Origin of the sequence: Cystobacter fuscus (assembly GCF_002305875.1) — a bacterium.
GTDB lineage: Bacteria > Myxococcota > Myxococcia > Myxococcales > Myxococcaceae > Cystobacter > Cystobacter fuscus_A.
The window spans coordinates 5,221,590-5,336,932 of record NZ_CP022098.1 but is presented as its reverse complement, the minus strand read 5'-3'; the positions used below and the strand labels follow the sequence as shown (position 1 = coordinate 5,336,932).

Below are 115,343 nucleotides of genomic sequence, written 5' to 3'. Positions count from 1 at the left end.
GCGATGCCTCCCACCGAGACCCTGGTCTCGGGACTCAGGGCGGACACGGGCAGCTTGAGGGTCACCACGTTGCCCCCTTCCACCGGTCCATGATCCGGCCACAGCGTCACGCCCGAGGCCGTGAGATCGTCGAGATAGAACACGCCCGAGGGCATCTCGTCCTGGAGCACTCCGGCGTTCACCACCAGGATGTCGACGGGACCCGCCTCCTTCGCGGAAGGAGTCACCACCGTGAGCGTGCTGCCATCCGAGCTGGCCGTCACCTGGGTCACCAGGCTCCTGCCAATACGCACCTCGGTCTTGTCCGTGAAGCCAGAGCCCTTGATCGTGAGCGTCTGGTTGCCCGCGGTGGACAGCGTCACCGGCGAGACGGAGGAGATGACGGGAGCCTGGCTGCCCTCGGGGCCTGTCTGGAAGCGGCCGTTGAAAGGCAACCACAGCTGGCCGCCATTGGCATTCGGCAGCTCCTTGCTCAGCCACAGTTCGTAATGCGTATTGGGGAGGAGCTTGCCCTCCGTCTTCACGGTGAGCGTGAAGCGCTTCTTGCCGTTGGCCGTGCTGTCCGACACGGTCGGCTCGATGCCTCCCACGAGCTCGCCATGCGTCAGATCCATCAACTGGACCAGCCCGCGCGCCTCGTAGTCGGAGGCGGCCTGGATGGGCTGCGTGAAGCTCACCACCAGGGAGCTGGTGAGGGGGGAGATCACCGAGTCGCGAGCGGGCTCCATCCCCAACGCCAGGGTGTTCTGAACATACAGCTCATCCACATGCGTCTCGCTGGCCAGGAGCAGCTGGTCGCGATGGACGAGCACGTCCACGGCCGGCTCCGTGTTGCCGCCGCTGACGAGCACGGGCTCGCGAGGATCGGACACATCCACCAGCACCACACCACCCTCGTTGGACGCCACGAAGAGCATGTCGCCGAGCAGGCGCAGGCGCCGCGGCTGACCAGGGGTGTTGGAGAGCTTCTCATCGAAGGCGATACGCTTCAGCTCACGCGCCGTCTCGCCCTCGCCCACCTCGAGGAAGAGCAGACCCTTCTCGGCCGCGGCGACGATGGCGGTCTTCTGCTGCTTGAAACCGCCCTGCTTCGTCGGATCCGCGACCGTCCTGCGCACCACCACCACGTCGGTGAGGTTGTATGGGAACTCCAGATGCGCGGCATGTCTCATGCCTTCCGCGGAGTTCTCGAAGATATCCAGTGCACCCGAGGGGCTTTCACCATTCGTGTGATAGGTGACCCGCTGGCCGCCATGGACGGAGAACTCGGGAGGCGGCGGGAGCAGCCTCGTGGGGCAGTAGTAGAGGCCCTCGTGACCACCACTGGCCACGAACAGACGGTCTCCCTCGAGCGCCATGCCGAACGGATCGAACGAGGAGCCGCCACCCAGTTCGCTGACGAGGAAGGGATCATCCGGGTTGCGCGTATCGATGAAGCGCACCGCGCCGCCAGCGCTCGCCGCGGGATGGGTCGTCAGACACGGGGAGTTGGGCGGCGGATTGTGCTCCATCTTGCTGAAGAGCACCCAGCTGCCCATCGGCGTGGGAACCACGCGCGTGGCGTACTCCGGAGTGCCGAAAGCGCCAAACTGCGCCCGGGCCCGCGCCTTCAACTTGTGCGGACCGGAACCGGCGTCATACGGCGTCGAGACATCGATGATGGACAGACCGCTGGAGCCGTTGGCCACGAGCAGGTTCGAGGTCGTCGCGGTCTGCTGGATGGCGACGTCCAAGGAGTCTGGAGCGACCTCCACATCGGGAACAGGCGTGCCACTCGGCAAGTAGCCAAGCAACACCGCGTTGAGCTCATCCACCTGCCAATCAAGCGGAGAGACCGAAGAGGCTCCCGCCCCACGGTCGCCCATGACCTTCGTCACGTCATAGCTCGCCACGCGGTTGGAGTCCCAGTAGGTCCCCTGGCCGGTGTAGCGGCCCGTGTAGGGTCTGTCCTCGATCCTGTTGCCGCCCGCCACGCTTCCCGCGGACGAGTAGATGAAACCATCCAAGTTCGGATCCGCCGCGAGCGCCGTGGGGAACACGGTCAGCACCGACTCCGCCTTGGGCGGCGCGTGCGCGTCATCGTCGAAGCCGGGGAAGTTCAGGCCATAGCCGAACGTGCCCGGCACATTCGTGTTCTCGAAGGAGCCCGATCCCGTCGGCTTCCTCACCGTCACGACCTTGTCGCCGAACGAGCCCGTCGGCAGCCGGGCCGACAGCACCCAGGGAGACACCACGCTCACCGCGGTGGCCTTGCGGCCTCCGACCTCGACCTCCAAGTCGCCGCCCGTCAGCGCCCAGGACGGTAGGAATCCCTTCCCCTCGATGGTGAGGGTGGTGCCGCCCTTCGGATTGAAGAAGCGCGGCGAGCCCGAGCTGACCAGCATGGGTTCGGTGAAGAAGAAGCCGCCCACCCGGCGCACCGACAGGCCCGAGGCTGGATTGAGGACCACCACGTCCGCCAGTCCGGCTTCGCCGTTGCTGGGCACCGTCACATGGAGGATCTGCGTCTCGTGGCCCACGTCGGCACGGACCTCGGCCCTCCTGCCCCCCACCCACACCTGCACGTCCGCGTCGAAGAAATTGCCGATCAGCGTGGACTGGGTCTCCGCGTTCGTGGGGCCCACGCGAGGCGCCATCCGTGAGAACACGGGCCGCCTGCCCACGGCCTTCACCGAGTGGAAGGTGAGGTCCAAGGACCCGAGCAGCGGCTTCTTGTCGGGCGTGGTGAGCGCGGTGCTCAGCTTGAGCTTGAATGTGGCATTGGCCGGCAAGGGGCCACAGGGCGTCTGGCCGTCGTTGTTCTGACGGCGCCTGAAGACGAGCGTACTGACCGGCGCCTGCGCGGTCCCCACATCGAGGAAACCACAATCCAGCGTCTGGTCCTTCAGGGCCCCCTGGTCATAGGTGAGCGTGAAGGCCGCCTTCGCGCTCTCGGGCGTCACCGTGGTGGAGAGCGACACCGCCACCTCCGGCAGATCCAACGGGACGTACTCGCCGGGCGCGACACTGGTGGACACCACGGTCAGCTCCGCGGGCGGACCGAACTCCAGGGACCACAGCCCCGTGCTGCCGCGGCGACCCGTCACCAGGCGACTTCCCGCGAGCGCCACGCGCCGCGCGTCTCCTCCGCGAACGCCCCGGACGGAATGGAGCACCTTCGGATGGTCTATGTCGGAGATGTCCACCACGACCACACCCGCGGCTCCCGCCGCCACGTAGGCGAGATCTCCCGCCAGACGCACGTCCGAGGCGAAGAACGAATTCTCCTTTCCCAGTGGCACGAACAGAGGGTCATTCAGCGCGTAGTCCGGCGAGGGGCCCACCTTGACGATGGCCAGACCCTTCGCACCGGCCGCCACATAGGCCACATGATCGCGCAGGCGCACCTGCTGCACGTCCATCGGCACCATGTGCTTGAGCCTCGGCGCCCCCTCCACCGATACGGAGTGCAACTCGCCCTCCGAGAAGACATCGCCCAGGGCCCAGTGGCTCGTGCCCATGACGGCCAGCGCGTCCTGCACCGCGAGGGCATGGGCGGCCTTCCCGGTCTTCAGCACGTGGGTCGGGAACGGCGCATGAGAGACGTCGAAGCTGCTCAGTCCCGCTTCGCCTGTGGCGCCCAGCAACCTGTCGCCCCGCACGTCCAGGGCGAACATGGCCCCGGGCTTTCCCGCCACCGTCGAGCGAGAGATCTTCGGCGCGGAGGGATCTCCGATGTCCACCTCCACGATGTTCGAGCCGGTGTACCGGTTGGTCTTGGAGTCCAAGGTTCCGGTGCCCACGTAGAGGCGATCCGAGTTCTCGGTCGAGTAGGCCAGGGCGAAGCTCCGCCCCGGAATTCCCACCTGACCCACCAGGCGATCATCCTGGCCATCGCGATCCTCATCGACCAGCTCGTCGCGCAGCTCAGGGGGGATGGGCGTGCCCTCGAAGCTCCCCTTCCTGTAGAACCCCGACAGGTCGAGCACCCGCAAGGATCCGTTGCTCAAGACATAGGCGTAATCACCAATCACGAGCAGATCATTGATCTCTCCATTCATCGCCACCGCGGAGTTGGTCGGCTGCTCGAACGTGAAGCCCTTTTCCTTCGAAAGCTTGCTTGTCTCTCCATCCGGGTTGACCACCGTGACTTCCACGGCCCCGCGTGAGCCGCTGGGCGTGAAGGCCTCGATGACCTTGGTGCCCAGGACTCGCACCCGGAGCGCGGGAACAGCCCCAAAGAGGACCTTCGTCTGCCCCGTGGAGACAAACCCCGTGCCCTCCAACAACACGCGCGTGCCTCCCGTGGAAGGCCCTCGGTTGGGAGTGATGGCGGTCAGCGTCAACTGCTGGTGATAGAGGAACGCGCCCACGCGCCGGACCGACGCCAACGTCTTTGGATTGCGCAGTTCCAGCGTGGCCGCCCCCTCCCCCCCTGGCGTACTGACCGTCACCCGGGACTGACAACCCTCGCTCAGGGTATTCTCGACCTGCACGTTCTGAGCCGGAACACCGCCGAAGAAGACCGCGACATCCTGGGGAATGCCCGTACCGCAGATGACCACGCGGGTGCCGCCGGACGATGGACCCTCGCGCGGGCTCAGCGACTGGATGTTCATGGCGACGAACGCGCCCACGGAATCCTTCGCGGTCTTGAACTCGGTGCTGAACGGACCCGCCATGACCGCGCCGGCCTTGGTGGGCTCGCCCGGTATCTCCACCGCCGCCTTCAACCCATTGACGGCCAGCCGGTAGCCCATGTCGGACGCCAGGAGTCTGCCGTCCAAGGTCACCGAGATCTCGTCGCTCACGGAGCCCTTCGCCGGAGACAGGGTGATGACCTGCGGCTCACCGGCGCTGCTGTTCAGCTTCAACAATTGGATCGAGCCCAGATCCCCCTGTCCATCCGCGGCCGGGACGATCACCGGGCGGCTGAACTTGATCTTGAGCGCCGCCGCCGGATCGACACCCCGCGCATCCGCCATGGGGACGCTGCCCACCACCACGGGGAAGGGCAACCGGATGACGGACAACGCATCCGTGGAGAGGCGCTTGGACTGGCCGACCGCGGCCACCACCAGGTCTCCCTCGATCGCGACATCGTTCAACACGTCCGCCGGGGCGAGCGACACCGCGCTCACCGCGAGCGGAGACCTGGGCGCGGACGCCAGGTTGATCTGCGCGATGGCGGAGGACAGGGACTGGGTGCCTCCCATGACCGCGACTTGAGGGCCCGTGGCGGCCGCCACGAACTCGGACTGGGCCAGCAGCGCGGGAATGGACGCCACCCGCTTGGGGTTCACGGCCCCATTCGCATCCACGATGGAGATCGTCTGGCCATCGCCCCTCGAGGCGATGCCATGCTCCCCATGAAGGGCGAGGTCACCCAGCCTCGCCGTCATGGAGGCTTCCGTGGGGAAGGGCCACTTCGTCAGGTCCAGCACGAGCTGAGGTGTGGCCGTGGACGAGGTCGACAGGACGGCATGGTGTCCGGTGATCCACACCCGCTCCACGGAGAAGTTCTTGAATTGCTCGAGCAACAGCGGCCGCTTGGGATCCGCCAGGGAGAACACGGCCAGGCCGCCACTGCCCGCGGCGACCAGGGCCAGATCATCCACCAGCGCGATGTCCCTGGCGCTTCCCTCGAAGGGCACTGCATAGGCGAGCAGCGGTGACGCCGCGGAGGCATCCATCACCAACAGCGAGGGACTTCCCTCTCCCGCCACGTCGACATGCGGCAGCGACGGGCCATCCGCCACCACGTAGGCGAGTGAATCACGCACCGCCAGCGCGCGGGGCTCGTAGGGAGGGGGCAGCGACAGACCATTCTTCACGGTGGGCGGCGTTACCGGAACCGCGGACACCCCCGAGAGGTCCACGATGGACACGGCGCCCTGGACGCTGTCGCGCAACAGCTCCAGCGCGTCCTTGGCTTGGGTGTCGACGCTCGCATTGGAGAGCACCCAGGCGAAGGTCTTGGACTTCTTCCCCTCGCCGTCCCCATCGACCTTCTGGAGGACGACCTGACCGGGTTGTCCCTGAGGCAGGATGTCAGGAGGACGGACCTCGCCCGCCTCCTTGGGGACGAAACGTCCCAGCGAGGCCGTGACGCCGAAGTTGGAGTAGAAGAACGCGCCCTCGGCCAACGAGGTCTTGCTGCCATCGGTGTTGCTCACGAGCACGTGCGCGGGGCCAAACCGGCCCGGGGGGGTCTTCACCCGCAGCCGACCCGAGGACAACACCACCGTGTCGTCAGCGCCCACCCAATGGTCGTCGTTGTCGAACACGAAGGAGACCCGAGTGTCCTTGTCGAAGCCCGCGCCGGAGATCTCCACCTCGTCACCTCCGCCCTCGCTACCCGTGGGCGGAACGACGAAGTTCACCTTCAGCAAGGGCAGATAGACGAAGCCACCCAGCAGTGAGCCCTGGAGCCCATTGGGATTGAGCACGGTGACGCGCGCCGGACCCTCCACCTGGGCGGGTGTGACGGCGATCAGCCTGCTGAGCGAAGGATCAGCAGGATCAGGAGGACCCACGGTGACGCGCGTGGCCTCGATGCCCGAGAAATAGACGCGCGCATTGGGATCCAAGTGGCGGCCCGTCAACGTCACCGTCGTGCCACCATCCACGGGACCCGTCGTCGGCTCTACCCCGGAGATGAAGGGAACATCGGAGTTGGCCGCGCGCGTGCGGAAGCGCGACACGAACGGCGTCTGCAGACACTCCGGCTCCGGCGTCGTCGAATCACACACGCCCTTGCTCAAGGTGAGGATCAGCTCCGTGGTCGGGGGCAGCGGCTGCTCGGGCGTCACGCGGAGCGTGGAACCGACGACGGAGAGCGTGGCCCGCACCTCGGGACCCACCAGGGGATCCCCCATGCGCAGCACCACCGCATTGGCCGCGAAGGCCTCCAGGCGCGGAGTGCCGGACATCGTCACGACGATGGGAGGACCCTTCGTCGCGTCATCCCCACGGAGCGCCACCTGCTCGGCGCCATCGGCGGGAGATACGTCCACCACGGAGAAGCGTGGCAGGCTGAAGGAGGCCAGCGCCGTGTCGCCATAGAGCGCCACGGCCTGGCCCTTGGCCATCAGGACTTCTCGCGCCTCGGGTAGGTTGGCGCGGGCGAAGGTCTTCACCTGATCGCCCTGACGGCTGGACAGCGACAGCAGGCCCTTCACGGGCTGGGAATCCTGGTCGACGAGCTGTGCCGTCGCGACCACCAGGCTGCTCGTCGCCGACAGCGACCGCACACCCGTCGCCCGCAGATCCTTGCGCGCGGGGGCATTCGGCTGCAATGACACGACGCGAGGCGACCTCGGGTTGCGGATGTCCACCACCGCCAGCATGGCGCTCGTGCCCTCACAGGCGACGAGGGCGCGCGAGCCCACCACGGACACCGAGCGGGCCAGCCCCGGCAGCGCCACATAGCCGAGCTGACCCATGCGCGGATCATCCAGGTCGCGCAGCGACAGCCCCGCGGTGCCACTCGCCACGAGCAGCACGTTGGACGACACGGCCAGACCCCACGCCCCACCGTTCACGGGCACCGCGGACAGGAACCGGGGCGACCTGGGCGAGTTCAGATCCACCATCGCCACGCCGTTGTCGCCGGTGGCCACCAGCGCCAGCTTGCCACTGGCCACGACATCCAGGCCCGCATGGCCCGGCAGCTCCACGCGGCCCACGAGCTTGGAGTCATTCTCGTTGTTCACGTCCAGCACGAGCAGCTCGGGCGGACGGCTCTGCTGGTTGAAGATGAGCTGCTCTCGCGTCGTCACGAGCGCCAGGGCGGGCTCGTGGAAGGTGGCCGCGAGCGGCACGCCGATGTCCCCCCCCCCATTGGGATATTGCCGCGTGTGGAGCGACACCAGGCCCGAGCGCTGGGAGGAATCGAGTCTCGCGAACTCCAGGACCCTCAAGCCCCCCTTCGTGCCGCCGAGCAACACGACGTCCTTGTCCCCGAACGCCAACGACTCCACGCGGGGCCCCTGCCCCTCCACCTGGCTGAGTGCGATGAAGGGCTCGAACGCCGGCCGCATGCCCACTTCCACCGTCACCGGCGACTCCGTGGTTCCCACATTCCCGGAGAGGTCCTGCGCCGAGGCGCTGAACTGGAGCGTGTCGCCGGGCCTTCCATCCACGAGCCAGTCCATTCGATAGAGGGGCCGGTTGGAGGGGCCGGGAACCGAGACCGAGGTGGTGCCCACCGGGTTGTTCCCGACGCGGAAGCTCACCGCGCCCACGCTGGCGTTGTCCTCCGCGCTAGCGGCCAGGACGAGCGGCTCACCCCAGGTCACGACATCCAGCTCGGGCGGCTCCACCAGCTGGACCAGGGGCTTCACCTTGTCGTCCTGGGTCTGGAGCTCGAGGACGGGCGTGGAGATTTCATGCTGCGCCGTGTCGCGTGCCACCGCCTTGATGCGCAACGTGCCGCCAGTGGCCCTCGCGCCTGGCACGAAGCTGGCCGCATAGACGTTGGGAGCTCCCGGGATGCCCGCCGGGGCGGTGAGCGTCGCCACCTTGCGGTCGTCCACGAAGAAGGTCACGGACTCGATGTGGTTCTCGGGATCGAACGCCCTGGCCTCGAGATTCAGCCGCGAGCCCTCGACGAACACCATGCCCGCGGTGGGCTGCAGCAATTCCACGGTGGGCGGCTGATCGGCCACCACCTGCACCTCGAGCCGCGACGACGTCGACTCATGACCCGCGGAGTCCGTCGCCCGGGCCTCGAAGACCAGGATCTTGCCCTCCATCGATGGGTCCGCGATGAACGTGTGGTAGTACGGCTGGATGAAGCGCCGCCCCACCTCCTCGAGCGGCTGGTCCTTCACTCCGGCGAGGAAGGTGACGTGGGTCACGGCCACGTCGTCGGTGGCCACGGCGAACAGATCGTCCGCGATCCCCGTCACCAGGGTATCGCTCTTGGAGGAAAGGGACAGCGAAACGCTCGGCGACTCATCCTTGACCGCATGGACCGAGACGACAGCCGGCGCGCTCTTGTTTCCGCTGAGGTCGACCGCCTCGGCCGTGAAGGTGAGGAGCTTCCCGGCCTTGTCCGCGGGCACGGTATAGGACATGCGGAACGGCGGAGTTGCCAGGGTCTCCACCCGCGGCTTCGAGCCGTCCGGCGTGGTGATTGTCTCTGGCAGGGTGATGTGGACAGCAGCCACCCCGATGTTGTCCAGGGCCTCGACCTCCAAGGTCTGCCGGAGCCCCGCGACGACGCCCGAGTCCCGGGCGGGCGACAGGAACTTCACGGTGGGCGCTTCCGTGTCCTTCTTCACGCTGAACGTCCGCTCGGCGACAGCCGACGCCTGACCCGAGGAGTCCAGTGCCTTCGCGCTGACCTTCAACGATGCATTCTTGTCACTCGAGCCGAAGGGCAGCGGTACCTGGAAGGAGTACGGCGACTGTGTACCGACGAAGTTCATCGGTCCATTCACGCCCCCCTCCACCTTCACCTGGACGGAGTCCACCTTCACGTCGTCGTGTGCGTTGATGAGCAGCGTGAATTCACGACCCTCCGTGAGCGTGGTGCCCTCGGTCGGCGCCGCGATCGCCACGTTCGGCTTCTCATCGTCTCCCACCGTGACGGACACCTCCTGGCTGGAGACAGGGTGGCCAATGCTGTCGACCGCCCTGGCCCACAGCTTCAACGTGCCCTTCTTCATCCGTTCCTTCTCGAGCAGGAACTGATACGGAGGCCGGTTGAGCGTCATGTCCCAGGAGTCGCCATTCACGGAGGCGAAGAGTTGGACGCTGTTGATACCGACATCGTCCTCGGCGGACAGCAGCACCGCCAGCGGTTGATTGGCGACCGCCGTGGCCCCGCTGCTCGGTGACTCGATGCGCAGTGCCGGCTCCCGATCCCGCACCACGTAGATCATCTGCACGGAGGGCGGGCCCCAGCCAGACGCATCACGGGCCCGGACCGTGATGAAGTAGGGGCTTTGTTCCGTCGCATGGAGTTCCTCGAGCTTCGGAACCAGGATGGTATGGGAGACCACGGGCGCATGGATGGCGAAGTCCGAGCCTTCCACCGCGTTCAGCGGATCAAAGCCACCTACCCTGTAGGGCGTCGCATGCTCCGCCTCCACGGCGGTGGCACCCGCGCGGATCTCCACCTCCTCCACGAAGGCGTTGTCGTAGGCGTCCACCTGGATGAGAACGGGCGTGTTCTCGATGATGTTTTCGCCAATGACAGGCCGCAGCACATCTGCCAGGGGCCGGGAGTTGTCCGCTTGAATCCGCACGCGGTGCAGGCTGGAGGACTCGTTGCCATCCGAATCCCTGGCCACCGCGCGCACCTGGAGGAACGAGCCCTCGGGGGAGGAATCCACATGGACCAGGCCCGGAAGCAGCGTCACCTTGCCACCGAAGAGCTTGTAACGAGAGGCGTCCTGGGCCGTGGCATTCAGTCTCGCCATGGCCTGACGGACAGCCGGATCCGACACGGAGAGCACGCCGTCCACCAGACCGACTGGGATACCCCGGGCCTCATTCCCGAGGACCGTCAACACCGGGCGGTCATTGATGAAGAAGGTCATCCTGCCGACGAGCGTGTCGTCGGTGGCCACGGCCTCCAGGCGCAACTGGATGCTGCCTTCCACCAGGTAGGCATCAGGCGAGGGGGCGGAGATCGCGAGCAGCGGTGCGGAGGGACGCCGCGACTCGATGATGAGCAGCTGGGTCGTCGTGACATTGTTCGTGTCCGTCACCGCCACATCCAGCTCCCCGGGCGTCCCCTCCTGTTCGATGGGCGGCGTGAACTCGACACTGCCGGAGTACGTCCGCGGCGCCGAGGTCAACGTTTCATTCACGAGGACACTGTTTTTGTACTTCACGAGCACGGCCTTGATGCCGACGTCGTCCGAGGCATCGAAGCGCAGCGTGGCCTTGCTGCCTTGCAGCAGGCGCACGAATCCCGTGGCCAGCTCGGCACGGGTGATGTCTTCCAGGGAAGACCGCAGTGACGTCAGCGCGATGCTCGGAGCGCCATCCTCGAGCAGCCTCAGCGAGATGGCGCTGGTGGTGACCTTGCCAGAACGATCCCACGCCTTCGCCTCGATCACGGCGGGAGTCGCCGAGGCCTCGGGCAGGGTGAACTGGAAGCTCTTCTGGGTGTCGTGGAAGGGAATGACCTCACGGGTCGCCACGGCCAGTTCATTCACGTAGGCGGTCACCGTCAGGTGATCCACGCTCACGTTGTCCGCGAGCTTCACGGTGACGTCGAAGGGGATGCCCGCCACCACCTTCGAACCCGCGAGCGGCGAGCTCACGGCCACCTCGGGAGGCTTCTGATCCGCCGAGACCGAAACGAGCTGTTCGTCTCGCGTGATCGCGTTTTCGTCCGCGAAGATCCCCGTGAGCCAGAGGGAACCCGCCCACCCCATGGGTGCGCTGGTGCTGAAGGACTTGTTCTGTGCGGAGCCCGATTCGAGAGGGAAATCACCCACCTGAACCGCCACGCGCTCGTTCAGGGCGAGCACCCGCACCTGAGCGTCCGGCTGACCTGGATCGCGTACGCTCAGTCCCGCCAGGAGCCGCGTATGCCCCCCCGTGCCAGACGGGAACTCGACGTCCACCTGCTCCACTTCGAGGAACGCCGCGGGAAAGGAAAGATCTACCGCCGCCGAGGGATCGAGCTGGCTCAAGTCCTCCAGGTACCACCCACCCGGCGCATCACCAGGCAGGGGCGTCAGCTTTTGGATGAAGGCCTTGAGGGCCGCATCAGTTGAATTCTCTTGGCCTGGCTTGAAGCGATAGCGGTAGGTCACCTTGAGGCTTCCGCTGGTGCGCGGCACCTCCAGGGACAGGTGGCCGGAAGAAGCATCAAGAGCCTTGGCCGGGGCAGGCACCTGGGGCGTGAAGAAGACCGTGCCCCTCCCCTCCCCTTGCGCATCAATCGTCGTCCGCGCGGAGACCGTGAGCGCCTGTGTCTGGCCCTGCCTGAATGTCGCCGTGTACGTCGAGGCCTCCCAGGAGCCGGAGGTGGAGATCGAGAAGGAGTCGGTCACACCCGGCACGAACTCCAATGGCTTGGAGGACAACACGAGCCAGCCGGACTTCAGCTCGCCGTAATCCTGGACCTTGAGTGTCGCGGTGTAGCGTTGCTCCTCGATGAGCTGCGTCGGGGCGGAGACCCATTCAACCTTCGGGGCCTCGTCGTCGACCAGATTGCAGGTGAGGCTCGCGGTGCGCTTCGCGTTGTTATTGTCCCTGGCCTCCGCGATGAACGTGAGGGTGCGCGAAAGAGACGAGGGTTCGGCGACATCAACGACCACCGTCTTGCTCACCTGCTTGTCTTTCACCTCCCAGCTCCGCGGAGCACCGGACCCCACCTTGAGCGAGATGTCCTTCACCTCGTGATCGTCCGAGGCACTCAACGCCACCTTGATCTTCGAGCCAATGACACACGTGTTCGAATTGGGGACATCGAACAGCTGCATGGATATCGTGGGCGGCGAATCCTCGGGTGCCTGGAGCTGGAACTGGACCGGGCTCGTGGGGGTGGCGTTGTCAGACGCATCCCAGGCCTGGGCGAGGAAGTGGTGCTTCACGGTCCTGTCGAGCGAGGCCGGCAGTTGCAGCGAGCCCCCGAAGGTGGCCACGTACCGGCGGCTGACGAGGATGTCTCCAGGCCCGTCTGGATTGGGGACGCGAACCTCCTGGAACTTCTCGCCCTGTACGGACAACAACAGGGGACCCTTGCCATCCGGGCGCTTCACCGCGTCCGCGATGTTGCAGGGGGCGGCGCTGGTACAGGTCCGGTCCAGGAAGAGCGCCACCTGCGTCACGCGAACGTCGTCCTCCACGTCCACTCGCACGCCCAATGAGCCCCCGGGGCTCACCGAGATGAACTCCCCCTGCGGCACCAGGGGCGCCGCGACGACGGCCTTGGGGGCCTCCACGTCGGGAAGGACCTTGATGACCACCTCGGCACTTCCCTGGTTGCCCCCCGTGTCCAGGGCGACGATGCCCACCGTCGCGGGCTGCTCCAGCTTGGGCGCGCGCACCACGCGGAGCTGCTGCCGCTGCTGCTCCAACGTCTTCCCATCATTCCTGTCAACCAACTCGCCATCCGGCTGTCCTCCGGACAGACCCGCCACCGCGACCACGCCATCATCGTCGGACACCGTGAAGGTGATGGTGACGTCCTCGCCCTCCCGGAATGGAGTGCCCGGAGCCGGCAAGGCCAGCCTGACCTTCGGCCCCTCGTCCTTCACCACGTGCAGGTCGAGCCGGGCTTCCTGCCTCAAGCCCGCTTTGTCCTCCGCGACGGCGACCAGGGACAGTGGGAGACCGGTGGTGTTGTTGGCTGGCGGATTCGCCAGGTCCGGCGGAAGCTCCAGGTCCAGCGAGAACTCGTCATAGAGGCCCGAGGAGGACGTCTTCGTCAGGGGAGGCAGGGGCTCCCGGCCACTGTCCTTGACGCGGAAGAGCTCGACCTGGGTGACGGCGATGTTGTCCGAGGCCGCCACTTTGAGTGACACCCTGGACAACTTCTTGCCCACCAGGATCCGGGCGCCCGCGTAGGGCTGGCGGAAGACCACCGTCGGCGGCGTCGAGTCCTCGACGATCTTCACCGTCCTCACCACGGGGGCTTCGTTCGTCTGGTTGGAGTCGGACACCGTCACGCTCAAGCGCAGCAACTCCCCCGCCGCGCATTGCGGACTCAGCTCGGCGCGGTAGGGAGAAGCAACGATCGTCTGCGTGGAGTGCCACGTCCCCACCGAGCAGCTGGCGGAGAGCGTCACGCTCTTGACGCCCACGTCGTCCCGCGCCTGGATGAGCACCTCCAGCTTCGAGCCCTCGGTCACCGAGGCCGACTCCAGCGGAGAGAGGATTTCCGCGGTGGGACGTTCGTCCGCGACGAGGGAGACCTCGACGTGCGTGTCCGTCTGCTTGAAGTTTCCCGCCTTGTCGTAGGCGCGAGCGAACAGCAGGAGATGATCGCTCTCTTCGGGATCGGGGTAGAGTTCCTCTTTGATGATGAAGTGGGCGAGGTAGCCATCGGCACCACTCCGGGAGATCTTCTCGCTGACGAGAGTCCCCTTGCGCTCGCCCTTGGTGTCCAGCTCGATGCGCGTCACCCCGACGTCGTCCGAGCCAGACACCGTCACCAGCAACGGCTGTGTGCGGGCCACCTTGGAGTGATTCGCCGGAGTCAGGATGGAAACACGGGGCGCCTGTTTGTCGGCCTCGACATTGACGATGCGCTCCGCGCTGCCTGATTTGCCGTTGGCGTCGCGCGCGATCGCCTTGATGGTGATGCGCTTGGGGGTGCTCGGTGCCTGGGTGTAGACCTCGTAGGGCGGGCTGCTGGACGTGCCCACGGGGATGCCATCGACCCACCACGACACCGAGAGAGGACCCACATCGTCATCATCCGCGGACGCGGTGAGCCGCAACTCGCCGTCCACCAGCACCGGCAGCTTCCCATCGGGAGTGAGGATGACCACATGGGGATCCCGGTTCTCGATGACGTACGCCGTGAAGCTCTTCGTGGACATCAGGCCCGCGTAGTCCTTCGCCACGACCTCGATGTTGACCGTCCGGTTGGCCGGGCCCGTGGGAAGCCATGCAAGCTCGAAAGGCAGCGCTCCCGCCGGGGAGCCCGACAGCTCCTTCCCATCCAGGTGGGTCGCGGCCACCTGCTCACCGTTCACCAGGAGCGAGACATCCGCGCCGAAGAGCAGGGCGTCATCGCTGAGGGTGCCGCGCACCATGAACGGGACGCCGAGCGAGGCATCCGCTCTGTTCTGGGCATTCAGGACGGGCTCGCGCAACGTGATGAGGGGACTGGTGTTGCCGACGACACGCACGAGCAGGGTCGGCGAGCGCGTGATGAATCCCGAGGAATCCACACCTTCGGCGCGGATGGACATGGTGTTGCCCGAGGAGCCGGGCGGCGGCGTGTAGCTGACCTCCCACACGGGAACGGAGATCCGCTTCTCACCCTCGTCGGTCTTCAAGATCCGCGCTTCCATCCGGGGCGCCATCGCGGTACCCAACAGCGCGTTGTCCACCGTAAAGCGGACCGATTGGAAGTCCTGCGCGGACAGGGTGCCGCTCATCCAATCCCCGCTGGTGACCCGGATGACCTGCGGCAGTCCCTCGATGAGTTGGGCTGTCGGCTGAGGCGCCTCGAAGACCACGGCCCGGAGGCTGGGACCGGGCCGCGCAACGACCTTCACCGTCACGTTGGGCGTGGACGTGGAGTTGCCGAGCAGCGTGTCGGTTTCATCGTAGTCATAGGCCTTGGCGGACAACACCACGGTGGCCCCCGACTCCGGTGGCGCCCTGAGCTGGAAGGTATAGGGCGCCTGCGTGTCCGTGGTGATGGGCACGTTGTTGAGGAAGAACTCCACCCGCTTCACGCCGATGTCATCGCTGGCGATAGCCTTGACCTCGAACGCCTGCCCCGCCATGACCGAGGAGGGGACCTGCAACTGGATCTCCGGCGGACCATCCTTGGCTTCCACCTGCAGAACACTGGTGAAACCGCCGTAGGAGATCACCACCTTGGGGAAGCCCCGTTTGAGCGACTTCACCCGCCCACGGGGAAGCAAGGAGAGAACCGAGGAGTCATCCACGCTCCACGCATCGGGTGGCAACCCCGCCGTCAGATCCACCGTGCGAGTGCCCGACTGGTCTCTCAAGGTGCCCAGCACCTGAAGCTGCAACTCGCCCCCCACACGCGTGATGACCGGGGAGCCCGTGGCCGGCTGGAGACTGAGATCCTCGAGCTGGGCGTTGGATTGGACGAGGACCGGGACCTCAATGGAAAGCTCTCCGTAGGAGACCTTGATCTTCGTCTCTCCATTGAATCGGGCGATGACCTCTCCGCTGGCCGTGACGCCGACCACCTGCTCGTTGGAGGAGGTGTACGTCACGCCCTTGTTGGCGCCAGAGAGGTCCACTTCACCCGCGATGGAGAAGATCCCCTTCACCAGCAGCTGGACGCGCTGTCCAAAGCCCTCCGACAACAGCACCGCCGAGGAGGGTGCCACCAGCCCGGTGAGCACATCGAAGGCCGAGCTGCTCGTGGACTCGACCGTCGAGGTGTACACGGTACGGCCAAAGGCATCCCGCAACGCCACGTCCACGACCACCACGCCATCGGGAGGCAGCGCGGAGGAGCCCTGGAGGGGAACGAAGAAGCTCACGCGGCCCGGAGCGTCCGCGCGGGGGTAGGCCACCATGCGTCGGGTGAGCGCGAACGCCTTGGATTCGGCCTCACTGAGGTTGCCATTGACGGAGCGCAATTCCTGCCTCGAGGCGCCCAGCAAGGACAGCTCCGCGCTCGTCGCGTCTCCCGCGAACGATGCCTGGACCAGGATGCCACTGGGGGCCTCCGCGAGCTGGGGACCCACCTGGACGGACACGGGAGAATCCCCGAACGAGGGAGACGGATGGTTCGCGTTGAAGGTCACCGTCAGGGGCTGCCGAGGCGTCCCGGTGCCGACCGCGGGCCAGGCGGTGATGGTGAGGATGCCATCCTCGGGAAAAGGCTTCGTCAGTGGAGTGAGGAGGTGGAAGGGAAACGCCCCGGCCTGGTCGCGGGTGACGGGGATCTCCGTCAGTTCAGCGAAGGTGCCCACCTTGGCGGACTCGCCCTTGATGCTGACCACGAGTTCGGAGGCCGCACCGTCCACCTCGAAGCCGAGATCCACGGACTGCGCGCCGATCCGGATGGGAACGAGGGGGTGAGCCCCCATCACGGGCGACGCCGCGCGGGCTGCTCCAGACAACAGCATCCCCAGGCACAGCGCGAGGCTGAGCAACCCACTCACCACACGGCTCGAACGAACCACGACTCCTCCCACGGACACGTCTTCACGGCCGGGTGACGCTGTCACGGCTGGCTTCCCCCCGCCTTGCGCAGGCGAGACAGCACGTCTTCGAAAACCTTGCGCTTCATCTGCGGCTGCAGCCGGCCCTGGATGGAGGCACGCACCTCCTCGAAGGGCGGAACGCGCGCCGCTCGGCGCTCCACGAACTGAAGCACGGAGTAGCCCCCGGACTCTTCCACCACCGCACTCACCTCGCCCGGCTTCTTCAGGGCGAATGCCGCCTGCTCCATCGCAGGCTCTCCCCGATCACCCAGGGCGAACAGCCCCACGTCGCCTCCCCGCAACCGCTCGGGGCCATCCCCTTCCGCGGCCACCTTGGCCGCCGGCTCGCCCTTGCGCAGCCGCTGCGCGAACTGCTCCGCCTTCTGCCGCGCGCTCGTCCGCTGAGCAGCGGAGGCTCCAGCGGGCACCGCCGCGAACACCCGCACCACCCGGACCCGCTCCGGCTCGGTCAGTTCCGTCTGGTGCATGTCGTAGTACGCCCGAAGCGCCTCCTCGGAGACGGGGGGCGCGGCCTTCTCTTCCTCGGCCATCAGGGCCTGGATGGAGAGCCGCTCCTCCAACTCGCGCACCTGCCGCTGGATGTCGGGCCGCTCGTGCAAGCCGCGCCGCCGCGCTTCCTGCGCCAGCAGCCGTTTGTCGATCATCGACCGGATGAACTCACCGCGACCGGCGGGGGTCTCGAACTGCTCGCGCAGACGCGGGGGCAGGCGGGCCACCTCGGCCATCAGCTCGGCCTCGGTGATGACTCCACCCTCGTAGGTCCCAACCACCTGACTCGACGAGTCCGCCCCCTCCGCGGGGGCATCCTGCTTCGAACAGGCCACCAACAGAATCCCCACCCCGAACAACCATCGTACGCGTCGCATGACTTCTTTTTTCCGGACCGACGCCGGAAAAACTGGTGACCCCTTGAGAACAGCAGCGCATCATGGGGAGCCTACTGTAAAAAGTCCAACACTCTTCGAGAGGGCGGGCAGCCGCCGCGCCGAGGAGACCTTCCCGCGCTCCTCGAGGAGAGATTCTGTATGGTGCGCGCGCATGCGTTCGCGTCTCCCGCCGTCCCGTTCCCTCCTCGCCGCTTCCCTGTCCTTCGCGCTGGCCGCCTGTGGTGGCCGCGGTGATTCCCCGGGAACCCCAAAAGACACCAGCCCCGTCGTCGCCACCGTGGGTGAGCACCCCATCACCACCCAGGCCTTGCAAACGAAGTTGGAGGAGCAACCCCCCTTCATCCGGGCGCGCTACACCAGCCTGGAGAAGAAGAAGGAGCTGCTCGACAACGAGATCCGCTTCGAGCTGCTTCTCCAGGAGGCGCGGCGGCGAGGGTTGGACAAGGATCCCGAGGTGCTCGCCACCCTGGAGAAGGTGATGGTGCAGAAGCTGCTGCGTCTGCATCAGGAGGGCGCGGTGGGCAAGGTGTCCGACGAGGAGTTGCGCCAGTATTATGACGCCCACCACGACGAGTTCGTCAGGCCCGAGCGCGTGCGCGTCAGCCATCTCTTCCTCGCCGCTCCCGAGGGCTCCGCGAAGCGTGACGAGACGCGGGCCACGGCGAACAAGCTGTTGGCGGAGATCAAACGCCAGCCCCCCACGGAGCAGCCGGGAGCCTTCGAAAAGGCCGTGCGGACCTGGTCGGCGGACGCCTCCACGAAGAACGCGGGAGGAGACCTGGGCTACAAGACCCGAGAGGAATTGACCCAGGCGTGGGGCCCGCTCGTGGCGGAGGTCGCCTCGGGACTGAAGACGGTGGGGGAGCTGGGCACGGTGGTGGCCACTGACCAGGGCTTCCACCTGCTCCAACTCACCGGGCGGCAGGCGGGGGTGACCCAGCCCCTCGATGGGGTGAAGACTCGCATCGAGAACCGGCTGCTCACCGAACGGCGCTCTCGCTCCATGGACGCACTCATCGAGGAACTCGAGCAGAAGACGCCGGTGCGGATCGAGGAGGAGGTGCTCGGCGCGATGACGATCAGCACGTCCAGCGCCGCGAGGACCGGGACGCCCTGAACCACGGCGTTGAAGTGCCAGCCCATTTGAACCCGCGGCCTCACGGACCCGAACCGTGCGCTCCACCAGGCTGAGCTACACCCAGACAAGACAATCAGGCGAGGCGGGTCGGCACGGGCGGCGTCAGGCCCCCCCAAAGCGAAGAGGCCGTGAGCCCTTGGGGACTCACGGCCTCTGTCGTGTGGGCGCACCAGGATTCGAACCTGGGACCCCTGCCGTGTGAAGGCAGTGCTCTACCGCTGAGCTATGCGCCCGACTGCATGTCCGGCTTCGTGGGTGTGGGCGCACCAGGATTCGAACCTGGGACCCCTGCCGTGTGAAGGCAGTGCTCTACCGCTGAGCTATGCGCCCCCGACGAAGCGACGGGGGGCTAGATGCCACCCCCCACCCCCACCTGTCAACGCCTATTCTCCCGCCAGTCCGCTCAGCTTCGCGTCCAGCTCGCGCAGCCGACGCTTGAGCCCCGCGAGCGCCTTGCCCACGGCCTTGAAGTCGCTCCGGGTGGCGAAGTTCAACGTGTGCATCAACTCCTCCTGGCCCCGGTCCAGCGCCTGCTTGCCCCGCTGCATCGAGCCGAGCGCCGCGGCGAACGTGCGCGCCCGCTGCTCGTCCGCCAGCAGCGTCTCCATCGCCTTGTGCGACGCCCCCAGGGCCTGCTTCGTCAATCTCTGGCGAATCCCCATGGCCTCTCCTCCCGGCGCGCGAGCGCGCGTCTACGGCTCGTCCGGGTACTCGGTCTTCAACCCACTGAGCACCCGGTCGGCGATCCCCTTGAACCGCAGGCGCTCGATGAGCTGCTGCAGGTCCCCCTTCACCGAGATGCGCCGCCGCAGCACCGCCTCCACCGGATCCAGGCTGCCCTGCAGGAGTTGCTTCCACACGGTGTAGGGCGCGCGCGCCAGGTAGGCCGGATCCAGCTCGTCCAGATCGTCCGGCTCGTCGAGCACGCGCAGGGTTTCGATGAGCGTGCCGCGCGGCACCACGTGCACCACGAAGGCGCGCGCCAGCCGGCCCGGCTCCGCGTCGACGATGACCCCGATGTCGCCCTGCCACCCCCGGGCGGCGAGCGAGCGCTCGGGATCCGCGTTCAACAAACGCACCGCTTCCTCACACCACTCCTTCGACGGGAACGTGGCCATGCCGACCGCTACCCTCTCCGGAAGATGCTCTTGATGCTGGACAACAGCCCACTGCCCTCTTGAGGCGAGGACGGTGTCGCCGCGGCCTTCTCGGCCTTCTCGGCCTTCTCCTGTGCCACGCGCGCCAACTCCTTCTTGAGCAACTCGGGCGTGTCCCGCGTCGCCAGTTCGATGCGCCGCGGACCGCTCGGATCGTCGACCACCACCTGCAACAGGCACTCCTCGTTGAGCCGGAAGTCGATCTTCCGCCCCGCCGCTTCCGCGGGAACCTTCAGGGTGCCCAGGTACTCGTTGTCCACCACCAGATCACTGTCTCCCTGGAAGATGTCCATCTCGATGAAGGGCGCCCCCGGCTCCCTCGGCGCCGGCAGCCGGAAGCTCTTCACCAGCGGAATGATGGTGTTCTTGTCGATGACCCGCCGCACGCGCCCGTTGGGCAGCGCGTAGCCGATGGGCATGGACACCGCGTCCAGCAGCGTCACCGAGTCGAGGCTGCCCAGCGACTCGGCCAGCAGCGCCGCGCCCAGCGCCACGCACTCGTCCGGGTGCACGCCCTTGCGCGGCGGCTTGCCGAAGTGCTCCTGGATGCGCTGTTGCACCAGCGGCATCCGGCTCTGTCCGCCCACCAGGATGACCTCGTCGATCTGCGAGCGGTCGATGCCCTTTTCCTTCAGCACCCGGTCACACAGCTCGAAGGTGCGATCCACCAGATCCATGGTGAGCGCGTTGAGCGTCTCGCGCGTGAGCGGGATGCGCACGTCCACCGGCTTGCCCTTGCGCTCCTCGAGGAAGGGCAGGTCGATGACCACGTTGGGGATGAGCGTCAGATCGATCTTCGCCGCCTCGGCCGCGTTCTTGATGCGCTGCATGGCGATGGGGCTCGTGGAGAGATCGATCTTGCTCTCCTCCCACGCCTTCTCCAGCACGTAGTCCACCACCCGGTTGTCGAAGTCGACTCCGCCCAGGAAGGTGTCTCCACCGGTGGCCAGCACCTCGAAGACGTTGCCCGTGAGGTGCAGCACCGACACGTCGAAGGTGCCTCCGCCCAGGTCATAGACGAGGATCTTCTGATCCAACCCCCGGTTGAAGCCGTAGGCGAGCGCCGCCGCGGTGGGCTCGTTGACGATGCGCTTGACGTTGAGTCCCGCCAGCCGCCCCGCCTCCTTCACCGCCTGGCGCTGGCTGTCCGTGTAGTACGCCGGCACGGAGATGACCGCCTCGTCGATGGGGCCTCCGAGGAACTGCTCGGCGATCGTCTTGAGCTGCTTGAGGATGAAGCTGGAGACCTCGGGCAGCGTGTACACCTTTCCGCCCAGCGACACCGCCGCGTCCCCCTCCGGCCCCGGGACGATGTCGTACTTGAAGTAGCTCTTGAGCTCCTCCACCACCTTGGACTCGTACTTGCGGCCGATGAGGCGCTTGGTCCCGTAGAGCGTGTTCTTCGGGTTGGTGACCATCTGATCCTTGGCCACGCCTCCCACCAGCATCTCGCCCTTGGCCGACAGCGCCACCACGGAGGGCAACACCAGGTTGCCGCGATCCGTGGGAACGATCTTCGGGACACGGTTCTTCACGGACGCGACCAGGGTGTTGGTCGTGCCCAGATCTATCCCGATGATGCGAGGTCTGTCCGCCATGGTGGAGCTTCCCTCTGTATCACGACAGTCACCCTCATGCGCACTTCTCGTCTCCCCGCTCCCGCCAGACGACAGAGGGCCACCCACCCCGACCGGTCACCTCCCGGCGATACGTCCGGGCGACTCAGGGGGTCGGCCGCGCCAGGAGCCGCTCGGCCTCGGCCCGGATGTCCCCGGAGGGATCCCGCGCCCTCGCCGCCTCGAGCAGCACCGGCGCCAGCCGCGGCAGCCGCGTGCCCACCGAACGCAGCGCCGCGCGGCGCTCGGCGACGGCGCTCTCCAGGCGCTCACGCACCGCGTCGTCTCCGCAGGTGCGTGCCCCGGGTGACTGCTGGCGCAACAGCAACTCCGCGTCCGCCAGCCGCGCCTCGCTCAGCTTGAGCGCCTCCGCCGCCGTCACCCCGAAGCCCTCCAGATCCTCGGGGAACTCGGTGTTCGCCGCGCGCGCCCGGCCCAGCGTCTCCGACGCGATGCGCGCGAAGCGAGCCGCCGCGCACAACTGCCGCGCCGCCGCCTGCGGCACTCCGCCCTCCGCCGACAGGCTCTCCTCACGCGCCACGCGCAGGGCCCACAGCGAGAGCTGCCGCGCCGCCACCGCCGCCGAGAACGCCTGGTGCCGCGCCTCTCGCAGGTCCATCCACCGCCGCAACACCACCGGATCCGGATCTTCCGGGAGGAAGGCCCGCTGGTACTCCGCCGCCGCCTCGCCCACCCGCCCCGACAGGTCCAACAACACCGCCGTGCGCAGGTACAGCTCCGGGCTGCCCGCCTTCTCGCGCAGCGCCTCCAGCCGCACCGCCACCTCGTACTCCGCCACCCGCCGCGGCAGGGCGCGCAGCACCGTCTCCAGGCTCTCCAGCGCCCGCCACCGGATGAGGGGGTTGCGCCCCGAGCGCAGCGCCTCCAGCAGCGGCTCCAACACCTTCACCGACACGTGCTGTCCCAGCTCCTGCGCCGCCTGCCAGCGGTCCATCGGATCCGGCGCCACCAGCGCCCGGCTCAGGTCCTCGATGGAGCGCAGGTAGTGCTCCACCTGGGCCGAGCGGATCAGGGCGTCCGGCTGGAGCAGGACCGCGCGCTCGGCCCGGGCCCGCGCCAGGCGCGCCGGGAAGTCCTCGAGCTTCGCGCCCAGCGGATGCGCCGCCACACGCGCCTGGGCCTCCTCCAACAGCCCCGAGAACAGCAGCCCCTCCATCTCCAGGCCCAGCAGCTTCACCCTGGCCTGCTCCCGGTAGCGCCCCGCCGGGAAGTCGCGCAGGTAGGCGAACAATTCCCTCGCCCCCTCCGCCCGGGCGAAGCTCTCGTCGTCCAGGCGCGACTCCACCTCCAGCCGCCGGGGATCATCCGGCGCCTCCAGCAGGTACTCCCGCATGCGCGCCGGATCCCTCGTCGAGGACGCCTCCTGGAGCTCCGCCGCCTTCAACAGCCGCTGCGCCTCCTCGCGCTGGGCCCCGTCCGGGTGATCCCCCAGGAACTGGCGCAGCGCCGCCGCCGTGCCCTCGTCCCTGGCCGCGTTGAAGCGCAGTCCCTCCAGCAGCGCCCGCGCCGCCCGGACGTGCGAGTCCTCCGGATGCGCCTCGATGAAGCGCTTGTAGGCCACCACCGAGTGCAGCCGCTTCGCCTCCTCGAACTCCAGCTCCGCGATGCGCACCTCCACCGCTTCCGCCTCGTCCCCCTCGGGGTATTGCCGGAGGAACTCGCGGTACGCCTCCACCGTGTCCGTGGTGCGCGCCCGCTCGTAGGCCCGGGGCAGTCCACAACCAGTCAGCAACCACAGCAGGCACAGGGCTCGGAACGCACGCATCCCCCCAGCATTACCACCCCACCCCCGGCCCGAAAAACACACCGGCCCCTGTCCGCTCGACTGGGTGGTTTTTTTGACCACACCCCGGCTCCACCCGAGCATCACCCCGAGGCCTGATGCAGGGAGGTGGCGACATGAAGCTGGGTGTACTGCTCGCGGGACTGCTGGTGTGCACGGGGTGCGCCACGGGCAGTCCTCCCGGAGGAAGGCTCTTCGCCTCGAACTACCGCTACAGCCCCCTGACGCCCCCCGCGGCGCCCCGGCCCATTCCGAACGATGGGGTCGACTCCGCTCCCGCTCCCACCGCGTCCGGAGACTCCAGCAGCGACGGGGACGCCGCCTCGCCCGAGCCGCGGCGCTCTCCCGCGCCCGATGCACGCGAGAAGGTGCTCGCCGCCGCCCGGGGACTGCTGGGCCGCACGAAGATCCAACTGTCCGGACGCACCTGGCCGGCGGACTGCACCGGCTTCGTCGAGGCCGTGCACTCGCGGGCCGGGGTGTCGCTGCGCGGCGCCGCCGCGAAGGGAGACAACGGGGTCACCGCCTTCTACCGCTACGCGCGCGCCAAGGGCCGGGTGTACACCCAGGGCACGCCGCGGCCAGGAGACCTGGTGTTCTTCCGGGAGACCTATGATCGCAACCGGGATGGCCGGCGCAACGACGGGCTCACCCACGTGGCCCTGGTGGACAAGGTCGAGCCCAATGGCACCGTCGTCGTCATCCACCGGGTGAAGCGGGGCGTGGTGCGCTACCGGATGAACCTCGCCCGGCCCGACCTCAAGAAGGATCCCCGCACCGGAGCGGTGCTCAATGACATGCTGCGCGTGCCAGGGGCCAGCAAGGCGCCGGTGCTCACCGGCCAGCTCTTCGCCGCGTATGGCTCCGTGCTGCCCGAGCCCCGCCCCGAGGCGGTGGCCCGGCGCTGAAGCCGACCCCCTCGAGGGCAAGGCCCTCGAGAGGCCAGGGACTCAGGACGAGACGCGCGCCGTGCGATCCCAGGCGGCGCGCTGTGAGTTGCGCAGGAAGCGCCAGAAGCCCACCGCGATCGCCAGGTTCATCGTCACGAAGTAGTAGGCCACCGACGCCACCCGGCGCGCCGAGCCCTTGAGCGCCCCCGTCTTCCCCAGCAGCGCCAGCCCGTAGAACAGCACCTGCCCCATCAGCGTGAACCGGTAGAAAATACTGTTCACCAGGAAGAGGTTCGCCAGGAATGCCAGGGCCATGAGCGCGGGCGCGCACCAGCGCAGCAGCTTGTGCGACCAGAAGGCGAACGCCGGGAAGCCCACCAACGGAGAGAGCAGCCGAGGCACCATGCGCAGACTCTGGAAGTTGCCCGCCGCGATGCGCGCCCGGCGGCCGAACTCCTTGTCGTAGTCCTCCGTCGTCTCCTCGTGTGCCACCGCCTCGGGCTCGTAGACGACCTTGTAGCCCTGCTCCAGGATGCGCAGCGGAATCACGAAGTCGTCCACGATCGTCGACGCCGGCAGGGGCTGGAACAACGAGCGGCGAATGGCGTACAGCCCACCGTTGGCCCCCATCACCGCCCCGCGCTTGCCCTCGTAGAACTTGATGAGCGACTCGTACGTCCAGTACGTGCTCTCCTCGTACTCGGCCTTCGTCGGGTTGTAGAGCCGCAACTGCCCGCACACCACCCCCACCTCGGGGTCCTCGAAGTGCCGCACCAGGCGTTGAATCGCCTCCGGCTCGATCATCGTGTTCGCGTCCGAGAGCACCACGATGTCACCCCCGGCCAGGGGAATGCACCGGTTCAACACCGACGTCTTGCCGCCCCGGGGCGCGGCCGACAGCCGCACCCGCTCGTCGGTGCACGCGCGCACCAGCTCGTCCGTCCCGTCCGACGAGCCATCCGAGCCGATCAGCACCTCGAAGCGCTCGGCCGGGTAGTTCAACGCCAGACTGTTGCCCAGCTTCTGCTGGATGCAGCTCGCCTCGTTGTAGGCCGCCACCACCAGGCTCACCCGGGGCGGCACGCCCACCCGCTGCGCGCGGCGCTGGTTCGCTCCCGAGCGCATGTAGCGCAGGTTGTGCGCCACCTGCGCCACGCCATCCATCGCGAACAACACCAGCGGGTAGAAAAAGTAGGTGTGAACCAGCAGCACCGCGGCACACCAGAAGACCAGCTCCGCCATCACCCGTGCCTCCGACCTGGGAATCGCGTCCATGCGCGTCCCGCTCGGAGACACCAGGCTAGCAAGGGACGTACCGCCGTCCGCCCCAGCCACCTGCCCTGGAGCCCGGGCGAGAAGACCCCCGACGCACGGCCCGAAGACGGAACTTTTTTCACCCTCCCCGCGCGCGAGGCGCCCTTCAGGGCGTGATGGACGTCGCGTTCGAGGGCGCTCCGGGCGCCGTCCCCTCCGCGGGGGGAGAGTCCGAGGGAGCGGTGGGCGCCGTTTCATCCGTGGGCACGGGCGCCGGCGTGGGAGCCGGCGCGGGCGCGGGCGGGGGCTTCACGGAGGGGGGAGGCTCGAACTCCTGGCGCTCCAGGTCCTCGATGTAGGCATGGAGTTGCTGGGCCAGCTCGTGCTTGGGGTTGAGGGTGATGACGGTGTTGAGCAGCGCGCGCGCGGCGGCCGGCTCGTGGCGCAGCAGGGCGATGCGCGCCCCGAGCACGTAGGCACGCAGGTAGGTGCTGTTGCGGGCCCGCAGGCTCTCCATCCCGGCGGCGGCCTCCCGGGTCTCGGCGGGCGAGGCCGAGGCGTGGTGGAGGACGTACTCGGCCATGACCAGCGAACTCCACTCGAACTGTTCCGCCTGGGCCAGCTTCACGGCCAACGCGGGCGTGTTGCCCACCCCCAGCGTGGCGGACATCAGGGCCCGGGCCCGCAGACGCGCCAGGGCCACCTCGCGCGGCTCCTTCGCGGACTCCAGCTCCAGGTTCTTGAGGACCTGCACGGCTTCCTGCGCCAGCACCTTGCTCCGCCCCTCCAGGGAGGAGCGCTGCCGCTGGAGCGTGGTCAGCTCCTCCTTGCGGGTGTTGGCACGGCTCTGCCAGTCGATGGGGGTCTGGGTCGAGACGAGCCGATCGATGAGCTCGCTCAGCTGCTTCTCCTTGGCCTGGAGCGTGGTGAGGCGGACCTGGGTGTCATCCAGGTGCATGGCGAGCGCGATGCCCATCTCCGCCAGCAGCTCGACGCTCTGGGGATACCTGTCCGACAGGGACTTCAACTCGGCGAGGGCTTCTTCCTTCGAGGCCGTGTCGTCCCGGCGAAACTTCGCCACCGCCTCGTCCCTGGCGGCCTGCACCGTGTGCGGCAGGACGTCGGGCTTGGAAAGCCAGGCCCGCGAGATGAAGAACGCCGTCAGGGCGAGCACGAGGACGCCCGCCGCGATGAGCAGGCCCCGGCCCGTGCCACCCTTCGCCGGGCGCTTGCCCCGGCCCTGGTCACGAGCGGAGGGGGTGGGCGCATCCATCAACTCGGGCGGCAGCTCGAGCGGCTTGCTCAAGGCGGGCGCGGGCCCCACGGGGGGCGGTGCCGCCTCGGCGGGCGCCTCCTCCCCCATCAACTCCGAGAGGGGCCGATCCAACTGGACGAGGATCTCGTCGGGCAGCTCGATGGGGGTCGTCGCCGCGACTCCGATCCGAGGCTCGTGGCCGTAGGGAGGGGGAGCGTCGAATGCCGCGGGTGGAGACACGGGTGCTGGCGTGGGCTCCGGCAGGGGGCGCTCCGGCGCCGCGGCGCGAGGCGTCATGCCGGGCGGCTGGGCGAGCGGTGGCCCGGAGGGAGCCTCATCGAACGGCGAGAACGCGGAGGGCTCCGACGCCTCCAGGGCGGCGAAGGGATCCTCTTCCCGCGTTGGAGGGGTGGCCTGGGGCGACACCGGCAGCGACACGGTGACGGGACGGGCCGACGTGGGCCGGGGGCCGAGGAGCCGGGAGGCGGAGCGGAGGGCGTCGCCGTGGCGGCGGGTGGCTTGCCGGTGGGCTTCGGGGCGGCGACGTCGGTGGGGGAAGGAACCGAACCAAACACCTGCGTCGTGTGGGGAGCGGGGGCCGCTTGCGCGGAAGGCGGCCCGCCGGGCCAGGAGGCCTGGTGGCGGCTGGAGCGGGCCTCGTGGCCGGGGCGGCGGGCCTCGCGGCGGGTGGCACCTGGGGGACGGCGCCAAACGCCTGTGTCTTCTGGATCGAGGGCGCCACCGGGGCAGCGGGTGGGGCCCGGGGCGCCACGGGAGCTATCTGCGGCACCTGGGGAACGGAGGGAACGGCGCCAAAGGCCTGCGTGGTCGTGGGGGCCGGGGCCTCCGACCCCCCGGCATTCGTGCCGTAGAGCAGAGTGGAGCTCAGGGGATTGGGCGCGCGCACCGGAACCCCAGGCGCCTTCGGAGCCGGGGCGGGCGCCGGAGCGGAGGCGCCCGCGATGAAGACATGGCTGCAGCGAGTGCACTGCACCGGAACGCCCCCGGGCGGCAACAACCGGGGGTCGAGCGCGTACTTCATCGAGCACTGAGGGCAGGCGATCTCCACGCTCCGTGCTTTATCACACGCCTCGGGGCCCTGGCGCCTACCGCAACTCGGTCGCCGCCCGGAGCGTCGCCAGCCTGGCCGATCCCACGCCGGGAACGGAGGCCACCTCGTCCCACGAGGAGAACGGCCCCCGCCGCGCCCGCGTCCGCACCAGCTCGCGCGCCAGGGATGCTCCCACGCCAGGCACCCGGGCGAGGTCCTCCTCGGAGCTCCGGTTCAAATCCAGCTTCTGGCCCAGCAGCAGGCGCTGCGGGGCGGAGGGCGGCTCGCCCGTGCCGCACCGGGCGATGCCCTCCACCACCCGCACCTCACCCGGCTCACAGTCCAGCGCGGGCTCGGTGGAGGGCCCGCGCACGCGCGCCACCACGCCCAGGCCCCACAGCCCGAGCGCGGCCACCGCGAGAGCGCCGGTGCGGTTCACCCCTCAGCCCACCGTGGTGGGCTTGTCCAGACCGAACGCGGTGTGCAACGCGCGCACGGCCAGCTCGGTGTACTTGGACTGGACGAGGCAGGAGACCTTGATCTCCGACGTGGAGATGACCTGGATGTTGATGCCCTCCTGCGAGAGCACCTGGAACATCTTCGCCGCCACGCCCGAGTGGTTGCGCATGCCCACGCCCACGATGGAGATCTTGGCCACGTCGCTGTCCGTCTCCACGCCGCCGGCCTTGATCTCCCGGGCCACCTGCTCCACGGCCTCGCGGGCCTTGACCAGGTCCGTCTTGCCCACGGTGAAGGACACGTCCGTCTTCCCATCGCGCGAGGCCGTCTGGACGATCAGGTCCACCACGATGTTCTGCGCGTCCAGGGTGCCGAAGATCTTCGCCGCCACACCCGGCATGTCCGGCACGCCACTGATGGCGAGCTTCGCCTCGTTCTTCTCGTAGGCGATGCCGCTGACAACCACGTTCTCCATCGACTTGTCCTCCTCACACACCAGCGTGCCGGGATCGTCCGAGAAGGACGACTTCACCCAGAGCGGCACCTTGTACTTCATCGCGAACTCGACCGAGCGGATCTGCAACACCTTGGCGCCCAGGCTCGCCAGCTCCAGCATTTCCTCGTAGGAGATGCGCTCGAGCTTGCGCGCCGCGGGGCACACGTTGGGATCCGTCGTGTAGACCCCATCCACGTCCGTGTAGATCTCACACGCGTCCGCCTTGAGCGCTGCGGCCAGCGCCACCGCCGTGGTGTCCGAGCCGCCACGTCCCAGGGTGGTGACGTTGCCCTGCTCGTCCTGGCCCTGGAAGCCGGCCACCACGACGATGTGCTTCTGCTTGAGCGCATCGACGATGCGCTCCGCCTCGATGCGTTTGATGCGCGCCTTGGCGAAGGTGCTGTCGGTGACGATCTGCACCTGATGGCCCAGGAAGCTGGTCGCCTGGGCGCCCTGGGCCTGGATGGCCAGCGCCACGAGCCCGATGGAGACCTGCTCTCCGGTGGCGACGACCACGTCCTGCTCGCGCTCGTTGGGCCGGTCGGTGATCTGGGAGACGAGCTTGAGCAACCGGTTCGTCTCTCCCGACATGGCGGACACCACCACCACCACGTCGTGCCCGGCCGCCTGGGCAGCGATGCAGCGGCGGGCCACGTTCTTCATTCGCTCTGTGTCGCCGACGGACGTGCCGCCGTACTTCTGGACGATCAAGGCCACCTGGGCTGATTCCTCCTCACCTTAAGACCTAAGGAGCGGCCACCGTAGTGAGGTGACCCGGGGCTGTCAAAAGGTCCCGGAGAGGGGACGGGCTGCACACGCGCCCGGGTTGAGATAAGAGGGAACGCCCCTCGCGCGGCACCGCCGCCCGACAGTCCTTGGAGCTGCTCACATGTACCGTCCCCGACTTCTGATCGATGGAGACACCCTCCGCCTGGAGGAAATCCTCCAGGTCGCCCGCAACGAGGCGACCGTGGAACTCTCCCCCGAGGCGGAAACGTGCGTGCGGGCCTCGCGTGATCTCGTGGAGCGCGTGGCCGCCGGAGACGCGCCCGCCTACGGCATCAACACCGGCTTTGGCACCCTGGCCGAGGTGCGCATCGACAAGAAGGACTTGTCGGAGCTGCAGCGCAATCTCATCCTCTCGCACGCCGCCGGCGTGGGCACGCCCATGTCCCTGCCCGAGGCGCGCGCCCTGCTGCTCTTGCGCTGCAACGTGCTCGCCAAGGGCTTCTCCGGCATCCGCCTGGAGACGCTGAAGCTCGCCCTGGACATGCTCAACCAGGACGTGGTGCCGGTGGTGCCCGAGCGCGGCAGCGTGGGCGCCTCGGGAGATCTGGCGCCGCTGGCGCACCTGGCGCTCGTCTTCATCGGCGAGGGCGAGGCCTTCTACCAGGGACAGCGGATGCCGGCCCGCCAGGCGCTGGAGCGCGCGGGCCTCAGGCCCGTGGTGCTCGAGGCCAAGGAGGGCCTGGCGCTCGTCAATGGCACCCAGGCCATGTGCGCCGTGGGCACGCTCCTGCAACTGCGCGCCGAGTCGCTCGCCCTGGTGGCCGACATCGCCGGCTCCATGACGCTCGAGGGCCTGCTCGGCAGCCACAAGCCCTTCCTGCCGGAGATCCAGGAGGTGCGCCCCCACGAGGGCCAGAAGGCCGTCGCCGCCCACCTGTTGCGGCTGCTCGCGGGCAGCGATCTGGTGGAGACGCACGTGAACTGTAGCAAGGTGCAGGACCCCTACTCCCTGCGCTGCATGCCCCAGGTGCACGGCGCGGCGCGCGAGGGGCTCGCCTTCGGCCGGCGCATCCTCGAGGTCGAGGTCAACAGCGCCACGGACAACCCGCTCGTCTTCGTCGACACGGGCCGCATCATCTCGGGCGGCAACTTCCACGGCCAGCCCATCTCGCTCGCCATGGACGTGACGGCCATGGCGCTCACCCAGCTGTCCTCCATCAGCGAGCGGCGCGTGGAGCAGCTCGTCAACCCGGCCCTGTCCAACCTGCCCCCCTTCCTCGCCAAGAACCCGGGCCTCAACTCGGGCTTCATGATCGCCCAGGTGACGAGTGCCGCGCTCGTCGCCGAGTCGCGCGTGCTCTGCCACCCCGCCTCGGTGGACTCCATCCCCTCCTCCGCCGGCCGCGAGGACCACGTGTCCATGGGCATGACCGCGGCGCTCAAGGGCCGTCAGGTGGCGGACTTCACCCGGACGTGCCTCGCCATCGAGCTGCTCGTGGCCAGCCAGGCGCTCGACTATCGGCTGCCGGTGAAGGCCGGCCGGGGCCCGCGCGCCGCGCACGAGCTGGTGCGCAGCCGCGTGCCCACCATGGAGAAGGATCGCGAGATCCACCGCGACATCGAGGCCGTCTGCGAGCTCATCGACTCGGGCCTGCTCCTGCAGACCGTGCGTCACGCCACCGCCTAGCCACCCCTCGCGGCCCAGGACGATCTCCGGACCTTCCACGGCATGACGCGCTCCCTCCGACACCTGAGTCCTTCGCGCCTGGCGGTCCTCGTCCTGATCGCCGGGGCGGCCTACGTGGGGTGGAGCACGTTCTGGTTCCTCACGGACGACGCGTTCATCTCCTTCCGCTACATCAGCAATCACATGCGGGGCTGGGGCTATACGTGGAATCCGCCCCCGTTCCGCCCCGTGGAGGGCTACTCCAACTTCCTCTGGATGGTGCTGCTCGAAGGCATCTGGCGGCTGACGGGCGTGGAGCCACCCGACGCCGCCAACCCCGTGTCGCTGCTGCTTTCCTACGGCACGCTCGCGCTGGGCTTCCGCTGGGTGTGGCGCATGGCGCTGCCCCCCTCGCTCGAGCGTCACCGCTTCGCGCTCGCGGTGGCGGTCCTGGTGGGCGTGCTGTCCAACCGGACCTTCCTCGCGTGGATGAGCTCCGGACTGGAGACGTCCCTCTTCATCTTCTGCACCACGCTCTGGATCGTGGCCACGCTCGCGCTGGACCGGGGCGGAGGGCCTCGCGCGCTCGCGGTGTCGTGCACCGCCGCGGCCCTCACCGCGCTCACCCGGCCGGACGGGCAGTTGATGGTGCTGGCCAGTGGGCTGCTCGCCCTGGGCTTCTTGCTGAGGACGCCCCCTCGGGGCCGCTGGGTGCTGGCCGGACTGCCCCTGCTGCTCGATGTCGCGCACCTGCTCTGGCGCCATGCCACCTATGGCGAGTGGGTCCCCAACACGTACTTCGCCAAGCACGTGGCGGCCTGGCCCGAGAGTGGTCTGCGCTATGCCCTGTCGTTCGTCCTGGAATACGCGCTGGGGGTGTGGTTGGCGGTGGGCATCGCCGCCACCGTGGCCGTCCTCCGGAGCCTGGGCGGGCGGCGCGTCGTGCGCGCGGTGGGCGCGCGGCCCGGCGCGGTCGCGGTCGTGGCGGTGCTCGTGGCGCACTTCGCCTACTACACCCTCATCATCGGCGGGGACCACTTCGAGTACCGCGTCTACGCGCACCTCGTGCTGCCGTTGTGGGTGTCCTTCGTGGGCTTCCTCGCGTGGCTGGAGTTGTCGGCGCGCACCGCGGCGGCGGTGGGAGGCCTCTTCCTGCTGCTGAGCCTGCCCCTGCCCTGGGTCCACTACGCGCGCACGCGCGAGCTGACGACCCGCGCGAGCACCAACAAGCTCTTTCAACCAGTAGCGGACGCGTTTCCCCCCGGAGCACGGGCCTATGCCCGGCTCTTCGATGCGCAGCAGGCCTGGCTCATCCGCCACCTGGTGGGCCTGAGACATCAGGAGCACAAGGTCCTCTACGAGTTGCAACAGCAGGGCCTTCCCCCGCGCGAGGTCGGCGAGGAGTTGAAGTTCGGAGATCCGATGACGCGGCTCGTGCTGGTCTGGAAGACCGTCGGCGTGCCCGCCTGGGTGCTGCCCGAGGTGGTCATCCTCGACTACCTCGGACTCAACGACCGGGTGGTGGCGCGCACGCCCTTGAGCGCCGACAGGCGGGAGAGCCGGACCATGGCCCATGATCGCCAGCCTCCTCCGGGCTACTTCGAGTGCTTCGAGCCCAACCTGCGCTACCAGGAAGGCCGGTTCGTGGTGACCCCCCGCCGCGAGCCCCTCACCGACGAGCGCATCCGCGAGTGCGAGGCCCGCTTCGATCCGACCCGCGCCGCCCCCGTCACTCCTTGAGTCCCGCCTCCTGGGCGATCTGCCGGGCGAGCACGGCGAAGTCCAGGTCCTGCTCGCCCCGGGCGCGGGCCGCGAGCCACCGGTCGCGCACCAGGGAGGCCAACGGGAGCGGAACGGACAGCGCCTCCCCCGCCTCGAGCATCAGCCGCGTGTCCTTCGCCGCCAGCGTCACCGGAACCCCCTGGGGGCCGTAGGCGCGCTCGAGGATCAACCGGCCGTAGTTCTTGTGCACGGGCGCCGAGAAGAAGCTCTCGGTCAGCACCTCGAACACCCGGGCCCTGTCCAGGCCACCCTTCTCCGTCAGGGCGAAGACCTCGCCGAGCTGCTCGATGGTGGAGAAGATGAGGAAGTTGCAGCACAGCTTGAGCAGATGAGCCTGGGGCGGCGTCTCCCCCACCACGAAGAGGCGCTGCCCCAGTCCCTCCAGCACCGGGCGCGCGGAGGCCACCGCTCCAGCCTCCCCCGCCGCCATCACGAACAACTTGCCCTGGGCCGCTGCGGGGGGCCGCCCCAACACCGGAGCCGCCACGTAGCCCTGTCCCTTCTTCGCGTGCGCGTCCGCCAGCCGCTCGGAGAGCTTGGGGGAGATGGTGCTGGTGCCCACGTGGACCGCCCCGGCGCCCAGCCCCCGCGCGAGCCCCTCCTCCCCGAGCACCACCTGCTCCACCGCCGCGTCATCCGCGAGCGAGGAGATGACCACCTCGGCCCCCGCCGCCGCCTCCGCCGGTGACGCGGCCCGGCGAGCACCCGCCTCGACGAAGGGCGCCGCCTTGTCCGGCGAGCGGTTCCACACCGTGAGGGCATGGCCGGCCTTCAACAAATGGCCCGCCATGGCACTGCCCATTGCACCCAGTCCGATGAACCCGATCTTCATGAAGTCTCCTCTTGGAAATGAGACGTGGCGATCCAGTCCACGCCAGAATCCGAGGAGACCGGGATCATTCCCGGGCGAAGGGGCGACTAGTGAACGCCCCTTCGCCGCCGGAAAGCCGGAGGGCTCAGCGCCGGGGGCCCCGGCCGCCCGAGACCTGCCGCAACGACACGTCATCCACGTACGTGCCCGAGCCCGTGGAGCGGCCCACGTCCCTCAGCTCCACGCGCGAGCTGGGGCCGTCCGCCCGGACCCTCAGCACCACGTACGTCCAGGCGGTGTCCGACAACTTCTGGCCGCTGGCCTCCAGGCGCGTGAGCACCTCTCCGTTCCACAGCACCTCCAGGCCATTGTCCCGCGCATCCGTCCCCGGACGGGCGGAGAACGCCAACCGCAGCTCGTACTCGGCTCCCGGGCGCGTGGAGACATCCTGGAGGAGCGTGGTGTTGTCCTGGCCATCCAGCTCCACGAGCTGAGCGCCCTGGGCGGCGCTGCCCGCCACGTTGTTCTGCAACTCGATGGTGCGTCCGGCCGCGCGCCTCCATCCCGGCAGCTCACCCATGCTCTGGAAGCTGCCCCGCCGCAGCGCGGGCTGCTCGAAGTCTCCGTTGATCAGCAGGTTGCCGTCCGGAGAGGAGTCCGGCGGCAGCGGCGGAGGAGGCCCGGGAGGACGCGGCGGGGAGCGGGGCTGGAGCGCCAGGCGCAGGTCGCGGATGGCATGCAACGCGTTGGCGTCCCCCGTCGCGGCCCCGATGCCCAGGCCCGTGAAGGACGAGTTCACCTGGCCACGCCAGTCGATCTGCAAGGCCCCATCCAGGTAGACGCGGATGCCGTCGCGCTCCACCTCGACGCGCAGCGTCGCCCAGCGATCATGGGTATAGACGGCGGGGTTGCGCCGGGTGGCCAGCGCGCGCCCCGTGCCGTCCGTGAGGATCAACCCGCGCTCCTCCCCGTAGAGCGCCACGTGCACGCCATAGCCCGAGCCATCCGTCACGAAGGCGCGGCCACTGCCCGTGGGCAGCACGTCCCGGCGCGACAGCGGCCGTCGGCCAAACATCAACACCAGCCCGTCTCCGGTGTCCCAGGGGCCGCCTCCCTTGCGATTGTAGGTGTTGAAATCGAACTGCACCGCGAAGGGCGCCTGCACCGGCTGGTTGTTCAGGAAGATCGCGCCCGCGGCGCCCGAGCGGTTCTCGGGCACGAGCACCATCCGCTCACCCTCGGCGCGCGGGTAGCCCGGGTTGCGCGTGGCGAGCACGTTGAAGCGGGAGGACTCGTTGAAGCGCAGCGGGGGGCTCTCGCTCAGGGCGTAGGACCAGGGGGACTGTTGCCACTCCTGCTCCCGCTCCTGCCGGGGTCGCAACTCCTGTTCCTGCGCCCGGCCCTCCCCGGTGACCAGCGCGGCCACCAGCGCGGCCGCCGTACCCAGCAGATGCAACCCCCCATGACTTCTCTTGCGATGCATTGCGTAATCCCTCGTGCCGACGCCGCCCGCGAGTGGGCAGCCCATGTCGTGCGTGCTCCGACGCGACCTCCTTCGCCTTATTCAGAACACTTGCCGGCCCTTCGCCTTGTGACTCCCCCGTCGTACCCTGCTCGGGACCCACCGACTCCGGGTGGGTTCATTGACCAAGGAAAAACACCCCATGAAGTTCCAAATCCCATCCCTGGTGATGATGGGTTGGTTGTCCATGTCGTCCGCGACGATGGCGAGTTGAGCTCGGGCCTGGTCCTGGCGATCGTGGACAACAACTACAGGTTCTCCGATGACTGGACGCTCGCGACGTACGACCCGGCCACCGATGAATGGCTCCAGCTCCCCAGGAACCCGGGGATGACCCACGCGGACTTCTCCGCGACAGTGCTGGGCTCGGGCTGGGCGCTCCAGGCGGGAGGCTACGACCCTACCCCCGCTGAGCCTCCACGAGATGCCCGACGCCCCCACTTCCGGCGCCGGACACCCACCCTCGCCCCCGCCAGAGCCCGTCCGCCCCACTCCGTGGACGCGTCTGGCCCCGGGGTCCAAGACGCCTTTCCAGCAACGGACACAATCCCTCGTCAGGGCGTGACTGAATGAACGAAGCACGCCTGCCCCCCTGGCCGCTCCGTGCATGAGCACTAGATTTCTCTACCCCGAAAAAGGAGAAATCCATGAAGCCGCTCCCGATCCGCCGCCCCGTGGCCCTGACGACGCAGAAGCGCGCCTGCACCCTGAGCGTGTCGCGTGTCACACTCGAGCAGCGGTTGGGACGCCCGCTCGTGCACGAGGAGGAGGGCGATGGGCTCGGGCCCCGCTACCGGTGGGAGTCCACCTGTGAGTGTGGCCTGGAGCTGTTCATCGAGCTGCCCATCCACGCCGCCGGGGAAGAGGGCGAGGCGACCCTGTGGATGGACCATGTCGAGGTGGACCACGCGCTCGCGCACCTGGGCCTCGCCCCGCGGCACGTGCGCTGGCGCGTGGACATGCAGCACCCCCTGCCGCTGGATGGCTGGGCGCTGGTGCGTGAGGACGAGTTCGGCAACCGCTTCGACCTGTGCATCCTCCCCCTCCAGAGCCATGCCGAGTGTCTGGGGCGGCTCCTGAGCACGCGCGCCACCCGGCGCTCCTTCCAGGTCGAGGCCCGGGGCACGCCCCCCCGCCAGGGCTGGGCCGTCATCCGCCAGGACGCCCAGGGCAACCAGTACGAGGTGGCCGTGCACCCCCAGCCGCGGCACGCCTCGCGGCTCGTTGGCTCCTAGACAGCGCCCGGCTTCAAAGTTCACAAATCCCGCCGTGACGCTCTGCTAGACCGCGCGGTCTCACCTAGAGAGCGCAACATGCCCAAGCGCGCATCCAGCAAGAGCACCTCCAGCAAGACCGCCGAGCGCGACGTCATCCCCCCCGGCACGGACGTGTCGGACGGCAGCCTGTTCTTCAACCGCGAGCTGTCCTGGCTCGCCTTCAACAACCGCGTGCTCCAGCTCGCCGAGGATCCCTCGGTTCCCCTGCTGGAGCGCGTGAAGTTCTGCGCCATCTACGCGCGCAACCTCGACGAATTCTTCATGATCCGCGTGGCGCGGTTGCACGAGCAGCTGAGCAACCGCGTCGCCCGGCTCGTGCCCGATGGCGCCACCCCGGGCGAGACGCTCGGCAAGATGCACGAGCGCATCCTCGAACAGGGCAATCGTCACGCGGACTGCTTTGAGCGCCAACTGCGCCCCGCGCTGGCGGAGAAGGGCATCCGCATCCACTCCATGAAGGAGCTGGACGCGGAGGGGCGCGCCCAGATGGAGCAGCGCTTCCGCGAGCAGATCTTCCCCGTGCTCACCCCGCTGGCCATCGGCCTCGGGCGGCACTTCCCCTACATCTCCAACCTGTCGTTGAGCCTGGCGGTGCTGCTGCGCGATCCGGTGACGGACACGGAGAACGTGGCGCGGGTGAAGGTGCCCAAGGAGCTGCTCTCGCGCTTCGTGCCCCTCAAGGGCGGCACGTCCTTCGTGCCGCTCGAGGAGGTCATCGCCCACCACCTCGGGGCCCTGTTCCCGGGCATGGAGGTGTTGGATCAGGGCCTGTTCCGCGTCACCCGGGACGCGGACTACACCGTGTCCGAGGACGCCGAGGATCTGCTCGTGGCGGTGCAGACCGAGCTGCGCCAGCGCCGCTTCGGCGACGTCATCCGCCTGGAGGTGCAGGCGGGGATGAACCCCAAGCTGCTCGAGCCCCTCATGGATGCGCTGTCGCTGGAGCCCCAGCATCTCTACGAGGAGCGGGGCCTGTTGGACCTGTCGGACCTGATGGCGATCGTCTCCACGCCCGGCTTCGCCGAGCTGAGGGATCCGCCGTGGACGCCGGTCACCCAGCCCCGGTTGCAGTCGGAGGACGACGGCGAGGTCACCCCGGTGATGACCGCCATGCGCCGCGGCGCCCTGCTCGTCCACCACCCCTATGAGTCCTTCACCACCTCGGTGGAACGCTTCGTCACCGAGGCGGTGGAGGATCCGGACGTGCTCGCCATCAAGCAGACGGTGTACCGCACCTCGGACAAGTCGCCGCTGGTGCCCGCGCTCATCCGCGCCACCGAGCGCGGCAAGCAGGCGGTGTGCATGGTGGAGCTCAAGGCACGCTTCGACGAGCGCACCAACATCCGCTGGGCACTCGCGCTGGAAGAGGCCGGGGTGCACGTCGTCTACGGCATTCCCGGCCTCAAGACGCACGCCAAGGCCATCCTCATCGTGCGCCGCGAGGGCGAGAAGGTGCGCCACTACGTGCACGTGGGCACCGGCAACTACAACTCCAAGACGGCCCGGCTCTACACCGACCTGGGCCTGTTCACCACGGACCCGGACATCGGCGCCGACGTGGCCGACCTCTTCAACTTCCTCACCGGCTTCGCCCGCCCCAAGTCCTTCCGCAAGCTGCTCGTGGCCCCCGTCAACATGCGCGAGGGCCTGCTTGAGGAAGTCCGCCGCACCATCGCCCAGCACACCCCGGAGAACCCCGCGCGCATCCTGTTGAAGATGAACGCGCTGGTGGATCCGGTGATGATCCGTGCGCTCTACGACGCCTCGCGCGCCGGCGTGAAGGTGGAGCTCAACATCCGCGGCATCTGCTGCCTGCGCCCCCAGGTGCCCGGCGTCTCGGAGAACATCCGCGTCGTCTCCACGCTCGGCCGCTTCCTGGAGCACTCGCGCGTCTATCTCTTCGAGCGCGGCGGCGAGACGCGCTGCTACATCGGCTCGGCCGACCTCATGCCGCGCAACCTCGACCACCGCGTCGAGGCCCTCACCCCCGTGGAGGACCCCACCCTCGTCGCCCAGGTGCGCGACATCCTCGACCGCTGCCTCGCCGAGAACACCCATGCCTGGGTGCTCCAGGCCGATGGCGCCTGGCTGCGCCGTCCCCCGGAAGGCGAGAAGCGCTGGGCCCAGCAGGAGCTGATGGAGCGCGCGGTGCGCATGGCCCAGGCCTCCACCGGCCGGCCCCTGCCCTGAGAGGCACGCTCCTCCCGCGTGGCCCAGGACAAAGCGCTCGGTTCCATATTGAACCGGCGCGTCCCGGGAGGTAGGAGCGCCTGTCATGGGCGCTCAGTGGAAGCACAAGGGCCGCACGGAGCACGCGGCCGCGAAGGGCCGGCTGTTCACCAAGCTGGTCAAGGAACTCATCATCGCCGCGAAGGCCGGTGGGCCCGAGGTGGGCTCCAATCCCCGGCTGCGTCTGGCCGTCGAGCAGGCCAAGAAGGCCTCGATGCCGCGCGACACGCTGGATCGCGCCATCAAGAAGGGCGCGGGCCTGTTGGACGAGCCGGTGAACTACGAGCTCGTCACCTACGAGGGCTTCGCGCCCCACCAGGTGCCGGTGATCGTCGAGTGCCTCACCGACAACAAGAACCGCACCGCCACCAACATCCGGGTGCTCTTCCGCAAGGGGCAGATCGCCACCACGGGCGCGGTGTCGTGGGACTTCAACCGGCTGGGCGTCATCGAGGCCGCGCCTCCGGAAGGAGGCGCCGACGCCGAGGCGGCCGCCATCGAGGCGGGCGCGCAGGAGCTGGAGCCCGGAGACGAGGGCGCCACGCGCTTTCTCACCGCGCCCACGGATCTGGACGCGGTGAGCCGCGCCCTCACGGGCCTGGGCTGGACGGTGAGCGCGCAGAACCTCGCCTGGATCGCCAAGAATCCGGTGCACCTGGAGGGCGAGCAGCGCGCCGAGGTCGAGTCGTTCCTGGAGGCCATGGACGAGGACGACGACGTGCAGAACATCTACGTCGGTCTCAAGTGAGCCGCGAGGAGCTGAACACCCGGCTGAGGGAGTTGCTGTCGAGCCGGGAGCCGGAGGCCCACGCGCTCCCCCGGACACCCGAGGGAGGCCTGTCGCTCTTCGCGCCGCCCTCTCCCGAGCATCGCTTCCTGCCCTCGCTGCCCGCGCACCTGGAGCAGGCGCTGTCCACGGCCGCCCACTTCATGGCGCTGGCCAATGCCCGGCCCGGCGAGGCGGGACTCGCGGCGGTGCTGGACGCGGCGAACGAGGGCGCGCGGCGGGGAGACCCCGAGTGGGTGCGGTACGCGCTGCGCCTCTTCCTCGCCCACCACCCCGAGGGCCGCGAGCTCACCGTGCCCCCGCTGCACGAGCGCGCCCCCCACCTCGTGCTGCCCTCGCGCAGGACGATGCCGCCCCGCAAGGGCTCGCCGGGCGTCCCGGGCGCGGAGGTGTGGTTGGACTACTTCCGCGAGGACGCCGGACTCAACGAGGCCGTGGAGACCTGGCGGATGCGGTACCCGGCCGCCGGCCATCCGGACCCCACGCAACCCTCCCGGCGCGTGCTCCCCGAGCGGCACGCGGAGGCGTTCTGGCACACGCACCAGCAGTTGCTCGCCCGTTACGACACGGAGCGCCTGTCGTTCGGCATGCCCCGCACGGCGCCCCTGCAGGACTTCACGGCGCCCCTCAACGAGGCCTATGACTCCCGCCTGCCCGGCTTCGCGCCCCGCCCTCCCGGGCTGAGCCTCCAGGGAGTGCCCGGCTATGGCGTCGAGGATCATGCCACCCGGAGGGATCGGCTCTGCGCCGCGGCCTCCTCGGGACTGATGTGGCATGGGGACACGCCCATCGACATCGACAGCGTGGAGCAGCTCGCCCATACGGTCGAGTCCACGCCCGCGTCCCTCGATGGCGAGGCCTGGCGTGACCCGCTCGGTCCCCATGGCTCGTACCACCACATGGGACAGCTCCTCCTGGCCTGTCTGCGCTCGCCGAGGGACAAGAGTGGCCTGCCCGGCGTCCTGGCCGCTCCGGCCACGGCGGCGAGGGATCCGCTCTTCTACCGCTGGCACCGCCACGTGGACGACATCCTCGACACCTGGCGGAGCACGCACGAGGCTCCGCACGACCTGTCCGAGCAGACCCCGGTGCGGATGCGCGCGTGGATGACCGAGGGTCCGGCGCCCATGCACCAGAGCCCGGACCTGCTGCTGTGTCTGGACAAGGACGTGCCCGGGCTGGGCTCGCCGGACTTCGACGGGCAGCGCTGGGGCGAGGAGCAGTTCGGCGGCGAGCACTGGGACGGGAGGCCCCCCTCCTTCCCGATGACCACGCACGTGCTGCACACCCACCTGGCGCAGCGCCCGTTGCGGCTGCCGGATGGCTCGGAGGTGCTCAAGCCGCGGCTGGAGCACGAGCCCTTCTCCTACTTCCTGCGGATGGAGAACCTGCTGCCGCGCGAGCAGCGGGTGACGGTGCGCATCCACCTGGTGGCCGAGCCCTTCGTGGACGAGCGTCGGATGTGGATGGAGATGGATGGCTTCGTCCATACGCTGCGGCCCTCGGAGCGCGCGGTCATCTTCCGTCCGTCCCGCCTGGCGTCCGTGGTGCGGGAGCGAGGCTGGCCCGCGCACCTGCTGCTGCCCCGGGGCAGGCGCGAGGGCATGCTCTTCCGCTTCCAGGTGACCGTCACCGGCGAGGCCCAGGAGACGGAGACCTCGGGCGAGTGGGGCTACCCCTTCAACCGACCCTTCGCCCCGGGTCAGCGCATCGTGGATCTGTCCAAGCGGCCCGACGTCGCCACGCGCAACATCTGGCTCATCCACGAGGAGGGCTGAGGAGTATTCAGTGGAGCACGGACGGCCTGCACCTTCTGCTCGTCATTCATGCCATGAGCTGGGGGCGCATGCCGCGAGCAGACCTGATGGCGGGCAGCGCTGTCGCCTGGAGGTCGACAAGGTGTAGTCGGCGCTGTTATCTCCACCGGTCGCGAAGCGCACGAAGAGAGAGAGGACCCCATGGCCGATGAGAAGCCGCAGGAGAACCCTGAGGAGCCCAAGCAGGAGTTCTTCGAGAACGACGCCACGGATGTCGAGGTGGAGGACGTCGGGGAGAGGCCATCGGAGACAAAGCCGTGGGATCCTTCCAGGATCCGGATCAGCACGAAACCCTTCTCCCTCCGTCAGGTGGCGGACATGATCAAGGACGGCGACATCGACCTGGCGCCAGACTTCCAGCGCCTCTACGTCTGGAAGCCGGCCCAAAGGTCGCGGCTGATCGAGTCCGTGCTCTTGGGCATCCCGCTACCTGCGTTCTACTTCAACCAAGACTTTCAAGGAGCGATGCAGGTGGTCGATGGCGTGCAGCGCCTCACCACCATCAACCGCTTCGCCACCGGTGGAGAAGCCCTCTCGGATCTCGAGTACCTCAAGCACCTGGAGGGGCAGACCTTCAACGACCTCGATGTGGTCCTGCGACGGCGCTTTCATCAAACGCAAATCTTCGTCAACGTCATCGAGCCGCAGACGCCTGATGACGTCAAGTTCGATGTCTTCCGGCGAATCAACACAGGAGGCAGTCCGCTCACCGCCCAGGAAATCCGGCATTGCATGAGCCGGAAGCGCTCACGCGACTTGCTCAAGGCGCTGACAGCCCTGCCCTCCTTCCACAAGGCGACGGATGAGGCATTCAGCCATGAGCGGCGCATGGCTGATCGGGAGGTAGTCCTCCGGTTCTGCGCCTTCCGCTCCCTGCTGAACCTGAACGACTACCGCGAGTTCAACAGCCTGGACTCCTTCCTGCTCGATTTCACTCGCCGGGTGGACGGTGTCCATCCCTCTGGACAGAACCTTTCCGAGGATGCCATCACCCAGCTCTCCGCGGACTTCGATCGTGCGATGCGTACCGCGAATGCGGTGTTTGGCAACACCGCATTCCGCAAGTACCGCCTCGGGGCAACCCGACGCGGCCCCATCAACCGAGCCCTGTTCGAGAGCTGGGCGGTCGCGCTGGCCGATTACGAGCCCGAACAGCTCAAGCCGAACCAGGAAGCCATCATCAAGGCCGCGCGCAAGCGGATGGGGGACTACGACTACAATGCTGCGGTCAGCCAGGGGACTGGCGACATCTCCAAGGTCAAGCTCCGCTTCCAGGTGGCACGCGATATCCTCAAGAAGGCCGCCGGATGATCACGACACTCCAGATCACCGGGTTCAAGCGATTTGCCTCCTGCTCGCTTGACCTGGCTCCCCTCACGGTCCTCACCGGATTGAACGGGGCAGGAAAAACCACGGTCATCCAGGCCCTGCTCCTGGCCCGAGAGGCCAGCACCCCTGGAGCGCGCACCGTGCCACTCAATGGGCCCTTCGGCCTGGAGTTGGGCAGCGCACAGGACGTGCTCAACCTCCACACGGCTGTCGATACCTCGGAAATCGTGCTCTCCATGCTCATGGATGACGGGACGGAGGTCCGCTTCCTTCTGGATGCACGCGACGAGACACTTCTCCACCTGCCCATCAAAGATCCCCCAAAACAGGTGCCTCAAGCCTTGGGCGGCCCCCACCGGGCATTCACCTACCTCTGCGCCGAACGACTCGGCCCGCGGGATGTCCTGGGCGCCAGCGCCAGGCCCGCAGACGATTTGAGTGTCGGCGTCCGGGGCGAATTCTGTGCCCAGGTGCTGGCCCTCCATGGATTGAAGGAAAAGGTCTCGCCAGGCCGGATGCACCCCGAGCGGCATGGAGACGTCGATGCCTTCCTCAAGTACCAGGTCGAGGCCTGGCTGTCTGACATCGCCCGCCCTACTGAAATCAACACAGACTGGTTCCCCAACACTTCTGTCACCGCACTGCGCTTTCGCACTCCAGGCGGCGATTGGGTGCGCGCGCCCAACATGGGCTTCGGCGTGAGCTACAGCCTTCCCATTGTACTGGCCGGGCTGTTCACACCTGCGGGCGGGTTGTTGATCGTCGAGAACCCCGAGGCCCACCTGCACCCAGCGGGCCAGTCCCGCATGGGCACCTTCCTGGCTACCCTGGCGAGAGACGGAGTCCAGGTGCTGGTGGAGACGCACAGCGACCATGTACTCAATGGCATCCGCCGCGCCATCGGAGAACACCAGCTCTTGGGAGCAGACCAGGCACTCGTCCACTTCTTCGACATGCAGGCCGGTGGTCAGCCGGAGCGCTCCACCCTCCGATTCACGCCTGCTGGTGGCTTGAGTGACTGGCCGCGCAAGTTCTTCGACCAGTACCAACTCGATGTAGCCGCACTGGCACGGGTGCGACGCAGTCCCCCGAGGTAGCCGATGCGCTTCGTCTTGGAGGAGTCAAGCTGGGCTTGGGATGGAAAGAACCGGGAGACATACATCGAGCGAATCGAGCAACTCCTGGATCGGCTGGACATCGCCTACGAGCGGGAGGAACCCTACCTGGCGAGCAGAGAACTGCTCCAGCAACAGGTCTTTGGCGCATACACGCTGAATGACCTTTTGTGGAACCAGGATTCGCCATTGAACCTTCCATTCGAGGTGAGCCAGCGGGTGGTTGGTCATCTCAACATGATGCAGTACTGGGACGAAGAGATGGCCTGGCCCGCCATCGACGTGAACATCGCAGGCAGCGACGTCCTGTCACCCTCTGCCGCGCTCGTGCACGCACGGGTGGGAAGGCGCCAGGCCACCGCATGCCTCCCCCTACCGGGAACTTGGAGTGGTCCGTGCGAGGTGATCGTTGCTGGAGCCAAGGAGCGAATCCACTTCGTCGTGGACGAACCGTCCCATCGCGCCTTCTTTCGTGACACCCTGGAAGTCGAGCATGTGGACGAGGCCGGGCTGGAAGCACTCGCTCCACACGCATTCCCCGTCCTGATGTTTTTAAAGGGGGTATGGAGCGAGCTCGGCCACTTCGAAGGAGGCTATGCGCGCATCAGGCAATCCCTCCACCATTTCCTCGCTGTGCTCGACGACCATGGGGCATGGGTCTTCACCGACGAGACCGGTCGGCTTTCGCCCGAAGAGCCCGTCCCAGGCGACAAGGAGCGCAGACCGGTTACGAACCAACTCATCCAGCAGCGGTTCATCCACTGGGCATTCGATGTTGCACCCGAGAAACCCAACGTCCGTGCCGACGGGGTATGCCGAAGAGCCAGGGAGCGGGAACTCGGGGGACAGACGCTCTACTGCGAGTGGCACTACAAGTTTGAGGGCCATGTCAACCGTGCCCACATCCACCCGCCCGTTACCGCTTCGAAGGGGAAGGTGATCGTGGCCATCTTCCGCGACCACCTGCCGCTCCCGGGTGACGGGTAGTTCCTCCGGCATGTAGCCCCCCATCACCCCAGGGGCAGTTCCAGGGTGGCCGTGGCGCCCAGGCCGGGCCCCTCGCTCTCGAGGGTGAGCCGACCCCCCAACAGCTTCGCCGCCAGGGCGCTGGAATGCAGGCCCAGGCCGTGTCCTCCCTCACGCGTGGTGAAGCCCTGGGAGAAGAGCCGCTCGCGAATCTCCGGCGTGAAGCCCATGCCGGTGTCCACCACCTGGATGCAGGCCCGGTCGTCCTGGGCCCAGAGCCGCACGCGCAGGTGCCGCCGCCCCTCGGGCAGACCGTCCATGGCGTTCTTGGCGTTGCTGATGAGGTTGACGAGGATCTGCAACACCTTGTGCTTGTCCAGCCTCACCCGGGGAAGCCTGACGAGCTCCTGGGTGACGGAAACCCCGTGGTGCTGCAGCGAGGGCAACTGGATGCTCAGCGCGTCGTCGACGAGCTGGGACAGCTCACACTCCTCGGTGAGCAGGGTGCCGTGGGAGTAGGACTGCTGCACCTGGACGATGACCCGGATGTGATCCAAATGCTTGCTCATGGCGCCCATGCTGTCCTGGAGCGTTTTCTGCTCGCGCAGCAGCTCGTTGCCCAGCGCGGAGAAGTAGGCCGGCAGTTGCAGGCCACGCGGATCCCGGGTGAGGAAGTCCGCCAGGTCCCCCTGGTGCTCATCGAGCAAGGTGGAGATCTGCTTGAGCCGGCCCATGCGCGAGACATTCACCGTCTCGGTCATGCTCTGCAGGTTGACGACGGCGCTGGTGAGCACGTTGCCCACGTTGTGCAGCACGTTGGCGGCCACCTCCGCCATGCCCACCGCGCGCGCGGCGCCCACCAGCCGCGCCTGGGCCTGCTTCAGCTCGTGCGTGCGCTCCTCCACTCGCTTCTCCAGCTCGTCATTGGCGGCGCGCAGCGCGGCCTCCGCCCGCTGGACCTCGGCGTAGAGCCGGGCGTTCTCGATGGAGATGGCGGCCTGGGAGGCCAGGTGCCCGAGCAGCGCCAGCCGCGAGGGCGTGAAGGCATTGGTGGCCAGCCCGTTCTCCAGATACAGCGCGCCGCGGAACGCCTCCTGGCGCAACAAGGGCAGGCACAGCACCGAGCGGGCCCCACCTCGCTCGAGCCAGGGATCCGACGAGAAGGGATGGGGATGTGAGACATCCCCGATGAGCACGTGCTCGCGGGTACGCCGGGTATACGCGATGAGGCTCCAGGGCAGCCGGGACTCGTCCGCTCCGGCGGCGGAGTCCTCGGGGGACGAGCCCACCATGGAGACCACCGAGAGCTTGTCGCCATGCGGCAGCAACAGGGCGCCGCGCTGGGCTCCGGCATTCTCGATGGCCGCTCGCAACAACGTGGCCGCCAGGCGCTCGAGGACGATCTCCCCCGAGACGGCCTGCTGGGCCTTGACCACGGTGAGCGCGTCGATCTTCGTGGAATCCGTCTCCGCGGCGCGCTCGGTGGCCGCCGGCGAGGAAGCCAGGTGGGGCCACTGGGCCTCCAGGTGCTGGACCTTGCCGTGGGCGCCCCAGCGCGACCAGGCGTCCCGGGCCTGGCGCGCGTAGGAGTCCCCGAGCGTCTTCAGCTTCCGCTCGTACCAGAAGCGGGCGGCGAGCTCGCACGCCAGGGCGACATGCTGGATGAAGCCGAGAGCGCGCGCGGAGTCGTGCGCCTCCTCATAGGCGCGCAGGGCCTCGCCCTCCCGGTCCTCGATGCGGGCCAGCTCCGCGAAGACCATCCGCTCCGGGGCCCGGAACGTCGCGGGCTGGTTGGCGGCCCACTCGGCGAGCTGTTGATGGTGTTGGAGCAGGGTCTGCTTCGCCCTCGAGCGCTGCTCCGGAGTCATCTTCGCGTGGCAGGCCGCCAGGCTCAGGGCATGGAAGAGGTGGAAGTCGAGGACCTGGATCTGACAGAACGACGCCCAGGCCAGCTCGGCGGCCCGGTTGCCCGCCTCGAGCGCCTCGGCCCAGGCGCCCGCGAGGAAGCGCGCCTGCATCTTGAAGCTCCAGTACCAGCAGCGCATGGTGCTCATGCGCGCGGGCGTCAGCCCGGCCTCGAAGGTGGCCTCGTCGAAGTCCTCCCCCGTCAGCGAGCCGAACGGGGAGACGCCGCGCAACTGCCGCACGTAGCGCTGGAGGTGATGCACGACGGATTGCACGTCCGGGAAGCTCGCCTTGCGCACGAAGGCCAGACGGATGACCGACTCCTGGTCCACCTCTTCCAGGTGGTGCCCCAGCATGAGCCGCACCGCGACGATGTGGTTGCAGCAGTAGCTCGCGATCAGGAGATCACTCGCCTGGAGCGCGTGATGGAAGCCCCTGCGCATGAGCTCCAGGGAGTTGCCGAGGGGCTCGGTCCAGTCGCTGAGGGTGCCCTGGATGTAGAGGATCTTGCCGCGAACGGTGGAGATCTCATGCCGCTCGACGATGGCCCCGGCGAGCTGTCCGAAGGCATGGCCCTCCTGGTAGCGCTTGAAGATGGAGCCCAGCACCAGGCCGTACCAGCCATAGCCCTGCGCGGCCGAACCATTGAGCCCGTGGTGGATGCTCAGGCAGACCATCCGGCACAGGTTGACGATGAGCAGTTTGGTGTTGGTGAAGTACGCGGGCGCGAACATGGCGCCCAGCACGCTCATCGCCGCCTCGATGTCCGGGTCCGTCATGCGAGGCAGCTCGAGCAGGCTCTCGATGGACCGCCCTTCCATCAGCGCCCAGACCTCCTCGTTGGCCGCCAGGACCTCATCCCACGAGGGGCTCGCGGACATGGGGATGCCCATCTGGGTGAGGCACTCCACCAGACAGACGAGGGCCGCGGAGATCTCACTGGCGGCCACATGGATGCTGCTCTTCAGACGGTAGACGGCCGCGGTGTCCGTGCGCGTCCGGACCCGGGGCAGCAGCTCCTCCACCAGGCGGCGGGCCTCGGAGGCCTTGCCGCTCATGAACTCACAGGTGGCCCGATCGAGCTGGATCCGGAAGGTCAGCGCGGGCTCCACCTCCCAGGGATCCCCCGGAATCAACCGGTAGGCCGTGGCGAGGTAGGTCGCGGCCGAGCGGAACGCGGTGGTGGCCTTGGCGTTGCGTCCCGCCTTGGCGTTCAGCCGCGCCAGTCGCAGGCGCTCCGCCGGCTCGTCGATCAGCTCCATCCCGGCGTTCAGGTGGCTCACGATGTCGAAGAGCTGATCCTGGACCGTCTCGGGCGGCAGGCGCTCGAGCAGCAGGCGGCCGATGCGCAGGTGCACGGCCTTGCGCTGTGGCTCGGGGATGAGGGCCTGGGCCGCCTGTTGGATGCGATCGTGAAGGAAGCGGAACTGCTCGCCCGGCCCGGTCCGCATCAGCATGCCCTCCTGGAGCGCGGGCTCCAGGCCCCGAGACACCTCGGAGGACTCCTCCATGTGGGAGATGAGGCGAAGCAGCTCCAGGGAGAAGGAGTTGCCCACGCACGCCGCGAGCCGCAGCAGGTGCTGTGTGCCCAGGGGAAGCTGGCGCAGCTTGCCGGCCATGAAGTCGACGACGTTGTCGGAGTAGCCCCGGGCGCGGCTGGCGGCGGCGTCCCAACGCCACGGGCCCTTGGGCAGACGGACGAGGAGCCCGTCCTGGTGGAGCGTCAGCAGGAACTGCTGCAGGAAGAAGGGATTGCCGCCGGTCTTCTCGAGCGCCAGCACCGGCAGCGACTCGAGCACCTCGTCCCCCGCGCCCGGCAGCGCGTCCGCGACGAAGCGCCGCACCTCCTCGAGGGTCAACGGCTCGAGGTGCAGCTCGGTCATCCGCGCCCCGGCCGCGCGCAATCCGTCCACCGTCTGCGCCAGCAGGTGCGAGGCGTCCACCTCGTTGTCCCGGTAGGCGCCGATGAGCAGCACCGGCGGTGTCTCCGGGTGGGTGAGCAGGTGATGGAGCAGCTGGAGGCTGGCCAGGTCCGCCCACTGCAAGTCATCCAGGAAGAGGACGAGGGGGTGCTCGGGCGTGGCGAACACGCCGAGGAACTTGCGCAGGACGAGCTGGAAGCGGTGCCGGGCCTCGGCGGGGGGCAGCTCGCCGACGGAGGGCTGCTTGCCGGCGACGAGCTCGAGCTGGGGCACCACGTCCACGAGCACCTGGCCCTGGCCCTCCCAGGCCTCGTTGAGCCGCGCGCCCCAGCGCGCGAGCTCCTCGTCGGTGCTCGCGAGCAGTTGTTGCGTCAGGCCGCGGATGGCCTGGGCCAGGGTGACGTAGGGGATGTCGCGCTGGAGCTGATCGAACTTGCCGCTGAGGAAGAAGCCGCGCTGGCGCACCACGGGCCGGTGCAGCTCGTGCACCACGGCGGACTTGCCGATGCCGGAGTAGCCCCGGACGAGGAACAGCTCGGGCCGCCCACCCTGGGCCACGCGCTCGAAACCCTGGAGCAGGGCGGCGGCCTCGGAGCCGCGCCCGTAGAGGCGCTGGGGGAGCTGGAAGTGCGAGGGGTGGTCGTGCTCGCCCAGGGGAAAGTCCTCGTGCACGCCGCGCAGGAGCTGCTCGCGGCACCGCGCGAGGTCCGCCGCGAGCCCCTCGGCGCTCTGATAGCGCTCCTCGGCGACCTTGGCCATGAGCTTGAGGACGATGGCGGACAGGACGGGAGGCAGCTCCGGCACGCGCTCCAGCGGGGGCTGGGGCGCCTGGGCCATGTGGGCATGGAACCACTCGAGCGCGTCACGACCCTGGAAGGGGCGGCTGCCCGTGAGCACTTCATAGAGGGTGACGCCCAGCGAGTAGAAATCGGCGCGGTGGTCCACCGCGCGGTTCATGCGCCCGGTCTGCTCCGGAGACATGTACGCCAGGGTGCCCTCGATGAGCGTGGCGGGAGCGGCCTCCACGTGCTCGACGAGCTGGAAGGTGGCGACGCCGAAGTCGACGAGGCAGGTGTCCCCGGACGGGGTGACGACGATGTTCGCGGGCTTGAGATCCTTGTGGATGACGCCGTGGCGGTGGACCTCCGCCAGGGTGGACACCAGGGAGAGGGCCAGCTCCAGGGCCCGGAGTAGCTCGAAGGGGCGGCCGACGAGCGCGGACAGGGGCTCGCCCTCCACCGCCTCGAAGAGGAGCACCGGACGCTCCTGGAGCACCTCGCAGCCCAGTGCCCGCGAGACGCCGCGCACGTCGCGCAGCCTCTGGAGGATGTCGAACTCACGCCGGTAGCGCTCGATCGCCTGCGGATCCGGCCCGGAAGACAGGGGCGTCTTGAGGATGAGGGACGTGCCATCGGCATCGCTCACCGCGTGGAAGAGCCGGTTGGTGCCCGTGGACCTGAAAGCCCCTCGAAGGGTGTAGCCTGGAATGTTCATGCCGGGATGGGAGAGACGGGATCCTACCGCAGGGAGCACTCGAGGCGGTGACGCACTTCCCTGGCTCCTTCCCTACCCTGGATGACCGTGGGCCGCACGGACTTCACCCCGAGGCAACCCACCCAGGGCCGTGTTCCATCGCCAGGCCGCTCCCTCGCCCGGTCTGGACCCCCGCGAGGTCGATGCCGGTCATGCCCTCCATCTCCAGATCCTGTTCGACGGGTCCTCGCGGGCTCACGTCGTGGGCAGGGGAGCGGGTCCGAGATTCGAGGGATCTCGTACGAAGTCCTCGGTGGGCGTGAGCCGCATGTTCGTCAGCCCGTGCCGCTCGACGAAGCGCTTGAACCGCTCGGAGACGACCACCCGCCCCTGCATGCCGCGAGGGCGGAAGATGTCCTCTCCGGCCCAGGTGCCCGGCTCCAGGACGAAGCCGTGGGTGGCGTCGATGCCCGTCGCGCGGCACTCGGTGCAGGTTGGCGGCGAGGAGACACGCACACGGTTGAGCACCAGGTCCACCGCCGCCCGGCCGAAGCAGGGCCAGACGACGAAGTAGCGAGGCACGGTGAGGGGCTGGCGAGACCGCTTCGTCATGCGGCGCACCCGGACGACCTCGACGGGATGGAAGCCCTCCAGTCCGCTGAGCCCCTCGGCGCGGAAGGCTTCCGCGAACCGCTCGGAGACAAGCAATTCGTAACCCACACCATCGATGAAGTCCCCGAGTTCCTCTCCGTGTAGTTCCAGCTTGACCCGGTAGGGGGGAAGCCAGATCAACATTCCGATGATGTCGCCGCACTGCAGGCAACGTGGCGCGTCCGCCCGGTTGACGGGCTCAGCCTTTTCAAAGCCAACATCGTAATGGGACGAAAGGACTCCTTTTTCCAGGACGAAGAAGCGAGGGGAGCCCGGGGCTTCAGAAGCCATAGGGGAACCTCGCTCTCATCTCCGGGCGGCTGTAGATGTCACGCAACTTGGTCATGAACTCCTTGGGTGTTGCCTTGGGGTGCTCCTTGAGCCACTCAACGACTTCTTCGTCCACTTTGCGGTGCCAGTCCTGGTAGCCACAGTGCGATTGCTCGTCCTTGGCCCGAGAAACGAAACGTGAGTCCCGAGGTTGGTAGAGCCCCTTGAGCGTGGCGTGGTCTTCCAATCCCTTGGCGATGGGCCGGGAGATGAGGTGGTGATTCTGGCCCTTGCATTGGGGCGGCTCGGAGGAGCCCAGCGCCTGGGACAAGGACTCCGCCGCCGCCTGGAGTTGCTGCTTCTTGTTCTCCTCCTCTTTCCCCTCCATCAGCGAGGCCTGCTCCAGTACCGCCTGTACCTCCTCCAACACCTGGGCGGCCCTGCGCGCGTCGTTCCCCACGAGAGCCACGCAGGCACTCACCATGCCTTGCTTGCAGTTGCACACCAGCGACATCTCGCCGGGCGTACAAGCCACCTGCATCATCACCACCAGCAACAAGCTCGAGAGCATGGGGCATCCTGAGCCAGGCCCCCCACGCGGGTCTACTCCTCGCTTCCCGTGCCCCCGCGCTCGAGCTCCCGGAGGATGTCCGTCAGGTCCTTCTCCTCCTGGATGACGAAGACGCCCTCCTCCGCTGGAGGGGAAGACGGGGTGGCCTCCCGCGTGGCGCGCTTCGGCCTGGACGCGGGTGGCCGTGGGAGGGGCTCGGGCCGGGCCGGAGGCGGCACGGAGAGCCGCGGAACGGGCGCGGCGGGAGGCTCGGAGGGCGCGTCCTCCGCGGCGGAAGGCAGGTGCCAATCCGTCTTGCGGCCCAGCCACTCCCCATAGCGCGTGAACGTCCAGGAGCCGTCGGCGCCGCCCGTCTCGATGGCCGAGGGCAGCTTGTAGAAGAAGCCCTGACGCACGAGGCTCTTCACCTGGGTGCTGGCCATGAGCACCTCGCACTCGGGGATACGGATGCCCAGGTCCGGACGGTAGCGCAATCGCTGGCACACCACACCGACGAGGCAGTCCGCGAGCTGGTTGCACACCGCGCCCTGGATCTCCGGGGGGAAAGCGGACACCACGCGCTGGAGCGCCTCGCTGGTGCTCGCGGAGTGCACCGTCGCGAGCACCAGGTGCCCCGTCTCCGCCGCGTTCAATGTCAGCCGCATCACCTCCGGCTCGCGCATCTCCCCGACCATGAGGACGTCTGGATCCTCCCGGAGTGCATCCACGAGCGCCTGGGCGAAGGACGGCGTGTCCCGACCCACCTCGCGCTGGCGGATGAAGGACTGGCGCGGCACCAGGGCGTACTCGATGGGGCTTTCCACGGTGATGATGTGCCGGGCCTCGTGGAGGTTGATTTCCTGCAGCAGCGCCGCGAGCGTGGACGTCTTGCCCACGCCAGTGGGACCACACACCAGGACGAGGCCGTGGGGCGACTCGACGAGGCGGCGCAGTTCGGGATGGAGGTTGAGCTTCTTCAACGTGGCCTGGGAGGAGGACAGCAGGCGGATGGCGAAGCCCACGCCTCGAGCGCTGCGCAGGAGGTTGATGCGGCAGCGCTGCCCCTCCACCGTGCGCGACTCATCATGGGAGCCGCGCGCGAGGAACTCGGACCAATCCGAGTCGCCGATGAGCTCGCGAGCCATCGCGAGGAGCGTCGCGGCCGGGATCGCATCCCCGACGAGCCGCAGTGCTCCGCGCACCCGGAGCGCCAGGGGCAGGTCACCCTCGAGGTGGATGTCGCTCGCCCCCTGCTCACGGGCGAGCCGGATGACGGCTTCGAGTTTCACGGCGGCTCCCTCCTGCCAGGACACCTCAAGCAACCGACATGCCGTGTCCCAGCCCTCGGTCCACGGAGGCCGGAAAACACCCTGCTCGTGCCGGGATGTCCGGAGCAGGCATGGGGAGACCGACATTTTGTCTGGATCAGCTCTCGGGACATCCGCCTTCACCGATGTCGTGAAGGTTACTCCCGAAGAACACCGACGCCTGCCGACTTCATCAGTAGTCGCCCTTGCGTATCTGGTAATGCATGGCGTCGAGCTGCTTGAGCAGCTTCTCTCGCTCCTGGGAGAAAAGCTCCCGGGCCCGGGGTTTCTGCGCGTCGGTCATCAGCCCCTCCGCCGCGAGGTAGGCTTGCGAGTCATTGTCCTGCATCGCGCGCAGCGTGGCCTCCATGCGCTCCAACCGCTCGCGCCGCCGCAGCTTCTGCTGGTCCTCGTCCGCGGGCCCACTCATGGAGCCGCCCTTGCCACCGTGGACGTCATGGCTCCCTCCGCCCTGGTAGCCCCCATGCCAGGGCCGGTTGTTCTTCCTGGCCTGGACGCGCAAGGACTCGAGCGCGTGTTGGAGCACGGCGTTCTTCTCGCGCAGGGTGAAGTCGAGCTGCTCGAAGCGCTCCACCTGGGACGGCGTCAACGCCAGCTCCTCCCGGTGCTCCAGCAACACGGCGAGTGAGGACGTGAACGCCATGCCCGGAGGTGCCTCGCCGCCAGGGTGCTGGGCCGGGGAGGACCGGGCACACGCGCCACACGCGAGGGACACCCACAGCAGCAACCACTTCCGAGTCATGTTTCCGCTCCGAGTCGAGGGGTTTCAGCGCTCCGGCTCCCCTCTACACGGCTTCCACCCGGAGGCTCCGCGCGCCGTGCCAGGCCACCCGGCGAGCAGTCAGACGACGAGTGAAACCCCAAGAAAGTCGGGAACTTGAGGGGGTTGGCAAGCACATGGTACGACCCCCGCCGGCCCGTAGCCCATCGGCCACGCTTCTTCCCTGTCGGAGAGGGCTTTCCCATGAGCGAGCGCAACGAACTGCCGAGGTCGCCCACCTGGAGCACCACGGGTGCTTCCGCGATCCCCACCGTGCAGGCCCCCTCCCGCCCTGCCGTCTCCGAGGCCCTCGCTTCCCACCTGGGCGCACTGCCGTCCGCCGCCTCCAGCCCCGAGCAGGACGCCCGGGAGCGCATCGCCAGCCTGGAGCGCGAGGCGCGGGCGCTCGGCACCGAGCCCCAGGCCGCCCTGCTCTTCCACGAGATGGGCCGGCTCTGGGAGGACCCGCTCAAGAATCCCCGCAACGCGGCCATGGCCTACAACCAGGCCTACCGGATCGCCCCGCGCTTCCTCTCCAACATCCGCGCCGCGCGCCGCCTCTTCGCCGACGTGGGCAACTGGCAGATGGCCGTGCAGCTGCTCGAGGCGGAGCTGAACGCCACCGAGGAGCCCTCCGAGCGCGCCGCCCTCTTCTTCGAGAAGGGCAGCCTGCTCGAGGAGCGGCTGGGGCGCGCGGAGGAGGCCCGTACCGCCTTCGCCCAGTGTCTGGAGCTCAAGCCGCGGGATCCGGCGCTGCTCACCCAGCTCGAGGCGCTCTACGCCGCGCGCAATGACCACTCCGCGCTCGTGGAGGTGTACCGGCTGCTGGCCGCCGCGCTGGAGACGCCCGCGCTGCGCGCCCACTACCTCACCGCCGCGGGCCTGGTGCTCGACGAGCGCCTCAAGCGCACCGGAGAAGCCGCCGCGTGCTTCCGCGAGGCCTTCCGGCTGGACAGCGCGGATCCCCTGCTGCTCAACGCCCTCAAGCGCGTGGCCGTGCGCGAGGGCCGCGCCGAGGAGCTGCTCGAGGTGCTCACCGCCGAGGCCGAGGTGCTCGGGCCCCAGGGCGCGCCCGCCTGGCTGCAGCTGTGCAAGATGTACGAGCGGCTGGGGCGCAAGGAGGAGGCGCTCGCGGCGCTGCTCGACGCGCGGCGCGTGAGCCCCAACGAGTCGCTCATCCTCTCGGCGCTGGCCAACATCTACGAGACGCGCCACCGCTTCGAGGAGCTGGCGGACGTGCTGCTCGCGTGGGTGGGCTGCATCGGCGACGAGAGCGAGCTGGTGGCCATCAACCTGCGGCTGGCGGCGCTGTACGAGGAGGACCTCAAGCGCGACGCGGACGCCATCGCCCGCTACCAGGCCATCCTCGCGCGCATCCCCGGCCATGCCGCGGCGCTCGCGGGCCTGGGCAAGCTCTTCTTCCGCACCCGCAACTGGGAGGGGCTCGTCTCCGTCTTCGACGCCGAGGCCGCCGCCACCCAGGAGCCCCGCGAGAAGGCCGCGCGCATGTACAAGGCGGCCGAGGTGATGGAGGAGCGGCTCAACCGGCAGGAGGAGGCCATCCAACGCTACACCGCCTGCCTCCAGGTCCAGCCGGGCTACTTCCCCGCCCAGAAGGCCCTCATCGGCCTCTACGAGCGCCAGGGCCGCTTCGCCGATCTCGTGGCCATGTACGAGCAGGATCTGCTGCAGACCCAGGACCGCGAGCAGATCATCGACACGCTCAACAAGGTGGCTGTCATCCACGAGGAGCGGCTCAACGACCTGGCGCACGCCATCGAGTGCATGCGGCGCATCCTCGACCTGGCGCCGGATCATCTGCCCAGCGTGCGCAACCTGTCGCGGCTGCTGGAGCGCGCGGGGAACTTCCCGGAGCTGTTGCGCAACCAGGAGCTGGAGGCGTCGCTGGTGGGAGACACCAAGCAGGTGCTCGCGCTCTACCACCGCAACGCGGAGATCCTCGACGAGCACCTGAAGGATCGCCCCGGCGCCATCGCCGCCTATGAGCGCGTGCTCACGCTGATGCCCTCGTACCTGCCGGCGCTCAAGGCGCTCGGGCGGCTGTACGCGCAGGAGGGCAAGTGGGAGCAGCTCATCCGCATGTACCGCACCGAGGCGGAGTTCTCCACCAACCCGGACGCGGCCGCGGCGCTCATCCACAAGATTGGCGAGCTGTACGAGCACCGCCTCAAGGACGAGAGTCAGGCCGTCGCCTCCTACCAGGAGGTGCTCACGCTGGCCCCCAGCCACTTCCCGGCGCTGCGCGCGCTCGCGCGGCTCTACAAGGCCAAGGGCGCGTGGGAGAGCCTCATCGAGGTGCTGCGCTCGGAGGCCGCCAACCGCACGGATCCCATGGAGCGCGCCAACGCGCTCTACCACGCGGCCACCATCTGGGAGGATCAGCTCAAGCGGCCGGACATGGCCATCGAGGTGTTCCAGGAAGTGCTGCGCCTCGCCCCGGGCCACACCGCCACCCTGCGTGCCCTGGAGCGGCTCTTCCTCGCGGACGAGGACGTGAAGGAGCTGGTGGCGCTGCTGGATCGCGAGACGCAGATGGGCCAGACGGCGGGCGCCAAGGTGTCCGCGTACATGAAGCTCGCGCGGCTCTACCTGGATCACTTCCAGGAGCCGGCGCGCGCGGCCCAGTGCTGCGAGGCGGTGCTCGCGCTGGAGCCCGGCCACCTGTCCGCCCTCAAGACGCTCGAGCGCATCCGCGCGGGAGACCGGGCGCGCCGCGGTGAGCTGCGCCTGCGCCTGTCCGAGCTGGTGAAGGACCCGAGGCTGGGGCTCGCGCTGCGGGTGAACGCCGCGGCGGACCTGGACAAGGGGGTGGACCTCGAGGCGCTGCGGCAGGCGGTGGCGACCAATCCCCGCGACGTGCGGCTCACCTTCGGCCTGGAGCGCGCCCTGCGCCAGGCGGGTGACGCGGCCGGCCTGTCCGAGCTGTACCTGCGCCGGCTCCAGGTGGTGACGGACGAGATGGAGCGCGTGCAGTTGATGCTGCGCTGCGCGGACCTGGACGAGGGCAAGCTGAACAACCCGCTGCGCGCCGAGCAGGCCTACCGCGCGGTGTTGCAGTTGCAGCCGCAGTGTCTGCCCGCGCTTCAGGGTCTGCGGCGCGTGCTGGCCCGCCGGGGCGACGCGGCCTCCGCCCGGGTGTTGCTGGAGAGCGAGGCGAACGCCAGCCGCGATCCCCGCGGTGCCATCGAGTCCTTCATCTCCGCGGCCCGGCTCGCCGCGGGGGCCCTCCAGGACGCGGACGGCGCCATCTCCCTGTACCGCAAGGCGCTCGAGCGCGATCCCCTGGACGCGACGGCGACCGCCGGTCTGGAGGAGCTGCTGGCGGCGAGGGGCGGCGCGGGAGATCTGGCGCTGATGCAGGAGCGGCGCGCCGAGGCGCGGCTGGCCCAGGGCGACACGGACGCGGCCGCCGATGCCCTGCTCCACGCGGCGAAGACGTACCTGACGGGCGTGGGAGACCGGGCACGTGCCGTGGCGCTGCTCGAGCGCACCCTGTCCCTGCGGCCCACGCTCCCGGAGGCCCTGGAGCTGCGCGCGCACCTGTTGCTGGAGGACCGGCGCTACGGTGAGGCCGCCGCCACGCTCACCCAGCGCGTCGAGCTCGGAGGAGATCCCGCGCTCGTGGCGAGGATGCACCTCACGCTGGGCGCGCTGTATCAGGATCACCTGGCCGAGCCGAGCCATGCCGCCGTGCACCTGCACGCCGCGCGCGAGGCCCTGCCGCACAACGTCGAGGTGCTCGAGCGCCTGTCGACGCTCTTCCTCCAGGTGCGCAACTGGACGGGGACGATGGACTGCCTGCAACGGCTGTTGGAGCTGGAGCTGCCGGTGGCCGACCGCGCGCGCCACACGGTGACGCTCGCGCAGGTGCATGAGCAGGGGTTGGGGGATCTCGCCACGGCCTCCGTGCTCTACCGCCAGGCACTGGACCTGAGCCCGGGGGACATGACGCTCGTGGACCGGCTGGCGACGCTGTACGAGCGCGCCGGCAAGCTGCCGGAGCTGTCGCAGATGCTGGAGACCCAGTCCACTCAGGCGCAGGGCGCGGGGGACAGCAAGCGCGCGGTCACGCTGCGGCTGAAGGTGGCCGACCTGAGCGCGGGACCCCTGAGCGAGCCCGCGCGCGCGGTGACGCTCTACCGACAGATCGTGGAGACCGAGCCGGGCAACATCGCGGCGCGCGCGGCGCTCGCCAACCTGTACATGCGCGACGCGGCGTCGGCGCAGCTCGCCATCGAGGAGCACCGGCAGCTCTTGCGCCTGGAGCCCACGCGCGTGGAGAGCCTGCACGCGCTCTTCCGGCTGTGGGAGGGCCTCAAGCAGAACGACAAGGCCTTCTGCGCCGCGTCGGTGCTGCACTTCCTGCGGGCGACGAACGAGGCGGAGGCGGTCTTCTACACGGAGATGCGCAACCGCCTGCCCCTGGAGACGCAGGAGCGGCTGAGCGTGGCGGATCTCGACACGGCGCTCACCCACCCGTCCGCGCGCGGGCCCCTGCTCGAGGTGCTCCGGGCCGTGGGAGATCAGCTCGGCAAGCTGCACCCGCCACAGTTCGAGCTGCTGGGCGTCAACCGCAAGGACGACAAGCTCAAGCCCGAGCACGCCGTGTTCAAGGCCGTGCGCGCCGTGGCGCAGGTGTTCGGCGTGGAGGAGTTCGAGGTGTACCAGTCGCGCCGCGGACTGCTCGCCCTGGAGACGGGAGAGCCGCTCGCGGTGTGCGTGGGCCAGGACGTGGTGCGCCGCTTCAACGCCCGCGAGCAGAAGTTCCTCATCGGCCGCACGGTGATGGGCCTCTTCAACAAGACGGCGGTGCTCTCCAAGCTGTCGCGCGGCGAGACCCTGGATCTGTTCGGCAACTCGGTGCGCATCTTCGCCCCGCAGTTCACGGCGCTGGGGCGCAACAACGAGGAGCTGGTGAAGCAGTACCGCCGCGCCTACTCGCGCAAGGCACTCAAGGCGCTGGAGCCGGCCGCGCTGGAGCTGGGTCCCCAATCCAAGGTGGAGCTGACGCCCATTCTCGAGGGCCTCGCACTGTCGGCGGACCGCGCGGGCGCGCTCCTGTGCGGAGACGTGTCGGTGGGCCTCTCGCTCGTGCTCAAGGAGGATCCGAACTTCGCCAACTCGCGCCTGGACCACACCGAGCCGCTGCTCCAGGCCCTGCGCGAGCGCGCCGATCTGCAGCAATTGCTCTCCTACGTGCTCGGCGACGACTTCCTGCGCCTGCGCCAGCGGCTCGGCCTGTCCCTGCCGTGAGCTGGGCTCTCGTCGGGGTCCACTGGGTAGACCAGGACACCACTACCCAGGTGAAATCCTCGACTGTTCCTGTCACGCGGTAGCGTCCAGGAACGGGACTTCGGGCCCGCAAGGGGCCTCGTCGGTTTTTGTCGGCCATCCACCTTTACAAGTGGGATAACGCTCCTGTATCAATCCAATGTCGCACTCCCGTTCCAATCGGGAGTGGACTCCAAGTAATTGGGGTCCACCGGACCGCCGGAGGGGTGGTCCGGAAAACCAAGCAAAGCCAGTTGAGATAGCTCGCGAGGGGACGGACAGGGCCGTCGTGCGTGCGCGCTCACGCCGACCCTTCGTGACGGGAGGCTGTTGATGAGAGTGCAGCGGATGGTGATCCCGCTCTCGCTCGCCCTGATGGGGCTGGGCGGTTGCAATCCTTATGAGCGGTGGGAAGGTGACGAGTTCAACGCGGGTCCGGTCGACCCGATAAACTTTCCGCCTCAGTACCTGGGCACCGGTGGCAACCGACAGCTCGCGGGCGCTGGCCGCTTCACGGCCGCTCGCGCCTACGTGGAGGGAACGGCGACCGAGCATTTCATATTCCCGTTCTCCCCCACTCAGCTCTCGGCCACCAATCCATTGGCCGCGGCGAGCTCCACCGCCGCGCCCAAGCCCAACGCCTACGTGTTCGACGGCTGCACGGCGCCCGCGGGCTATGAGTTCGATGCCGTCCGCGACGCGGTCGACTTGTCCCAGCAGGGCGTCATCTTCAGCGCGCTGCCGAGCGCCTCGTATGCCGCGGGCGCCGAGCCCGCCAACTGGAGCTACGTGCCCCTCGTCTCGCGCGTGCCGGTAACCTCCAAGAGCGCCAGCTGCCAGGCCATCAAGAGCGAGCCCGCCCTCGTCAAGCGCGCCGGTCAGCAGGTGGACCTCAATCTCACCGCTCCCGCGCCCGTCACGGGCAAGCAGGTGGGTGTTTCCGACGGCACCCTCCTCGCCTTCGCCATCATCGAGCCGGGCGCGGCCGTCTACCACGTGGGTGAGAACGCCAACAACAGCACCGGCGTCGGCCTCCAGAAGTGGGGTTGGTACAACCAGTACCTCCTGGCCTACCTCGACGGTGGAGAGGTGCCCAAGGCGGCGGACGGCAGGCTGGGGACGCAGCGGGTGTACTACCCCCGCTCCCCGGTGACGGTGGGGACCACCAACCGCGCCGTGACCGTCGGCCAGGGCTATGACGTGCTCACGGCCCGGCGTGGCGAGGCGGGTTACTCGCCCGTGTGCGAGGTCGTCACCTATGACGCGGGCGGTCCGCTCACCGCGGCCCAGCTGCCCAAGAGCGCCGCGGAAATCGAAACCCTGTACGGCGCCACCGTCCAGCCCCCGACCCGCGCCTATGGGAACAAATCCCCCGCTGGTGACCCCTACGTCTATTGCCTGCAACTCGAATAGCGCGAGCCCGGAAGACAAACACCCATGAAATCCAGGAACAACAAGTGGTTGCATCTCGCGCTCGCGCTGTCCCTCGGCGGCTCCGGCGCGGCGTTCGGCGCGGACGTCCTCACCGGCCGTATCGACGGCCGGCTGCGCGAGGCGGGCACCCAGGCCCCCCTGCCCGGCGCCAAAATCACCCTCACCTCTCCCGCCCTCATCGGCGGCGCCAAGACGCTCGCCACCGCCCCGGATGGCTACTTCCTCGCCACCGACCTGCCTCCCGGTGAGTACCTCGTCCAGTTCGAGCTCGAGGGCATCAAGCCCATCACCCGCAAGCTCGTGGTTCGCCAGGGTGAGACGAGCCCGTTGAACGTGACGTGGAACGTGGAGTCCGACGCCGAGGAGAACATCGTCGTCGAGTACGAGTCGCCCGGAACCCGTCCCGAGTCCACCCAGTCCGGCGCCGTCCTCTCCGCGACGGGCCAGTCCAAGATCGCCTCGGGCCGCAGCTACCAGAACGTGACCCAGCAGGTGGCCGGTGTGAGCGGCGGCGGCAACCCGGACGTCCGCGGCGCCAGCTCCATCATGAACCGCTACCTGGTGGACGGCCTGGACATCACCGACCCGGTGACCAACACCTTCTCGGCCAACATCAACTTCGACTCCATCTCCTCCTTCTCCATCATCACCGGCGGTATGGAGGCGCAGTACAACGCCATGGGCGGCGTCATCAACCTCATCTCGGCCCAGGGCTCGGATGAGTTCCACATCGACGGCTCGCTCTACGGCAACCACTACAGCCTGTCGCTGCCGTCGCAGTTCGGCGCCAACCTGTACGAGGGCTACAAGCCCTTCAACGTCACCGTCCGCCCGCCCACCCAGAGCTACCAGGGCAACGTCAACGTCAGTGGCCCCATCCTCAAGGAGAAGCTCTGGTTCGCGCTGTCCTACCAGTACAGCAACGCCCAGGCTTCCTCCCCCGCGGGCCCGCCGCTCAACCTCCAGGCGCCCAACCGCGAGTACGTCGGTCACTACTTGCGCGGCAAGCTCACGTGGGCCCCGGGCCCGCGCAGCCGCGTCACCCTGTCCGGCCTGACCGACCCCACCACCATCGCCTTCGCCGACTTCAGCGGAGTCACCGCCAACCGGGAGATGCCGTTCGCCGCCCGCTACCAGTCCCAGGGCGGATGGCTCGGTAACCTCACGTGGGAATACTTCCCCACGGCCGAGACGACCTACAAGGCCATGGTCGGTGCCCAGACGAACACCATCGCCTCCGGGCCCCAGGGCATCTACGGCGGATTCAACCTGGACGCCATCCGGGACGCCTACGGCAATGCGGACCTCACGTACGATCCCGATCGTCCCCGGCACCGCAACACCACCGACAACACGTATTGGTACAACTACGGCACGGATAGCGCGGACGCGCGCTACACGCTGAGCACGGACCTGTCCGTGGCGCATCGCACGACCCTGTTCGGTCAGCGCCACGAGGCCCAGGCCGGCTTCCAGGGCCGCATCATCCAGCGCCGCTACAGCTACAGGATGCCCGGCGGACGCTACTACGTCGACTCGGGCGGTCCCGCGGGCGAGGCCGGTCTGTGCAACGACCTCGAGACGGGCGTCGGCTGCGACTACTACTACACGACCCCCGACTACAACACGATCGAGCGCGGCATGGGCTACGGCCTCTACGTGCAGGATCGCTGGAAGCCGGTGGACTGGATCACCATCATGCCCGGTCTGCGCTTCGACCACGGCGTGACCAAGGACGCCTCGGGCCGCGTGGCCGGCCAGCTCGTGGGCTTCGGTCCCCGCCTGGGCGCGGTGCTCGATCTCACGCGCGACTCGAAGACCATCTTCTCGGCCTTCTACGGTCGCTCCAACGAGACCCTGTCGCTGCTCGGCGCGGCCAACGCCAGCCCCGCCGCCACCACCAACTATTACGTCTACGATCCCGACTCCAAGACGTTCGTCTATGACTCGTCGTCCGGTGGTCCCGGCGCCACCCTGGTGGACCCCAAGAACCACACGGCGCCGCACTCGGACGAAATCCTGGTCAGCCTGCGCCGTCAGATCGCCAAGAACACCGGCCTGTCGGTCGAGTACACCTACAAGCAGCTGTCCAACATCTGGGATGCCGTCGAGGTCAACCAGGTCTGGGATCCGACGGGCTCGCGCGTCATCGACTACGTCAACGGAGAGCCCACCACCATCTACAAGTTCACCCGTCCGGACGAGAACTGGATCAAGTACCAGAGCGTGGACTTCATCCTGGATGGTCGTCCGACGCCCGAGCTGGAGTTCTACGCGGCCTACACGCTGTCCTACCGCTACGGTCCGGGCATCGACTCCATGGGCCAGGTGACGGACTACAGCCAGTTCTTCAACCCGCGCCAGCGTCAGTTCTTCACGGGCTATGCGCTGGGTGACACGCGGCACCAGATCAAGTTCCAGGGTTCCTACACCTGGAAGGGTCTGAGCATCGGACCGGGCTTCACCTTCGCCTCGGGGACGCCGCTCATCAAGGGCTACAACACGGGCAACCTCGCCCTGACCGGCAACATCCTGCGCTCGCCCGTGGGCACCACGTCGGGCACGCCCAACGATCCCACGCAGATCTCCGAGTTCCGCCTGCCGGACACCCTCGTGGTCAACGCACGTGTCAGCTATGACTTCTCGGAGCTGACCGGCCAGAAGTTCACGCTCATCGCCGACGCGTTCAACGTGCTCAACCTCGGCAGCGGCACCGGCCTCGTGGCCCTGGACGGCACGGGTGCGGTGAACAACTTCGGCCAGGTGTCCGCGCGCCAGCAGCCGCTGCGCGTGCAGCTCGGCCTGCGCTACCAGTACTAGTCACCAGCCGCCGGGCGCCGGAGCAGGACTCCGGTGGCCCGTCCGGTCGACAGACGCCCCCCTCCGAGAGCATCCGGAGGGGGGCGTGTCGCGTTATAGAGCCGGGCGCTCCTCATGCCAATGCCTCGCTCCAGGGAGTGGGTGTCTGGACTCGCGAGCGGTAGAGTTCCATCGACGTGGCCGGCCCACGCCATCGCCGCCGCCCACAATGCAAGCCATTCACTGCGATGTTCGCTCAATAGACAGACACGAAGTGGTGGGCACCACGTCGGGCACGCCCAACGATCCCACGCAAATCTCCGAGTTCCGCCTGCCGAACACCCTCGTGGTCAACGCGCGTGTCAGGCCCCCGGACACCGGAGCGAGACTCCGGCGGCCAGTCCGGTCGACAGACGCCCACCCCTTCGAGAGCATCCGGAGGGGGACGTGTCGCGTTATAGAGTCGGGCGCTCCTCATGCCCGTGCCCGCCGTCCTCCCACCTACCCTCGCCGCGCTGCCCGTGCGCCGCAAGGTGCCGCCCCCCGAGCAGCTCCGGGCGCACGTGCTCGAGGGCAGGCTCTGGCCCGTGGCACTCCCGGTGACGTTCACCCCCTTCGCGTCGGCCCGGCCATGCTCGGCCCGCTGTGTCTTCTGCTCGGAGACGCTGCGGCCCCACGGCTCCGGGCGGCTTTCGGCTTCCCTGCGACCGGGCCCTCGCTACCAGGAGGGGCTCGCCCGGGCGCTCGCCGCGCTCCAGGGCCTGCCCCTGGGCATCTCCCTGTCCGGGCTCGAGTCCACGGACGCGCCGGAGTGGTTGCTGGGGGTGCTCGACGTGCTGGAGGCCCACGAGCGCCACCCCGCGGGGCTCGTGGAGGAAAAGGTCCTCTATTCCAACGCGGCCGGGCTGTGCGCGGAGACGTCGGGCGGAGTGTTGCTGCCCCGGCTGGCGCGCTACGGCCTGACACGCGTGGAGATCTCCCGGCACCACCCCGACGCCCCGCGCAACGACGCCATCATGCGCTTCCGCCCGGGCCAGCCCGTGGCGCGGCAGGAGGTGTTCGAGGAGGCGGTGCGCGTGGCACGCGGCCAGGTGCCCGTGCGGCTCGTGTGCATCGTGCAGCGCACGGGCGTGGCCACCCCCGCGGACGTGGTGGACTACCTGCGCTGGGCGGTGGAGCGGCTGGGCGTGACGGACGTGGTGTTCCGCGAGTTCTCCCGGCTGCATGGGCTCTACCAGCCCAACACCACCTGGCGCACCATCGAGCGCGACCGGGTGCCCATCGAGTCCCTGCTCGAGCCGCTGCTGCCGGATGGGCCCGGCTCGGACTTCGAGCCGGTGGAAGTCACCCAGGGCTACTACTACTGGAACGCGCGCCTGCGCTGGCGCGGCCAGTGCTCGGTGACCTTCGAGGCCTCGGACTACCAGGACATGAAGGCCCGGCACCACTCGGGCGTCATCCACAAGTTCGTCTTCCACGCCAATGGCAACCTCTGCGCGGACTGGGATCCGGAGCGCGAGGTGCTGCTGCGCACCGCATGAGCGCCCTGCCCTCCGAGCACCTCGCCTACCTGGAGCTGCTGCACCGGCTCCAGTCGCGCGGGGTGCGCTCCGCCCTCACCGGCTCCTTCGCGCTGCGCCTGCTCATGGACGCGCTCGGGGGCGAGCCCGTGCCCGACTGCGATCTCCTCCTCGAGCCCTCCGCCGACAACCTCCAGCGGTGGGCGGCGCTCCTCGTGGAGGACGGCTGGGCCCTGGCCGTGTGGAACGAGCCCGTGGGCGTCCCCCTCGATCTCGAGACCCTACGTGGGAAGTACTATGTCCGGGCGAGCAAGGGCCCCCTGGTGCTCGATGGCACCTACGAGCACGACACCCTGGAGACCGGCGCCCTGGTGTCCGGGGCTCGGATGCACCAGGGCCTGCCAGTGATGGACCTGGACACCCTGCTCGCGCTCAAGCGGGAACGCGGCACACCGAGGGATCTCGAGCAGGTGGCGCGGGTGGAACACTGGCGGCGCGAGCACCGGGAGCGGTAGGGTCCGCCGCGACCTCTGGCCAGGAGTGACACGCCCATGACCGTTTCCGCCCTCTTCAACCCCGCGCGCTGGCGCGAGGTCGACGGCTTCAAGTTCGAGGACATCACCTACCACCGCGCCGTGGATCAGGGCACGGTGCGCATCGCCTTCAATCGTCCCGAGGTGCGCAATGCCTTCCGGCCCAAGACGGTGGACGAGCTGTACACGGCGCTCGAGCACGCGCGCACGAGCACCGACGTGGGCTGCGTGCTGATCACGGGCAATGGCCCCTCGCCCAAGGACGGCGGCTGGGCGTTCTGCTCGGGCGGAGATCAGCGCATCCGCGGCAAGGACGGCTACAAGTACGAGGGCGATCAGGCGGGCAAGCCGGATCCGGGCCGGCTCGGCCGGCTGCACATCCTCGAGGTCCAGCGACTCATCCGCTTCATGCCCAAGGTCGTCATCGCCGTGGTGCCCGGCTGGGCGGTGGGCGGCGGACACAGCCTGCACGTGGTGTGTGACTTGACGATCGCCAGCCGCGAGCACGCCATCTTCAAGCAGACGGACCCGGACGTGGCGAGCTTCGACAGCGGCTACGGCTCGGCGCTGCTCGCGCGGCAGGTGGGCCAGAAGAAGGCGCGGGAGATCTTCTTCCTCGGGCTCAACTACACGGCGGATCAGGCCGCCGCCATGGGCATGGTGAACGCGTCGGTGCCCCACGCCCAGTTGGAGGAGGTGGCCCTGGAGTGGGCGGCCCTCATCAACTCCAAGAGCCCCACGGCGATGCGCATGCTCAAGTATGGCTTCAACCTGCCGGATGATGGCCTCGTGGGGCAGCAGCTCTTCGCGGGCGAGGCCACGCGGCTGGCCTACGGCACCGAGGAGGCCCAGGAGGGCCGCGACGCCTTCCTGGAGAAGCGCGACCAGGACTACAAGCGCTTTCCCTGGCATTACTGACGACTGGCGTGGGGGCCCTCGTGGGATGGCTCGTCTGGATGGTCGAAACGGCGATGTGCCTGGGCGCGGCCTTCTGGGTGGCGGCGGCGCTCTACCCGGATCGCGGTGTCCTCCACCGGCTCATCGCCACCCTGCTCGTGGCCCCCGCGCTGCTCCTCGTGCCCATGCAGGCGCTGGGGCTCGTGGGAGCGTTGCGGCCCGTGTGGCTCGGAGCGCTGGCGCCCGTGGGGTTCGCGATCGCGGCGGTCGCGGCCTCGCGGCACCTGGGGCCTGAGCGGACGTGGGCCCTCGCCCGCTCGGACCTGGGCGCTCCCTTCCGGCTGCTGCGCGAGGCCGTGCGCGAGCGCGAGCCCGTCGTGCTCACCACGGGAGTCGCCCTGGTCGTGCTGCTCTTCGCGGGGCTGCTGGTGTGGCTCTACAGGTCCTGGATGTGGGATCCCGTCTGGTACCACGTGCCCATCACCGCGTATGCCATCCAGATGGGCTCGTTGGACTGGATCGACACCTCGGTGCCCTGGACGCAGAGCCACCCGAAGAACATCGAGCTGCTGGCGGCGTGGAACTGCATCTTCCCCCTGGACAACCGGCTGGATGACAGCTCGCAACTGCCCTTCGCGGTGCTGGGCGCGGCGGTGACGGCGGCCTGGGCGCGGGAGGTGGGCGCGCGGCCGGCCTTCGCGGCGGGAGTGGGCGCGGCGTGGATGCTGCTACCCCCCATGTTCCTGCAGATGTGGAGCACGCACGTGGACCTGGCGTGCGGCGCCTTGCTGAGCGCGGCGGTGTTCTTCCTGCGCGAGCGGCCCACGCCCCGGGATCGGTGGATGAGCCTGCTGGCGCTCGGGCTGTACGCGGGCACGAAGATGACGGGCGCCTTCCACCTGCTGCTGCTCGGGCCGTGGGTGGCCGTGCGGGGCGGGCTGGAGCTGTGGCACGCCCGGGGCGAGCGGTGGCGGCGCGCCGGGGACCTGGTGCTCTCGGTGCTCGCGCTGATGGCGGTGGGCTCGTTCAAGTACTTCCAGAACCTATGGAAGACGGGCAACCCACTATGGGCCTTCAAGGTGAAGCTGCCGCTGCTGGGCACCGAGCTGCCCGGCCTGTTCGATCCGGCCGTCTTCTACGGCTCGCGTCCGGGAGAGAGCCCGCTCTTCTTCGGCTCGCCGGGAGCGCTCGCGCAGCTCCTGCGCAGTTGGTACGTGGAGCAGCCGGTGTACTGGCCAGACGTGCGCACGGGAGGCTTCGGGCCGCTGTTCTCCTGGCTCCTGGTGCCGTGTCTCGCGTGGCTCGTCGTCGGACTGCTCCGCCCGAGGAACTGGAAGACGCACCTGCCCATCCTCGTGCTCGGACTGGCGGCACTGACGGTGCAGTCGGCCTGGTGGCCGAGGTTCGTGATGGGCGTGGCCACCGCGGGGCTGGTGGCGCTGGGCGCGCTCCAGGGGCGGCTGCGGCACGCGGTACCCCGGCTGGGCCTGTCGCTCGTCTTCCTCGCGCTCACCGCCGTCACCTTCTGGCGGGGCGCGAGTGTCCAGGTGCTCGAGCGCGACTACTTCCTCTTCCCGAGGCACTTCGGCGTCCTGCTGCGCTCGAGTCCGGAGCAGCGCGCCACGCGGCAGGTGATGGACTGGCTGTGGCCCACCGAGTGGAGAGAGCGCATGGAGCGCGAGCTCCAGGCGGGCGACGTGGTGGTGTATGACCAGTCGGTGGTGTTCCTCGGGGAGTTCTTCGCCCGGGACTACCGCACCCGCGTGGAGTACGTGTCGAACGACCAGGACGTGGCCAGCTACCTCGCGCGCATCGACGCGCTCGAGCCCCGCTGGGTGGGGGTGGAAGGCGGCTCCGCGGCGGAGTACGCCCTGAGAGCGGAGCGCGGCGCGCAGTACCTCTTTCGAGCACCGCGCTCGGGCATCGTGCTCTACCGCATGCCGCGCTGAAGGCTCAGAACTGCGCCCAGCCCGGCACGCGCGGGTAGGGAATGGCGTCGCGGATGTTCTGCAGGCCGCAGATGTAGACGATGAGCCGCTCGAACCCGAGCCCGAAGCCCGCGTGGGGCACCGAGCCGTAGCGCCGCAGATCCCGAAACCACTGGTAGCCCTCGGGGTGCAGGCCGAACTTCTTCATGCGCTCGTCGAGCCGGTCCAGGCGCTCCTCGCGCTGGCTGCCACCGATGATCTCGCCGATGCCCGGGGCCAGCACGTCCATGGCCGCCACGGTCTTCCCGTCGTCGTTCATGCGCATGTAGAAGGCCTTGATCTGCTCCGGGTAGTTCATCACCACCACGGGCCGGCCCACGTGCTCCTCGGCGAGGTAGCGCTCGTGCTCGGTCTGCAGGTCCTTGCCCCACTCGGGCGCGTACTCGAACTTCTTCTTGGCCTTCTTGAGGATTTCAATCGCATCCGTGTAGTCGATGCGCTCGAAGCTCGACTGGATGAACTTCTCCAGACGCTCGGTGACGCCCTTCTGCTGGCGCTCCTCGAAGAACTTCATGTCCGGGGCGCACTCGGTGAGCACCGCCTGGAAGACATACTTGAGGAAGCGCTCGGCCAGGTTCGCGTCGTCGTTGAGGTCCGCGAAGGCGATCTCCGGCTCGATCATCCAGAACTCGGCCAGGTGCCGGGTGGTGTTGGAGTTCTCCGCGCGGAACGTGGGGCCGAACGTGTACACCTTGGACAGCGCCAGGCAGTACGCCTCCACGTTGAGCTGGCCGGAGACGGTGAGGTAGGCCTCCTTGCCGAAGAAGTCCTTGCTCCAGTCGATCTTCCCCGTGTCCGTGCGCGGGGGGTTCACCGTGTCGAGCGTGGACACGCGGAACATCTGTCCGGCGCCCTCGGCGTCGCTCGCGGTGATGATGGGAGTGTTCACCCAGAAGAAGCCCTCCTCGTGGAAGAAGCGGTGGATGGCCTGGGCCGCCGTGTGGCGCACGCGGGTGATGGCGCCGAACGTGTTGGTGCGCGGACGCAGGTGGGCCACTTCCCGGAGGAACTCCAGCGAGTGCTGCTTGGGCTGGATGGGATAGGTGTCCGGATCGTCCACGAAGCCGAGCACCCGCACCTCATCGGCCTGGACCTCGAAGGACTGGCCCTTGCCCTGGCTCTTCACGAGCGTGCCGCGGCAGACGACGGAGCAGCCCGCGGTGAGCCGCAGCACGTCCGCCTCGTAATTGGACAGCGTGTTGGGTGCCACCACCTGGATGGGATCGAAAGTGGAGCCGTCGCTCACGTTGACGAAGCTGATGCCCGCCTTCGAGTCCCGGCGGGTACGCACCCAGCCCCGCACCTCGACCTTCGTGTCCGGCGCCACCGAGCCATCCAGCGCCTTCTTCACACTGACCACCTGCATGACGGCCTTCCTTCCTCGTGAAACCCTGTCCCTCTGAAGAACGCGGAGTTAGCCGTCCGCTGGCCCGAGGACAAGCCCCATGAATGGCCCCCGCCGGGGAACGGACGCCTCCCGGGGCCCGAACACGCCCCGCCCCCCCCGTCGCGCGGCGAGCTCCGACGGGGGGATCGTGCTAATCGCCCCCCACCCATGCGTTCTCTCTTCCAGGGCTCGTCATCTACTTCGCCTATGGCTACCGCCACTCCACGCTCCGCCAGGGCCAGGGGCCCGTGGAGCTGGATGCCCCGACGAATCCCCCGGACGCGGCGTAGCGGTCAGGCCGCTCAGGAGCGCCGCACGGGCGTGGCCGACAGCGGATCCCACAAGAAGCTGGCGGTGTGCATCAGGCGCTCCGTGCTCAGGCGCGAGAGCGCATCACGCACCTCGGGCTGCTCGATCAGGTGCTGCTCGCAGACGGCGTGATCCAGCCGCAGCAGCATGCAGGGCGTGTTCGCACGGACGGTGGCGGTGGCGGGAAAGCCGAGCAGCAGGGCGATCTCCCCGAACATGTCCCCCTCCTCCAGCGTGCGCAGCACCTGCTCGCCGTGCTCCGGGTGCTGGTGCATCGCCTGGCACTGGCCCTGGAGCAGCAGGTACAGCGAGTCCACGGGCTGCCCCTGCTGCAACAGGATCGAGCCCGCGGGCATGGCCCGGAGCTGGAATTCGTGGGACAGGGCCTCCAGCTGCGCGCTCGACAGCAGCCGGAAGAGGGAGTTGGCGCGCAGCACGTTGTCGAGCAGGCGCTCGCGCTGGTAGCCGCGCAGTACCTCCTCCACGGACGGATGGCGCTGGGCGATCCGCTCCAGGCGCTCGCGCTTGAGCTCCAGGACCGCCGTGCGCTCGAAGGCCTTGACGCTCGCGACGCGCGGCACGTGGGACAAGAGCGACATCTCCCCGAAGAAGTCCCCCTCGCCCAGCAGGGCCACGGTGCGCCGCCGGCCCGACTTCAGGGTGCGCACCACCTCCACGCTCCCCTCCACGATGGCGAACAGCGAGTCTCCCGGGGTGCCCTCCTCCACGACCATCTCCCCGGCATGGAAGTCCCTCAGCTCCAGGGACTCGAGCACCGTCTGGAACTCCCACCGGCCGAGCCGGGCCAGCAGGGAGGCGGAGGCCGGCTTGCGCTCGGAGGCACCCACGGGCAGATCCCTCTCCAGGTTGGAGGGCATCGGCACGGCGGGGCCCGCGGGCATGGCGAAGGGATCCAGGCGCCGGGCATCGAGTTCCGACAGCAGCCGGCGCGTCGGCATGTGATCCGGTTCGAGCCGGAGGATGATCTTGCACAGGGCGATGGCGCGCAGCAGCCAGCCCTGCTGGACCCAGCGCCGCGCCAGCACGGCGTAGTCCGAGAGGGCCTCATCCGGCCCAGAGGACGGCGGGTCGAGTGGTTCGGACATGGGTTTCTCCTCGGACGATGGTCCGTTCGAACCCCAGCTACCATGCCTGACCCCCCGTGGCGACTACCCGGTGCGCAGAACCGAGCCCGTGGGAAGGCCCTCCTGGAGCCGGGCGAGGGCTTCCTCCACCGAGTCACGCTCCCCGCTCTCCACCGTCACCTTCACCTGATAGTCCAGTGAAGGATCGAACATCGGGTACGAGCCAATCGACACATGGGGCATGTCCAATGCCACACGATCCAACACGCCCGCCACCGCGCTCTCGCCCACCCCCAGGTACAGCACGCGCAGGTACACGGGCGAGCCACTGAGCCGCGAGAGCACCGCCTCGAGCTGCACGCGGAAGAGCTGCGGCACGCCGGGCAGGAGGAACACGTCCTCCACCGTGAGCACCGGAAACCCACCGCCGGCCACCGCGAGGAGCTCCGCGCCCTCGGGGGCGTCGGCGAGCCGCAGCGTCTCGGGCGACACGTGCTCCAGGCCCCGCTCCCGGCTCCTCTGTTGGATGAGCTCCACCATCACGGGCAGCCGCACCACCTGACGGCCCATGGCCAGCGCCACCGCGCGCACCGTCACGTCGTCGTGTGTGGGGCCGATGCCACCGCTGGTGAAGACATACCGGGCCTTCAAGCGGGCCCGGGCCACCGCGTCCACGATGGCGTCCACTTCGTCGGGGACGATCTCCAGCGAGCGCAGGGCAACGCCCACCTCGCGCAGCCGCTGGATGAGGAGGGGACCATTGGCGTCCACCACCTTCGCCGTGAGGACTTCGTTGCCGATGATGATCGCCGCAGCGCCCGAGGAAGCCATGAGGGGGGGCACTCTAGCGTACCGGCGCCCGCCCGGGCTCGCGCGCGAGCAACTCCCGCACGCGCGCCAGGCACGCCGCGGTCACCGCCTCCACGGAGCCATCCCCATCGATGCGCACCACGTGCTCGCGCGCGCCCCGCAGGGCGATGGCGGCCTCGTACTGCTGGGAGATGCGGCGCTGCTTCTCCTCCGCGTCGAAGAGCTCCTCCGGCCCGCCGCGTGCCGCCCGGCGCCGCGCCGCCACCTCGATGGACACCTGCACGAAGAGCGTCAGGTCCGCGGGGATGGCGTGCGAGTTGATGGCCTCCACCCACTCCATGGGCAGTGACGCGCCCTGGTAGGCGAGCGACGAGAGCACGGATCTGTCACTGAGGACCACCTGCCCCGCCTCCAACGCGGGCAGGACCCGGGCGCGCAGGTGATCCGTCCGGTCCGCCGCGTAGAGCAACGCGAGCGTTTCGGGCGCCAGGGGCCCCGCGCCGCCGGGGAGCACCACCCGGCCCGTGAGGGCCTGACGGATGAGCACCCCCACCGGCCCGTCCGAGGGCTCGCGCGTGGTGAGGACGGAATGGCCCTCGGCCTTGAGGGCCGCGGCCAGCCGCTCCACCTGGGTGGTGGTGCCCGCGCCGTCGAGTCCTTCCAGGACGATGAGCAGACCGCGTCGGCGGGCGTCGGACACGGGGCTCACCGGGGCAACAACGCCGAGGGATCATCCAGGCGCAACTGGCGGCGCAGCTCCATCATCGTCGCGTAGCGCGCCAGCTCGTCGGCCAGCACCGTGCGCGCCTTGCTCAGCCGCAGCAGCCCGTAGACGAGCAGTCCCACCGTCGCGGCGAGGCCGAGCCACGCCACATACGGGGCGCGGGTCGAGTCCCAGAAGAGCTTGCCCGTCGCGCCGCCGAGGATGATCGCCACGATGAAGGCGAGCCCGGCATGAGCGAAAAGCTCGGTGCTCTGGCGGGTGGACAAGGCCTCCTGGAGGCGATCGAACTGCTCACGAAGGTTCTGCGTATCTGCGCTCACGGGGCGGCGAACCTAGCGGAACCCGGGGGGCGCGTCGAGAAGCTCGCGCTCCGGGAGTCCCACAAGCCCCTACCCTGGCGTTGCATGAGTGCCTGGAGCCGGGATAGGGACCCGGGATGGATTCCACGCGTTGGCGTTCAGAAAGCGACGAACCCGCCCCCTCGCGGCTCTCTCCCGTGGATGACCGCCTCACCGCGGACGCGGCCTTGCGGCGGGTGCGGCGGGGCGAGTACCTGCTGTACACGGGGGACTTCCACAACGCGAAGCAGCTCGTGGGCGCCATGGCCCGCCGCCTTCCCGACCCGCCCCAGGCCCGCTCTCCCCTGGACGCCTTCCGCGCCGAGCGCCGGGCACGGCAGCTCGAACACGAGACCCTGTCACGCATCGTGGTGGCGCTCGACCGCGACTACCGGCTCCAGGTCAAACGCGCGCCCGACGTCGCCGAGGCGTGCCGCCAGGTGTGGGGCGAGCCCGACGCCGACACGACGCACGTGTCCCTCAAGACGCTGCTGGGCATGCTCGGGGCCACGGAGTGGCGGCGCAAGGGGCTGGAGGTGCCGGGGCTCTCGGGCCGGCTGCATCCCCACTACGGCGTCTACCTGCCCACGCGCACCGACTACGTGGAGCTGTTCCTGTCCGTCACCGACGTGAAGGGCAAACGGGTGTTCGACGTGGGCACGGGCACCGGGGTGCTGTCCTTCCTGCTGTTGCAGCGGGGCGCGGCCTCGGTGACCGCGACCGATTGCGATTCACGCGCCGTGGCGTGCGCCCGGGAGAACGCCGAGCGACTCGGCCTGTCCAAGCGCTTCGAGGTGCTCGAGACGGACCTCTTCCCGCCCGGCAAGGCGGACCTCGTCGTGAGCAACCCCCCGTGGATTCCCGAGCCCCCGAAGAACCGGGTGGACCGGGCGGTGTTCGACGAGGACAACCGCTTCCTCCTGGGCTTTCTCGACGGGCTGGCCGAGCACCTGAATCCCGGAGGCGAGGGGCTGCTGGTGCTCTCGGATCTCGCGGTGCTGCTGGGCCTGCGCGCCCCGGAATGGCTCGACGAGCAGTTCGCGCGGCGGGGGCTGCGCGTGAAGTGGAAGCGCTCCACCCCGGCCCGCCACTCCAAGGCGAAGGACCGGAGCGATCCGCTCCACGCGGCGCGCTCGCGTGAAATCACCACGTTGTATGGGCTGGTACCCGGAACATAGACGCACGAAGAGGCGCCTCGGAGCGGTGGCGGGTTCCACCCCGGGCGCCTCCCCTGGACTTCAGCGGCTCACGCCGCCGTCCCTCACAGACCGATCTCGGCCAGCGCCGACTTGATGAGCGTGGCGCGCACGCCGCTGTTGTGCGTGCCGCGGCCGGACGAGTTGCCACCGAAGCCGTAGTGGTGCAGCGCGATGACCTCGTTGGTGGAGGTGGAGAGCACCGGCGAGCCCGAGGAGCCACCCAGCGTGTCCGCGTTGTACGACGCGTCCGTGGAGCTGTAGTTGGCGTTCAGGACGGTGCCCGGGGAGAACTTCTTCGTCGGGGCGCAGCCGGACGAGGTGTAGTAGTCGCAGTTCTGGTGGAGGACGTAGATGCTGGCGTTGGTGGCCGCGTTGGTGCTGGCGACGGTCAGCTTGCCGTACACCTGCCCCGGCTTCTGGCCATTGAGCGCGGCGCAGCGCAGCGCGGTCATGTCCAGGTTGCTCCACGTCTTGATGAAGGTGGAGCAGTCGTAATAGATGCGCGAGCCGGAGGCGACGCCGTCGATATAGTTGAAGGACGCCTTGGCGCCCGCGGCCTGGGAGGCGCTGCCGATGCAGTGGTTGTTGGTGATGAGCACGTCATCCGACACCAGCCACGCCGTGCAGCGCGAGCCCACCGCGGGGATGGACAGATAGCCCACCGCGTTGGCCCGGGTGGCCTGCGTCCCGGTCAGCGCCGTGCTGCTCTTCCAATCCACGCTGCCCACGATGACCGTGGACTCGGTGGAGGCCAGCGTGTCCGAGGAAAGGCTCTCATCCACTTCCGGCTGCGCACCGCACGCCGTCAACAGACCCACCGCCGCGAGACCGAGGTACCGACGCTTGAACATGTGTTCTCCAGAGATGTGAGGTGATGGGCGCCTCCCGGACGGAAGACGCGCCAGAACTGGATTCACCGGGAACCGTGTGTACACCAGTTATTTAGAGAAACATAGGCAAAACTTATTTTTCGCATGACCCCACCACCGGGAAGGGCAACGAGGCCTTCCCGGGCCGGGGCACCGCCCCTGCTTCGGAGTTCCTAGAGATCGGACAGGGCGCCGCGGACGGCATCCAGGTTCGCGGGCAGATCGATGGGCGGGTTGGAGAACCGGCTCGTCACGTCCGCCAGGGAGCCCTGGTGGTAGCCCACCTTGAAGTCCGGGAACTTCAAGCCATGCGCCGTGGACACCACGGCCACGCGCGAGCCCCGGGCAATGACGCCCTGGGCCACGAGCTTCTCCAGCGCGCCGAGCGCCACGCCCGTGTGCGGACAGGTGAAGGTGCCCTCGCGGTCCGCCCGGGCCGCCGCGTTGGCCAGCTCGGACTCGGTCGCCTCTTCCACCACGCCGTTGAAGGCCTTGAGGATGCGCACCGCGCGCCGGAAGGACACGGGGTTGCCAATCTGGATGGCCGAGGCGAGCGTGCGCTCGGCCTGCATGGGCACCAGCTCCGCGAAGCCTCCCCGGAAGGAGCGCACCAGCGGGTTGGCGCGCTGGGCCTGGGCCACGGCGATCCTCGGCCGCTTGGAGATGAGCCCCAGCGCGAGCATCAACTCGAAGCCCTTGCCCAGGGCGCTCGCGTTGCCCAGGTTGCCGCCCGGAATCACCACCCAGTCCGGCGGCTCCCAGTCCAGGTCCTGGCACAACTCGATGGCCACCACCTTCTGGCCCTCGATGCGCAGCGAGTTCATGGAGTTGGCCAGGTACAGGCCCGCGTCGCGCGTCACCTGCTGCACCAGCTTCATGCAGCCGTCGAAGTCCGTGTCGAGCGACAGCACCCGCGCCCCGTTGGCCACCGGCTGCACGAGCTGCGACAAGGACACCTTGTTCCTGGGCAGGAACACCACCGAGGGGATGCCCGCCGCCGCGCAATAGGCCGACAGCGCCGCCGAGGTGTCTCCCGTGGACGCGCACGCCACCGCGCGGATGGGCACGCCCCGGGCGCGCATGTGCTTCACCGCGGACACCAGGACCGTCATGCCCCAGTCCTTGAAGCTGCCCGTCGGCGACACGCCGCACTCCTTCAAGTCCAGGCTCGCCAGCCCCAGCTCCGCCGCCATGCGCGGCAGCGGCTTGAGCGGCACCCTCCCCTCTCCGAGCGAGACGATGTCCCCCACGGGAAGCTGGGGATACACCCACTCGTGCTTGCCCCAGACGCCCGAGGCGTACGGCAGCCGCGAGGACCCGAAGCGCTGCGCGAAGCGCCGCTTCCACTCCTCCGCGGACACCGAGCGCAGCGCCTCCACGTCGTGCGCCACCTCCAGCAGGCCATCACACTTCGGGCAGCGGTAGACGACCTCGAGCAGCGAGGCGCGATAGCCGCACCCCTCGCTGCACGCATACGCGGCCTGGAAATCAGACGTGCTCATGGACTCTCAATCCGCCGCGGGAACATGGGTTCCGCACGACACGCAGGCCCGGCCCGCGCGGGTATGGGTGTGGCACTTCGTGCACTTGGTCCACTCGCCCGCCGCCACCAGCTCCGACCCGGCCGAGGGCGCGGGAGCCGTCTGGCGCAGCTTGGGCAGACGCATGCCACAGCGCTCGCAGATGAGGCCGCTGGCCTGCGGCGTACGGCAGTAGCGGCAGACGATGGGACCGGTGGGCAGCGCCGTCCTCAGTCCATCCGAGAGCGCGCGGCCCGTGTCCATGTCTTGAATGGGCGACACCATGACGTTGCCCGCCGCGGCGGCGCGCCCCGTGTCCAGCTCGGCCACCGGCTGGACGGCCCCCGCCTGTACGGGCGCCTGGCGTGTCAGCTCCAGCTCCTGGAGCGCCGCCACGGCCACTGGCGCCCGGCCGCCCGCGAGCTGCGTGCCCTCCAGTTCCGGAAGCGTGCCCACCGCCACCGCGATCGGCGCGGCCACGGCGAGCTTCTTCCCACACACTTCGCACTCGATGCCCTGAGCCTGCTGGTGCTCACACATGGGGCAGATGATCATGGACCCGAAGGTTAGCGGTCCCGCTCCACCCGGCGCAATGGCACCCCTCTCGAAGCGCTCTCCCGCTCAGTGGGGAAGGGGCTCCGGGGGCGAGCTCGTCATCGGAACGAAGCGCACCGCCAGCAGCGCCTCCACCTGGGGAGCACCGCCCTCGAGCGGCCTGGTCACGCGGATGAGCTCCTGATGGCCGCCGTACGCGCCCACCGGCAGGAGCAGGCGGCCTCCCGGGCGCAACTGCTCATAGAGCGCGGGAGGCAGACGCTCGGGGGCCGCGGTGCCCAGGATGGCATCGAAGGGAGCCTCCTCCGGCCAGCCCGCCGTGCCATCCCCGACCCGGAAATGAATGCCCCCCAGCCCCAGCCGCTCCAGCCGCTCGCGCGCCGGCCAGGCGAGCTCGGGGAGGACTTCCACCGTGTACACCTCCACGCCCAGCCGCGCGAGCACGGCCGCCTGGTAGCCCGAGCCGGTGCCAATCTCCAACACCCGCTCCCCGGGCTTGAGCGCCAGCTCCTGCGTCATGTACGCCACGATGAAGGGCTGGCTGATGGTCTGCCCATGGCCGATGGGCAGGGGGCTGTCCTGTCCCGCCAGGTCCCGAAGCTCCTCGGGGACGAAATCCGCCCGGCGCAGGCTCTGGATCGCCTCCAGCACCCGCGCATCGGTGATGCCCTGCCGCCCCAGAAACTCCGCGAGTTCCCTGTCACTCATGAGAGGAGCCTAATCACAGGTACCCGCAGGTCGTGGCCGATGTTCCGTCCCTCGTGCTCCAGGCGACGCTTCCCCGCCTCCCCCGTTCGCTCCCCCCCTCGATGCAGGACCCCTTGTTCTTCCGCCACGGACATGGTGGGAATCCCCCGCTCGCCAGGAGGCCCCCATCATGGATGCCGACACCGATGACCTGCTCCGCCTCGCCTTCGACCGTGCTCCGGCCAATCTGGCCAACCAGGCCATCGACCGCGTCCGGAACGAGGTGGGTGGCGAGTCCTCGTACGCCACCAGCTACGAGTTCCTCCTGCCAGACGGGAACGTCCGCGCCTGGCTGCTCGACTACCTGCTGCCCCGGCTCGTGGACTACCTCGAGTCGCGAGGCGCGAAGCTGCCCCACTGCGGCGGCGTGTTCCTCTCCGTGTTCTCCGGGGACACGCTCCACTTCATCCATGCCCGGGACGCCGTGGCGCTCCTGTCCGAATGGAGCGGGCTGTCCTTCGACGAGCTGCGCAAGCGCTACGGGCCGCGCTGAAGGCCCGGTGGAAGCTACTCCATGCGCAGCAGCTTCATGCCCGAAACGTTCGCCCGGTTGACCGGACCGCCGGAGCCCCCCGCCCCTCCGTATGTCGCGTTACTCTCGAGATAGGACATGTTGTAGAAGTCCTTCACGCGAATCTTGTACGTGGCACCCGCGGTCAGTGGGAAGCGCGCGAAGCTGGAGTCACCCCAGACATCCCAGTTGCTCAGCTGCGGCATCATCACCACATCGGAAGCAACCACCTGGCCCGCGGCATTGACCACCTCGAGCCGCTTCACGGCCGCGGTCACACCAGAGGTCACCGAGCCGAACGCGTTGCCATACACCAACTGCACCCCGTAGCTTCCGGTGAGCCCCGGCGTGAAAGCCGCTTCCAGCACCTGGTTCGTGGCTCCCCAATCGTTGAAGTGCGGGCGGCCGTGATCGGTCGCGGTCGATGCTCCGTCCAGGCTGTTCAAGCCCGCGCCGGTGTTGAAGAAGGTGACGGTGCCGGTGTGCCAGTAACAGATCGGGTCCGAGTGGTGCGACAGGTTGGCGACCGCCTCGCCGCCGGTGTACTGAGACTCGACGCTGTAGCACAGGGTCTTCGACGCGTAATTGGTCGAGGTTGGATCCGTCCAGCGGGTCGTCGTCAGATTGCTCGCCACCCGTGTCCCATTCCGGTAGATGTGGTGCACCACGCCCGTCTCGCCGTTCGGGCTGAAGCCGATGCTCAGCAAGCCGCCACTCAACGTCACGGAGACTCCCGTCGGTTCCCTCGGCGCCCAGAAGCGCCTGTAGTCTCCCGTGTCTTCCACCACCGTCATCGTCGTTCGAGGCGCATTCACATCCACGAGCTGGATCTGGACGTTGTACGTGTCACTGGCCGAGGTGGAGGCCGTGAAGTAGGTGTCGTTGGCCACCAGGGTGCCATTGAGCTTGACGCTGGCGACCTTGTAATAACCGCTGCTCGCGCCATCCCTTGCCGGCAACAGCACCTCCACGTTCAGGGTCTTGCCCTTGTAGGGCAGGTTCTTCAAGTGGATGCTATCGGCGGTCGAGAACAGCGTGTTGCGCATGTATTTGGTCACGAACGGCTGGAAGCGCAGACCGGTCTGGGTGGCCTGACGGCCGAAGACCACGTCCAGCACCGAGGACATGTATCCCCCGACGGACCACAGTTGTGCTTCCGAGTTGATGACCGGGCCCGCCCTGTTCCCATTGTCCTGATCCTGATGATTGCCCGACAGGCTGATGAACTGGAAGTTCTCCATGTTCGACAGGTTCAGGCCCGCCCCACGGATCAGCGTCTTCAGGTTGTGGTTGACCACCGCGTCATTCTTCCCGAGCACCGCGGCACGCAGCCAGTAGGCCGACGCGAACGGCCAGATGGCCTGGTTGTGATAGATGGGAGTGTCCCGGATCTGCGGCCACACCACGGGAGCACCGGCCACGGTATGCGGATACGTCTGGAGAATCGAGGCGATCCTGTCCGCATCCGCGATGCCATCGATCACCGCCAGTGCCTCTCCCACCAGCTCATAGCGTTGCACCGAGGAAGGATCCAGCTCGGTGGTCTTCATCGTGCTGTACAGGCCCGCCTGGGACAACCACAGGTTGTCGTTCAACGCGGCCTTCAGCGCGTCAGCCCAGCCCCGGTACCGGGCGCTCGTGGCGGTATCGCCTTTTTCAGCGGCGAGTCTGGCGGCGACATCGAGGAGCATCCAGTGATTGACGTTGGTGGACAAGGTCTTGGACATGCCAATGTGCACGACGTTGCTCGCGGTCCAACCGGGATAGGTCTGTTCACGCCAGTCGAGGAACGACTGTTCGCCCGCGTAGAGACCCGTGCCCGCGTCATGGACCGCGATGCGATCGTTCTCGATGGTATTGACCATGGCGGCGTAGGCCGCGTCACGGAACTGCGTTCGAGAGTCGCCGCTCAGGTACTTCAACACCTCCCAGGCCCCGCGCGCCCAGACCACGCGGTCCGTACTGACCGGCCAACTGCCCCCGGACCCGGTGTCCTGAACGATCTCCGGCTTGCCCGGATTGCCGCGCCGATCCGAGATCTTGAACTTCAGGGTGTTGGCCGAACGCACCGGATCCATCTGCGCCAGGGACAAGTCGATCGCGTACGCGCTGTCCCGTGTCCACACGTAGGACCACTTCACGCCGGTCTTGAAGCAGCCACCACTCCCACCGTCCTTCGGGCAGGCGATGGGTTTCCCTCCATTGTAGGCGCCATCGCCAATCTGGTTCACGGAGAGGGTATTGACCATCTCGTCGTGGGCCAGCGCGAACAAGCTGTCGAAGAGCGGGTTGCCGGTTCGAACGACCGGCTTGCCCAACGTCTCGTTGAAGGTCCGCGTGGTTCCCTTGTTTTCCACATCGGACCGGCGGACCGCGTTGGAGCTCAGCACGTAGGTCCGCGCATCCGTGTTGGGATTGGACACCGTCACGCTGACGGTATCCTTGCCATTCTTGAAGCCGTAATTGGAGACCCAGTTCAACGTCGTCGGGCAGATGTCACCATCCGCCACGTTCACGCTCGCGGCGTAGTCCGAGCCCCCGTTGTTGTCCCACTTCGAGGGGCTGGTCGCTTCGAGCGCGTAACGAATCCTGCTGCCACAAGGCAGCCGGCCCAGGTTGACGTGCCATTTGTCGTTGTTACCGCTGACCCCGTTCTTCGTCATCGCCACGGTCAGCCAGTTGGCCCCCTCGTCCAGGCTGTACACGACCCGTACGCTCGCCGCGCTGTCCAGGGGATGGGTCTCGGTGTTGAGCCACACGTCGCTGGACGAAGTGATGCTCCCATTGGCGGGGAAGATGGACGAATTGCCAATCCACTGCACGTCCGCGGCCCGCGCCGAGCAGCCCAGAACCAGCACGATACAGACGGTTGAAAGGCGACAGGCCGCGACAGCGACCGCGCCGGACCGAGGGAAGAGCCGATTCTTTTCCATTCGCATGTCTCCTCATCACGCCAGCAGAGAACCATCCCGCTCATCCCACGCGGGGACCACGCAGCGCGCCGGGCCGCGTCCCCGTCTCGCGCTTGAAGGCGCGGTGGAAGGTGGCCTCGTCCGCGTAGCCCACCCGGAGCGCCACCTCGTGCAGGGACAGCGTCGTGGTCTGGAGCAGGCGCGTGGCGAGGGCGATCCGGCGGCGCGTCAGGTAGCGGAAGGGGGACTCGCCCACGTGCCGGGCGAAGCGCAGCGCGAAGGTGGTCCGCGCGAGCGACACCCGCTCGGCGAGGCTGTCCACCGTCCAGGGCGCTCCCGGCTGGCGGTGGATGAGGGTGAGCGCCGCGGCGATGGAGGGATCGGCGAACGCGCCCGCCCCCATCGCGAGCGCCGCGTCCTGGGGAGTGGCGGCGCGCACCCACTCGGCCAGCAGCAGCTGCGTCACGTGCTGGATGAGCGCGTGGGCCCCGGGCCGTCCGCACGCGAAGTCCTCGCAGACGCGTTGGAAGGACGGCATCAGCGCGGCGGCGAGCGACTCCTGGGAGCGCCGGGGCACCGCGGGCGACAGGGCCGCGAGCAGCGGGGCCGCCGCGCCCGCCTCCAGGTCGAAGCGCACGCCCAGCAACGCCACGGTCCGCTGCCCCGGCCCTCCCAGGCTGCGCGGACCCGGCGTCGAGGGCTCGAAGTTCACGTCGACGGGCCGCGAGCGCGGGGTGGCGGAGTCACGCACGATGATGCCCGGCCCCCCGTACAGGCCGATGTCTCCCGGCGCCAGGTGCAGGGGCGCATCCAGATGGCCCTCGGGCTCGAGCCACACCTCTCCATCCAGCACCATGAACAGTCCCTGGGGACCCGCTCCCGGCGCGAAGCGCGCCCCATAGGGTCCATGGAGCGAGATGTGCCGCGAGCCGACGACATCCACGTGCAGGGTCTGGAGCAGTTGGGAGAGGGCATCCATGAGCGGGCTTCCAGCGCGAACGTGGGAGGGAAGTCTAACGGCTCCTCCGACGTTTTCCCTGAAATACCCGCTCTCCTGGGGTGGAGACCCGCCAGGAGCACCCCTCCCAGCGAGCCCTCCCGACGGACTGCTCAGAAAAAGACGCTGAGGTTGCCGGCGAGGATGACGGTTTGCTCCAGGAGCACCGTGCGGTGCGCGATGCGCCAGGCGCCCGGCGCGTCCGCGCGGCGCAGCACGTCCTGACGCAGCCCGGCGAACAGGTCCACGGCATGCTCCTGACGCGTGCGGTAGAGCAGGAAGCAGGAGCGCACCTCCACCTCTCCGGGCGCGTCGAGGGCACGCACCTGGACGTTGCTCACCAGGCGGCGCGTGCGGCCGAGCGGGTACTCGGACCAGGCGAGCCCGGATGTCAGCCGCGCCACGCGCAGCGACAGGCCGCGCAGGTCGTCATCGAAGTGGGCGGACGCGTCCTGGGACTCGAGGGCCTCGCGCGTGGCCTCGCGCGTCACGCGGTTGGTGCGCACGGGCACCCGGTAGCGTGCATCCGGGGTGAACAGCCCGAGCCACGCCTCGAGGCGGTGCTCGTCGAGCAGCGCGGCCTCGGCGTAGAGGAACTGCTCGAGCTCGTACTGCAGCGCGGGGCCGGGCACGAGGGGTGGCACGTGGAGCGTGGGGGCGGTGCTCATGGGGCACCTTCCGTGGACAGCAGGCTCGCCCAGCGGCGATAGAAGGCGCGGGCGGCCACCTCGCTGGAGGAGCGGTTCGCGGTGGTGCCGGGGAAGCGCCCCTCGGCGTCCTGCTGGGTGCCCGAGTCCATCTCCATGTTGAAGATCTCGCGCCGCGCTCGTCTGCCCTTGAGCACGCGTTGGATCTCCGTCCAGTTGTGCGTGTCGTCCTGCTCGAAGATGCCGGTCGATCCAAACGTGCGCTGGTTGCCCAACCGGATGGCCTGCTTCACGTCGGCGGGAGCGTCCGCGTCCGCGATCACATAGGACCAGACTTCCATCTGCTCGGGACCCTTGGGCTGCCACACGCGCAACGCATTGGCGGCGGGCAGGATGCCCACGTTGGGAAACAGGTTGCTCGCCGGGATGAAAACGGACGCGCGCGCCTCGCCATACTTGCGCACGAGGAAGTCCTGACGCGGCCCCAGCAGCCACTCGTTCGCCTTGGGTTCGAATGCGAGGCGCGCGCCGCGCATGAGGTTGGGCGGGAGGGCGGCCATCAGGGCTCCATGGCCCTGGGCGTTCTTGAACTGCCGGCCGCCATCCGGAGGGGGCGTGGCCTCCTGCATGGTCCGCGGCGCCCCGGGCACCTGGCTCATCAGCGCCTTGAGCGCGGACAGATGGGACATGCCGAAGTGGTAGCCGTCCGAGGCGAACTGCTCGGCGCCGAACTTCCAGTTGCAGTGCACGGTCCACTTCGTCACGCCGATCACCTCGGTGCCCCCCACGCCGTCCAGGAGGGGCTCGAAGTACCAGGCCGCGTCCCCGAGCGAGTCGCGGAAGGAGGGCGCGTGCTCGTCCCAGGTGCCGAAGACGAAGCCGTGGAAGGACTCGACACGGGGCACACGCACGGCGCTCCAGCGGTCGCGGTCCACGGGGCAGCGGTAGATCTCCCGCTCGTCGCGCACGGAGGACAGGCGCCCGCCGCGGTCATACGTCCAGCCGTGATAGGTGCAGGTGAAGACCCGGGTGTGGCCCGCGTCCTCCTGCGTCAGGCGCATGCCGCGATGGCGGCACTGGTTGAGGAAGGCGGCCACCGAGCCGTCGTCCTGGCGCGACACGATGATGGGATCCTCCCCCATGTACGTGGTGATGAAGTCGCCGGGCCGCTCGAGCTGGGACTCGTGCGCGAGGAACAGCCAGCTCCGCCCGAAGACGCGCTCCTGCTCCAGCTCGTACACCTCGGGGTCCACGTAGATGCGTGGATCCACGCGGCCACGCTCCTCGAGCAGGGGGCTCAGGTCCAGCGGCGGGCCGCCTGGACGGGTGGGGAGGACACGGGCGGTGGGCCCGGGACAATCTCTCTGCATGATGCCTCCAGGGGCGAGCGGGGCGCGGGGGTGCGCCGCTCACGGGCCAGAATGTGCGCCGGGGGCGGAAAGCGGCCATGGGCATTTCGTTCAGCGGCGTTGGCTCTTCGTTCAGCGGTCCCCCCCAGGGCATGCGGTAGGCTGCCGGGCCTCACCTCGCTCATGACCTTTCCCCTCTACATCCCCCTGGGCCCCTGGCAGGTGCACCCACACGTCTTCTTCGAGACGCTCGCGTACTTCCTCGGCGCGCGGCTCTACTTCGTGTTGAAGCGGCGGTGGGCGGACCCACTGCAATCCTCGACACGACTGGGAGTCATCGCCGGCGCGGCGCTCGGCGCGGGTCTGGGCTCGCGGCTGGTCCACCTGTTGGACGAGTGGCCCCTGTGGCTCGCGGGGCAGGTCTCCACCGCGAGCCTGCTCACCGGCAAGTCGCTCGTGGGCGGTCTGCTCGGAGGACTCCTGGGCGTCGAGCTGGCCAAGAAGCTGCTCGGCGAACAGCGCAGCACGGGAGATCTCTTCGTGCTGCCGCTGTGTCTGGGCATCTTCCTGGGCCGCCTGGGGTGCTTCTTCACCGGGCTGGACGACCACACCTATGGCGTGGCCACCTCGCTGCCCTGGGGCGTGGACTTCGGGGATGGCGTGAGCCGCCACCCCACCCAGCTCTACGAGGCCGCCTTCATGGTGTTGGTGGCGGCGCTGAGCCTCGTGCTGCGCGGGCGCGAGTTGCGCCAGGGCGACCTCTTCCGCCGCTTCATGGTGTTGGACCTGACCTTCCGCCTCGGGGTGGATCTGCTCAAGCCGGACCCCCGTCCCCTGCTGGGCCTGAGCGGCATCCAATGGGTCTGCGTGGCGGGCCTGCTCTACTACGCGAGGGATCTGCCCCGGCTGTGGCTGCGCCGCCCCGGTCTTCCGGTCCAGGGCGACGCGCGATGACGTGAGTCCCGCTGTTTTCCATTAGGCTGGTGTCGCCCCATGACCGACCGCGTCCGCCCCTACCTCTTCTACGATACGGCCATCTCCATCTGCTCCACCTGCTACCAGCGCGTCGAGGGGAAGATCCTCTTCGCCGACGGCAGGGTGCTGCTGCAGAAGCGCTGCCCACGCCATGGCTTCGAGCGGGTGCTGCTGGCGGACGACGTGGACTACTACAAGCGCTCCCGGGAGATCTTCATCAAGCCTCCCGAGCAGCCGCTGCGCTACAACACGCCCATCCGCTACGGGTGCCCGTACGACTGCGGCCTGTGTCCGGACCACGAGCAACACAGCTGTCTGACGCTGGTGGAGCTGACGGACCACTGCAACCTGCGCTGCCCCATCTGCTACGCCGAGAGTGGCCCCGAGCGGCAAACCCACCGCTCCTTCGAGAAGGTGGTGTCCATGTTGGACGCCGTGGTGGCCAACGAGGGCGAGCCGGACGTGGTGCAGCTCAGCGGCGGCGAGCCCACCCTGCACCCGGACTTCTTCCGCATCCTCGAGGAGGCGCGGGCCCGGCCCATCCGCCACCTGATGGTGAACACCAACGGCATCCGCATCGCGAAGGACGAGGCCTTCGCCGAGAAGCTGGCCACCTACCGCAAGGGATTGGAGGTCTACCTCCAGTTCGACTCCTTCGAGCGCGAGCCGCTCATGGCCCTGCGTGGAGCGGATCTGCGCTCGGTGCGGCAGCAGGCGCTCGAGCGCCTCAACGCGCTGGACGTGAGCACCACGCTGGTGGTGACCCTGAAGAAGGGGCTCAACGACGGGGAGATCGGCCGCATCCTCGACTTCGCGGTCCAGCAGCCCTGCGTGCGCGGCGTCACCTTCCAACCCGTGCAGGAGGCCGGACGGCTGGAGGGGTATGATCCCGCGAGGGACCGTCTGACGTTGACGGAGGTGCGGCGGCGCATCCTCGAGCAGACGCGGCTGTTCTCGCCGGAGGATCTCATCCCCGTGCCCTGCCATCCGGACAGCCTGTGCATGGGCTACGCCCTCAAGCACGAGGGCCAGGTGGTGCCGCTCACCCGCTTCGTTCCCCCGGAGCTGCTGGTGGAGGGAGGCCGCAACACCATCGTCTACGAGAAGGACACGGACCTGCAGAAGCGGCTCTTCCAGCTCTTCTCCACCAATCACTCCCCCCAGTCCTCCTCGCGCAGCCTGTCGGATCTGCTGTGCTGCCTGCCCCAGGTCCAGGTGCCCGGGGAGCTCACCTACCGCAACGTCTTCCGGGTCCTCATCATGCAATTCATCGATGCCCAGGCCTTCGACCTGCGCAGCGTCAAGAAGAGCTGCGTGCACATCGCCCATCCGGACGGGCGCATCATCCCCTTCGACACCTACAACCTCTTCTACCGGGATGATCTGGAGCGCACGCGCCTGGCGCCCCTGCGCGAGGCCCTCGTCTCGGCGGGGTTGGCATGAGCCGCCCATCCCCCTCCGACCCCGGCCGGATCGTGCTGTGGACGCTGCTCGGCCTCGGCTACTACATCCTCATCGATGCGGCCTTCTGGGGCCTGTTCTACGTGGTGGACAGCACCTTCCGGTCGATGGTCCCGCTGATGATCGGCCTGTTCGTCGCGCCCGGGCTGGGTTACTTGATGGCCGTGCAGGGGGACGACCCCGTCGAGAAGCAAGACAAGCGCAAGGGCCTCCTCATTGCCCTGCCACTCTTCTATGGCCTGTTCTGTCTGGCGCCGATCGCCATCTGCGGCGGCATCCTCATGAGCGGAAGCAAGTTGCACTGAGCGGGTTTCTCCCCACATGACTCCCACCGAACGCCTCTACTTCGACGACCCCTTTCTCTCCCACTTCACCGGGCGGGTGCTCGCCCATGGCACGTGGAGCGGCGCGCCCTCCGTGGTGCTCGATCGCACCGTCTTCTACCCCGAGGCCGGCGGCCAGATGGCCGACCGGGGAGTGCTCGGAGGCCACGCCGTGCGTGACGTGCAGGTGGATGACGCGGGCGTCGTCCATCACCTGCTGGAGCTCCCCGAGGGCGCCTCACTCCCCACGCCCGGCACCGAGGTGTCTGGGGACATTGACCGCGTGCGCCGCCGCATCCACATGGCACTGCACACCGGCCAGCACATGCTCTCCAGCGCGCTGGTGGAGGTGGCCGGGGCACACACCGTGTCCGCGCGGCTGGGGGAGACGGTGTGCACCATCGACGTGGACCTGGACGTGCTCGACGAGCGGCGCGTCGCCGAGGCCGAGGCCCGCGTCAACGCCCTCATCGACGACGACGTGCCCATCCGCGCCTTCTTCCCCACGCCCGAGGAGCTCGCCGCCCTCCCCCTGCGCCGCGCCCCCAAGGTGACGGACAACATCCGCGTCATCCACATCCAGGGCTTCGACGTGTCGCCCTGCGGGGGCACGCACTGCACGCGCTCGGGGCAGGTGGGGCTCATGCGCGTGCTGGGCGTGGAGCGCTACAAGGGCAAGGGCCGGGTCCTCTTCTCCGCGGGCGGCCGGGCCCGGAGCGAGCTGTGGCAGGAGGCCGCCGCCCTGCGCGCGCTCGGCCGGAACTTCTCCTGTGGACCGCTCGACGTGCCCGCCTCCGTGGAGCGGCTGCGCCGGGATTTGACGGACGTGCGCGAGGCCCTGGGCGCGGCGCGCGCGAAGCTCGCCGAGCACACCGCCGAGGAACTCGTCGCGCAGTTGGAGCGCTCCCCTGACGCGCGCGTGGTGGCGGTGCTGGAGGGGGCCTCGCCCGAGGACCTGCGCTCCGTGGCCGCGCGGCTCACCCAGCGCCCCGATGCCGTGGTGCTGCTCGCCAGCCGGACCCCCGAGGGCCTGTCCGTGCTCATCTCCCGGGGCAGCGGCGCCTCCTTCGGCTGTGGCGCCTTCCTCAAGCGCGTCACCGAGGCCGCCGGGGGACGTGGAGGGGGCCGGCCCGAGCGTGCCGAGGGACGTCTGCCAGCGCACACGGACTGGCCCGCCCTGGTGGCGATGTTACTCGGGTAGACGCCGCGTCATACGCCCGGTATGGGCCGCCCGACGCGGGTGTTAACGGGGCCCTAGAAGACCGGCGACCCCGTTCACTTCCTGGCGCTGGCCCGAAAGGGCAGCACGCCGCGGAGCCGCCAACCTGTCACCCTCCTCCGCATGGTCCTCCTCTCGGAGTCACACGGTGTCGCGCCGCCCCCCAGGCTCGAGCACCTCCTCGAGGCCGCCACGGATGGAGTGCTCGCGCTCGACACCGACGGGCGCGCCCTGTACCTCAACGCCAGCGCCGAGCGCATCCTCGGCCGCGCTCGCGCCGAGTTGCTCGGGCACCCCTTGTGGTCACGGCTGTCCCGGCTGGAGGGCACGGAGTTCGGCCGGGCCTGCCAGCGCGCGCTCACGCAGGGCCTGCCCTCCACGGTGGAGGAGTACTTCGCCCCGCTGGGCGCCTGGGTGCAGGCGCGGGTGTCCCCCTCCCCGGAGGGCGTGCTCGTCTTCCTGCGCGACGTGACCCCGCTCAACCAGGTGGAGGCGGAGTACGCGAGCCTGCACGCGCTCGTGGCGAGCGCCCCCGCGGTGGCCTTCGTGACGCGCGGGCCCGAGCACGTCTTCGTGCTCTCCAACGCGCGCCACCGCAAGCTCCAGGGGGGACGCGAGGTGCTGGGACAGACGGCGCGCGAGGCCCTGCGCGAGCCCCAGGGCCAGAGCCTGTTGGAGGTGTTGGATCGCGTGTACCGCACCGGCATTCCGCTCGTGCTGGAGCAGGTGCCGCTGCCGGTGCAGAGCGACGAGGGCCCCTGGGAGGAGCGCCTCTTCCACCTCACCAGCCAGCCGCTGCGCGACGTGGCCGGGCGCGTGGAGGGCGTGACGGTGTTCGCCTTCGACGTGACGGAGCTGGTGCGCGCGCGCTGGCGGGCGGAGCGGCTGGCCGAGGAGTTGAGCCTGAGCGAGGTGCGCTTCCGCTCGCTCGTGATGGCCACCTCCACCCTGCTGTGGACGACGGACGCCACGGGCCACTTCCGCGAGGACTTCCCCACCTGGAGCGCCTTCACGGGGCAGGACTATGACAAGTGGCGCAATGGCTCCGGGTGGTGGGACGCCATCCATCCCGAGGACCGGGACCGGGCCACGGCGGCGTGGCAGCGCGCCTTCGCCACGCGGGGTCTCTTCGAGGCGGAGTACCGGCTGCGCCGCGCCGATGGCACCTACACGCCGGTGGTGTCGCGCGGCGTGCCCGTGCTGGAGCTGGACGGCTCGGTGCGCGAGTGGGTGGGCTCCATCACCGACATCACCGCGCAGCGCCGCGCGCGCCAGGCGCTCGAGCTGCTCACCGAGGCGAGCACCGCGCTGGCCTCCACGTGGGAGCTGCGCCCGGCCATGGAGCACCTCACCCAATGTCTGGTGCCCCGGCTCGCCGAGTGGTGTGGCGTGTTCCTGCACGACGAAGCGGGCCCGTGCGAGGTCCCTCGAACCGGCCCCGGAGAGCGCGTGGCCTTCTGCGACGTGGATCCGCGGCGCGCCCTGCGGCTGCGCCAGGCGGGCCCGAGCGTCCACGTGCCCATGTTCCAGGGGCCGTGGCCACTCGGGCGGGCGGAGTCCTTTCCCGCGCTCACCGAGCAGGCGCTCGCCGCGGAGCCGGACGAGGCCCGGCGGGAGCTGCTGCGGGCCTTCGTGGGCCTGCGGGGCATGGCCGTGCCCATCACCGTCAAGGGGCGGCACCGGGGCGTGCTGGTGCTCGCGGCGGGCGAGAGCTACCGGCCCTACGACGCCGACGATCTCCAGCTCGCCGGGGAGCTGGCGCACCGGGCCGCCACCATCCTGGAGCACGTGCGCCTCTTCGAGCTGGCGCGCCAGGCGCGCGACCGGGCCGAGGAGGCCAACCGCGCCAAGGACGAGTTCCTCGCCACCGTCAGCCACGAGCTGCGCACGCCGCTCACCGCCATCCTCGGGTGGACGAACATCCTGCGCACCACGCCGATGCCGCCGGACAAACAGGAGCGCGCCCTGGAGACGGTGGAGCGCAGCGCGCGCGCCCAGGCGCAGATCGTGGATGATCTGCTGGACATCTCCCGCATCGTCGCCGGACGGATGCGCCTGGAATTGCAACCGGTGGACCCGGGCACCGTGGTGGAGGCGGTGCTCGACGTGGTGCGTCCAGCCGCGGCCGCGCGCGACATCCACCTGGAGCCCCTGCTGGAGCCGGACGTGGGCCTCGTGCGGGGAGATGCCCAGCGGCTGCAACAGGTGGCGTGGAACCTGTTCACCAACGCCATCAAGTTCACCCCGCCCGGAGGCCGGGTGACGGTGCGGCTGCGGCGCGTGGAGGCCTTCGTGGAGCTGGAAGTGCGCGACTCCGGCCAGGGCATCTCCCCCACCTTCCTCCCCTACCTCTTCGAGCGCTTCCAGCAGGCCGACGGCAGCACCACCCGCCGCTACGGCGGGCTGGGTCTGGGGTTGTCCATCGTGCGCCACCTGGTGGAGTTGCAGGGCGGCACCGTCCAGGCCCACAGCGAGGGGGAGGGCCAGGGCGCCTGCTTCACCGTCAGGCTGCCCGCCGCCCGCCTCTCACCTTGATCCACCCCGCCGCCCCGCCCGGCGGGAAGGGCCATACCCATACATCGGGTGCGTGCCCCTTCCCCGGCGCGAGGGAACTTGATTCCAGCCATCGCGCTCGCCACACCACATCGATGTCAGGCTACGCCAGGAATTCCAGATTCACACAGATGTCTGATATTGTTTTTCCCAAGAGTTGTTAATTCGAGGCTTCCCTGGCGCATTGGTGTTGGATTTCTCCTGTCCGAGGGGAAGGGTGGCTTCTTTTCAACCCTTCATCTGTGTATAGTCGCCCCCCGCCGTGAATGCGGAAGGTCCAGGAGTTCTCGTCCCGACCGGAATCGGGTGGACGCTTTTCGCCTCGTGGCGTTCCACGCAGCTCCGGTTCAGGTGCTCATGCATGAATGAGCACCCGCCGGCCCTCTCCTCGACGCAGTCCGGTGGAGTGAAACCCATGTCCATGCCGTGGCCTCGCTGGCCCCTGCTCCTCGCCTCGTTGGTGGCGGGGCCTTCCCTGGCGGCGGGCGGAAGACTCGCCTCCGTTTCCCAAACAACCCTGCTCCAGTTGCGCGCCCGGGAACCCTCGCGCGCGGCGGAGTCGCTCTCGCTGTTGAAAGCCCAGAGCGGACAGCTCGGTCTGAGCGAGCGGGATGAGTTCCGCATGTCGAGCGTCCAGACGGACGGCTTCGGCCTCACGCATACCCGCTTCCAGCAGCTCCACGAGGGCATTCCGGTGTGGGGCGCCGTGGCCATCACCCACCTGGAGCCATCCGGCCGCGGCCTCACGGTGACGAAGGACAGCGTGCGCCCCCACATCCGCGTGAGCACGCGTCCCGTGGTGGACGAGGCGAGCGCGGCGGCCCTGGCCCTGCTCGAGGTGCGCCCGCTGGGTCTGCCCACGAAGCAGCCCAGCGCCCAGCTCGTCATCTATCCCGAGGTGAAGCGCGTGGGCTCGCCGGGCGGTACGCGCCGCCTGCGGGTCAACGCGGAGGACCTCCAGGAGGAGGTGGTGGGCTACCGCCTCGCCTGGCACGTGCACACCGTGCTGGACAACACCCAGGACGGCGTCAGGCAGACGGATTTCCTGCTCGACGCCCGCTCGGGTGTGGTCCTCAAGCGGTGGAACTCGCTGCAGACCGCGGCCGCCGTGGGCACGGGCCGCTCGCAATACAGCGGCGAGGTGCGGCTCGACGTCTTCCAGAACGCGGACGGCCGCTACGAGCTGCGTGACACGACGCGCACCCTGGGCGAGGGCCTGCGCACGTACGACGTCAATCACGCCCGGCTCGAATACGGTGAGAAGCCGACCCCCGTGCTGTACCAGGACGCGGACAACCTCTGGGGTGACGGGCAGAACTTCGATCCGAGCGCCAGCACCCAGAGCGAGAACGGCCAGACGGCGGCCGTGGACGCGCACTTCGGCCTGCTGGCGACGTGGGACTACTTCCAGAAGATCCACCACCGCTTCGGCATCGACAACGCGGGCACGCCGACCTTCAACTACGTCCACGTCAGCAGGAGCTATGACAATGCCTTCTGGGACGACGACTGCTTCTGCATGAGCTACGGCGACGGCTCCTATCCGAAACCGTATGGCTTCAAGTCCGTGGTGTCGCTCGACGTCGCGGGCCACGAGCTGAGCCACGGCGTCATGTCCCAGACCGCCGGGCTCATCTACTCCGGAGAGTCCGGTGGTCTGAACGAGGCCAACTCCGACATCTTCGGCACCATGACGGAGTTCTGGGCCCGCAACGGCCAGGGCGACACCATTGGTGACACGGGCGGCGACTGGACCATCGGCGAGCAGCTCAGCGACACCCCGTTGCGTTACATGTACAAGCCGAGCCTGGACGGCTCCAGCGAGGACGCCTGGTTTCCTGGCCTCGACGCCATCGATGTCCACTACAGCAGTGGCCCGATGAACCGCGCCTTCTACTTCCTGTCCCAGGGCGCGCAATCGACGGCGACGAAGAATGACTACTCGAGCCGCTACCTGCCCGACGGCATGACGGGCATCGGCAACGACAAGGCGGCGGCCATCTGGTACCGCGCCATCACCGCCTACCTGACCCCCGCCAGCAACTACGTGGCGGCCCGCACGGCCTCGCTCCGGGCGGCGGCGGAGCTCCACGGCAGCGGCTCCAAGGAATACCGCGCCGTGCAGAACGCCTTCGCCGCCATCAACGTGGGCTACAGCGCGAGCACCTATGACGATCTCATGCCGCCCAAGGCGACCCTGAGCATGTCGGGCAGCGCGCCCACGCTGCGCTTCACCGCGGTGGCCTCGGACAACATCGGCGTGACGCGCGTGGAGTTCTATGTCGACGGCGTCCTCACGAGAAGCGACGACACACAGCCCTTCGACTTCAGGGTCGACACCACCCAGGCCGACCCGGGCACGCACCAGGTGGTGGCCAAGGCCATCGATCGGGCCGGCAACGTGGGCTCCTCCGCGCCCATCGGCTTCACCGTGACCCAGAGCTTCGCGCAGCTCCTGCGCGATCCTGGCTTCGAGAAGGACGGCTCGGACTGGGTCCAGGAGCCAGCGGATAGCGACTATCCCATCATCACCTATTCCTCCACCCGGGCACGCACGGGCTATGGCTACGCCGTCTTCAACGGCTACGGCACGACCGCCGTGGACCGCATCTCCCAGCAGGTCACCCTCCCCGCCGATACCCAGACGGCCGCGCTGACCTTCTATCTCACCGTCCTCACCGATGACCCCGGCACCCAGGCCCAGGACACCCTGGCCGTGCAGGTGCGTGACACCGACGGCAACCTCCTCGAGCAGCCCGCGAGCTGGTCCAACGTCGACTCGACGTTCGGCTGGGTGCAGGTGAGTATCGATTTGACCCGATTCGCGGGCCAGACGGTGCAGCTGCACTTCGTGGGCACCGAGAACGACGATGGTTTCGCCAGCCTGTTCCAGCTCGATGACCTCTCGCTGCGTGTCATCACCCACCCCGACACCGAGTCGCCGCTCGTGAGGGCCGGCGTCGCGACCGACCCGGAGAGCGGCCGGGTGGCCTTGCTGGGACACGTGTGGGACAACGGCTTCGTCAATGCCGTCGAGTTGCTCGTGGACGGCACGTCCCAAGGCTCCGTGCCCAGGACGTTCGCGAAGATCCTGAGCGCCAGCGCGTTGGGAGGAGGCCTCCACACGCTCGTGGTCAAGGCCACGGACGCGGCGGGCAACACGAGCACGTCCGAGCACCTGCCGTTCTACGTCGAGCGCGGCCGCGGGCAGGTGGTGCAGAACCCGGACTTCGAGCTCTATGACTCTCAGACGGGCCAGGCCGAAGGGTGGACCCTCGAGACGTCGTCCCCCTCGAGCAGCGGCATCATCGAGAACTTCTTCTATGCGTATTCAGGATGGGTCTTCGTCCTGTTCGGCGTCGACGATGGCCCCAACACGTCGACCCTGCGGCAGACCGTCACCATCCCCGCGGACGCCGAGTCGGCCGTCTACAGCTTCTGGCTGTGGGTGGAGAGCAACGCCTTCTCCGACAACGTGGCCCATCACACGTTCACCGCGAAGGTCCGCGACGTCAACGGCAACGACCTGAAGACGCTGGAGACCCTCTCGAACGTGGACGTCACCCCCTACTACACCGAGCACCGTTATGACTTGAGCGCGTTCAAGGGGCAGACGATCCAGCTCTTCTTCGAGTCCAACCTGGAGGAGCCCGTCGAGGATCCGAACACCGGCTACACGTATTTCTCGCTCGACGACGTCTACCTGGATGTGACGAGCACTCCGGACTCCCTGGCCCCCTCGCTCGACGCGAGCGTACGTGACGACTCCGGCACGCGGGTCCAGCTCTTCGCCAACGTGAGCGACAACACGTGGACGGAGAAGCTCGAGTTCTTCGTGGATGGCACCCCGGTGGCCACCTTCACCGATCCCAAAGGCGAGTACACGAGTCCGTTCGACACGTCCGCGCTCGCCAACGGGCAGCACGCGTTCATGGCCAAGGCCACGGACCGGGCGGGCAACGGGACGGCGGTCACGGTGCCCTTCACCGTGAACGTGGTGAACGACACGACGCCTCCGACCGTCAGCGCGGCCGTGGAGGGCGAGCACGAGACGACGGTGTTCACGGCCTCCGCCACCGACGACACGGGCGTCACGTCCGTGGAGTTCTACGTGGATGACGTCTTCCAGGGCCGCGTCCAGGCGGCGCCGTACCGGCTGCCCTTCAGCACCCTGCCCCTGGCGCCCGGCGAGCACACCCTCAAGGTGGTGGCCTTCGATGCCTACGGCAACTCCGCCTCGGCCACGGCCCCCTTCACGCGCGCGGGCCCGCTGCTGTCCTCCACGCGGATCCTCGTGCCGGTGGACGGTACGTATGAACTGAGCACCCTGCTGACCCAGGGGGCGGACCCGCTGCTGCTCTGGAACGTGCAGGAAGGCCGCGTCTGCGGAACCGTCTCCTGGACGGGCGTCTACACGGCGCCGGCCGCACCCGGCCTCTGCCACGTGCTCATCACCCACAAGCAGGACGCCCGCTCGAGCGCCCGGGTGGACGTGCGCGTCTACACCGCGGATCTCAACGGAGATCGTGTCGTGGACGGTGAGGACCTGGCACGCCTCGCCCAGAGCTGGGGCACCCGCGCCTCCTCCACGACGACCGCGGACCTCGATGCGAGTGGCTCCGTGGACGACACCGACGTCACCCTCTTCCTCAGCCAGTTCGGACGGTAACCCATGAAAACGTTGACCAGGCTCATTGTTCCGCTGCTGCTCGGCGCACTCGCCGCGTGCGGTGACAAGCCCACTCCGCCCTCCTCCACACCCGGCACGGGGCCCGTGACCGTCTCGCCCAGGAGCATCACCGTGCAGGCCGGGGAGTCCACGACCTTCACCGCCTCCGTCGAGGGCACCCAGGAGCCGAGGATCCTCTGGAGCGTGGAGGGCGAGGCCTCGGGAACCATCACCAGCACGGGCGTCTACACCGCGCCCGCCCAGGCCGGCACCTACACGGTGGTGGCCACCAACGCGCTGGACACCACGAAGCAGGAGAAGGCCGAGGTGACCGTCACCCCGGTCGTCCACATCACCCTCACGCCGACGTCCGCCACGGTGCTCACCGGAGGCAGCGTCACCTTCACCGCCGAGGTGACGGGGGCCACGGACACCTCGGTCACCTGGTCCATCCAGGAGGGTGACGCGGGCGGCACCATCACCAGCGCGGGCGTCTACACCGCGCCCGCGCAGGGCGGCACCTTCACCGTGGTGGCCACGAGCGTGGCGGATCCCACGAAGAAGGCCGAGGCCCAGGTGACGGTGAGCGCGATCATCGTCGAGGTGACTCCCGGAACGGCGACGAGCCCGCAGGGTGGCACCACGACGTTCACCGCGACCGTCAAGGGCACCACCACCCAGGCGGTGTCCTGGAGCGTGGAGGGCGAGGCCTCGGGCACCATCACCAGCACCGGTGTCTACACGGCGCCCTCGCGTCCGGGCACCTTCACCGTGGTCGCCACGAGCGTGGCGGACCCCACGAAGAAGGGCACCGCCACCGTCACCGTGCCGGCCGCCCAGGCCGGTGGCTACACCAACCCTCCGGGCACGGACGGCTGGCGGCTCGTGAAGAACACGAGCGCCTCCTCGGGCAACCACCTCGTGCTGGATCTGCTTGGCCCCACGCGTCAGTCCGGCCGCGGCGTGGCCCTGACACTCTCCGTGGACGCGGCCCGGGCGGACTGGGCCAGGGTGTCCCCGTCGGACACCGAGTACGTCACCAACGGGCTGTTCTCGCTCGGTGACGAGCCCCGGTTGCTCAAGGGCGCCGCCAAGGACGGCACGCTGCGGGTGGGCGTGTTCCAGAAGGGCACGAGCGGCCCGGCCACCGAGTACACCGGCGCGCTGCTGTCGGTGGCGGTGGACGTGAAGCTCGATTCCTCGCTGCCCGCCGGCACGCGCATTCCCCTGTCCGTCGTCAAGGCCCAGGCCCTGACGGCGACGGGAGATCTGCGCAACATCGAAGTCGCCGTGGGCGTGCTCGCCACCGAGTAGTCCCTGGCACCCGGCTGTCGCGACGGCGGTCCTCTCCACCGGGAGGGCCGCCGTCGTCGTTTCCGGCCAGCACGGGCTCTCGTGGGCCTCCTACCGCCCGAGCGGCCCCTGGTCAGAAGCTCACGGAGAAGCGCTCGAACCCACCACCTGGCTCTTCGTGATGTTCTTGTAGATCCGACCATCCTTCATGATGACAAGGAAGTTCTCCTCGGGCTTCTCGATCAGCTTGATGTCCGCCACCGGATCTCCCTTCACGAGGAGGAGGTCGGCGAGCGCTCCTTCATCGACGACGCCAAGTGAGCCCTTATACGGAGCACGTTCACCGGACAGCGCCAGCAGCTCGGAGTTGGCCGCGGTAGCCATCGTCAGCGCCTCGGCGGCCGTGAACAACTTCTGATCCGTCACCAGCTTGGAGAGCATCCGCCCCTGCTTCGCCGCGTAGTCGGGGTCGTATAGCACGTCAGTCCCCCAGGCCAGCTTGACCCGATGCTTGAGGGCCAGTTGGTAGGCCCTCTTCGTGCCCTCATACAGCGACATCTGTTTCTTGTGCTTATCCGATCCCTCCGGGTACGGACTCTTCCGGTCACCATCGTTGAAGAACGCCTGCAGGCTCAACCAGACACCCTTTTTCGCCATCGTCTTGAACGGCTCTTCATCCTCCAGCAACTGACCATGGTCGATACATTTGACACCCGCCTCGATGGCCTGATTCACGGCTTTATTCGTATAGGCGTGCACGGCGACATAGGTGCCCCAGTTCTCCGCCGCTTCGACCGCGGCCCTCATCTCTTCAGTGGTATACTGAGTCACATCGAGCGGATCATAAGCAGACGACACGCCACCACCAGCCATCAGCTTGAGCTGAGACGCCCCCAGTGCCAGCTGCTCGCGCGCGCGCTTGCGAACCATGTCGGGGCTGTCGGCGATGGCCATGGCCCCTATCTGCTCGCCGTAGATGAAATCACCGGGACCCGCCGGAAGGTCGGTCGGCATACGGAAGTCACCGTGCCCACCGGTCTGCGAGATGAAGGCGCCCGACGGCCAGATGCGCGGTCCCGCGACCAGGTCCTTGTCAATGCCTCGCTTCAATCCGAAGACTGGCCCTCCCAGGTCTCGAACGCTGGTGAAGCCACGCATCAACATGTCGGTGGCCGCCTTCGTGGCGGCAACGTACATGAAGCCGGAATCCGAGCTGAGCAACTCCTCCTGCTTCAACGTCGCATACGCGAGGTGGGTGTGCGCATCAATCAAGCCAGGCATCAGTGTATAACCCGTGCCGTTGATGACATTGATTTCCGGGGGAGGCTCCGAAAGAGGCAATGCGATGTTCTTGCTGCCGGCAGGCAGGATCTTGTGGATGGTGTTGCCATGGACATACACGTCGAACGGCCCTTCAGTCCTTCCAGTAGTCCATTTCACCTCCTTCCCTTTCGGGTCTTTCGCCTTCTTGGAGGTGAAGACCTTGACGTTCTCGAACTTGAAATACACGTCCGGCGTTGGCTGACCCGTAGCTCCGGCGTTGTTGGGTTCAGCGGCAACAGCGTTCGCCATGAACAACAGGACCAGGGTCGCCATCAGGCCACCCAGCTGACTACGATGCATGTCCCCTCCTCGATTCACGACACATCCCCCCATTCGAGCCAGCACCTGTACTCACGAAGGTCCCCCCCAATCAGTCTGGTTTGAACCCCCGAGTTGACACGGCATTGTCTAGACGAGGGGCTGATTCAGCATAGCGGAGGGATGCACCTCCACCTACTACTATTTTTCCCGGTCTGGACAACTCATGGGGAGCGCCGCTGGTACTCTTCGCGCAACCGGGCCAGGTAGCTCGCGGCCTCGGGAGAATCCTCCGCGGGCGCCCAGGGGGCGAAGGTCTTGTCGTTGGCGGGTGCATAGGGCCCGCTCTTCACCTCGAAGATCACCGTGTCCCTCGCGAGGGCGACGAGCCCATGGAAGATGCCCGGAGCCAGATCCACTCCGAACCGCTCGCCCCCCGCCTCCAGTCCCAGACAGTCGCGCACGCGGCCATCCTCCTCGAAGGTGAAGAAGGCCAGCATGCCGCGCAGCACCACCCAGGACTCGGCCTTCGGTGGCTCCAGGTGCCGATGCGGCCGCACGTAGCTGTCTGGCTGGATGACATTGAACATCCGGTGCAGCGGCTCATCCTCCGTCTTGTGCAAGGGGAGGATGATGCGTCGCCGGGGGCTCGTCCGGGAGGACTCGGTGGCCGCCTCGACCAGGGAGCGCGTGAGGACCACCAGCTCACCCGCGGGAGCATCCAGGGCACGTCGATGGGAAGAACTCATGAATCCGAGCGGAGCACAGGAGCACGGCGAGTGTCCAGGAAGCACGCTCCCCCCGGTCAGTCTGGATCGCCGGACAGACGGTTGAACTGGGTCACAAAGGAGGGCGCGCCGTAGCCCTGGGAGCGATACACATTGTCCCGCGTGGGTACGCGCACTTCGACATCCATCGTCACGAGAGGCTGGTGGACCTTGACCTGCTCCGCCTCCTTGCCGTGTGTCACGAGGATGTAACCGGCCCATGGGCTGGACACCGTGAGGGGGGTCCGACCCGCCAAGACCTCGGCGAGCACCTGGCCCTCCTGGACCGTGTCGAAGGACTTCACGTGCCACCTGACGATCGTGGCCACCGTCAAGCCTTCGTCGAAGCCGGAGATCATGACGTCGCGCAGTGCCATGCCGTTGTTCCTCGGATGAGGCGGCCAGGAACGGCCGCGCCTCCATCCAGCTATACCACCGCTGGCGCCAGGCAGGCTTCACACATGGTGAACAAGCCGCCAGACCGAGGACTGCCGGGTCACAGCCGGGCATGTCCACACGTCAAGCCTGACTTCAAAGTTTTACTTGGAATCCATGTTGTTCCGAGACAAGAAAATCTGTAGGTTGTCCCTTGGACGGAAAAGGGGACATTCGAGTGCGAAATCAAATGGGTTGGAGTGTACCGCCGCGGCTTGCCCTCATGGCGTTGATGATGTTGCCTGGCAAGGCGCTGGCGGCTTTTGGCATTACGCTGAGCGGTGGGGCCTACACCGTCGACACCAATGCGGGCCTTGTCTTCAAGGTCAACGGCTCCAATTGCGACATCACGTCGATCAAGTTCAATGGGGGAGCAGAGCTTCAATCCAGCAGCAAGGGGTCACACATTGGCTCGGGGCTCGGCTCCGCCACCGTGACGTCGTCGCTGTCGCCCTCGGGAACCTCGGGGGTGATCACCTGTAGTACCAGCACACTGACCCACTATTACGCGGTGCGGCGGAATGAAAACATCATCTACATGGCGACCTACATCGTGGTCGAGCCATCGGTCGGGGAGCTGCGTTGGATCACCCGGCTGAAGTCCAGTGTGCTGACGAACGTGCCCGCGCAGTCCGATTTGCGCGGCACCGATCACGCCGTGGAGAGCGCGGACGTTTTCGGTACGAGCAATGGCCAGACGAGGTCCAAGTACTATGGCAACCAGCAGGCCAGGGACCTCACCGTTCGAGGAGTCACCGGCAGCGGCGTCGGCGTGTTCATGGCATACGGCAATCGGGAGAGCGCTTCGGGTGGCCCGTTCTTCCGTGACATCCAGAACCAGACCGGCACCGACACCGAGGTCTACAACTACATGAACTCGGGTCACAACCAGACGGAGCCCTTCAGGACCGGTGTGTTGCACGGGCCATACGCGCTCGTCTTCACCTCGGGCGCCACGCCGGGTGTGCCGGACATGAGCTGGATGGCCGGCCTCGGTCTCACCGGTTGGGTCTCGGGCCGCGGCTATATCTCTGGCAAGGCCAGTGGCGTTGCCAGCGGGGTCGGCGCGCTCGTCGGCTTCGCCAACACCACCGCGCAATACTGGACCACGCCCGATGCCTCCACGGGGAACTTCTCCAGTCCCGCGATGAAGCCCGGTGTCTATACACAGACGCTCTACCAGGGGGAGCTGGCCGTGGCCACCCGCACCGTCACCGTGTACTCCGGCACCACCACCACCGGACAGAACATCACGTCCACCTGGCCGGAGCCCTCGGTCCTCTGGCGCATCGGCAGTTGGGACGGAACGCCCTCCTGGTTCGCCAATTCCAACCGATACCTCGACATGCATCCCTCGGACGTGCGGAATGTCTCCTGGGGACCGTTGACCTACACGGTCGGCAGCAGTGGTTTGAGCGGGTTCCCCGCCTATCAATGGAAGAGCGGTGCGAACAACCCCACCACGGTCAAATTCAATCTCACTTCCAGTCAAATCGCCGCCCGAACGGTGCGCATCGGCATCACCGCCGCATTCGCTGGAGGCCGCCCGCAGATCACGGTGAACAACTGGACGTCTTCGATTCCCTCGCCCTCGACCCAGCCCGACTCGCGCGGCATGACGATCGGCACCTATCGCGGCAACAACGCGCTGTACACCTATAGCGTGCCCGCCAGCGCCTTCGTCACCGGCACCAACACGATGACGATCAACATCGTCAGTGGCTCGAGCGGGAGTGCCTTCCTCAGCCCGGGCGTCGCCTACGACGCCGTCGACATGTACTGAGGGGCTCCGGCGCGGAGCCACCCTCACCCTGGCGCTGCCCCCCCAGCCCGGCCCAGACGGAGGCGCGAGCTTCGCGCCTCCTGTCAGACCCAAGCCCTCTCAAACGTCCACGCCGCGGTTCGCCTTGGTGTCATTCCCAACGAGTGGGAGGGGTTTTGCGGATTCCATCACGCGAAGCGTTGCTGTCGGAGCTGGATTCCCTGGGGTACGGCGCACGCATCGCGCGAGTGGCCACCCTGGGACGCGACACCCGGGGGTCCCCCGACCTCACACGGCTCATGGCCGAGTTCCTCTCCGGTGACGCCTACGAAGCGTGCCTCGCGCTCGAGCTGGCCCGTGGCGCTCGCGATGAAGTCACCCTGCTGCGAGGTCTCACCCATCCCTCCTGCCTCGTCCGCGGCCGGGCCGCCGCCTTCGCCGGGAAATTCATCCGGGATGACACGGCCCTCGAGCGGGCCCTTCCGGACCTGGCGCCCTTCGTCCGGCGCCGCATCCTCAAGGGCGTGGCACTCGCCCGGAGAGGGGCACTCGCGGCCCGCCTGCTCCCCTCCGTCCACTCCCGCCACGGTGCCGCCGAGGCCGCCCTCCTCCTCCCCGCCCTCGACGCGGAGGCGGTGCGACAACTCCTGCCTCGGCTCGGACACGAGGTCCATGGCTGGCGCACCCTCGTCCACCACCATCCGGACGTGGTGTTGGGCTTCATCCAATCGGACCTCGCCCACACTCCGGAGCGCGAGCGCGAACACCGCGCCACCACCTACCTGGCGGCACTGGAAGAACTGTCGCTGGATCATGGCGAGGCGGTGCTCGCCCTGGTCTGGGAGCTCCTTCCCCCGGATGCCCTGTCGAGAAGCGTCGAGTCCACCCTCCTGCCGCGGCTCATGCGCAACCACCCCGAGCAGGTCGCCGCGTTCCTCTCACGCCCGGCGTACCGCGAGCGGCTGAACGGCCGAGGCATCCCCAGGAGCGTGCTGCGCCGGGCCCGGGCCTTCTCCCACGCGCAGCGTGTCGCCCTCGGGCGAGCCCTCGCGGACGCCACCCATCACCTCGCGAGGTTCCTCGCGGCCCTGCCTCCTTCCGAGCGCGCGGCCGTCTACACCGATACCTTCGGGGGCGGGGTACCGCGCATCCAGCACTTCTTGCTGGTCAGGGCCCTGCCCCATGCCCTCCGTGATGCCGAGGCCACGCGCCTGCTCCGCCTCGAGCAGGAGCAGACGCTCAGCACCCTCTCCCTGCGCGACATCGAGCACGCGCGCGAGCCCCTCCAGGAGGCGGCCTCCGCCAGCAACGCCACGGAGCGCGCCCGTGCGCTCGAGCTGCTCGTGGAGTGCACCGGAGTCTCCCGCCGCGGAATGGGGGAGACACTCGCCTTCCTCGCGCGCATCAAGAACGAGCAGGACCCGGTCCGCGCCTCGGTCATGGGCGCACTGTCCCGGGTCCCTCCGTCTGTCTTCACCTCCGAGCACGTCCCCGCCCTGGAGACGCTGGTGACAGCCGTCCTCGATGCGCGGGACACCTCGCGCAGCACGGAGTCCATGCTGCGCGAGCTGATATTCAAGCTCCTCCGCGTTCACGCCACCTCGTCTGGCAGCCCCCTCTTCCGCTTCGTCCTCGACTCGCTGCGGAAGCTGGCGGGCCGGTTCGAGGCCCTCGAGATTCCCTCGCTGGAGAACCTGCCGCGCGGCACCGAGCATCTCATCCTCGAGGCCCTGCTCCCGAGGATTCAGGCCGCGGGTCAGCCGGAGCGCAACCCCCTCGTCATCGCCCTGGCCCGGGCGCTCGGAAGGCGCGCGTGGAACCTGGACTCGCTCCAGACCCTCCTCGAGCGCATCACCGAGGAAGACACCGATACGTTCGCGCTCCACGCCATCCAGCCCTGGCTCGCTCCGCCGCGCACGCGCGATGCCCGGGTGCGCAAGCTGCTCGATCTCGACGAGAGCGTCATCAACCTCGATCCCGTCTTCCACCACCTGCACCGGCACCGGCAGGAGTGGCTGGATCCCTTCCTCCAGGGGCGCAAGATCCCGGGCCGCTTCCTCTTCGGCTGGAATCCCTGGGTGCCCCGGGTCACCCACGGATTCCAGCGTTGGCTGCCGCGCCAGCAGGCCCGCTTCCGCGACCAGCTCCTGAACGCCGCGCGCCACATGGAGTTCAGCACGGCCCAACGGCTGAAAGACCTGTGGACCCTCCCCCGCCTCCAGGTCACCCGGGTGGAGGATCTCACGTCCTTCCTCCACTCGGAGGAGGTGCCCATCGTGGAAGGAGCGCTCGGCGCGCTCGCGTGGATGGACCAGCCGGAGCTGGCGTTGCCCGTGCTGCTGGAGTCGCTCGACGGAGACAGGGCCCGGGTGGCCATGTACGCGCTGCCGAGGGTGGCGCACCGCATGTCCCCCGGAAGGCGCTCCTCCCTGCTGACCGGGCTGCTCGCGCGCGAGCGACTCAAGGTGACCGTGCGCAAGGAGGGAGTGCGGATGCTCGGCGCCTTCCGGACGCCACACAGCCTGGCCCTGCTGCGACGGCAATGGGACACGCCCGGAGCCCACCGGGACGTCCGCATCGCCGTGGGACATGCCGCGCGCCGGCTGCTCGACCAGGAGCCCGCCTGGGAGCTGCTGGAGTCCCTGGCCCGAAGCCCGGACGCGGATGAGGCCGCGAGCCTCCTGAGCCCCCGTCCCGCGACACTCCCCCCGAGTCTCCGCCCCCGCTATGCCGCCCTCCTGCTGGAGGTGGCCCGGCGCCCGGAGCTCCACGTGCGCCGCAAGACTTTCAACGTGCTCCCGGATTGGTCCGCTGGAGCGGAGGAACTGATCGCCCGCGCCGCGGCCGGGTACGTGCTGGAGCTCTCCCTCCGCGCCGGATGGCAGGAAGCGGTGCAGGCCCTGGTGCAGGCGGTGCGTGACGGGAAGGCCTTCGAGCACCTCGTGTCCTGCGCGGCGGCGCTCCTCTCCGCTCCCGTCTCCAAGACGGAAGACACCAGGTCCGAGCGGGACGTCCCGGCACGCCAGCGGCTCAAGCAACTGTGCCAATCACTGCTGGCGCTGCCCGGACCGGTACGCCAGCGCCTGCGAACGCGCCTCGACGACGTCGCACGCGTGTTGAGCCGGGACGAGGCTCTGTGGCCCGAGAGTGCCGCGCTCCGTCTGGCCGGGCTCGATTGGCGTCAGGCCGATGAGCCCTCGGCGGTGCTGCTCGCATTGGAGGAGGAGACCCACGAGGAGCCCTTCTTCGCTCCGCAACTGGCCGCCGCGGTGGCCGCCGCGGTGAGCCCGAAAAGCGCCGAGTGGACGCCCGAGATCCTGTTGGAGGTCGCGGATCGGGTGGGCCCCCAGCTGCCGCTCGTGGCCGTGGCACTCGTCTCCGCCGCCGGACAACGGCTGGGTTGGCACGAGGACGCGGCGCGACGCCTGCGCGCGTTGCGCCAGCACCCACGTGCCGCCGTCCGGACCGCGGCCTACGCCACCGTCACCGCGAGCGAGTAGGCCCTCCTCGGCCTGCGCCTCCGGCGGCAGCGCGAGCCGGCGAAGGTGTCCCGGTCAAGCTGACTTCACTTTCAACGCTCGCCGTCTGACGATCAACGTCGTCAGTGGCTCGAGCGATAGCGCCTATCTCAGCCCAGGCGTCGCCTACCACGCTGTCGCGATGTACCGAGGCTGCGAGGCGGCGGTCTAGCCCACGCGGGCCAGGGCAAGCCGGCCCTCCCAGCGCTCCTCGAGCGCCTTGACCAGGCCCTGGTGCTCGGGGGATCGGAGCTGGGGATCCCGGGCGAGGATGGCGCGCGCCTCCTGCTGGGCGATCGAGATCAGATCCCCATCCCGGGCGAGGTTGGCCACGGCGAGCTCGGGCAGACCGCTCTGGCGCGTGCCGAGGAACTCCCCGGGGCCGCGGATCTCCAGGTCCTTCTCCGCGATGACGAAGCCGTCGCTGCTGTGCTCCATGACGCCCAGCCGCTCCGAGGACTCCAGGGAGGAGCGCGCCAGGTTGGCCACGAGGAAGCAATGGCTCTCCGCCGCGCCACGGCCCACGCGGCCCCGGAGCTGGTGGAGCTGGGACAGGCCGAAGCGCTCGGCGGACTCGATGGCCATCACCGACGCGTTGGGCACGTCCACGCCCACCTCCACCACGGTGGTGCACACGAGGATCTGGATGTGGTTCGCCCGGAAGGCGTCCATCACCGCGTCCTTCTCCTCGGGCTTCATGCGCCCGTGGAGCAGCCCCACCTCCACGCCCGGGAAGACCTGCCGCAGCTTGTCCACTCCCCGCGTGGCGTCCTCCAGGTCCAGCTTCTCCGACTCCTCCACGAGCGGATACACGACGTAGGCCTGATGGCCCTTGGCCACCTCGGCCGCCACGGCCTCGTAGACACGTGCGCGCTGTTTGTCATTGAAGACGCGCGTCTTCACCGGCGTGCGGCCCGGGGGCAGCTCGTCGATGACCGAGACGTCCAGGTCCCCATACAGCGTCATGGCCAGCGTGCGGGGGATGGGCGTGGCCGTCATCACCAGCACGTCCGGAAACACACCCTTGCTCATGAGCATGTGGCGCTGGAGCACGCCGAAGCGGTGCTGCTCGTCGATCACCACGAAGCCGAGCTTCTCGAAGGCGATCCCCTCCTGGATGAGGGCATGCGTGCCCACCGCCAGGTGGATCTCCCCGCGCGCCACGGCCTCGCGCACCTCGCGCTTCTTCTTCGCCGTCCCCGACGCACTCACCAGGCCCACCTTGAAGCCCAGCGGCTCGAGCAGCTTGCGGAAGGTGCGCTCGTGCTGCTCGGCGAGGATCTCCGTGGGCGCCATCACCGCCACCTGGTAGCCGTCACGCAGCGCCACGAGCGCGGACACCACCGCCACCGCCGTCTTGCCCGAGCCCACGTCGCCCTGCACCAGCCGGTTCATCGGCTCGTCGTGGCCCATGTCCCGGGAGATCTCCTCGATGACGCGCTTCTGCGCCCCGGTGAGCTCGAAGGGCAGCGCCGCGCGCGCCTGCTCCAGGCGCGAGGCCGACACATCGAAGGCGATTCCCTTCTCCGTCTTCTTTCCCTGGCGCTTGAGCCCCATGCCCAGTTGCAGGAAGAACAGCTCGTCGAATGCCAGACGCCGGTGGGCCGGGCTCAGGTGCTTGTCCAGCATCTCCGGATCCGCGCTGCCCGCCGGGAAGTGGATGGCCCGCAGCGCCTCGGGCAGCGTCATCAGCTCCAGCTTCTCGCGCAGGGGGGCCGGCAGCGGCTCCTCCAGGTGGCTCGCGTAGGACTCGCTCACCACCGAGGCCAGCTCGCGGAACGAGCGTTGGTCACCCCGCTCGAAGCCCGGGTACACCGGGACGATGCGGTTGAAGTGCACCGAGGACACCTCGAGGTCCTCGGCGGGCTCGATCTCCGGGTGGGACATTTCACGGCCGGACAGGGAGGCGCGCACCTCGCCCGAGAGCACCAGGCGCTTGCCCACGGGGAAGCGCTGCTGGAGCCAGGGGCCGGCGTTGAAGTACGTGGCGGCGATGCTCCCCGTGCGGTCCGCCACCACGGCGCGGAACATGCGCTTGCCGCCGGTGCGGCTCGGCACGAAGTCCGCCATCTTCACCACGCCCACCGTCACGCCGCGCTCTCCCGGCATCAGCTCGGAGATCGTCTGCAGCTTGCGCCGGTCCTCGTAGCAGCGCGGCAGCAGGAAGAGGATGTCCCCCACACGCCGCAGGCCCTTCTTGTTGAGCGCCGCCAGCAGCCGGGGGCCGAGCTTCTTGCCCATCGTCTTGAGGGGGATCGCCAGCGGCCCCGAGCGCGGGGCGATCGACAACAGCTTCGCCTCGGCGCGCGACTCCTCCTGCCCCTTGGCCACCCGCTTCTTCTTGCGCCGGGCGGGCGCCTTGTCCTCGGTGGGGGGCACGGGCGCGCTCCCCCCGGCGGGTGGAGAAGCCACGGACGGACGGGCCACCATGGGAGGCCTCGCCGCGGAGGGCAGCCGGGTGGTGGAGGGAGACCGGGCCGCCGGAGAAGCAACCGCCGTCGGAGCTGGCCGCGCCGCCGGGGGACGTCCGGGTTCAGGGGGCCGAGGAGGCGGCGTGCTCCGGGGCTCCGGGGAACCATGCAGGGGCTCGGTGGCCTTCCAGGCCGGCACGAGCCCGGCCTTCGGCTTGCCGGGCCCCTCTCCCGACGTCTTCACCGGGACGGCCGCCACCTGGGCGAGCTCCTCGGGCAGGGGGACACCACTCAAGCGCAGGCCGGCCACCACGCCGCGCAGGGCGTCCTTGCGCCGCTCGAGCGTGGGATGGTCGACATGGGGCAGCGCGGCGCGCAGGTGCCGGAGCGCCTCCGCGTCCACCCCGGTCGCTCCCGCGAGCGCGCTCTCCAGGAGGACGCGCAGGTTCTTCACCGTGGACAGGTGGGCGAAGTCACTCCGGCAGGCGTACCGCATGGGTCCAACGAGGCTGGCGAGCGGATGGTTCACGGTCTTGTCCAAATGTTCAGTGTAAACCGCGCCCCGCTCGCCGCCCATCCAAACGAGAAAGGGGAGCGGGCTCGCGCGCGCTCCCCTGTTCGACTGCTCGCGGCCGAGGACTCAAGACTCCGGCAGCGGCTCGTCCTCGGGATCCTCGAAGCGGATGGCCTGGACCTCGTACTCGCGCACGCCGCCAGGGCTCTGCACGGTCGCGATGTCGCCTTCCTTCTTGCCGATGAGCGCGCGGGCCACCGGCGACGTCACGGCGATCCACCGCTTCTTCAGGTCCGCCTCCAGCTCGCCCACCAGGCGGTAGGACACCGTCTTGTCGGACTCCACGTCCAGCAGCTCCACCGTGGCGCCGAAGACGACCTTGTCACCGCCGAGCTTGGCCGGATCGATCACCTCGGCCCGGGCAATCCAATCATTGAGGTCCAGGATGCGGCCCTCGATGTGGGACTGCTTCTCCTTGGCCGCGTGGTACTCGGCGTTCTCGCGCAGGTCTCCGTGCGCGCGCGCCACTTCGATCTCCCGGGAGATTTTTCCGCGCTCAACGGACTGAAGGTGCTTCAGTTCCGCCTTCAGCTTCCGCAGACCCGACGGGGTCATCGGAATGTTCCCGCTGCCGGTCATCGACACCGCTCCTTCCCACGTCCATTCGAGGTGAAGGCCGAGACCCGCCCCATCTCGTGGACGGGGGGCCTCGGCCGAGGGGCGAAAGTGTAGGAGACGGGCGCCATCCCGGTCAACGAAACCCGCGAGCCCCCACCCATCTTCTGGCATGCTGACACACCGTGCTGTCCATCCAGGAATTGCGCGCGCTCGGCGCCTCCCTGCCCTCCGGGGCCTTCCGCCGTCAACTCGGTCCCTTCGTGCTCATCCAGCGAGCGCCGGGCCGCCCCTCCAGCGCAGTGCTCGAACCCACGCGCGTGGCCTCCTCCGGAGACATCGAGCGGGGCATGCTCTCGCTGCTCTTCGAGTTCGAGGATCTGCTCATCACCACGCTGCCGCCGCTGGCGCGCGTGGAGGCGCTGAGCGTGGGGCGGCTGCCCGACTGCGACGTGTTCGTCGATGACCCCTCCGTGTCCAAGCGCCACGCGGAGCTGCGGTGGACGGAGAGCCCGGCGCGCTGCACGGTGAAGGACCAGGGCTCCACCAACGGCACCTTCCTCAACGCCAACTCGCTGGGCACGCGAGAGGCGACGCTCAAGGATGGGGACATCCTGAGCTTTGGCAACGTGCAGTTCTGGTTCCTGATGACGGACACGCTGCACGCCCGGCTCCGGGCGACGCGGCGCTGAAAGCCCCCCTCAGGGCAGCTTGCCCGCGGCGGGGTTCTTGCGCGCGGTGGAGAAGGCGCCCCGGAGCGCGTCCACCGAGCCCCCCACCTCGCCCGCGTACTGCACGGCGTGGATGGTGTAGCGACCGAGCACGTCCTCCAGGCGCCCATACACCCGCTTGAGGTCCGCGTTGTTGCGCGAGTCGAGCGCGCAGCGCGACTCCCGCTCGCGCAGCCGCCGCAGCCATCCGGTGCGGAAGGCCATCCACTGGGCATCCACGGTATGGGCCGGCGAGGCACGCACGAGCTTCTCGCGCGCGGACTCCAGCTCGGACCACAGCGCGTCCGCCGCGTCGAGACACTCGCGGTAGGTGAGCACCGGCTCGTCGGACACGAAGCGCGAGGGGTTCATCTCCGCCACCGAGCGCGTCACGCTGATGATGACCCCCAGACAGAACGCCACCACCACGACGATGTAGAGACCGTAGGCGGCGGCGCGGAAGGGACGGTAGCGGGGGTCGAGCGTGGTCACGGGGCCCCGTCTTACGACCGGGAGCCCCTCGTGGCAACGGCTGAGAACGCGCGAGCCCCGCGGGTGTTCATTGCGCCGGAGCGGGAGCCGGAGTGCCCGGAGCGGGAGCCGGAGTGGGCACCGTCACGGGCACCAGGGGTCTGGCGGCGGCGGGGGCCGCGGCCGGAGCCGCCGCGGCGGCCTCGGCACCTCCCGACCGCTGCCGGCGGATGGAGCTCTGCCGGCTGCGCATCTGGGGAGCGAACTCACTGGCCGGATAGGTGGCCAGGGCCTCCTGCACGGTGGCCATCGCCTTGTCCAGGTCGTTCGTCTCCTGGTACGACTGCGCGAGCAGCAGCATGGCGTAGTCGCGCGTCTTGGAGCGCTTGTCGCCCGCGACGAAGCGCGCCAGCAGCGGCACCGCCTGCTCGTGCTTGCGCTCGTTGTTGTAGGCCACGCCCAGGAAGAAGGACGCGTCCAGGAGCTGCTCCTGGGGCGGGTTCATCGCCACGAAGCGCGAGATCTCGTCGATGGTCGCCTTCATCTCGTTGCGGCGGAAGGCCGCCTTGCCCCGCTCGAACGCCGCGTCGCCAATCTCACGCCGCAGCAAGGCCGCCTGGTTGTTGAGCGCGGCGCGCTCCAGGGCCGTCAGGCGCGAGGTGTCCAGCTTCACCAGCTCGTCCACGCCCTTGAGCCGCTCGTCCCCGGGCAGGTTGGTCATCAACCGGAAGACCTCGTTGGCCGCGCGCTGGGAGGCCTGCACCGCCGTCTGCTCCGCGCGCTGCTTGTCCAGTTGGGCCGTGAGCTCGGTCACCGTCTTCTCCAGCCGCTCACGCTCGGCCGTCGCGTTGGAGGAGCGCGAGGACATCACCATCGTCGCGCCGCCCACGCACAACGCCGCGAAGAGCACGTACGCCACGCCGGAAGAAATCCACTGCCGCTTCTGGAGATCCTCGTGACGCTTGCCAATCGCCTTCACTTCCGCGTGAAGGTTCTTGAGCAGGTTGTCCGTCTTGATCACGAGGTTGCGGGACTCGATGACCTCCTTGCGGATCTCACTCAATTCCTTGGAGTCGTACTCGGACTTCGTCTCGGCAGCCATGGACAAGTTCCTGTTGGGCCCGGAAGTGCTCTCGGCCTCTGCGCGCATCGTGAAGGGCTCCCTCGGGCGGCGCTCTCGCGGCACCCCGTTATCTGTCGGCCCGGGAACAGGCCTTGGCCCCCGAGGAATTTCCGGGGACCCGGTGAAAAAACCAAGCGGACAGGAGGGCAGGCCCCCGCTCAAGGCATGCTGAAGGTCCGGACCGGATCCGGCGCCAGCAGGTACGTCACCCCCAGGGAGAACCAGTTACCACCCGCGTTGTAGGACGCCAGATTCTTGTAGGGGCTGTCTCCCGTCCCCGAGGGCGGGGGCTTGTTCTGGTAGGGGCTCTGCCCCCGGGCGAACGCCAACCGGTACTCGGCCGTGATCGCCCAGTGGGTGGACAAGCGCACGGTCGCCCCCACGGTGCCCACCCACGGCTGGACGATGGACTCCCTGCGCCCCACCCCCTCCACCAGGGAGTAGGCCAACGAGGGTCCCGTCTCCACGCCGATGAAGGGGACGACGCCCTGGGGCGTGAGGATCTCCAGCAGTCCCTGGAAGCGCAGGCCCAGCAGGGCACCGTAGGTGATGTTGGTGTGGAGGGGGGCGTTGGTCAGCCGCAGTTGCTGGTGGGTGTAGAACAGATCGATGCCCACCTCGATGAAGTCCGTGACCGAGTAGCCGAAGGTGGCCGTGGCGAAGGGGCCTGCCGGGGTCTCGCGCGAGCACCCCTCGGAGCACTCGAAGCCCGGCAACGCGTAGAAGCTGTCGAAGAACGTGTTGTTGCTCGACAAGCGCACCCCGCCCTGGACGGTGATGCGGCCCACTCCGTTGAGGGGCACCAGCTCCTCGGATTCCTCCTGGGCGGAGGCCGTGGCGGCGGCGAGCAGCAGAGCGAAAAGCACGAAGCCACGCATCGCTCAGGCGTCCTTCAGTCGCAGCGCGATCTCGAGGAACGTGGTCCGGCGGCGCGAGAGCGCGGCGAGCAGGCACCACACCACGCACCGCGAGCCGAACTCGCGCCGGATGAGGCCCACGTGGGCCAGCACGTCCCTCAGGGTGATGACACCGAGCATCCGACCTTCTCTCCTCGCACCAGGGTGCTACAGGGTGGTGGCGCACCGTAGCAACGGCCTCCGGAGCGTCAACTTTTCGTCCCCGCCGGCCGCAGCGCGCGCCGCTCCAGCTCCAGCAGCGGCACCTCGAGCACCACCACCGTGCCGTGGATGCAGGGCGGATGGAAGTCCGCCGCGTCCAGCTCGCCCAGCAGCGCCCGGAGCTTGCCCTCGGAGAGCTGGCCCTCGGCGTGACGCGCGGCATGACAAGCGAGCACGCGCAGGGGCTCGGCGAGCGCCACCGCGTCCAGCGCCGAGCCCGGAGGCGGCAGCGCACGCGCCAGGGCCTCCAGGAGGGCGCGCGCGTCGGCCCCCACCAGCGCGGGAGGCACCGCCTTGAGCGCCAGCGTCGTGCCGCCAAAGGGCTCCACCTCCACCCCCAGCCGGGCGAGCGCCTCCTGCCCCTCCACCAGCGTGCGGGCCACCGGCACCGTCAATTCCACCGTGGCGCCGAAGAGCGTGGGCACCGGCGGCTCCGCGCGCTGAAGCGCCTTGTGGAAGGCCATCAGCCGGGCGCGCTCCAGCGCGGCGTGCGCGTCCAGCACCACCAGCGTGCCCCCGGAGCCCTCGCACACGTGGAAGCGCTCGCCGAGCACCCCCATGGGCCGCAACGCGCCGAAGTAGCCCGGCGGCGGGGCCTCGTTGAGCAAGGGCTGGGCCTGGCCGAAGGCGGGCGCCCGGCCGGGTAGCAGTGGGCTCGGCGCCGAGGACGCGAAGAGGGAGCCGTTGGCCTGGGGCGGCGCGGGAGCATCCGCGTCCTGGGTGCCGGGAACGGGCAGGGGCGCGCCCCAGGTGGCCTCCTGCGCGCGGGTGAGGAAGCGCTCCACGGCCATGGCGTAGTGCGCGGCCTGCCGGGGCGGCTCCATCGCGCCGCCCTCCCCCGCCGGCGGTCCCAGCCACGGCGCGGCCCGCAGCGCCCGGGAGATGGCGGCGTTCACCGCGTCCCCCACCCCCTTGGCGTCCGCGAAGCGCACCTCGAGCTTCTGCGGATGCACGTTCACGTCCACCGCGCGCGGATCCATGTCGATGAAGAGCACCACCACCGGCTGGCGCCCGGCGGCGAGGAACTCCTGGAAGGCACGCTGGATGGCGCTGTTGAGGCCCCGGTCCCGGATGTAGCGGCGGTTGACGAAGGTATAGATGCCGCGCGCGTTGGGCAGCGTGTACTCGGGCGAGGCGATGTAGCCGGTGACGTTCACCCCCAGCCGCCGCTCCTCCACCGCCACCAGGTGCGGGTGCACCCCGGGGCCCAGCGCCGCGGCGATGCGCTCGCGGGGATCCGTGGGGCTCGCGGGGCTGGTGAAGAGCGCCTGGCCCCCGTGCTCCACGAAGAAGGACACGTCCGGGTGCGCGAGCGCCAGCCGGATGACGGCCTCCTCCGCGTGCTGCAGCTCCGTGGACTCGCGCCGCATGAACTTGCGCCGCGCGGGCGTGTTGTAGAACAGGTCCTCCACCGAGATGACCGTGCCCACGCGCGGCGGCGCCTCCTCCACCACCGGCTCGCCCCCGCCCTCCACGGTGATGCGCGTGCCCACGTAGGACTCGCGCTCGGCCGTGTGCAGGGTGAAGCGTGACACCGAGGCGATGGCCGGCAGCGCCTCGCCCCGGAAGCCCTTGGTGCTCAGCGTGAACAGGTCGTCCAGCTCGCGCAACTTGCTCGTGGCGTGGCGCTCGAGGCTCAGCCGGGCGTCCTCGGCGTTCATCCCCTGCCCGTCGTCGGAGATGGTGATGCGCCCGAGCCCTCCGCGCTCGAGCGCCACGCGCACCGTGCGGGAGCCGGCGTCGATGGAATTCTCCACCAGCTCCTTCACGACGGACGCGGGACGTTCCACCACCTCGCCGGCGGCGATCTTGTTGACGAGGGCATCACTGAGGCGGGCGATACGTGCCATGAGAGGTCATATCCTGTACGGGACCCGGCACGTTGGCCAGTAAAGCGGACGCAACGCGGCTGACAAGCGGCCCCCAGGTGCGCTATCACGCCCCCTCCCGTATGGAAGCAACTCAAGCGAGCAAGGGCGGCCTGCGCGTCGCGGTGACGGGCGCGGCGGGCGACCTGGGCCGGCTGCTGCTGCCGCAGCTGGAGCAGGATGCCGACGTGGAGAGCATCCTCGTGCTGGACGTGGCCAAGCCCGAGGGCTCCAAGGTCGACTACCACCGCGTGGACCTCACGCGCCACGACGCAGAGAGCGAGCTGTCCGACGCGCTCGCCGAGCACGCCGTGGACGTCTTCTACCACCTGGCCTTCCTCTACGGGCCGGTGCGCGATGGCTCGCTCGCGCACGAGCTCGAGGTGATTGGCACGATGAACGTGCTGAGCGCGGTGGGCCGCGCGCGGGTGCCCCGGCTCATCGTCCCCTCGCTCACGGCGCTCTATGGGGCGCGCGCCAGCCACCCCGCCCTGCTCCCCGAGGAGACGCCCCTCATGGGCTGCCCCGGCAGCCGCTTCATCACCGACAAGGTCGAGGTGGAGAAGCAGGTGCGCGCCTTCCGCGAGCGCCACCCGGAGACGCGCGTCATCGTCCTGCGCTTCGCGCCCATGTTCGGCCCGAACATGGACAACCCCGCGACCCGCATGCTCGCCCACCGCGTGGTGCCCACGCTGCTCGGGTACGATCCGCTCTGGCAGGCGCTGCACGAGGAGGACGCCGCGCGCGCGCTGTACCAGGCGCTGAGCGCCAACGCCGAGGGTGAGTTCAACATCGTCGGCCGCGGAGTCCTGCCGCTCTCCGGGCTCATCCGCCAGGCGGGCGCCACGCCCCTGCCCCTGCCCGGCCCGCTCTTCCGCGCCACCCTGCAGACGATGACGTCACTCGGGGGGCCGGGCTTTCCCTCGTCGCTGCTGGACTACATGCACTACGGGTGGGTGGCCAACGGCGAGCGCGCCGAGGAAGAGCTCGGCTTCATTCCCATGTTCCACGCCCGGGATGCCGTGGCGGCGATACGAAGGAGCTGAGCCATGGCCAGGTCACGAGCCACCCCGCCGCGCGCCTCCGTGTCCCCCAAGGCCCGCGCGAAGTCCGCCCCGGCCGAGTCCGTGAAGCCCGCGTCCTCCGCCGAGGCGGCGAGGAAGCCGGCTCCGGCGAACGAGGCGAAGAAGCAGGCCGCCGGAGCGAAGCAGAAGCCCGCGCGCCCGGCGGAGCCCCAGGCCTCGGAGGCGCCCAAGGCCGCCGCTCCGAAGAAGAAGGCCGCGACCTCCAAGAACAAGCCCTCCGGGAAGACGCGCGCGCCCGCCACGGCCGTCCGCTCCGCCCCGGTGGAGGGACAGACGCCCACGGCGCCTACGGCCCTGGAGACGACACCTCCGACCGGGGTGAGTCCCGCCACGGAGGCCGAGATGGGCCTCGCGGCGGAGCCGGCCACGCCCTCGGCCCCAGTGGTCCACACCGCCCCCGAGGCCCCGATGCCTGGGCGGGAGGAGCGGCTTCACCCCAGGACGCAGGAGGCCGAGGTGCTCGCGGTCGAGTCGGCCCTGCTGGAGCAGGAGGCGGCCCAGGCGGGGATGGAGGAGACGCGGCGGGGCATCGAGGAAGTGCTGAGCGAGCCGGTGCCCGAGGGACCCGTGGACGTGCCGGGCTTCGAGACCGAGCAGGCACCATCCGAGACGGAGGCCACGCCCGAAGTGGAGCCCGTGCTCGATGGGCCCAAGACGCTCGACACGACGGGTCCCTCGGATCTGTTCTTCACGGCGACCTCACCGGGAGCCGA

Annotated in this window: 76 protein-coding genes, 3 tRNA genes and 1 pseudogene (2 of these 80 cut by a window edge); 35 read left to right on the top strand and 45 right to left on the bottom strand. The window is 68.7% G+C overall.

The window, feature by feature from the left end; all coding sequences use genetic code 11:
• Positions 1 to 13,241, bottom strand: partial view of an IPT/TIG domain-containing protein gene (locus CYFUS_RS21890; protein WP_157758580.1) — the start only. It extends 15,394 nt beyond the left edge of the window; 13,241 of the gene's 28,635 nt are visible here — the first part of the coding sequence; the start codon lies at positions 13,239 to 13,241; its stop codon lies off the left edge, out of view.
• Positions 13,242 to 13,871: 630 nt separating this feature from the next.
• On the opposite strand from CYFUS_RS21890, the gene CYFUS_RS52835 reads away from it, so the two are divergent.
• Together CYFUS_RS52835 and CYFUS_RS52830 are read left to right on the top strand one after the other, a co-directional pair.
• Complete coding sequence (locus CYFUS_RS52835; protein ID WP_157758579.1) at positions 13,872 to 14,216, top strand: hypothetical protein; 345 nt, start codon at positions 13,872 to 13,874, stop codon at positions 14,214 to 14,216.
• Between the two features lie 493 nt (positions 14,217 to 14,709).
• Positions 14,710 to 14,904 carry a hypothetical protein gene (locus CYFUS_RS52830; RefSeq protein ID WP_157758578.1) on the top strand — a complete coding sequence of 65 codons (195 nt, stop codon included), beginning with the start codon at positions 14,710 to 14,712 and terminating at the stop codon, positions 14,902 to 14,904.
• 383 nt (positions 14,905 to 15,287) lie between these two features.
• Here the strand turns inward: CYFUS_RS52830 and CYFUS_RS54600 are convergent.
• Positions 15,288 to 15,413: pseudogene (locus CYFUS_RS54600) on the bottom strand (Ig-like domain-containing protein); the annotation flags it as partial.
• 406 nt (positions 15,414 to 15,819) lie between these two features.
• On the opposite strand from CYFUS_RS54600, the gene CYFUS_RS52825 reads away from it, so the two are divergent.
• Complete coding sequence (locus tag CYFUS_RS52825) at positions 15,820 to 16,179, top strand: hypothetical protein (protein ID WP_157758577.1); 360 nt, start codon at positions 15,820 to 15,822, stop codon at positions 16,177 to 16,179.
• 661 nt (positions 16,180 to 16,840) lie between these two features.
• Here the strand turns inward: CYFUS_RS52825 and CYFUS_RS21885 are convergent.
• Positions 16,841 to 17,707: a peptidylprolyl isomerase gene (locus tag CYFUS_RS21885; protein WP_095986987.1), complete on the bottom strand. Its 867-nt coding sequence runs from the start codon at positions 17,705 to 17,707 to the stop codon at positions 16,841 to 16,843.
• A 172-nt stretch (positions 17,708 to 17,879) separates the two neighbouring features.
• On the opposite strand from CYFUS_RS21885, the gene CYFUS_RS21880 reads away from it, so the two are divergent.
• Positions 17,880 to 18,845 carry a peptidylprolyl isomerase gene (locus CYFUS_RS21880; RefSeq protein ID WP_157758576.1) on the top strand — a complete coding sequence of 322 codons (966 nt, stop codon included), beginning with the start codon at positions 17,880 to 17,882 and terminating at the stop codon, positions 18,843 to 18,845.
• Positions 18,846 to 18,854: 9 nt separating this feature from the next.
• Here the strand turns inward: CYFUS_RS21880 and CYFUS_RS21875 are convergent.
• The 7 genes from CYFUS_RS21875 to CYFUS_RS21845 form a co-directional block, all read right to left on the bottom strand.
• Positions 18,855 to 18,930 (bottom strand) — tRNA-Pro (locus tag CYFUS_RS21875).
• A gap of 97 nt (positions 18,931 to 19,027) precedes the next feature.
• Positions 19,028 to 19,099: transfer RNA gene (locus CYFUS_RS21870), tRNA-Val, on the bottom strand.
• Positions 19,100 to 19,124: 25 nt separating this feature from the next.
• Positions 19,125 to 19,196 (bottom strand) — tRNA-Val (locus CYFUS_RS21865).
• 53 nt (positions 19,197 to 19,249) lie between these two features.
• Complete coding sequence (locus tag CYFUS_RS21860; RefSeq protein ID WP_095986985.1) at positions 19,250 to 19,528, bottom strand: hypothetical protein; 279 nt, start codon at positions 19,526 to 19,528, stop codon at positions 19,250 to 19,252.
• A gap of 30 nt (positions 19,529 to 19,558) precedes the next feature.
• Positions 19,559 to 19,984: an SCP2 sterol-binding domain-containing protein gene (locus CYFUS_RS21855; RefSeq protein ID WP_095986984.1), complete on the bottom strand. Its 426-nt coding sequence runs from the start codon at positions 19,982 to 19,984 to the stop codon at positions 19,559 to 19,561.
• An 8-nt stretch (positions 19,985 to 19,992) separates the two neighbouring features.
• The gene (locus tag CYFUS_RS21850; RefSeq protein WP_095986983.1) at positions 19,993 to 21,621 is read right to left on the bottom strand and encodes an Hsp70 family protein; all 1,629 of its coding nucleotides are present in this window, start codon (positions 21,619 to 21,621) and stop codon (positions 19,993 to 19,995) included.
• 124 nt (positions 21,622 to 21,745) lie between these two features.
• Complete coding sequence (locus CYFUS_RS21845; protein ID WP_095986982.1) at positions 21,746 to 23,425, bottom strand: HEAT repeat domain-containing protein; 1,680 nt, start codon at positions 23,423 to 23,425, stop codon at positions 21,746 to 21,748.
• A gap of 134 nt (positions 23,426 to 23,559) precedes the next feature.
• Between CYFUS_RS21845 and CYFUS_RS21840 the strand changes: the two genes are divergently transcribed.
• Positions 23,560 to 24,351: a CHAP domain-containing protein gene (locus CYFUS_RS21840; protein ID WP_095992152.1), complete on the top strand. Its 792-nt coding sequence runs from the start codon at positions 23,560 to 23,562 to the stop codon at positions 24,349 to 24,351.
• A gap of 42 nt (positions 24,352 to 24,393) precedes the next feature.
• Here the strand turns inward: CYFUS_RS21840 and CYFUS_RS21835 are convergent, their stop codons facing one another.
• The 5 genes from CYFUS_RS21835 to CYFUS_RS21815 form a co-directional block, all read right to left on the bottom strand.
• Positions 24,394 to 25,575, bottom strand: a complete 1,182-nt coding sequence (locus tag CYFUS_RS21835) for a glycosyltransferase family 2 protein (RefSeq protein WP_095986981.1) — start codon at positions 25,573 to 25,575, stop codon at positions 24,394 to 24,396.
• A 178-nt stretch (positions 25,576 to 25,753) separates the two neighbouring features.
• Positions 25,754 to 27,280 carry a hypothetical protein gene (locus tag CYFUS_RS21830; protein WP_198317018.1) on the bottom strand — a complete coding sequence of 509 codons (1,527 nt, stop codon included), beginning with the start codon at positions 27,278 to 27,280 and terminating at the stop codon, positions 25,754 to 25,756.
• Complete coding sequence (locus tag CYFUS_RS54595) at positions 27,177 to 27,884, bottom strand: hypothetical protein (protein ID WP_095986979.1); 708 nt, start codon at positions 27,882 to 27,884, stop codon at positions 27,177 to 27,179. The genes CYFUS_RS21830 and CYFUS_RS54595 overlap by 104 nt, the downstream gene beginning before the upstream one ends.
• Before the next feature lie 64 nt (positions 27,885 to 27,948).
• Positions 27,949 to 28,332: a ComEA family DNA-binding protein gene (locus CYFUS_RS21820; RefSeq protein ID WP_095986978.1), complete on the bottom strand. Its 384-nt coding sequence runs from the start codon at positions 28,330 to 28,332 to the stop codon at positions 27,949 to 27,951.
• Between the two features lie 3 nt (positions 28,333 to 28,335).
• Entirely contained in the window at positions 28,336 to 29,565 is a 1,230-nt protein-coding gene (locus CYFUS_RS21815) for an aspartate kinase (RefSeq protein WP_095986977.1), read from the bottom strand.
• A gap of 172 nt (positions 29,566 to 29,737) precedes the next feature.
• Here CYFUS_RS21815 and hutH point away from each other — a divergent pair, with 172 nt between their 5' ends.
• Together hutH and CYFUS_RS21805 are read left to right on the top strand one after the other, a co-directional pair.
• Entirely contained in the window at positions 29,738 to 31,264 is a 1,527-nt protein-coding gene (gene hutH / locus CYFUS_RS21810; protein ID WP_095986976.1) for a histidine ammonia-lyase, read from the top strand.
• 42 nt (positions 31,265 to 31,306) lie between these two features.
• On the top strand, positions 31,307 to 32,983 hold the full coding sequence (locus tag CYFUS_RS21805; RefSeq protein WP_095986975.1) for a hypothetical protein: 1,677 nt from the start codon (positions 31,307 to 31,309) through the stop codon (positions 32,981 to 32,983).
• Here CYFUS_RS21805 and CYFUS_RS21800 read toward each other — a convergent pair.
• Positions 32,973 to 33,857: an NAD(P)-dependent oxidoreductase gene (locus tag CYFUS_RS21800; RefSeq protein ID WP_095986974.1), complete on the bottom strand. Its 885-nt coding sequence runs from the start codon at positions 33,855 to 33,857 to the stop codon at positions 32,973 to 32,975. The two genes, CYFUS_RS21805 and CYFUS_RS21800, sit on opposite strands and share 11 nt — an antisense overlap.
• Before the next feature lie 124 nt (positions 33,858 to 33,981).
• A complete protein-coding gene (locus CYFUS_RS21795; protein WP_232537704.1) occupies positions 33,982 to 35,319 on the bottom strand; it encodes a hypothetical protein in 1,338 nt (445 codons plus the stop codon).
• A gap of 686 nt (positions 35,320 to 36,005) precedes the next feature.
• Here CYFUS_RS21795 and CYFUS_RS21785 point away from each other — a divergent pair.
• From CYFUS_RS21785 to CYFUS_RS21755, 7 genes are all read left to right on the top strand, one after another.
• On the top strand, positions 36,006 to 36,593 hold the full coding sequence (locus CYFUS_RS21785; protein ID WP_095986971.1) for a hypothetical protein: 588 nt from the start codon (positions 36,006 to 36,008) through the stop codon (positions 36,591 to 36,593).
• Positions 36,594 to 36,671: 78 nt separating this feature from the next.
• A complete protein-coding gene (gene ppk1 / locus CYFUS_RS21780) occupies positions 36,672 to 38,825 on the top strand; it encodes a polyphosphate kinase 1 (RefSeq protein ID WP_095986970.1) in 2,154 nt (717 codons plus the stop codon).
• A gap of 85 nt (positions 38,826 to 38,910) precedes the next feature.
• Positions 38,911 to 39,612: a YebC/PmpR family DNA-binding transcriptional regulator gene (locus tag CYFUS_RS21775; RefSeq protein WP_095986969.1), complete on the top strand. Its 702-nt coding sequence runs from the start codon at positions 38,911 to 38,913 to the stop codon at positions 39,610 to 39,612.
• Entirely contained in the window at positions 39,609 to 41,429 is a 1,821-nt protein-coding gene (locus CYFUS_RS21770) for a tyrosinase family protein (protein ID WP_095986968.1), read from the top strand. The genes CYFUS_RS21775 and CYFUS_RS21770 overlap by 4 nt, the downstream gene beginning before the upstream one ends.
• Positions 41,430 to 41,609: 180 nt before the next feature.
• Positions 41,610 to 42,779: a DUF262 domain-containing protein gene (locus CYFUS_RS21765; RefSeq protein WP_095986967.1), complete on the top strand. Its 1,170-nt coding sequence runs from the start codon at positions 41,610 to 41,612 to the stop codon at positions 42,777 to 42,779.
• Positions 42,776 to 43,894 (top strand): AAA family ATPase, encoded by a 1,119-nt coding sequence (locus tag CYFUS_RS21760; RefSeq protein WP_095986966.1) that lies wholly within the window; start codon positions 42,776 to 42,778, stop codon positions 43,892 to 43,894. The genes CYFUS_RS21765 and CYFUS_RS21760 overlap by 4 nt, the downstream gene beginning before the upstream one ends.
• 3 nt (positions 43,895 to 43,897) lie before the next feature.
• Entirely contained in the window at positions 43,898 to 44,899 is a 1,002-nt protein-coding gene (locus CYFUS_RS21755) for a hypothetical protein (protein ID WP_095986965.1), read from the top strand.
• A gap of 23 nt (positions 44,900 to 44,922) precedes the next feature.
• On the opposite strand, the gene CYFUS_RS21750 is transcribed toward CYFUS_RS21755, so the two are convergent.
• From CYFUS_RS21750 to CYFUS_RS21730, 5 genes are all read right to left on the bottom strand, one after another.
• On the bottom strand, positions 44,923 to 50,199 hold the full coding sequence (locus CYFUS_RS21750; protein WP_095986964.1) for a trifunctional serine/threonine-protein kinase/ATP-binding protein/sensor histidine kinase: 5,277 nt from the start codon (positions 50,197 to 50,199) through the stop codon (positions 44,923 to 44,925).
• A 234-nt stretch (positions 50,200 to 50,433) separates the two neighbouring features.
• Positions 50,434 to 50,973: a hypothetical protein gene (locus CYFUS_RS21745; protein WP_232537703.1), complete on the bottom strand. Its 540-nt coding sequence runs from the start codon at positions 50,971 to 50,973 to the stop codon at positions 50,434 to 50,436.
• Between the two features lie 136 nt (positions 50,974 to 51,109).
• Positions 51,110 to 51,670 carry a Wall-associated protein precursor gene (locus CYFUS_RS21740; protein ID WP_095986962.1) on the bottom strand — a complete coding sequence of 187 codons (561 nt, stop codon included), beginning with the start codon at positions 51,668 to 51,670 and terminating at the stop codon, positions 51,110 to 51,112.
• Between the two features lie 32 nt (positions 51,671 to 51,702).
• Entirely contained in the window at positions 51,703 to 52,938 is a 1,236-nt protein-coding gene (locus CYFUS_RS21735; RefSeq protein WP_198316680.1) for a type IV pilus twitching motility protein PilT, read from the bottom strand.
• Between the two features lie 211 nt (positions 52,939 to 53,149).
• Positions 53,150 to 53,719, bottom strand: a complete 570-nt coding sequence (locus CYFUS_RS21730; protein ID WP_157758573.1) for a hypothetical protein — start codon at positions 53,717 to 53,719, stop codon at positions 53,150 to 53,152.
• A 222-nt stretch (positions 53,720 to 53,941) separates the two neighbouring features.
• Here CYFUS_RS21730 and CYFUS_RS21725 point away from each other — a divergent pair, with 222 nt between their 5' ends.
• From CYFUS_RS21725 to CYFUS_RS21695, 7 genes are all read left to right on the top strand, one after another.
• Complete coding sequence (locus tag CYFUS_RS21725) at positions 53,942 to 59,011, top strand: tetratricopeptide repeat protein (protein ID WP_095986959.1); 5,070 nt, start codon at positions 53,942 to 53,944, stop codon at positions 59,009 to 59,011.
• A 366-nt stretch (positions 59,012 to 59,377) separates the two neighbouring features.
• Positions 59,378 to 60,442: a hypothetical protein gene (locus CYFUS_RS21720; protein ID WP_095986958.1), complete on the top strand. Its 1,065-nt coding sequence runs from the start codon at positions 59,378 to 59,380 to the stop codon at positions 60,440 to 60,442.
• Positions 60,443 to 60,466: 24 nt separating this feature from the next.
• Positions 60,467 to 63,283, top strand: coding sequence for a TonB-dependent receptor (locus CYFUS_RS21715; protein ID WP_095986957.1), 2,817 nt, complete (start codon positions 60,467 to 60,469; stop codon positions 63,281 to 63,283).
• Positions 63,284 to 63,738: 455 nt separating this feature from the next.
• A complete protein-coding gene (locus CYFUS_RS21710) occupies positions 63,739 to 64,803 on the top strand; it encodes a radical SAM protein (protein WP_095986956.1) in 1,065 nt (354 codons plus the stop codon).
• Positions 64,800 to 65,297: a hypothetical protein gene (locus tag CYFUS_RS21705; protein ID WP_095986955.1), complete on the top strand. Its 498-nt coding sequence runs from the start codon at positions 64,800 to 64,802 to the stop codon at positions 65,295 to 65,297. Before CYFUS_RS21710 ends, CYFUS_RS21705 begins: the two co-directional genes overlap by 4 nt.
• Before the next feature lie 36 nt (positions 65,298 to 65,333).
• Positions 65,334 to 66,233, top strand: a complete 900-nt coding sequence (locus CYFUS_RS21700; RefSeq protein WP_095986954.1) for a 1,4-dihydroxy-2-naphthoyl-CoA synthase — start codon at positions 65,334 to 65,336, stop codon at positions 66,231 to 66,233.
• 38 nt (positions 66,234 to 66,271) lie between these two features.
• Entirely contained in the window at positions 66,272 to 68,161 is a 1,890-nt protein-coding gene (locus tag CYFUS_RS21695) for a hypothetical protein (RefSeq protein ID WP_232537702.1), read from the top strand.
• A 4-nt stretch (positions 68,162 to 68,165) separates the two neighbouring features.
• On the opposite strand, the gene asnS is transcribed toward CYFUS_RS21695, so the two are convergent.
• The 5 genes from asnS to CYFUS_RS21670 all read right to left on the bottom strand — a co-directional run bounded on the left by asnS (position 68,166) and on the right by CYFUS_RS21670 (position 72,835).
• Positions 68,166 to 69,566, bottom strand: a complete 1,401-nt coding sequence (gene asnS, locus CYFUS_RS21690) for an asparagine--tRNA ligase (RefSeq protein ID WP_095986952.1) — start codon at positions 69,564 to 69,566, stop codon at positions 68,166 to 68,168.
• A 323-nt stretch (positions 69,567 to 69,889) separates the two neighbouring features.
• Positions 69,890 to 71,002 (bottom strand): cyclic nucleotide-binding domain-containing protein, encoded by a 1,113-nt coding sequence (locus tag CYFUS_RS21685; protein WP_095986951.1) that lies wholly within the window; start codon positions 71,000 to 71,002, stop codon positions 69,890 to 69,892.
• Between the two features lie 63 nt (positions 71,003 to 71,065).
• Positions 71,066 to 71,812 carry a competence/damage-inducible protein A gene (locus CYFUS_RS21680; RefSeq protein ID WP_095986950.1) on the bottom strand — a complete coding sequence of 249 codons (747 nt, stop codon included), beginning with the start codon at positions 71,810 to 71,812 and terminating at the stop codon, positions 71,066 to 71,068.
• 13 nt (positions 71,813 to 71,825) lie between these two features.
• Positions 71,826 to 72,491, bottom strand: coding sequence for a dTMP kinase (tmk, locus tag CYFUS_RS21675; protein ID WP_095992151.1), 666 nt, complete (start codon positions 72,489 to 72,491; stop codon positions 71,826 to 71,828).
• A gap of 5 nt (positions 72,492 to 72,496) precedes the next feature.
• A complete protein-coding gene (locus CYFUS_RS21670) occupies positions 72,497 to 72,835 on the bottom strand; it encodes a hypothetical protein (RefSeq protein ID WP_232537701.1) in 339 nt (112 codons plus the stop codon).
• 116 nt (positions 72,836 to 72,951) lie between these two features.
• On the opposite strand from CYFUS_RS21670, the gene CYFUS_RS21665 reads away from it, so the two are divergent.
• Positions 72,952 to 74,031 carry a methyltransferase gene (locus CYFUS_RS21665; protein ID WP_095986948.1) on the top strand — a complete coding sequence of 360 codons (1,080 nt, stop codon included), beginning with the start codon at positions 72,952 to 72,954 and terminating at the stop codon, positions 74,029 to 74,031.
• An 83-nt stretch (positions 74,032 to 74,114) separates the two neighbouring features.
• On the opposite strand, the gene CYFUS_RS21660 is transcribed toward CYFUS_RS21665, so the two are convergent.
• The 4 genes from CYFUS_RS21660 to CYFUS_RS21645 form a co-directional block, all read right to left on the bottom strand.
• The gene (locus tag CYFUS_RS21660; protein ID WP_095986947.1) at positions 74,115 to 74,903 is read right to left on the bottom strand and encodes a trypsin-like serine peptidase; all 789 of its coding nucleotides are present in this window, start codon (positions 74,901 to 74,903) and stop codon (positions 74,115 to 74,117) included.
• A 191-nt stretch (positions 74,904 to 75,094) separates the two neighbouring features.
• The gene (thrC, locus tag CYFUS_RS21655; protein ID WP_095986946.1) at positions 75,095 to 76,423 is read right to left on the bottom strand and encodes a threonine synthase; all 1,329 of its coding nucleotides are present in this window, start codon (positions 76,421 to 76,423) and stop codon (positions 75,095 to 75,097) included.
• 6 nt (positions 76,424 to 76,429) lie between these two features.
• Positions 76,430 to 76,981, bottom strand: a complete 552-nt coding sequence (locus CYFUS_RS21650; protein WP_232537700.1) for a hypothetical protein — start codon at positions 76,979 to 76,981, stop codon at positions 76,430 to 76,432.
• Between the two features lie 81 nt (positions 76,982 to 77,062).
• Positions 77,063 to 77,704 (bottom strand): protein-L-isoaspartate(D-aspartate) O-methyltransferase, encoded by a 642-nt coding sequence (locus tag CYFUS_RS21645; protein ID WP_095986944.1) that lies wholly within the window; start codon positions 77,702 to 77,704, stop codon positions 77,063 to 77,065.
• Between the two features lie 169 nt (positions 77,705 to 77,873).
• Here CYFUS_RS21645 and CYFUS_RS21640 point away from each other — a divergent pair, with 169 nt between their 5' ends.
• On the top strand, positions 77,874 to 78,236 hold the full coding sequence (locus CYFUS_RS21640; RefSeq protein WP_095986943.1) for an STAUR_1299 family protein: 363 nt from the start codon (positions 77,874 to 77,876) through the stop codon (positions 78,234 to 78,236).
• 14 nt (positions 78,237 to 78,250) lie between these two features.
• Here CYFUS_RS21640 and CYFUS_RS21635 read toward each other — a convergent pair whose 3' ends face one another.
• From CYFUS_RS21635 to CYFUS_RS21620, 4 genes are all read right to left on the bottom strand, one after another.
• Positions 78,251 to 81,187: a hypothetical protein gene (locus CYFUS_RS21635; protein ID WP_095986942.1), complete on the bottom strand. Its 2,937-nt coding sequence runs from the start codon at positions 81,185 to 81,187 to the stop codon at positions 78,251 to 78,253.
• A 40-nt stretch (positions 81,188 to 81,227) separates the two neighbouring features.
• Positions 81,228 to 82,145 carry a cupin domain-containing protein gene (locus CYFUS_RS21630; protein ID WP_095986941.1) on the bottom strand — a complete coding sequence of 306 codons (918 nt, stop codon included), beginning with the start codon at positions 82,143 to 82,145 and terminating at the stop codon, positions 81,228 to 81,230.
• Between the two features lie 131 nt (positions 82,146 to 82,276).
• Positions 82,277 to 82,831, bottom strand: coding sequence for an aromatic-ring-hydroxylating dioxygenase subunit beta (locus tag CYFUS_RS21625; RefSeq protein ID WP_157758572.1), 555 nt, complete (start codon positions 82,829 to 82,831; stop codon positions 82,277 to 82,279).
• On the bottom strand, positions 82,828 to 84,180 hold the full coding sequence (locus CYFUS_RS21620; protein WP_095986940.1) for an aromatic ring-hydroxylating oxygenase subunit alpha: 1,353 nt from the start codon (positions 84,178 to 84,180) through the stop codon (positions 82,828 to 82,830). The genes CYFUS_RS21625 and CYFUS_RS21620 overlap by 4 nt, the downstream gene beginning before the upstream one ends.
• 162 nt (positions 84,181 to 84,342) lie before the next feature.
• Between CYFUS_RS21620 and CYFUS_RS21615 the strand changes: the two genes are divergently transcribed.
• From CYFUS_RS21615 to CYFUS_RS21585, 7 genes are all read left to right on the top strand, one after another.
• The gene (locus tag CYFUS_RS21615; RefSeq protein WP_095986939.1) at positions 84,343 to 85,113 is read left to right on the top strand and encodes a prolipoprotein diacylglyceryl transferase; all 771 of its coding nucleotides are present in this window, start codon (positions 84,343 to 84,345) and stop codon (positions 85,111 to 85,113) included.
• Positions 85,114 to 85,152: 39 nt separating this feature from the next.
• The gene (locus tag CYFUS_RS21610) at positions 85,153 to 86,577 is read left to right on the top strand and encodes a radical SAM protein (protein ID WP_095986938.1); all 1,425 of its coding nucleotides are present in this window, start codon (positions 85,153 to 85,155) and stop codon (positions 86,575 to 86,577) included.
• Positions 86,574 to 86,900: a hypothetical protein gene (locus CYFUS_RS21605; RefSeq protein WP_157758571.1), complete on the top strand. Its 327-nt coding sequence runs from the start codon at positions 86,574 to 86,576 to the stop codon at positions 86,898 to 86,900. The genes CYFUS_RS21610 and CYFUS_RS21605 overlap by 4 nt, the downstream gene beginning before the upstream one ends.
• A gap of 16 nt (positions 86,901 to 86,916) precedes the next feature.
• On the top strand, positions 86,917 to 88,119 hold the full coding sequence (locus tag CYFUS_RS21600) for an alanyl-tRNA editing protein (RefSeq protein WP_095986936.1): 1,203 nt from the start codon (positions 86,917 to 86,919) through the stop codon (positions 88,117 to 88,119).
• A gap of 141 nt (positions 88,120 to 88,260) precedes the next feature.
• A complete protein-coding gene (locus CYFUS_RS21595; RefSeq protein ID WP_095986935.1) occupies positions 88,261 to 90,672 on the top strand; it encodes a PAS domain-containing protein in 2,412 nt (803 codons plus the stop codon).
• A gap of 433 nt (positions 90,673 to 91,105) precedes the next feature.
• Complete coding sequence (locus tag CYFUS_RS21590; RefSeq protein WP_198316676.1) at positions 91,106 to 95,359, top strand: M4 family metallopeptidase; 4,254 nt, start codon at positions 91,106 to 91,108, stop codon at positions 95,357 to 95,359.
• Between the two features lie 3 nt (positions 95,360 to 95,362).
• Positions 95,363 to 96,673, top strand: a complete 1,311-nt coding sequence (locus tag CYFUS_RS21585; protein WP_157758570.1) for a hypothetical protein — start codon at positions 95,363 to 95,365, stop codon at positions 96,671 to 96,673.
• A gap of 120 nt (positions 96,674 to 96,793) precedes the next feature.
• On the opposite strand, the gene CYFUS_RS21580 is transcribed toward CYFUS_RS21585, so the two are convergent.
• The 3 genes from CYFUS_RS21580 to CYFUS_RS21570 all read right to left on the bottom strand — a co-directional run bounded on the left by CYFUS_RS21580 (position 96,794) and on the right by CYFUS_RS21570 (position 99,377).
• Entirely contained in the window at positions 96,794 to 98,275 is a 1,482-nt protein-coding gene (locus tag CYFUS_RS21580) for a metal-dependent hydrolase family protein (RefSeq protein ID WP_095986932.1), read from the bottom strand.
• A 182-nt stretch (positions 98,276 to 98,457) separates the two neighbouring features.
• Positions 98,458 to 98,982: a WbuC family cupin fold metalloprotein gene (locus tag CYFUS_RS21575; protein WP_095986931.1), complete on the bottom strand. Its 525-nt coding sequence runs from the start codon at positions 98,980 to 98,982 to the stop codon at positions 98,458 to 98,460.
• 56 nt (positions 98,983 to 99,038) lie between these two features.
• Complete coding sequence (locus CYFUS_RS21570; RefSeq protein WP_095986930.1) at positions 99,039 to 99,377, bottom strand: biotin/lipoyl-containing protein; 339 nt, start codon at positions 99,375 to 99,377, stop codon at positions 99,039 to 99,041.
• Between the two features lie 281 nt (positions 99,378 to 99,658).
• On the opposite strand from CYFUS_RS21570, the gene CYFUS_RS21565 reads away from it, so the two are divergent.
• Both CYFUS_RS21565 and CYFUS_RS21560 read left to right on the top strand, forming a co-directional pair.
• Entirely contained in the window at positions 99,659 to 101,218 is a 1,560-nt protein-coding gene (locus CYFUS_RS21565; RefSeq protein WP_198316674.1) for a rhamnogalacturonan lyase B N-terminal domain-containing protein, read from the top strand.
• Between the two features lie 155 nt (positions 101,219 to 101,373).
• Entirely contained in the window at positions 101,374 to 104,697 is a 3,324-nt protein-coding gene (locus tag CYFUS_RS21560; protein ID WP_095986928.1) for a hypothetical protein, read from the top strand.
• Between the two features lie 186 nt (positions 104,698 to 104,883).
• Here CYFUS_RS21560 and recG read toward each other — a convergent pair whose 3' ends face one another.
• Together recG and greA are read right to left on the bottom strand one after the other, a co-directional pair.
• The gene (recG, locus tag CYFUS_RS21555) at positions 104,884 to 107,703 is read right to left on the bottom strand and encodes an ATP-dependent DNA helicase RecG (RefSeq protein WP_095986927.1); all 2,820 of its coding nucleotides are present in this window, start codon (positions 107,701 to 107,703) and stop codon (positions 104,884 to 104,886) included.
• A gap of 63 nt (positions 107,704 to 107,766) precedes the next feature.
• A complete protein-coding gene (gene greA, locus CYFUS_RS21550; protein WP_095986926.1) occupies positions 107,767 to 108,279 on the bottom strand; it encodes a transcription elongation factor GreA in 513 nt (170 codons plus the stop codon).
• Between the two features lie 161 nt (positions 108,280 to 108,440).
• Between greA and CYFUS_RS21545 the strand changes: the two genes are divergently transcribed.
• Positions 108,441 to 108,947, top strand: coding sequence for an FHA domain-containing protein (locus CYFUS_RS21545; protein ID WP_071900150.1), 507 nt, complete (start codon positions 108,441 to 108,443; stop codon positions 108,945 to 108,947).
• 9 nt (positions 108,948 to 108,956) lie between these two features.
• On the opposite strand, the gene CYFUS_RS21540 is transcribed toward CYFUS_RS21545, so the two are convergent.
• The 5 genes from CYFUS_RS21540 to mutL form a co-directional block, all read right to left on the bottom strand.
• Positions 108,957 to 109,457: a hypothetical protein gene (locus tag CYFUS_RS21540; RefSeq protein ID WP_095986925.1), complete on the bottom strand. Its 501-nt coding sequence runs from the start codon at positions 109,455 to 109,457 to the stop codon at positions 108,957 to 108,959.
• 67 nt (positions 109,458 to 109,524) lie between these two features.
• On the bottom strand, positions 109,525 to 110,538 hold the full coding sequence (locus tag CYFUS_RS21535; protein ID WP_198316672.1) for a tetratricopeptide repeat protein: 1,014 nt from the start codon (positions 110,536 to 110,538) through the stop codon (positions 109,525 to 109,527).
• Positions 110,539 to 110,717: 179 nt separating this feature from the next.
• Positions 110,718 to 111,437, bottom strand: a complete 720-nt coding sequence (locus CYFUS_RS21530) for an outer membrane beta-barrel protein (protein WP_095986923.1) — start codon at positions 111,435 to 111,437, stop codon at positions 110,718 to 110,720.
• A gap of 3 nt (positions 111,438 to 111,440) precedes the next feature.
• On the bottom strand, positions 111,441 to 111,596 hold the full coding sequence (locus CYFUS_RS52820) for a hypothetical protein (protein WP_232537698.1): 156 nt from the start codon (positions 111,594 to 111,596) through the stop codon (positions 111,441 to 111,443).
• Positions 111,597 to 111,664: 68 nt separating this feature from the next.
• Positions 111,665 to 113,527: a DNA mismatch repair endonuclease MutL gene (mutL, locus tag CYFUS_RS21525; protein ID WP_095986922.1), complete on the bottom strand. Its 1,863-nt coding sequence runs from the start codon at positions 113,525 to 113,527 to the stop codon at positions 111,665 to 111,667.
• A gap of 101 nt (positions 113,528 to 113,628) precedes the next feature.
• Here mutL and CYFUS_RS21520 point away from each other — a divergent pair, with 101 nt between their 5' ends.
• Together CYFUS_RS21520 and CYFUS_RS21515 are read left to right on the top strand one after the other, a co-directional pair.
• A complete protein-coding gene (locus CYFUS_RS21520; RefSeq protein ID WP_095986921.1) occupies positions 113,629 to 114,591 on the top strand; it encodes an SDR family oxidoreductase in 963 nt (320 codons plus the stop codon).
• Positions 114,592 to 114,594: 3 nt separating this feature from the next.
• On the top strand, positions 114,595 to 115,343 hold the start of the coding sequence (locus CYFUS_RS21515) for a lysophospholipid acyltransferase family protein (RefSeq protein WP_198316670.1). It continues 892 nt past the right edge of the window; only the first 749 of its 1,641 coding nucleotides appear in the window; the start codon lies at positions 114,595 to 114,597; the stop codon falls past the right edge of the window.

What these genes read in the sequence shown, in the direction of transcription:
- CYFUS_RS21530 (WP_095986923.1), bottom strand. Translation starts at nt 111,437, where the DNA reads ATGCGTGGCTTCGTGCTTTTCGCTCTGCTGCTCGCCGCCGCCACGGCC.
- CYFUS_RS21765 (WP_095986967.1), top strand. Translation starts at nt 41,610, where the DNA reads ATGGCCGATGAGAAGCCGCAGGAGAACCCTGAGGAGCCCAAGCAGGAG.
- CYFUS_RS21805 (WP_095986975.1), top strand. Translation starts at nt 31,307, where the DNA reads ATGACGCGCTCCCTCCGACACCTGAGTCCTTCGCGCCTGGCGGTCCTC.
- CYFUS_RS21660 (WP_095986947.1), bottom strand. Translation starts at nt 74,903, where the DNA reads ATGTTCAAGCGTCGGTACCTCGGTCTCGCGGCGGTGGGTCTGTTGACG.
- CYFUS_RS21760 (WP_095986966.1), top strand. Translation starts at nt 42,776, where the DNA reads ATGATCACGACACTCCAGATCACCGGGTTCAAGCGATTTGCCTCCTGC.
- CYFUS_RS52830 (WP_157758578.1), top strand. Translation starts at nt 14,710, where the DNA reads ATGAACGGGACGCCGAGCGAGGCATCCGCTCTGTTCTGGGCATTCAGG.
- CYFUS_RS52820 (WP_232537698.1), bottom strand. Translation starts at nt 111,596, where the DNA reads ATGCTCGGTGTCATCACCCTGAGGGACGTGCTGGCCCACGTGGGCCTC.
- CYFUS_RS21720 (WP_095986958.1), top strand. Translation starts at nt 59,378, where the DNA reads ATGGTGATCCCGCTCTCGCTCGCCCTGATGGGGCTGGGCGGTTGCAAT.
- CYFUS_RS21665 (WP_095986948.1), top strand. Translation starts at nt 72,952, where the DNA reads ATGGATTCCACGCGTTGGCGTTCAGAAAGCGACGAACCCGCCCCCTCG.
- CYFUS_RS21730 (WP_157758573.1), bottom strand. Translation starts at nt 53,719, where the DNA reads ATGACTCGGAAGTGGTTGCTGCTGTGGGTGTCCCTCGCGTGTGGCGCG.
- CYFUS_RS21575 (WP_095986931.1), bottom strand. Translation starts at nt 98,982, where the DNA reads ATGAGTTCTTCCCATCGACGTGCCCTGGATGCTCCCGCGGGTGAGCTG.
- CYFUS_RS21630 (WP_095986941.1), bottom strand. Translation starts at nt 82,145, where the DNA reads ATGGATGCCCTCTCCCAACTGCTCCAGACCCTGCACGTGGATGTCGTC.
- CYFUS_RS21795 (WP_232537704.1), bottom strand. Translation starts at nt 35,319, where the DNA reads ATGCATCGCAAGAGAAGTCATGGGGGGTTGCATCTGCTGGGTACGGCG.
- CYFUS_RS21650 (WP_232537700.1), bottom strand. Translation starts at nt 76,981, where the DNA reads ATGTGTGAGCACCAGCAGGCTCAGGGCATCGAGTGCGAAGTGTGTGGG.
- CYFUS_RS21625 (WP_157758572.1), bottom strand. Translation starts at nt 82,831, where the DNA reads ATGAGCACCGCCCCCACGCTCCACGTGCCACCCCTCGTGCCCGGCCCC.
- CYFUS_RS21695 (WP_232537702.1), top strand. Translation starts at nt 66,272, where the DNA reads ATGGTCGAAACGGCGATGTGCCTGGGCGCGGCCTTCTGGGTGGCGGCG.
- CYFUS_RS21755 (WP_095986965.1), top strand. Translation starts at nt 43,898, where the DNA reads ATGCGCTTCGTCTTGGAGGAGTCAAGCTGGGCTTGGGATGGAAAGAAC.
- CYFUS_RS21615 (WP_095986939.1), top strand. Translation starts at nt 84,343, where the DNA reads ATGACCTTTCCCCTCTACATCCCCCTGGGCCCCTGGCAGGTGCACCCA.
- CYFUS_RS21700 (WP_095986954.1), top strand. Translation starts at nt 65,334, where the DNA reads ATGACCGTTTCCGCCCTCTTCAACCCCGCGCGCTGGCGCGAGGTCGAC.
- CYFUS_RS21570 (WP_095986930.1), bottom strand. Translation starts at nt 99,377, where the DNA reads ATGGCACTGCGCGACGTCATGATCTCCGGCTTCGACGAAGGCTTGACG.
- CYFUS_RS21645 (WP_095986944.1), bottom strand. Translation starts at nt 77,704, where the DNA reads ATGAGTGACAGGGAACTCGCGGAGTTTCTGGGGCGGCAGGGCATCACC.
- CYFUS_RS21800 (WP_095986974.1), bottom strand. Translation starts at nt 33,857, where the DNA reads ATGAAGATCGGGTTCATCGGACTGGGTGCAATGGGCAGTGCCATGGCG.
- ppk1 (WP_095986970.1), top strand. Translation starts at nt 36,672, where the DNA reads ATGCCCAAGCGCGCATCCAGCAAGAGCACCTCCAGCAAGACCGCCGAG.
- asnS (WP_095986952.1), bottom strand. Translation starts at nt 69,566, where the DNA reads ATGCAGGTGGTCAGTGTGAAGAAGGCGCTGGATGGCTCGGTGGCGCCG.
- CYFUS_RS21620 (WP_095986940.1), bottom strand. Translation starts at nt 84,180, where the DNA reads ATGCAGAGAGATTGTCCCGGGCCCACCGCCCGTGTCCTCCCCACCCGT.
- CYFUS_RS21710 (WP_095986956.1), top strand. Translation starts at nt 63,739, where the DNA reads ATGCCCGTGCCCGCCGTCCTCCCACCTACCCTCGCCGCGCTGCCCGTG.
- CYFUS_RS21590 (WP_198316676.1), top strand. Translation starts at nt 91,106, where the DNA reads ATGTCCATGCCGTGGCCTCGCTGGCCCCTGCTCCTCGCCTCGTTGGTG.
- CYFUS_RS21740 (WP_095986962.1), bottom strand. Translation starts at nt 51,670, where the DNA reads ATGCTCTCGAGCTTGTTGCTGGTGGTGATGATGCAGGTGGCTTGTACG.
- CYFUS_RS21745 (WP_232537703.1), bottom strand. Translation starts at nt 50,973, where the DNA reads ATGTTGATCTGGCTTCCCCCCTACCGGGTCAAGCTGGAACTACACGGA.
- CYFUS_RS52825 (WP_157758577.1), top strand. Translation starts at nt 15,820, where the DNA reads ATGACCTCTCCGCTGGCCGTGACGCCGACCACCTGCTCGTTGGAGGAG.
- CYFUS_RS21600 (WP_095986936.1), top strand. Translation starts at nt 86,917, where the DNA reads ATGACTCCCACCGAACGCCTCTACTTCGACGACCCCTTTCTCTCCCAC.
- hutH (WP_095986976.1), top strand. Translation starts at nt 29,738, where the DNA reads ATGTACCGTCCCCGACTTCTGATCGATGGAGACACCCTCCGCCTGGAG.
- CYFUS_RS21845 (WP_095986982.1), bottom strand. Translation starts at nt 23,425, where the DNA reads ATGCGTGCGTTCCGAGCCCTGTGCCTGCTGTGGTTGCTGACTGGTTGT.
- CYFUS_RS21705 (WP_095986955.1), top strand. Translation starts at nt 64,800, where the DNA reads ATGAGCGCCCTGCCCTCCGAGCACCTCGCCTACCTGGAGCTGCTGCAC.
- CYFUS_RS21885 (WP_095986987.1), bottom strand. Translation starts at nt 17,707, where the DNA reads ATGCGACGCGTACGATGGTTGTTCGGGGTGGGGATTCTGTTGGTGGCC.
- CYFUS_RS21775 (WP_095986969.1), top strand. Translation starts at nt 38,911, where the DNA reads ATGGGCGCTCAGTGGAAGCACAAGGGCCGCACGGAGCACGCGGCCGCG.
- CYFUS_RS21785 (WP_095986971.1), top strand. Translation starts at nt 36,006, where the DNA reads ATGAAGCCGCTCCCGATCCGCCGCCCCGTGGCCCTGACGACGCAGAAG.
- recG (WP_095986927.1), bottom strand. Translation starts at nt 107,703, where the DNA reads ATGGGCGGCGAGCGGGGCGCGGTTTACACTGAACATTTGGACAAGACC.
- CYFUS_RS21535 (WP_198316672.1), bottom strand. Translation starts at nt 110,538, where the DNA reads ATGGCTGCCGAGACGAAGTCCGAGTACGACTCCAAGGAATTGAGTGAG.
- greA (WP_095986926.1), bottom strand. Translation starts at nt 108,279, where the DNA reads ATGACCGGCAGCGGGAACATTCCGATGACCCCGTCGGGTCTGCGGAAG.
- thrC (WP_095986946.1), bottom strand. Translation starts at nt 76,423, where the DNA reads ATGAGCACGTCTGATTTCCAGGCCGCGTATGCGTGCAGCGAGGGGTGC.
- CYFUS_RS21680 (WP_095986950.1), bottom strand. Translation starts at nt 71,812, where the DNA reads ATGGCTTCCTCGGGCGCTGCGGCGATCATCATCGGCAACGAAGTCCTC.
- CYFUS_RS21580 (WP_095986932.1), bottom strand. Translation starts at nt 98,275, where the DNA reads ATGCATCGTAGTCAGCTGGGTGGCCTGATGGCGACCCTGGTCCTGTTG.
- CYFUS_RS21585 (WP_157758570.1), top strand. Translation starts at nt 95,363, where the DNA reads ATGAAAACGTTGACCAGGCTCATTGTTCCGCTGCTGCTCGGCGCACTC.
- CYFUS_RS21715 (WP_095986957.1), top strand. Translation starts at nt 60,467, where the DNA reads ATGAAATCCAGGAACAACAAGTGGTTGCATCTCGCGCTCGCGCTGTCC.
- CYFUS_RS21640 (WP_095986943.1), top strand. Translation starts at nt 77,874, where the DNA reads ATGGATGCCGACACCGATGACCTGCTCCGCCTCGCCTTCGACCGTGCT.
- CYFUS_RS54595 (WP_095986979.1), bottom strand. Translation starts at nt 27,884, where the DNA reads ATGAAGTACGCGCTCGACCCCCGGTTGTTGCCGCCCGGGGGCGTTCCG.
- mutL (WP_095986922.1), bottom strand. Translation starts at nt 113,527, where the DNA reads ATGGCACGTATCGCCCGCCTCAGTGATGCCCTCGTCAACAAGATCGCC.
- CYFUS_RS21750 (WP_095986964.1), bottom strand. Translation starts at nt 50,199, where the DNA reads ATGAACATTCCAGGCTACACCCTTCGAGGGGCTTTCAGGTCCACGGGC.
- CYFUS_RS21685 (WP_095986951.1), bottom strand. Translation starts at nt 71,002, where the DNA reads ATGTCCGAACCACTCGACCCGCCGTCCTCTGGGCCGGATGAGGCCCTC.
- CYFUS_RS21850 (WP_095986983.1), bottom strand. Translation starts at nt 21,621, where the DNA reads ATGGCGGACAGACCTCGCATCATCGGGATAGATCTGGGCACGACCAAC.
- CYFUS_RS21840 (WP_095992152.1), top strand. Translation starts at nt 23,560, where the DNA reads ATGAAGCTGGGTGTACTGCTCGCGGGACTGCTGGTGTGCACGGGGTGC.
- CYFUS_RS21520 (WP_095986921.1), top strand. Translation starts at nt 113,629, where the DNA reads ATGGAAGCAACTCAAGCGAGCAAGGGCGGCCTGCGCGTCGCGGTGACG.
- CYFUS_RS21880 (WP_157758576.1), top strand. Translation starts at nt 17,880, where the DNA reads ATGCGTTCGCGTCTCCCGCCGTCCCGTTCCCTCCTCGCCGCTTCCCTG.
- CYFUS_RS21860 (WP_095986985.1), bottom strand. Translation starts at nt 19,528, where the DNA reads ATGGGGATTCGCCAGAGATTGACGAAGCAGGCCCTGGGGGCGTCGCAC.
- CYFUS_RS21725 (WP_095986959.1), top strand. Translation starts at nt 53,942, where the DNA reads ATGAGCGAGCGCAACGAACTGCCGAGGTCGCCCACCTGGAGCACCACG.
- CYFUS_RS21835 (WP_095986981.1), bottom strand. Translation starts at nt 25,575, where the DNA reads ATGGCGGAGCTGGTCTTCTGGTGTGCCGCGGTGCTGCTGGTTCACACC.
- CYFUS_RS21595 (WP_095986935.1), top strand. Translation starts at nt 88,261, where the DNA reads ATGGTCCTCCTCTCGGAGTCACACGGTGTCGCGCCGCCCCCCAGGCTC.
- CYFUS_RS21635 (WP_095986942.1), bottom strand. Translation starts at nt 81,187, where the DNA reads ATGGAAAAGAATCGGCTCTTCCCTCGGTCCGGCGCGGTCGCTGTCGCG.
- CYFUS_RS21855 (WP_095986984.1), bottom strand. Translation starts at nt 19,984, where the DNA reads ATGGCCACGTTCCCGTCGAAGGAGTGGTGTGAGGAAGCGGTGCGTTTG.
- CYFUS_RS21605 (WP_157758571.1), top strand. Translation starts at nt 86,574, where the DNA reads ATGAGCCGCCCATCCCCCTCCGACCCCGGCCGGATCGTGCTGTGGACG.
- CYFUS_RS21610 (WP_095986938.1), top strand. Translation starts at nt 85,153, where the DNA reads ATGACCGACCGCGTCCGCCCCTACCTCTTCTACGATACGGCCATCTCC.
- CYFUS_RS21565 (WP_198316674.1), top strand. Translation starts at nt 99,659, where the DNA reads ATGGCGTTGATGATGTTGCCTGGCAAGGCGCTGGCGGCTTTTGGCATT.